Source organism: Allobosea sp. OAE752 (assembly GCF_050433265.1).
GTDB lineage: Bacteria > Pseudomonadota > Alphaproteobacteria > Rhizobiales > Beijerinckiaceae > Allobosea > Allobosea spartocytisi.
Genome location: NZ_JBNPXO010000001.1, coordinates 396,044 through 510,310 on the forward strand (window position 1 = coordinate 396,044; position 114,267 = coordinate 510,310).

General features: G+C 67.6%; 101 protein-coding genes (2 of these 101 only partly in view). 41 read left to right on the forward strand and 60 right to left on the reverse strand.

Features of this window, described 5'->3' with window-relative positions; genetic code table 11:
- From GGC47_RS01860 to GGC47_RS01870, 3 genes are all read right to left on the reverse strand, one after another.
- Positions 1-188, reverse strand: partial view of a type II toxin-antitoxin system VapC family toxin gene (locus GGC47_RS01860; protein WP_142020301.1) — the beginning only. It extends 223 nt beyond the left edge of the window; the window shows 188 of its 411 coding nt (coding positions 1-188); its start codon is at positions 186-188; its stop codon lies off the left edge, out of view.
- Complete coding sequence (locus tag GGC47_RS01865) at positions 188-433, reverse strand: type II toxin-antitoxin system VapB family antitoxin (protein ID WP_038362486.1); 246 nt, start codon at positions 431-433, stop codon at positions 188-190. Before GGC47_RS01865 ends, GGC47_RS01860 begins: the two co-directional genes overlap by 1 nt.
- Before the next feature lie 67 nt (positions 434-500).
- Complete coding sequence (locus GGC47_RS01870; RefSeq protein ID WP_142020300.1) at positions 501-950, reverse strand: VOC family protein; 450 nt, start codon at positions 948-950, stop codon at positions 501-503.
- A 92-nt stretch (positions 951-1,042) separates the two neighbouring features.
- Here GGC47_RS01870 and GGC47_RS01875 point away from each other — a divergent pair, with 92 nt between their 5' ends.
- The 3 genes from GGC47_RS01875 to GGC47_RS01885 all read left to right on the forward strand — a co-directional run bounded on the left by GGC47_RS01875 (position 1,043) and on the right by GGC47_RS01885 (position 7,946).
- Positions 1,043-2,488 carry a cation diffusion facilitator family transporter gene (locus tag GGC47_RS01875; protein WP_038361470.1) on the forward strand — a complete coding sequence of 482 codons (1,446 nt, stop codon included), beginning with the start codon at positions 1,043-1,045 and terminating at the stop codon, positions 2,486-2,488.
- A 182-nt stretch (positions 2,489-2,670) separates the two neighbouring features.
- The gene (pepN, locus tag GGC47_RS01880; RefSeq protein ID WP_142020299.1) at positions 2,671-5,316 is read left to right on the forward strand and encodes an aminopeptidase N; all 2,646 of its coding nucleotides are present in this window, start codon (positions 2,671-2,673) and stop codon (positions 5,314-5,316) included.
- 419 nt (positions 5,317-5,735) lie between these two features.
- Positions 5,736-7,946, forward strand: a complete 2,211-nt coding sequence (locus GGC47_RS01885; protein ID WP_248311135.1) for a PAS domain-containing sensor histidine kinase — start codon at positions 5,736-5,738, stop codon at positions 7,944-7,946.
- Between the two features lie 49 nt (positions 7,947-7,995).
- Here GGC47_RS01885 and GGC47_RS01890 read toward each other — a convergent pair whose 3' ends face one another.
- From GGC47_RS01890 to GGC47_RS01995, 22 genes are all read right to left on the reverse strand, one after another.
- Entirely contained in the window at positions 7,996-10,947 is a 2,952-nt protein-coding gene (locus tag GGC47_RS01890) for a bifunctional [glutamine synthetase] adenylyltransferase/[glutamine synthetase]-adenylyl-L-tyrosine phosphorylase (RefSeq protein ID WP_142020298.1), read from the reverse strand.
- A gap of 204 nt (positions 10,948-11,151) precedes the next feature.
- Entirely contained in the window at positions 11,152-12,675 is a 1,524-nt protein-coding gene (locus GGC47_RS01895; protein ID WP_370953924.1) for a sensor histidine kinase, read from the reverse strand.
- Complete coding sequence (locus tag GGC47_RS01900) at positions 12,659-13,342, reverse strand: response regulator transcription factor (RefSeq protein WP_038361458.1); 684 nt, start codon at positions 13,340-13,342, stop codon at positions 12,659-12,661. The genes GGC47_RS01895 and GGC47_RS01900 overlap by 17 nt, the downstream gene beginning before the upstream one ends.
- A gap of 266 nt (positions 13,343-13,608) precedes the next feature.
- Positions 13,609-14,787, reverse strand: coding sequence for a trypsin-like peptidase domain-containing protein (locus tag GGC47_RS01905; protein WP_112763437.1), 1,179 nt, complete (start codon positions 14,785-14,787; stop codon positions 13,609-13,611).
- Positions 14,788-14,908: 121 nt separating this feature from the next.
- Positions 14,909-15,373 (reverse strand): cytochrome c-type biogenesis protein, encoded by a 465-nt coding sequence (locus GGC47_RS01910; protein ID WP_142020297.1) that lies wholly within the window; start codon positions 15,371-15,373, stop codon positions 14,909-14,911.
- Positions 15,374-15,378: 5 nt separating this feature from the next.
- Positions 15,379-17,355 (reverse strand): heme lyase CcmF/NrfE family subunit, encoded by a 1,977-nt coding sequence (locus GGC47_RS01915; protein ID WP_133561947.1) that lies wholly within the window; start codon positions 17,353-17,355, stop codon positions 15,379-15,381.
- Positions 17,356-17,362: 7 nt separating this feature from the next.
- Positions 17,363-17,824, reverse strand: coding sequence for a cytochrome c maturation protein CcmE (gene ccmE / locus GGC47_RS01920; protein ID WP_133562605.1), 462 nt, complete (start codon positions 17,822-17,824; stop codon positions 17,363-17,365).
- A gap of 41 nt (positions 17,825-17,865) precedes the next feature.
- The gene (gene ccmI / locus GGC47_RS01925) at positions 17,866-18,969 is read right to left on the reverse strand and encodes a c-type cytochrome biogenesis protein CcmI (protein ID WP_142020296.1); all 1,104 of its coding nucleotides are present in this window, start codon (positions 18,967-18,969) and stop codon (positions 17,866-17,868) included.
- Between the two features lie 65 nt (positions 18,970-19,034).
- A complete protein-coding gene (locus GGC47_RS01930; RefSeq protein ID WP_038361447.1) occupies positions 19,035-20,417 on the reverse strand; it encodes an ATP-binding protein in 1,383 nt (460 codons plus the stop codon).
- 9 nt (positions 20,418-20,426) lie between these two features.
- Positions 20,427-21,095, reverse strand: a complete 669-nt coding sequence (locus GGC47_RS01935; protein WP_038361444.1) for a response regulator transcription factor — start codon at positions 21,093-21,095, stop codon at positions 20,427-20,429.
- Between the two features lie 39 nt (positions 21,096-21,134).
- Positions 21,135-21,458, reverse strand: coding sequence for a PepSY domain-containing protein (locus GGC47_RS01940; protein ID WP_051987736.1), 324 nt, complete (start codon positions 21,456-21,458; stop codon positions 21,135-21,137).
- 63 nt (positions 21,459-21,521) lie between these two features.
- Positions 21,522-25,436 (reverse strand): baseplate multidomain protein megatron, encoded by a 3,915-nt coding sequence (locus tag GGC47_RS01945; RefSeq protein WP_429066680.1) that lies wholly within the window; start codon positions 25,434-25,436, stop codon positions 21,522-21,524.
- Positions 25,436-25,867 carry an NlpC/P60 family protein gene (locus GGC47_RS01950; protein ID WP_112763432.1) on the reverse strand — a complete coding sequence of 144 codons (432 nt, stop codon included), beginning with the start codon at positions 25,865-25,867 and terminating at the stop codon, positions 25,436-25,438. Before GGC47_RS01950 ends, GGC47_RS01945 begins: the two co-directional genes overlap by 1 nt.
- Entirely contained in the window at positions 25,864-26,745 is an 882-nt protein-coding gene (locus GGC47_RS01955; protein WP_142020294.1) for a DUF2163 domain-containing protein, read from the reverse strand. The genes GGC47_RS01950 and GGC47_RS01955 overlap by 4 nt, the downstream gene beginning before the upstream one ends.
- 7 nt (positions 26,746-26,752) lie before the next feature.
- On the reverse strand, positions 26,753-27,394 hold the full coding sequence (locus GGC47_RS01960; protein ID WP_142020293.1) for a phage distal tail protein, Rcc01695 family: 642 nt from the start codon (positions 27,392-27,394) through the stop codon (positions 26,753-26,755).
- Between the two features lie 11 nt (positions 27,395-27,405).
- On the reverse strand, positions 27,406-27,999 hold the full coding sequence (locus GGC47_RS01965; protein ID WP_429066685.1) for a phage tail tape measure protein: 594 nt from the start codon (positions 27,997-27,999) through the stop codon (positions 27,406-27,408).
- 36 nt (positions 28,000-28,035) lie between these two features.
- Positions 28,036-28,236, reverse strand: a complete 201-nt coding sequence (locus GGC47_RS01970) for a phage tail assembly chaperone (protein WP_370954298.1) — start codon at positions 28,234-28,236, stop codon at positions 28,036-28,038.
- Positions 28,233-28,577, reverse strand: coding sequence for a gene transfer agent family protein (locus GGC47_RS01975; RefSeq protein WP_133561958.1), 345 nt, complete (start codon positions 28,575-28,577; stop codon positions 28,233-28,235). Before GGC47_RS01975 ends, GGC47_RS01970 begins: the two co-directional genes overlap by 4 nt.
- 10 nt (positions 28,578-28,587) lie before the next feature.
- Entirely contained in the window at positions 28,588-28,998 is a 411-nt protein-coding gene (locus tag GGC47_RS01980) for a phage major tail protein, TP901-1 family (RefSeq protein WP_191123245.1), read from the reverse strand.
- A 37-nt stretch (positions 28,999-29,035) separates the two neighbouring features.
- Complete coding sequence (locus tag GGC47_RS01985; RefSeq protein WP_429066688.1) at positions 29,036-29,446, reverse strand: DUF3168 domain-containing protein; 411 nt, start codon at positions 29,444-29,446, stop codon at positions 29,036-29,038.
- Entirely contained in the window at positions 29,443-29,781 is a 339-nt protein-coding gene (locus GGC47_RS01990; protein ID WP_142020289.1) for a phage head closure protein, read from the reverse strand. Before GGC47_RS01990 ends, GGC47_RS01985 begins: the two co-directional genes overlap by 4 nt.
- 2 nt (positions 29,782-29,783) lie before the next feature.
- Positions 29,784-30,353, reverse strand: coding sequence for a head-tail connector protein (locus GGC47_RS01995; protein WP_142020288.1), 570 nt, complete (start codon positions 30,351-30,353; stop codon positions 29,784-29,786).
- A 70-nt stretch (positions 30,354-30,423) separates the two neighbouring features.
- On the opposite strand from GGC47_RS01995, the gene GGC47_RS02000 reads away from it, so the two are divergent.
- Together GGC47_RS02000 and GGC47_RS02005 are read left to right on the forward strand one after the other, a co-directional pair.
- On the forward strand, positions 30,424-31,191 hold the full coding sequence (locus GGC47_RS02000; RefSeq protein WP_142020287.1) for a S1 family peptidase: 768 nt from the start codon (positions 30,424-30,426) through the stop codon (positions 31,189-31,191).
- Positions 31,192-31,255: 64 nt separating this feature from the next.
- Positions 31,256-32,107: a S1 family peptidase gene (locus tag GGC47_RS02005; RefSeq protein WP_185747787.1), complete on the forward strand. Its 852-nt coding sequence runs from the start codon at positions 31,256-31,258 to the stop codon at positions 32,105-32,107.
- Positions 32,108-32,161: 54 nt separating this feature from the next.
- On the opposite strand, the gene GGC47_RS02010 is transcribed toward GGC47_RS02005, so the two are convergent.
- The 8 genes from GGC47_RS02010 to GGC47_RS02045 all read right to left on the reverse strand — a co-directional run bounded on the left by GGC47_RS02010 (position 32,162) and on the right by GGC47_RS02045 (position 39,423).
- Positions 32,162-33,418 carry a phage major capsid protein gene (locus GGC47_RS02010; protein WP_142020285.1) on the reverse strand — a complete coding sequence of 419 codons (1,257 nt, stop codon included), beginning with the start codon at positions 33,416-33,418 and terminating at the stop codon, positions 32,162-32,164.
- Between the two features lie 34 nt (positions 33,419-33,452).
- On the reverse strand, positions 33,453-33,959 hold the full coding sequence (locus GGC47_RS02015) for an HK97 family phage prohead protease (RefSeq protein ID WP_038361405.1): 507 nt from the start codon (positions 33,957-33,959) through the stop codon (positions 33,453-33,455).
- A 187-nt stretch (positions 33,960-34,146) separates the two neighbouring features.
- A complete protein-coding gene (locus tag GGC47_RS02020; RefSeq protein WP_185747786.1) occupies positions 34,147-34,347 on the reverse strand; it encodes a hypothetical protein in 201 nt (66 codons plus the stop codon).
- Positions 34,344-35,525 carry a phage portal protein gene (locus tag GGC47_RS02025; protein WP_429066695.1) on the reverse strand — a complete coding sequence of 394 codons (1,182 nt, stop codon included), beginning with the start codon at positions 35,523-35,525 and terminating at the stop codon, positions 34,344-34,346. Before GGC47_RS02025 ends, GGC47_RS02020 begins: the two co-directional genes overlap by 4 nt.
- A 135-nt stretch (positions 35,526-35,660) precedes the next feature.
- The gene (locus tag GGC47_RS02030; RefSeq protein WP_133561970.1) at positions 35,661-36,923 is read right to left on the reverse strand and encodes a DNA-packaging protein; all 1,263 of its coding nucleotides are present in this window, start codon (positions 36,921-36,923) and stop codon (positions 35,661-35,663) included.
- Positions 36,901-37,302 carry a hypothetical protein gene (locus GGC47_RS02035; protein ID WP_142020283.1) on the reverse strand — a complete coding sequence of 134 codons (402 nt, stop codon included), beginning with the start codon at positions 37,300-37,302 and terminating at the stop codon, positions 36,901-36,903. Before GGC47_RS02035 ends, GGC47_RS02030 begins: the two co-directional genes overlap by 23 nt.
- Before the next feature lie 160 nt (positions 37,303-37,462).
- Complete coding sequence (locus GGC47_RS02040) at positions 37,463-38,044, reverse strand: LOG family protein (protein WP_142020282.1); 582 nt, start codon at positions 38,042-38,044, stop codon at positions 37,463-37,465.
- Positions 38,041-39,423, reverse strand: a complete 1,383-nt coding sequence (locus tag GGC47_RS02045; protein WP_142020281.1) for a M20/M25/M40 family metallo-hydrolase — start codon at positions 39,421-39,423, stop codon at positions 38,041-38,043. Before GGC47_RS02045 ends, GGC47_RS02040 begins: the two co-directional genes overlap by 4 nt.
- A 185-nt stretch (positions 39,424-39,608) precedes the next feature.
- Here GGC47_RS02045 and GGC47_RS02050 point away from each other — a divergent pair, with 185 nt between their 5' ends.
- Positions 39,609-40,952: an Nramp family divalent metal transporter gene (locus GGC47_RS02050; RefSeq protein WP_142020280.1), complete on the forward strand. Its 1,344-nt coding sequence runs from the start codon at positions 39,609-39,611 to the stop codon at positions 40,950-40,952.
- 130 nt (positions 40,953-41,082) lie between these two features.
- Here the strand turns inward: GGC47_RS02050 and GGC47_RS02055 are convergent, their stop codons facing one another.
- A complete protein-coding gene (locus GGC47_RS02055) occupies positions 41,083-42,627 on the reverse strand; it encodes a helicase HerA-like domain-containing protein (RefSeq protein WP_429066701.1) in 1,545 nt (514 codons plus the stop codon).
- A gap of 147 nt (positions 42,628-42,774) precedes the next feature.
- Here GGC47_RS02055 and GGC47_RS02060 point away from each other — a divergent pair, with 147 nt between their 5' ends.
- The 4 genes from GGC47_RS02060 to scpA all read left to right on the forward strand — a co-directional run bounded on the left by GGC47_RS02060 (position 42,775) and on the right by scpA (position 48,309).
- Entirely contained in the window at positions 42,775-43,161 is a 387-nt protein-coding gene (locus GGC47_RS02060) for a hypothetical protein (RefSeq protein ID WP_038361387.1), read from the forward strand.
- Positions 43,162-43,335: 174 nt separating this feature from the next.
- On the forward strand, positions 43,336-45,309 hold the full coding sequence (locus tag GGC47_RS02065) for a methylmalonyl-CoA mutase subunit beta (protein ID WP_142020278.1): 1,974 nt from the start codon (positions 43,336-43,338) through the stop codon (positions 45,307-45,309).
- Positions 45,310-45,322: 13 nt separating this feature from the next.
- Positions 45,323-46,147: a bifunctional hydroxymethylpyrimidine kinase/phosphomethylpyrimidine kinase gene (gene thiD, locus GGC47_RS02070; protein WP_142020277.1), complete on the forward strand. Its 825-nt coding sequence runs from the start codon at positions 45,323-45,325 to the stop codon at positions 46,145-46,147.
- Entirely contained in the window at positions 46,144-48,309 is a 2,166-nt protein-coding gene (gene scpA / locus GGC47_RS02075) for a methylmalonyl-CoA mutase (RefSeq protein ID WP_142020276.1), read from the forward strand. Before thiD ends, scpA begins: the two co-directional genes overlap by 4 nt.
- Before the next feature lie 72 nt (positions 48,310-48,381).
- Here the strand turns inward: scpA and GGC47_RS02080 are convergent, their stop codons facing one another.
- The 5 genes from GGC47_RS02080 to GGC47_RS02100 all read right to left on the reverse strand — a co-directional run bounded on the left by GGC47_RS02080 (position 48,382) and on the right by GGC47_RS02100 (position 52,873).
- Positions 48,382-48,654, reverse strand: coding sequence for a hypothetical protein (locus GGC47_RS02080; protein WP_112763413.1), 273 nt, complete (start codon positions 48,652-48,654; stop codon positions 48,382-48,384).
- Positions 48,655-48,895: 241 nt separating this feature from the next.
- Positions 48,896-49,684 carry an ABC transporter permease gene (locus GGC47_RS02085; RefSeq protein ID WP_142020275.1) on the reverse strand — a complete coding sequence of 263 codons (789 nt, stop codon included), beginning with the start codon at positions 49,682-49,684 and terminating at the stop codon, positions 48,896-48,898.
- Positions 49,681-50,583: an ABC transporter permease gene (locus tag GGC47_RS02090; protein ID WP_038361374.1), complete on the reverse strand. Its 903-nt coding sequence runs from the start codon at positions 50,581-50,583 to the stop codon at positions 49,681-49,683. Before GGC47_RS02090 ends, GGC47_RS02085 begins: the two co-directional genes overlap by 4 nt.
- Positions 50,580-51,764 (reverse strand): ABC transporter ATP-binding protein, encoded by a 1,185-nt coding sequence (locus GGC47_RS02095; RefSeq protein WP_429066708.1) that lies wholly within the window; start codon positions 51,762-51,764, stop codon positions 50,580-50,582. Before GGC47_RS02095 ends, GGC47_RS02090 begins: the two co-directional genes overlap by 4 nt.
- Entirely contained in the window at positions 51,761-52,873 is a 1,113-nt protein-coding gene (locus GGC47_RS02100) for a polyamine ABC transporter substrate-binding protein (protein WP_429066710.1), read from the reverse strand. The genes GGC47_RS02095 and GGC47_RS02100 overlap by 4 nt, the downstream gene beginning before the upstream one ends.
- A gap of 195 nt (positions 52,874-53,068) precedes the next feature.
- Here GGC47_RS02100 and GGC47_RS02105 point away from each other — a divergent pair, with 195 nt between their 5' ends.
- A complete protein-coding gene (locus GGC47_RS02105; protein ID WP_429066713.1) occupies positions 53,069-53,806 on the forward strand; it encodes a DUF3750 domain-containing protein in 738 nt (245 codons plus the stop codon).
- A gap of 9 nt (positions 53,807-53,815) precedes the next feature.
- Here the strand turns inward: GGC47_RS02105 and GGC47_RS02110 are convergent, their stop codons facing one another.
- Positions 53,816-55,099 (reverse strand): cystathionine gamma-synthase family protein, encoded by a 1,284-nt coding sequence (locus tag GGC47_RS02110; RefSeq protein WP_429066715.1) that lies wholly within the window; start codon positions 55,097-55,099, stop codon positions 53,816-53,818.
- Between the two features lie 126 nt (positions 55,100-55,225).
- Between GGC47_RS02110 and GGC47_RS02115 the strand changes: the two genes are divergently transcribed.
- Complete coding sequence (locus tag GGC47_RS02115) at positions 55,226-55,696, forward strand: Lrp/AsnC family transcriptional regulator (protein WP_429066716.1); 471 nt, start codon at positions 55,226-55,228, stop codon at positions 55,694-55,696.
- Positions 55,697-55,703: 7 nt separating this feature from the next.
- On the opposite strand, the gene GGC47_RS02120 is transcribed toward GGC47_RS02115, so the two are convergent.
- The 3 genes from GGC47_RS02120 to GGC47_RS02130 form a co-directional block, all read right to left on the reverse strand.
- Complete coding sequence (locus GGC47_RS02120; protein WP_429066718.1) at positions 55,704-56,597, reverse strand: alpha/beta hydrolase family protein; 894 nt, start codon at positions 56,595-56,597, stop codon at positions 55,704-55,706.
- Positions 56,598-57,605, reverse strand: a complete 1,008-nt coding sequence (locus GGC47_RS02125; RefSeq protein ID WP_038361362.1) for an alpha/beta hydrolase — start codon at positions 57,603-57,605, stop codon at positions 56,598-56,600.
- Positions 57,606-57,814: 209 nt separating this feature from the next.
- Entirely contained in the window at positions 57,815-58,963 is a 1,149-nt protein-coding gene (locus GGC47_RS02130; RefSeq protein ID WP_185747785.1) for an alpha/beta hydrolase, read from the reverse strand.
- A 130-nt stretch (positions 58,964-59,093) separates the two neighbouring features.
- Between GGC47_RS02130 and meaB the strand changes: the two genes are divergently transcribed.
- The 3 genes from meaB to GGC47_RS02145 all read left to right on the forward strand — a co-directional run bounded on the left by meaB (position 59,094) and on the right by GGC47_RS02145 (position 62,157).
- Complete coding sequence (meaB, locus tag GGC47_RS02135) at positions 59,094-60,080, forward strand: methylmalonyl Co-A mutase-associated GTPase MeaB (RefSeq protein ID WP_142020550.1); 987 nt, start codon at positions 59,094-59,096, stop codon at positions 60,078-60,080.
- A gap of 7 nt (positions 60,081-60,087) precedes the next feature.
- Complete coding sequence (locus GGC47_RS02140) at positions 60,088-60,720, forward strand: pyroglutamyl-peptidase I family protein (RefSeq protein ID WP_038361357.1); 633 nt, start codon at positions 60,088-60,090, stop codon at positions 60,718-60,720.
- Between the two features lie 66 nt (positions 60,721-60,786).
- Positions 60,787-62,157, forward strand: a complete 1,371-nt coding sequence (locus GGC47_RS02145; protein ID WP_142020270.1) for a TIGR03808 family TAT-translocated repetitive protein — start codon at positions 60,787-60,789, stop codon at positions 62,155-62,157.
- 92 nt (positions 62,158-62,249) lie between these two features.
- On the opposite strand, the gene GGC47_RS02150 is transcribed toward GGC47_RS02145, so the two are convergent.
- The gene (locus GGC47_RS02150; protein WP_142020269.1) at positions 62,250-63,248 is read right to left on the reverse strand and encodes an asparaginase; all 999 of its coding nucleotides are present in this window, start codon (positions 63,246-63,248) and stop codon (positions 62,250-62,252) included.
- 117 nt (positions 63,249-63,365) lie between these two features.
- Here GGC47_RS02150 and GGC47_RS02155 point away from each other — a divergent pair, with 117 nt between their 5' ends.
- The 6 genes from GGC47_RS02155 (at position 63,366) to GGC47_RS02180 (ending at position 70,909) form a co-directional block, all read left to right on the forward strand.
- On the forward strand, positions 63,366-64,193 hold the full coding sequence (locus GGC47_RS02155) for an alpha/beta hydrolase (protein ID WP_133562004.1): 828 nt from the start codon (positions 63,366-63,368) through the stop codon (positions 64,191-64,193).
- A gap of 52 nt (positions 64,194-64,245) precedes the next feature.
- Positions 64,246-64,482 carry an Lrp/AsnC ligand binding domain-containing protein gene (locus tag GGC47_RS02160; RefSeq protein WP_038361355.1) on the forward strand — a complete coding sequence of 79 codons (237 nt, stop codon included), beginning with the start codon at positions 64,246-64,248 and terminating at the stop codon, positions 64,480-64,482.
- Positions 64,483-64,772: 290 nt separating this feature from the next.
- Positions 64,773-67,076 (forward strand): NADP-dependent malic enzyme, encoded by a 2,304-nt coding sequence (locus GGC47_RS02165; RefSeq protein ID WP_038361350.1) that lies wholly within the window; start codon positions 64,773-64,775, stop codon positions 67,074-67,076.
- 30 nt (positions 67,077-67,106) lie between these two features.
- Positions 67,107-68,231, forward strand: coding sequence for an alpha/beta hydrolase family protein (locus GGC47_RS02170; protein ID WP_038361347.1), 1,125 nt, complete (start codon positions 67,107-67,109; stop codon positions 68,229-68,231).
- A 104-nt stretch (positions 68,232-68,335) separates the two neighbouring features.
- The gene (locus tag GGC47_RS02175; RefSeq protein ID WP_142020268.1) at positions 68,336-69,937 is read left to right on the forward strand and encodes a peptide ABC transporter substrate-binding protein; all 1,602 of its coding nucleotides are present in this window, start codon (positions 68,336-68,338) and stop codon (positions 69,935-69,937) included.
- A gap of 114 nt (positions 69,938-70,051) precedes the next feature.
- The gene (locus GGC47_RS02180; protein ID WP_142020267.1) at positions 70,052-70,909 is read left to right on the forward strand and encodes a D-amino-acid transaminase; all 858 of its coding nucleotides are present in this window, start codon (positions 70,052-70,054) and stop codon (positions 70,907-70,909) included.
- 149 nt (positions 70,910-71,058) lie between these two features.
- On the opposite strand, the gene guaD is transcribed toward GGC47_RS02180, so the two are convergent.
- Complete coding sequence (guaD, locus tag GGC47_RS02185) at positions 71,059-72,384, reverse strand: guanine deaminase (RefSeq protein ID WP_142020266.1); 1,326 nt, start codon at positions 72,382-72,384, stop codon at positions 71,059-71,061.
- A gap of 117 nt (positions 72,385-72,501) precedes the next feature.
- Here guaD and xdhA point away from each other — a divergent pair, with 117 nt between their 5' ends.
- The 10 genes from xdhA (at position 72,502) to GGC47_RS02235 (ending at position 84,300) form a co-directional block, all read left to right on the forward strand.
- Entirely contained in the window at positions 72,502-73,992 is a 1,491-nt protein-coding gene (xdhA, locus tag GGC47_RS02190; protein WP_038361337.1) for a xanthine dehydrogenase small subunit, read from the forward strand.
- Positions 73,985-76,327 (forward strand): xanthine dehydrogenase molybdopterin binding subunit, encoded by a 2,343-nt coding sequence (gene xdhB, locus GGC47_RS02195; RefSeq protein ID WP_142020265.1) that lies wholly within the window; start codon positions 73,985-73,987, stop codon positions 76,325-76,327. Before xdhA ends, xdhB begins: the two co-directional genes overlap by 8 nt.
- Positions 76,324-77,166: a xanthine dehydrogenase accessory protein XdhC gene (gene xdhC, locus GGC47_RS02200; protein ID WP_142020264.1), complete on the forward strand. Its 843-nt coding sequence runs from the start codon at positions 76,324-76,326 to the stop codon at positions 77,164-77,166. The genes xdhB and xdhC overlap by 4 nt, the downstream gene beginning before the upstream one ends.
- The gene (locus GGC47_RS02205; RefSeq protein WP_142020263.1) at positions 77,150-78,706 is read left to right on the forward strand and encodes an ABC transporter ATP-binding protein; all 1,557 of its coding nucleotides are present in this window, start codon (positions 77,150-77,152) and stop codon (positions 78,704-78,706) included. Before xdhC ends, GGC47_RS02205 begins: the two co-directional genes overlap by 17 nt.
- Positions 78,699-79,763 (forward strand): ABC transporter permease, encoded by a 1,065-nt coding sequence (locus GGC47_RS02210; RefSeq protein ID WP_112763392.1) that lies wholly within the window; start codon positions 78,699-78,701, stop codon positions 79,761-79,763. Before GGC47_RS02205 ends, GGC47_RS02210 begins: the two co-directional genes overlap by 8 nt.
- Positions 79,760-80,683, forward strand: coding sequence for an ABC transporter permease (locus tag GGC47_RS02215; protein ID WP_142020262.1), 924 nt, complete (start codon positions 79,760-79,762; stop codon positions 80,681-80,683). Before GGC47_RS02210 ends, GGC47_RS02215 begins: the two co-directional genes overlap by 4 nt.
- Before the next feature lie 33 nt (positions 80,684-80,716).
- A complete protein-coding gene (locus tag GGC47_RS02220; protein WP_142020261.1) occupies positions 80,717-81,796 on the forward strand; it encodes a BMP family ABC transporter substrate-binding protein in 1,080 nt (359 codons plus the stop codon).
- A 259-nt stretch (positions 81,797-82,055) separates the two neighbouring features.
- Positions 82,056-82,385, forward strand: a complete 330-nt coding sequence (locus GGC47_RS02225; RefSeq protein ID WP_162737742.1) for an HU family DNA-binding protein — start codon at positions 82,056-82,058, stop codon at positions 82,383-82,385.
- An 81-nt stretch (positions 82,386-82,466) separates the two neighbouring features.
- Entirely contained in the window at positions 82,467-83,642 is a 1,176-nt protein-coding gene (locus GGC47_RS02230) for a vWA domain-containing protein (RefSeq protein WP_112763388.1), read from the forward strand.
- Between the two features lie 55 nt (positions 83,643-83,697).
- Entirely contained in the window at positions 83,698-84,300 is a 603-nt protein-coding gene (locus GGC47_RS02235; RefSeq protein WP_142020260.1) for a hypothetical protein, read from the forward strand.
- Between the two features lie 36 nt (positions 84,301-84,336).
- On the opposite strand, the gene GGC47_RS02240 is transcribed toward GGC47_RS02235, so the two are convergent.
- The 3 genes from GGC47_RS02240 to GGC47_RS02250 form a co-directional block, all read right to left on the reverse strand.
- Complete coding sequence (locus tag GGC47_RS02240) at positions 84,337-84,765, reverse strand: universal stress protein (RefSeq protein ID WP_038361322.1); 429 nt, start codon at positions 84,763-84,765, stop codon at positions 84,337-84,339.
- 122 nt (positions 84,766-84,887) lie between these two features.
- A complete protein-coding gene (locus GGC47_RS02245) occupies positions 84,888-85,208 on the reverse strand; it encodes a 2Fe-2S iron-sulfur cluster-binding protein (protein ID WP_038361320.1) in 321 nt (106 codons plus the stop codon).
- 106 nt (positions 85,209-85,314) lie between these two features.
- A complete protein-coding gene (locus GGC47_RS02250) occupies positions 85,315-85,653 on the reverse strand; it encodes an Hpt domain-containing protein (protein ID WP_142020259.1) in 339 nt (112 codons plus the stop codon).
- A 259-nt stretch (positions 85,654-85,912) separates the two neighbouring features.
- Here GGC47_RS02250 and GGC47_RS02255 point away from each other — a divergent pair, with 259 nt between their 5' ends.
- Positions 85,913-91,939 carry an apolipoprotein A-IV repeat region-like domain-containing protein gene (locus GGC47_RS02255; RefSeq protein WP_142020258.1) on the forward strand — a complete coding sequence of 2,009 codons (6,027 nt, stop codon included), beginning with the start codon at positions 85,913-85,915 and terminating at the stop codon, positions 91,937-91,939.
- A gap of 75 nt (positions 91,940-92,014) precedes the next feature.
- Here GGC47_RS02255 and GGC47_RS02260 read toward each other — a convergent pair whose 3' ends face one another.
- From GGC47_RS02260 to GGC47_RS02280, 5 genes are all read right to left on the reverse strand, one after another.
- Entirely contained in the window at positions 92,015-92,728 is a 714-nt protein-coding gene (locus tag GGC47_RS02260) for a DNA helicase (protein ID WP_429067085.1), read from the reverse strand.
- Between the two features lie 204 nt (positions 92,729-92,932).
- Entirely contained in the window at positions 92,933-93,532 is a 600-nt protein-coding gene (locus tag GGC47_RS02265) for an ABC-type transport auxiliary lipoprotein family protein (RefSeq protein ID WP_142020257.1), read from the reverse strand.
- 3 nt (positions 93,533-93,535) lie between these two features.
- Positions 93,536-94,678, reverse strand: coding sequence for an MlaD family protein (locus GGC47_RS02270; protein ID WP_142020256.1), 1,143 nt, complete (start codon positions 94,676-94,678; stop codon positions 93,536-93,538).
- 3 nt (positions 94,679-94,681) lie between these two features.
- Complete coding sequence (locus tag GGC47_RS02275) at positions 94,682-95,536, reverse strand: ABC transporter ATP-binding protein (RefSeq protein WP_142020255.1); 855 nt, start codon at positions 95,534-95,536, stop codon at positions 94,682-94,684.
- Positions 95,537-95,538: 2 nt separating this feature from the next.
- On the reverse strand, positions 95,539-96,684 hold the full coding sequence (locus GGC47_RS02280) for an ABC transporter permease (protein ID WP_038361314.1): 1,146 nt from the start codon (positions 96,682-96,684) through the stop codon (positions 95,539-95,541).
- A 284-nt stretch (positions 96,685-96,968) separates the two neighbouring features.
- Here GGC47_RS02280 and GGC47_RS02285 point away from each other — a divergent pair, with 284 nt between their 5' ends.
- Positions 96,969-97,832 carry a hypothetical protein gene (locus GGC47_RS02285; RefSeq protein WP_142020254.1) on the forward strand — a complete coding sequence of 288 codons (864 nt, stop codon included), beginning with the start codon at positions 96,969-96,971 and terminating at the stop codon, positions 97,830-97,832.
- 10 nt (positions 97,833-97,842) lie between these two features.
- Here GGC47_RS02285 and GGC47_RS02290 read toward each other — a convergent pair whose 3' ends face one another.
- Genes GGC47_RS02290 through GGC47_RS02300 form a run of 3 tightly spaced genes read right to left on the reverse strand, consistent with a single transcriptional unit; the run spans position 97,843 to position 100,540 of the window.
- On the reverse strand, positions 97,843-98,715 hold the full coding sequence (locus GGC47_RS02290) for an ABC transporter permease (protein WP_133562031.1): 873 nt from the start codon (positions 98,713-98,715) through the stop codon (positions 97,843-97,845).
- Positions 98,712-99,473 (reverse strand): ABC transporter ATP-binding protein, encoded by a 762-nt coding sequence (locus GGC47_RS02295; RefSeq protein WP_142020253.1) that lies wholly within the window; start codon positions 99,471-99,473, stop codon positions 98,712-98,714. Before GGC47_RS02295 ends, GGC47_RS02290 begins: the two co-directional genes overlap by 4 nt.
- A gap of 35 nt (positions 99,474-99,508) precedes the next feature.
- A complete protein-coding gene (locus GGC47_RS02300) occupies positions 99,509-100,540 on the reverse strand; it encodes an ABC transporter substrate-binding protein (protein WP_142020252.1) in 1,032 nt (343 codons plus the stop codon).
- A 140-nt stretch (positions 100,541-100,680) separates the two neighbouring features.
- On the opposite strand from GGC47_RS02300, the gene GGC47_RS02305 reads away from it, so the two are divergent.
- The gene (locus GGC47_RS02305) at positions 100,681-101,481 is read left to right on the forward strand and encodes a creatininase family protein (protein ID WP_142020251.1); all 801 of its coding nucleotides are present in this window, start codon (positions 100,681-100,683) and stop codon (positions 101,479-101,481) included.
- Between the two features lie 65 nt (positions 101,482-101,546).
- Here the strand turns inward: GGC47_RS02305 and soxR are convergent, their stop codons facing one another.
- Complete coding sequence (gene soxR / locus GGC47_RS02310) at positions 101,547-102,002, reverse strand: redox-sensitive transcriptional activator SoxR (protein WP_038361308.1); 456 nt, start codon at positions 102,000-102,002, stop codon at positions 101,547-101,549.
- Between the two features lie 88 nt (positions 102,003-102,090).
- Here soxR and GGC47_RS02315 point away from each other — a divergent pair, with 88 nt between their 5' ends.
- On the forward strand, positions 102,091-102,684 hold the full coding sequence (locus GGC47_RS02315; RefSeq protein ID WP_113252096.1) for an NADPH-dependent FMN reductase: 594 nt from the start codon (positions 102,091-102,093) through the stop codon (positions 102,682-102,684).
- 99 nt (positions 102,685-102,783) lie between these two features.
- Positions 102,784-103,548: an MBL fold metallo-hydrolase gene (locus tag GGC47_RS02320; protein WP_038361306.1), complete on the forward strand. Its 765-nt coding sequence runs from the start codon at positions 102,784-102,786 to the stop codon at positions 103,546-103,548.
- Positions 103,549-103,626: 78 nt separating this feature from the next.
- Here GGC47_RS02320 and GGC47_RS02325 read toward each other — a convergent pair whose 3' ends face one another.
- From GGC47_RS02325 to otnK, 3 genes are all read right to left on the reverse strand, one after another.
- Complete coding sequence (locus GGC47_RS02325) at positions 103,627-105,174, reverse strand: malonate--CoA ligase (RefSeq protein WP_429066740.1); 1,548 nt, start codon at positions 105,172-105,174, stop codon at positions 103,627-103,629.
- A 39-nt stretch (positions 105,175-105,213) separates the two neighbouring features.
- Positions 105,214-106,548 carry a malonyl-CoA decarboxylase gene (locus tag GGC47_RS02330; RefSeq protein ID WP_142020249.1) on the reverse strand — a complete coding sequence of 445 codons (1,335 nt, stop codon included), beginning with the start codon at positions 106,546-106,548 and terminating at the stop codon, positions 105,214-105,216.
- A 72-nt stretch (positions 106,549-106,620) separates the two neighbouring features.
- Entirely contained in the window at positions 106,621-107,886 is a 1,266-nt protein-coding gene (otnK, locus tag GGC47_RS02335) for a 3-oxo-tetronate kinase (RefSeq protein ID WP_142020248.1), read from the reverse strand.
- A 280-nt stretch (positions 107,887-108,166) separates the two neighbouring features.
- Between otnK and GGC47_RS02340 the strand changes: the two genes are divergently transcribed.
- From GGC47_RS02340 to GGC47_RS02360, 5 genes are all read left to right on the forward strand, one after another.
- On the forward strand, positions 108,167-109,684 hold the full coding sequence (locus GGC47_RS02340; RefSeq protein ID WP_112763374.1) for an ABC transporter substrate-binding protein: 1,518 nt from the start codon (positions 108,167-108,169) through the stop codon (positions 109,682-109,684).
- Between the two features lie 145 nt (positions 109,685-109,829).
- Positions 109,830-110,774 (forward strand): ABC transporter permease, encoded by a 945-nt coding sequence (locus GGC47_RS02345; RefSeq protein ID WP_038361297.1) that lies wholly within the window; start codon positions 109,830-109,832, stop codon positions 110,772-110,774.
- Positions 110,775-110,782: 8 nt separating this feature from the next.
- Complete coding sequence (locus GGC47_RS02350; RefSeq protein WP_142020247.1) at positions 110,783-111,658, forward strand: ABC transporter permease; 876 nt, start codon at positions 110,783-110,785, stop codon at positions 111,656-111,658.
- A gap of 69 nt (positions 111,659-111,727) precedes the next feature.
- Positions 111,728-113,527, forward strand: coding sequence for a gamma-glutamyltransferase family protein (locus GGC47_RS02355; RefSeq protein ID WP_429066745.1), 1,800 nt, complete (start codon positions 111,728-111,730; stop codon positions 113,525-113,527).
- Between the two features lie 160 nt (positions 113,528-113,687).
- Positions 113,688-114,267: the 5' portion of a DUF1028 domain-containing protein gene (locus GGC47_RS02360; RefSeq protein WP_142020245.1), read on the forward strand. Its footprint extends 149 nt past the window's final position; 580 of the gene's 729 nt are visible here — the first part of the coding sequence; it begins with the start codon at positions 113,688-113,690; its stop codon lies off the right edge, out of view.

The window sequence follows — 114,267 nt, forward strand, 5'->3', positions numbered from 1 at the left end:
AAGGCCTGAACCACCCGATACCCGTCATCGATGCTGAAGCGCTTCACCGCCGCAAGACGGGTCGACGCCTCGAACATCGCAAGCGGCGAGGTGACCAGTTCGTTCTCGTCGAACAGAGCCTCCCTGATCGCAACGGCCTCCGCCTCCTCGAGCAGATTGGCCACGATGACCGATGCATCCAGAAACATCAGGCGTCGCCATATTCGCGGTCGAAGAATTCCTTATGCGTCAAGCCGTCATCGACCGTTGGATAGGCGGCCAGCTTCTCCTGCGCCTTGCGGGTCGCCTCTTCGATTTGTCGGCGCCTCTCGTCGCGACGCTTCAATTCGCGCTCGACGGCCATGCCGATCGCGGCCTGCAAGCTGATGCCGTCACGCTCGGCGAGCTCGCGGACCATGCGGTCGATCTTCGGGTCCCGGACAAGAATGCCCATCGGAGCCTCCATGATATCATCGGATGATATCATGGAGGCTATCACCCATCAAACGTCGGCTGACTCCTCACCAGCTCCCGGTGTTCGGCATGCTCGCCCAGGGCTCCGACGGCGGCTTGGGGTCGCCCTTCTGGAGCAATTCGATCGAAATGTTGTCGGGCGAGCGGATGAAGGCCATGTTGCCGTCGCGCGGCGGGCGGTTGATCGTGACCCCGGCCTTCATCAGCTTGTCGCAGGTCGCGTAGATGTCGTCGACCTCATAGGCGAGATGGCCGAAATTGCGACCGCCCGTATAGGTTTCCGGATCCCAGTTATAGGTCAGTTCCAGCGTCGGGCGGCCACGCGAGGCGCCGGCCTTCGCCTCGGCCAGATCGTCGGAAGCGGCGAGGAAGACCAGGGTGAAGCGCCCCTTCTCGTTTTCGATCCGGCGGGTTTCGACCATGCCGAACTTGTTGACGTAGAAATCCAGCGCCTGATCGAGATCGGTCACGCGGACCATGGTGTGGAGATATCGCATCGTTCATCCTCGTTGAGCAGGAAGAGGGTTGATCCGTTCCCTCATTCGGGCAAGAGCTTCCGGGTTCCAAGGGGCGCCAAGCAGGACGAGCCATGACCACAACGCAAGACGGACCGGTGACGGCACCGCCTGAGCGCGCAACGCCTGCCCAGATCGCCCAGATCAAGCAGCGTGCGGCAATCCTCTCGGTGATGGCAACCATTCTGCTCACCGCGGCGAAGATCGTCGGCGCCATTCTCTCCGGCTCGCTCGCCTTGCTCACCGACGCGTTGCAAGGGCTGATCGATGTCGGCTCGACGCTGTTCACCTGGTTCGCCGTGCGCGCCTCCGACAAGCCGGCCGACGATGAGCATCATTACGGCCATGGCAAGGTCGAGGCGCTCGCCGCGCTGGTCGAGACCGCGATCCTGTTCACGCTCGCCGGCGCGATCCTCTGGGAGGCCGGCAACCGGCTGTGGAACAACCTGATCGAGCATGTCTCGGTGACGCCGCTCGTCATCGGCGTGCTGGTGCTGTCGATGACGGTCGATGCGATCCGCTGGCGTTCGCTGACCAAGGTCGCCAGGGAAACCGGCAGCGAGGCGCTCGCCGGCGAGGCCACGCATTTCTCGGCCGATTTCGTCGGCTCGGCGCTGGTGCTGGTCGGACTCATCGGCGTCTGGTACGGCTTCGAGCGGGCCGACACCGTCGCCGCCTTCGCCATCGCGGCCTATACGGCCTACTCGGCCTTTCGCCTCGCCCGGCGCGTTCTGGACACGCTGATGGACACGGCGCCGGAAGGCGTGAGCGAGAAATTGCGCGAGGCCGCGCGCGGCGTGCCGGGCGTGGTGGGGATCAACTGGCTCAGGGTCCGCCCGGCCGGCGGGCGCATCCATGGCGAGATCGGCATCGGCGTTTCGCGCACGCTGCCGCTCGAGCGCGTCACCGCGATCAAGGCCCAGCTTTCCAACGCCCTGGTGCAGGTCGAACCGGGCTCCGAGATCACCATCACCGCCGATCCGGTGCAGGTCGACGACGAGACGGCGCTGGAGCGGGTGCTCCTGATCGCGCTCAAGCTCAAGATCCCGGTCCATCACGTCACCGTTCACAGCATCGGCGACAAGCTCTCGGTCAGCCTCGATATGGAGGTGGACCAGAGCCTGCCGCTCAGCGACGCGCATGAGATCGCAACGCGGCTGGAAAGCGCCATCCGGGCCGAATTCGGCGGCGAGACCGAGGTCGAAACCCATATCGAGCCGATGGAGACCGGCCAGCCCGCCGGCCACAACGCCGCCTGGGAGACGGTCGAGGATATCGGCAAGGCGCTGGCGAGTGAGGCAACGAAGCTCGCCGGGCCGATCCACGACATCCACAGCGTGCGCGTGCGGCAGACAGCGAAGGGGCTGGTGGTGAACTATCATTGCCGCGTCGACCCGGCGCTCGACGTCGCCGCTGTGCATGACGCCGTCGACGCGATCGAGCGTGCCGTGCGGATCGCGCGGCCGCAGGTCTGCCGGCTGGTCAGCCATGCCGAGCCGGCGGTTTCGCCGGTGGCGTGAAGCGCTCCCGCCGTCATTCTCGGGCGGAGCGCGGCGCAGATCCGAGAATCTCCGGTCGAAAAGGGCACGGAAGGCCATTTCGTCACGAGATGCTCGGGTCAAGCCCGAGCATGACGGCCGTGTTTCCATCCCAAGCCGGCATGCTCTAGAAACACTCCCTGACCTCCGCCATCAGGGTTTCCATGCGTACCGAAGATGCTCCGCTGATCCGCCTCGAGGATTACCGCCCGTCCGACTGGCTGATCGACACGGTCGATCTCGACATCGGCCTGCACCCGACGAAAACGCGGATCCGCTCGCTTTTGGCCTTGCGCCCGAATCCGACCGGGCAAACCGACGCACCGCTGGTACTGGACGGCGACGAACTCGTCCTGAAAACGATCAGCCTCGACGGCACGCCGCTGGACGCTTCTGCCTATACGGCCACGCCGCAGACGCTGACGCTCCACGCGCCGCCGCGGGGCGGCTTCACCCTGACCGTCGAGACCGAGACCGACCCTTCCGCGAATACCAAGCTGATGGGGCTCTACCGTTCCTCCAAGGTTTACTGCACACAGTGCGAGGCGGATGGCTTCCGCCGCATCACCTATTTCCTCGACCGGCCGGACGTGATGAGCGTCTATACGGTCCGGCTGGAGGCGGCGAAGGCAGAGGCGCCCGTGCTGCTCTCCAACGGCAACCTCGTCGCCACCGGCGAGGTGCCGGGCAGCGACCGGCATTTCGCGATGTGGCACGACCCGCATCCCAAGCCGGCCTATCTCTTCGCGCTGGTCGGCGGGGCGCTCGACCATGTCCGGCAGGATTACGTCACCGCCGACGGCCACAAGGTCGAGCTCGCCGTCTATGTCGAGCCCGGCAAGGCCGATCGCGCCGGCTGGGCTCTGGATTCGCTCGTGCGCTGCATGCGCTGGGACGAGCAGGTCTTCGGCCGCAACTACGATCTCGACGTGTTCAACGTCGTCGCCGTGTCGGATTTCAACATGGGGGCGATGGAGAACAAGGGCCTCAACATCTTCAACGACAAATACGTCCTGGCCGATCCGCAGACCGCGACCGACGGCGACTACGCCTCGATCGAGGCGATCATCGCGCATGAGTATTTCCACAACTGGACCGGCAACCGCGTCACCTGCCGCGACTGGTTCCAGCTCTGCCTGAAGGAAGGACTCACCGTCTTCCGCGACCAGGAATTCTCTTCCGACGAGCGCTCGCGTCCGGTGAAGCGCATCGCCGATGTCCGCACGCTGCGCTCGACCCAGTTCTCGGAGGATGCCGGCCCCCTCGCCCATCCGGTGCGGCCGCGCGCCTACAAGGAAATCAACAACTTCTACACGCCGACGGTCTACGAGAAGGGCGCGGAGGTCATCCGCATGCTCAAGGTGCTGATCGGCGACGACGCCTTCAAGCGCGGCATGGACCTCTATTTCGAGCGCTGCGACGGCACCGCGGCGACGATCGAGGAATTCCTGGCCTGCTTCGCCGAGACCTCCGGCCAGAACCTCGACCATTTCGCCAGGTGGTACGAGCAGGCGGGCACGCCGACTATCGTCGCCTCCGGCCGTTACGACGCCGCGGCGCAGCGCTATACGCTCGACCTGGCACAGAGCACGCCGCCGACGCCGGGCCAGAGCGAGAAGCAGCCGATGGTGCTGCCGATCAAGCTCGGGCTGGTCGGCAGCCAGGGCGACCTGCCGCTCAAGACGCAGTCCAATGCCTATACCGGGGACGGACTTGTCATCCTCGACGGCCCCTCGCTCTCGATCAGCTTCGACGGCATCGCCGAGCCGCCGATCCCCTCGCTGCTGCGCGGCTTCTCCGCGCCGGCGCGGCTGGAGCTCGACCTCTCGGACGCCGATCTCATCAGGCAATTCTCGGCCGACAGCGATTCCTTCAACCGCTGGCAGGCCTTGCAGAGCATCGCGACGCGCGCTCTCGTCACCGCCGGCAGGCCGGGCACCGACTCTGGCACGCTCCCCGCAACCGCCGCCGAACTCGGCCGGGCGCTCGACGGCTTCCTGCAGGCGGATGCGCTGGCGGACCCTGCCTTCGCGGCGCAGGTGCTGCGCCTGCCGGCGCCGGCCGACATCGCCCGCGAGATCGGCAGGGATGTCGATCCGGATGCGATCTTCGCCGCCCACCGCGCCCTGTCGACCGCCATCGGGACAACGCTGCTGCCGCGGCTGCCCGGCTTGCGGCAAGCCCTGGCGACGAAAGGCCCCTACAAGGCGGATGCCGCCTCGGCAGGCCGGCGCGCGCTGCGCAACGAACTGCTCGGGCTTACCGCGCTGGCGGCGCCGGAGGACGGCGCGGCGCTGTGCGAGCAGCAATTCGAGACGGGCGACAACCTGACCGACCGGCTGGCGGCGATGGCCGCGATGACGCTGATCCCCGGCGAGCGGCGCGAGCAGCTCGTCACACGCTTCGCGCAAGCCTATGCGGGCGAGCCGCTGGTCCTCGACAAGTGGCTGATGGCGCAGGCCCTGATCGCCGAGCCGGAGACGCTGGAGCGGGTGAAGCGCCTGATGCAGCACCCGGCCTTCTCGCTCGGCAACCCGAACCGCGTGCGCGCGCTGATCGGCGGCTTCGCTGCCAACCTGACCCAGTTCAACCGGGCCGATGGCGAGGGCTACGGCTTCGTCGCCGACATCGTCGTGGCGCTGGACCGGACGAACCCGCAGGTCGCCTCGCGCCTGCTCGGCTCGTTCAAGAGCTGGCGCATGCTGGAACCTGGCCGCCGGCGCCTGGCGCAGGAGGCACTCGGCATGGTGGCGCGCACGCCGAACCTGTCGCGCGACGTCTCCGACATCGCCGAAAGGGCGTTGGCGTAAAAGGGCTCCGTCATGCTCGGGCTTGACCCGAGCATCCCTTAAACCGGAGTGCTCTGGAACGCGCGTTGTCTGGTCCCGTACTTCTCGGGTGTGTGCTTCGCTCCACCCGAGAATGACGCCTTGGCGAGTCGTTAACGACGCCTCGCCCAAAAGGTTAACGTTCGATTACCCGCACAAGATTCATTCGCATATTCGCCACAACCAGAAGGCGAATTCTGCTGCCTTGACTCAACTCAGAGCTAGACAAATCGAGTCGCGCAGATTCAACTGACGGTGATTCGCGGGGATGCGGCACGTCTCCCGATCTTACTGTCGGTAAAGTATCCGAAGGGGGACCGGGCATGTCGCGTGCCAACGCGGAGTGCGCATCTGCGCGCGCCGATACGATTCTGGGTGTAGCACGGTCGCTGACCCATCCGTTGTATCAGCGTTTCGAGAGCTTCGAGCCCACCTTCCGCACGGCGATCCCCGTGCTCGTCGGCCTCTTCATCGTCATCCTCAGCGCCGGCGCCGCCATCCAGACGGCGGCCCTGCGCGACGACGCGCTGATCAACGCCACGGGCGAGATGGAGGTGATCTCGGCACTGATCGCCCGCGAGCTCGACAACGGCACGCAATCCGGCAAGGAGCCGACCGCCGTTCTCGCGACGATCGCCTCGAAGCACCTCGCCCCCCATGGCCGCATCGTCCATGTCAGCGGCGCCGACGGCCGCGTCCTCGCCAGCGAACCCGCGATCGGCCAGACGCCGCGCACACTGGTCGACTTCCTCGGCCAGGCCCAGCCGCTCACCGTGTTCGGCGACCGCGCCGGCGTGATGCGCATCACCCCGCCCGGCGGCCCCGAGGTCCTCGCCATCGTCCGCAACCTCGCAGGCCCGCTCGGGCAGGTGGCGGTGCTCCAACCCGTCTCGCGCGCCCTCTCGATCTGGCAGGACCGGCGCAACAGCCTCACCATCCTCTTCGGCTCCGCCGGCCTCGTCCTGGCGATGACGACGCTCGCCTTCATGCTGCAGTCGAAGCGCGCCAGCGCCGCCGATCAGGATTGCGACTGCGTGCGCGAGCGCATCGACACCGCGCTCAATCGCGGCCATTGCGGCCTGTGGGACTGGGACCTCGCGCGCGGCCGCATCTACTGGTCGGATTCGATGTACGCCCTGCTCGGCTACGACCGCCGCGGCGAATACATGTCCTTCGGCGAGGTGATGAGCTTCATCCATCACGAGGATGTCGATCTCTACGCCCTGGCCGATGCGATCAGCCGCGGCGAGACCAGCCATATCGACCAGGATTTCCGGGTCCGCAACGTCCATGGCGAGTGGATCTGGCTGAAGGCCCGCGCCGAGCTCGTCGTCGATCGCCGCACCCACTCGCATCATCTCGTTGGCATCGTCGTCGACATCTCCGAGCAGCGCCGCATGGCCGAGCGCACCGCCACCGCCGATGCCCGCCTGCGCGACGCGGTCGAGGCGATCTCGGAAGCCTTCGTGCTTTGGGATTCGGAAAACCGGATCGTGCTCTGCAACGCGAAATACCAGCAGCTCCACCAGCTCTCGCCCGAGGCGCTGCAACCCGGCACCAGCCATGACGAGATCATGGCGATGAGCGCCCAGCCCCATATCGACCGCGAGCCGATGCGCGCGCAGCGCGGCGCGGCCTCCTACGAAGCCCGCCTTTCCGATGGGCGCTGGCTGCAGATCAACGGGCGGCGCACCAAGGATGGCGGCTCGGTCTCGGTCGGCACCGACATCACCAAGCTCAAGCAGCAGGAAGAGCGGCTGACGCAGTCCGAGCACCAGCTCCTGATGCATGTCACCGACCTCAAGGCCTCGCGCCAGAAGCTGGAAGCGCAGGCCCAGCAGCTCGCCGACCTCGCCGAGCGCTATCTGGAGCAGAAGGCCGCGGCCGAGAGCGCCAACCGCGCCAAGTCCGAATTCCTCGCCAATATGAGCCATGAGCTGCGCACGCCGCTCAACGCCATCATCGGCTTCTCCGAGATCATGGAGAACGAGATGTTCGGCCCGCTCTGCGACAAATATACCGACTATGTCCGCGACATCCGCTCCAGCGGCGGTTATCTGCTCGGGATCATCGACGATGTCCTCGACATGTCGCGCATCGAATCCGGCAAGATGCGGCTGGAGCGCAGCGAGATTTCGCTCGGCCCGGTGCTCGACGAGGCCATCCGCAAGGTCCAGCCGGAACTGGAGCGCAAGCAGCTCTCCTTCACCCTCGAAGGACCGACCGCCACCCATATCGACGCCGATCCGCACGCGCTCTACCAGATCCTCGGCAATTTGCTCGACAACGCCGTCAAGTTCACGCCGGAAGGCGGGCGCATCGCGGTGCGCACCCGCCATGTGCCGGGCGCCCTCAACATCTTCATCGAGGATACCGGCATCGGCATCCCCAAAGAGAAGATCGACCGGGTCGGCCGCCCCTTCGAGCAGGTCGAGGGCGATCTGGTGCGCAGCTACAAGGGCTCGGGCCTTGGACTTGCCATCGCCCGCTCGCTCACGGAACTGCATGGCGGCTCGCTCAGGCTGCGCTCCGCCATCGGCGCGGGCACCATCGTGATGGTCCACCTGCCGCTCGACGGCGGGGTCGGGCGGGTCACGGCGCAGGCGGCGTAGGTCACCTCATTCCTGGGTATGCCGCAGGCGCGAGCCCGAGAATGACGCCTTAGGCCCGCGCCTGCCCCAGCACACGGGTGAAGATGGCCCGGACGCCGCCCCTCACCTCATCCAGCTCCGCCTTGAGCACCTTGGCATCCGGCCGCCCGACGGCCGTCGCGATCCGCCGCAGCACGCGGGCCGGCACGGCCTTGGGGTCGAAGGCTTCCTCGACCGTGAAGCGCTGCCAGAGCTGAACGTCGCCGATCAGGCGATGCGCCTCCAGCAGGGCCGAGGCATCGGCCTCCGAAAGCAATCCCGCAGCACGCGCGGCTGCGAAGACGGACGCCGTATCGTTGACGATCAGCGATGGATGCTCGCTGGCATAGGCGAGCAGCAGGAACTGGGCGAGGAAGTCGAGATCGGTGATGCCGCCGGCGGCGAGCTTCAGATCCCAGGGGTCCTTCTCGCCCTTTTCCCTGGCGATCAGCGCCCGCATCTCGGCGACGGCGGCCGCGACCTTGGCAGGCTCGCGCTTGCGGGAGAGGATCGCGCGGATCGAGGCTTCGGCGCGCCTTGCCAATCCGGCATCGCCGGCGACGACGCGGGCGCGCGTCAGCGCCATCTCCTCCCAGATCTCGGCCTCGCCCCTATGATAGCTCTCGAAACCGGCGAACTGGGTCGCAGCCGGGCTCTTGTTGCCGGTCGGGCGCAGGCGCATGTCGACCTGATAGAGCGTGCCGCGCCGCGTCGGCACGGTCAGCGCCGCGACGAGGCGCTGGGTGAAACGGACATGCCAGGTCACCGGATCGAGGCTCCTGGCGCCGTCGCTTGGCCCGGCATCGTCCGGCCGGTCGTATAGCAGGATCAGATCGAGATCGGATGAGGGCGTCAGTTCGCCCGCGCCGAGCCGTCCAAGCCCGAGCACGACAGTCTCGGCTCCTTCGATCACCCCGTGATCCGCCGCAAAGGCCGTGCGCGTATCGGCAAAGGCGACGCGCAGGCAGGCTTCCGCCACGGCGCAATAGGCCTGCCCCGCCCCTTGCGCCGGGTAGACGCCGGAAAGAAGCCGCGCGCCGACCAGGAAATTCTCCTGCCGCGCCGCGTCGCGCAAACGGTCGAGCCCGTCCTCGACGCTGGGCGGCGGCGAGCCGACATAGTTGCGGATGCGCCCTTCCAGCGCCGCGACATCGACCACCGCCTGACCGAAGGCCGGATCGATGACGCCGTCCAGAACATGCGGGTGCAAAGCCGCGACCTTGGCGAGACGTGGTGCGCTGCCGAGGATTTCCGCGAAAAGCGTCAGCAGGGAATCATGCGAGCGCAATAGCGTCAGCAGCTCGATGGCCGCCGGCATCCGGACGAAGGCGTTGTCGAGATGGGCGAGCGCACCATCGGGATCGGCAGTGCGGCCGAGCGCGACCAGCAGGGCCGGCGTGAGCTCCGTCAGCACCTCGCGGGCGCGGGCGCTGGTGACGGCCGGGCGACGGCCGAAATGCCAGCCGCGCACCGTCTCGGCCGCGGTCAGGGCATCGCGGAAGCCGAGCTTGCCCAGCGTGGTCATGGTCTCCGGATCGGGCTCCGAGCCGGTGAAGCTCAGCGTGCCGGCTTCGGCGGCAAGACTCGGCCCCTCCTCGAACAACAGGGCGTAGTGCCCCTCGATGCGCTTCGCATGAGCGGTCAGCGCCTTGCCGAAGGCCGCGGCATTGGCATAGCCGCAGAAGCGGGCGAAGGCGTCGAGCTCGCCGGCGGCCTTGGGCAAGGTCTGGGTCTGCTCGTCGTCACGCATCTGCAGACGGTGCTCGACGGTGCGCAGCCAGCGATAGGATTCCGAGAGCTCATCGCGCGCCTGCGGCGTGATCCAGCCTTCGTTCGTCAATTCCCCGAGCATGTCGAGCGTGCGCGGGCCGCGCAGAGCCGGGCGTCGGCCGCCGAAGACGAGCTGCTGGGTCTGGACGAAGAACTCGATCTCGCGGATGCCGCCGCGGCCGAGCTTCACATTGTGACCGGCGACGGCGATGGTCTCGTGGCCCTTCACCGTCTGGATCTGGCGCTTCATCGCATGGATGTCGGCGATGGTCGCGAAGTCGAAATATTTGCGCCAGATGAAGGGGGCGAGATCGCCAAGGAAGCGCTGGCCGAGCGCGATGTCGCCGGCGATGGGCCGCGCCTTGATCATGGCGGCGCGTTCCCAGTTCTGGCCGACCGTCTCGTAATAGGAATAGGCCGAGGGCAGCGAGACGGCGACATGGGTCGAGGCAGGGTCCGGCCTCAGGCGCAGATCGACGCGGAAGACATAACCGTCCGGCGTGCGCTCCTGGATGATGCGGGCGATCTGCTGAGTGATCTTGACGAAGAAACTCGACGGCTCGCCCACGCCGGCCGCCTCCGCCGCCTCGGGATCGAAGAACACGACGATGTCGATGTCGGAGGAGTAGTTCAGCTCGCCGGCGCCGTGCTTGCCGAGCGCCAGGACGACGAGGCCGGAACCGAGACCGGGATTGGCGGGATCGGCGAGGTTGATCCGGCCGAGATCGGCGGCCTGACGCAGGACGTGGTCGGTGGCGAGTTTCGTGGCCATGTCGGCGGTGGCGGTCAGCGCCGCCGTCACCGTCTCAACGTCCCAGACGCCGCCGATATCGGCGAGCGCGATCAGCAGCGCCATGGCGCGGCGGAAGCGGCGTAACTCTCGCATCAGATCGGCCGTCTCGCAGCCGCCCGCACCGAATGCGGCCATGCCGGCGAGAAGCATGTCGCGACGCGCCTCCGGCGCTTCCGTCAAACTGGCGAGCAGGCCGGCGGGATCGAAGCGCATCACCTGGGTGAGGAAGGGGGAATGGGCGAGGATACCCGCCACCAGCGCCACCGAGCGCGGATGAGCGGCGAAATGCGCCTGCAGGGCTTCCGCCGCCGCTTCGTCATGGAGGCGCTCGATCAGCTCGCGCGCGAGCAGCGTCTCGGCCTTGGCCTTCGCCGGCAGGACCGGCGCCGCCTCCAGCCTGTCACAGAGCTGCCCCGTCATATCCACGCACTCCCCCGCAACCGCCGAGCGCTCATCCGGACGCATGGCGATCGATGTCCTCGATTTCACATGAACCGCGCCGTCATCCCGGGCTTGACCCGGAATCCATCATAGAGCGTCGACGCCTTATGATGGATTCCGGATCGGTGCCGCTAGCGCGGCTTGGCCGGGATGACGGCGCGGTTCATGTGAAATCAGCAGCCCCTAAAGCGACGGCACGCCAGCAGGGTTTGGCTCGGCTGTCGAGACGGCGGGGTCGGATGGCGGCGGCGTTTCCACAGGCTTGCTCTCGCCTGCCGACGGCTTGGGCGCGATGGCGGGCAGCGCGATGACGGTGCGCAAGCCCGGCGCATTGTCCTCCAGCCTGAGCTGGCCGCCATGGAGGCGCACGACGCCGGCCACCATCGACAGCCCCAGCCCGAAGCCGGGCTGGCTGCGGCTGGCGTCGAGCCTGACGAAACGGTCGAGCACGCGGCCACGATCTTCCTCCGGAATGCCCGGTCCGTGATCGGACACCGAAAGCTCGATATCCGCGTCCATGCGGCGGGCGGCGACTGTGACAACCGCTTCCCCACCCGATTCCGGCCTGCCATATTTCAGGGCATTGTCGACGAGATTGGCGAGGGCCTGGCCGATCAGCTCGCGATTGCCGAAGACATGGAGGCCGGGCGCGACATCGCCGACAAGCGTCAGCCCCGCCTCCTCCGCCAGCGGCTCGTAGAGCTCGGCGACCCCCGAGACGATCTCGGAAAGGTCGAGATCGTCCATGTTGTCGCTGATCCGGCCGGCTTCCAGCCGCGCAATCATCAGGAGCGCGTTGAAGACGCGGATGAGATTGTCGGCCTCCTCGATCGCCCCGTCGAGCGCGGCGCGCAACGCATCGGTCGACTTGGCGCTGCGCAGCGCCTCCTCGGCCTTGTTGCGAAGCCGGGTCAGCGGCGTCTTGAGGTCGTGAGCGATGTTGTCGGTGACCTGCTGCATGCCGGCCATCAGCTCGCCGATGCGGTCGAGCATGGCGTTGAGGTTGAGCGCCAGCCGATCCAGCTCGTCGCCGGTGCCGGCGATGGCGAGCCGGCCCTTGAGGTCGCCCTCCATGATGCCATGCGCCGTCTCGCTCATGTCGTCGATGCGCCGGAGCACGCGGCGCGCCACGAACCAGCTCGCGAAGCAGCCGAGGATGAAGATCAACGCCAGCGACCAGCCGATCGCCCGGCGGATCACCGTGCCAAGCCGCTCGCGCTCCTCGACATCGCGGCCGACGAGCAGGCGGAAGCCTCCCGGCAGCACGAAGACGCGGACGATGGCATGGCTCGGCGTGTCGATCGCATCGCTCGTGCGGGCGTAGTCGATCTCGCTCTCGCCGGTCTTGTCGAGCGTGCCGGGCGGAATCGCCTCGACATTGCCGGCAACGCGCTCGCCGACGGGCGTCGTGACCAGATAGAGCGAGGCGCCCGGAGCGCGCGAACGCCGCTCGACGATGTTCACGAGCCGGCGGATGCCGCCCTGGCGCGCCTGCTCGGCCAGGCCCTGGATCTCGGCGTCGATGGTCGAGCGGATCTGGTCGTTCAGCAGGCGCTGCGCGTTCCAGGCGACATAGCCGAGCACGAAGGCGGCGAAGAGCGCGAAGATGAGGAGGTAGACCGCCGTCAGCTTGAACGCCGTCGTGCGGAACAACGTCGGCAGGAAGTGCGGGCGCTTGCGCGGGGTGGGCTCAATGCGCGCTGTCACGAACCATGTATCCCGCGCCACGGACGGTATGGATCATCGCATGCTCGAAGCCCTTGTCGACCTTGGAGCGCAAGCGGCTCACATGCACGTCGATGACATTGGTCTGGGGATCGAAATGATAGTCCCAGACATTCTCCAGCAGCATGGTGCGGGTGACGACCTGTCCGGCATGCTTCATCAGATATTCGAGCAGGCGGAACTCGCGCGGCTGCAGCACGATCTCGTGCCCCTCGCGCGTGACACGGTGGGCGAGCCGGTCGAGCACGAGCTCGCCGGCGCGATAGGTCGTGGGCTCGGAGGCAGGGGCGCCGCGGCGGCGCGCCAGCACCTCGACGCGAGCGAGCAATTCGGAGAAGGCGTAGGGCTTCGGCAGATAGTCGTCGCCGCCGGCGCGCAGGCCCTTCACCCGGTCATCGACCTGCGCCAGCGCCGAGAGGATGAGCGCCGGGGTCTCGTCCTTCTGCTCGCGCAGCGAGCGGATGAGGGAGAGGCCGTCGAGCCGGGGCAGCATGCGGTCGATGACCAGCACGTCATAACCGCCGCCCTCGGCCATGGCGTAGCCCTCGAGGCCATCGGCGGCATGGTCCGCGATATGGCCGACCTCGCGGAACGCCTTGGTCAGATAGGCCGCAGCCTCGGCATCGTCTTCTACGATCAGGAGTCGCATGGGGGACATTGTAGCCCAATCTCCGAGCAGGCTGCACGTCATTGCGAAGGCAACGAGGCAATCCGGGGAACGCGGCGCCATGCCGTTGCGGGGGCCTCGGCGGCCGCACCGCCCCGCCAGGACGGAGACGCACCCGACCCAGACCCGAACACGACGGGTCCGACAACGAGAAACGGCAGGCCGGAGGATACGCATCCGGCCTGCCGCTGCGACAGCTGGTCCCTCGGCTGGGGCGACAGGAAACCGAAGGGACCCGCCTGCCTCGTTCAGGCCGCGGGCTGGCGGCCGACCTCGAAGGTCACGTCACGTGACTTGCCTTCGCGGAACAGGGTGATCGTGGCCTTGGTGCCGGGCGCGAAATTCGCGATCTTGCGCGACAGGTCGCGGGCGTCCTTGACCGCCTCGCCGTTGAGGGCCGTGATCGTGTCACCGCGGCGGATGCCCGCCTTGGCGGCCGGGCCATTGCCCTGCGCCTCGGCGACGAGCGCGCCCTGGGCGTCCTTCAAGCCGATCGCATCGGCCATCTCGCTGGTGACAGGCTGGATCTGCACGCCGATGAAGCCGCGCGCCACCTTGCCGTCCTTCTTGAGCTGGTCGACGACCTGCTTGACGGTCGAGGCGGGAATCGCGAAGGCGATGCCGACATTGCCGCCCGAGGGCGAGTAGATCGCGGTGTTGACGCCGACGACCTCACCGTTGCCGTTGAAGGTCGGGCCGCCCGAATTGCCGCGGTTGATCGGCGCATCGATCTGCAGGAAGTCGTCATAGGGACCCGAGCCGATATCGCGACCCTGGGCCGAGACGATACCGGCCGTGACCGTGCCGCCGAGACCGAACGGATTGCCGATCGCCAGCACCCAGTCGCCGATACGCGGCTTGCTGTCGGAGAGCTTCACATAGGGGAAGTCACCGCTGTCCTTGACCTTGAGCAGGGCGAGATCGGAGCGCGGATCGGTGCCGACGACCTTGGCTTCCAGCGTCTTGCCGGCATCGGTGACGAGCTGAACGTCGACCGCATGCTCGACGACGTGGTTGTTGGTCACGACATAGCCGTCCTGGCTGACGAAGAAGCCGGAACCCTGCGCCATGCCGATCTGCGGCTTGGGCTTGCTCTGGCGACCGCCCTCCTGATCGCCGAATTCGCGGAAGAAGCGGCGCAGCTGCGGCGGCAGATCATCGAGGCTCTGCTGATCGGAGGCAGCGGCGACCTCGGTCTTGACGCGCACCGAGACGACGGCCGGCTTCACCTTGTCGACGAGGTCGGCGAAGGAAGGAAGCTGGGTCTGGGTGCCGGAGAGCTCGATTGGCTGCGCGAAAGCGAGGTCGTTCTGCAGGAAGGCGCGGTCGGCGATGCCGGCAGCGAGGCCGATGCCGAGAATGGCAGTCCCGGCCAGAAGGGCGCCGCGGCGCAGGAAGGTCTTCTTCGGGGTGATTTGTGTCGTCATGGCTTGAACCTCGTGGAGCGACAGGGTTTTCCCTGCTCGTGGCGAGGACCATGAGGCCCGGCGCCTTACGTGGCTTTGGCCTGAAGATGACGATTTCGTAAGGTTGGCGGCCGGCTTCGGCTCAATCCCGCTCGCCCTGCAGGAGCCGGTCGAGGCGCTGCCGTTCCTCTTCCGTCAGGCGGGGAGCGGCCTCGGAGGGCGGGGCCACGCGACGGAGCCGCCAGACGAAGGCCGCCCCGCCCAGGAGGATCAGGAAGGGCGCCGTCCAGAGCAGGAGCGTGTGCAGGTTGAATGGCGGGCGCAGCAGGACGAACTCGCCATAGCGCGCCACGACGAAGTCGATCACGGCCTTGTCGCTGTCGCCGGCGGTGAGCCGCTCGCGGACGAGGAGCCGCAGATCGCGCGCCAGCGGGGCATTGGAATCGTCGATCGACTGGTTCTGGCAGACCAGGCAACGCAAACCGCCCGAAATCTCTCGCGCGCGCTGCTCGAGGGCGGGATTCTTCAGGACTTCGTCGGGCTGGACGGCGTGGGCTGCCGGCTGGACGAGGCAGAGAAAAGCCAGGGCAAGCAGCAGGCTGCGCATCGGCTTCACTCCGCCGGCTGCGCGGCCGCGACAGGGGCAGCGCGACGCGGGGCCGCCAGGCGGAAGCGGCGGTCGGTGAGGGACAGGCCTCCACCCAGCGCCATGACGATGGCGCCGATCCAGATCAGCAGGATCAGGGGCTTGTCGTAGAGCCTGACGGCGAGGCCGTCATCCTGTGCCTCGCCGAGGCTGACATAGGCCTGGCTCAGCCAGTCCGTGCGGATGCCGGCCTCCGTCGTCGGCATCGCGCGGGCCGTGTAGACCCGCTTCGAGGCCTCCAGCGGCGCCAGTTCGCGATCTCCCGAGAAAAGCTGGAAACGCGCCACCTCGGCCCGGAAATTCGGCCCGGTCCGGGGCACCACGGATTCGAGCATGACCGTGTAGCGCCCTGCGGTCAGGCGCTCGCCGGGTTTCAGCACCGCGATGGCCTCGCTGCTCCAGGCCGCGGCCGCGATGCCGATGATGCTGAGCCCGACGCCGGCATGCGCCAGCGCCGTGCCCCAGGCCGAGCGCGGCAGGCCCTTCGCCCGCGACAGCATCGCCGGCCAGCCGCTCGCCCGGGCGACGACGCGCTCGCCGAGGTCGAAGCCGGCGCCGAGCACCAGAAAAACACCGAGACCGACGCCCAGCGGCGCCAGCACGGGGCCACCGCGCGTGAAGGCGATCAGCGACAGCGCCGCGACGACCGCGAGGCCGCAAGCGACCGCGTTGCGCTGCGCCGCGCCGAGCAGGTCGCCGCGCTTCCAGGCGAGCGACTGACCGATCGGCAGAAGCAGAAGCAGCGGCACCATGACCGGCACGAAGGTGGCGTTGAAGAACGGCGCCCCGACCGAGATCTTGTCGCCGGTCGCCATCTCCAGCGCCAGCGGATAGAGCGTCCCGACGAAGACGGTGGCGCAGGCCGTCGCGAGGAAGATGTTGTTCACGACGAGCGCGCTCTCGCGTGACACAGGCGCAAACAGGCCGCCTTGCCGCAGGAGCGGCGCACGCCAGGCGAAGAGCGCGAGCGAACCGCCGACAAAAAAGACCAGGATCAGCAGGATGAACAGGCCGCGCGCCGGGTCCGTGGCGAAGGAGTGGACCGAGGTCAGCACGCCCGAGCGGACGATGAAGGTGCCGAGCAGGGAAAGCGAGAAGGTCAGGATCGCGAGCAGGATCGTCCAGACCTTCAGCGCATCGCGCTTCTCCATCACCACGGTCGAGTGGATCAGGGCGGTGCCGGCGAGCCAGGGCATGAAGGAGGCGTTCTCGACCGGGTCCCAGAACCACCAGCCGCCCCAGCCGAGCTCGTAATAGGCCCAATAGGAACCCATCGCGATGCCGAGTGTCAGGAAGACCCAGGCCAGCAATGTCCAGGGCCTGACGGCGCGCGCCCACATCGCGTCGATCCGCCCGTCGATCAAGGCAGCGACGGCGAAGGCATAGGTCATCGAGAAGCCGACATAGCCGACATAGAGCAGCGGCGGATGGATCGCGAGGCCGAGGTCCTGCAGGATGGGGTTGAGGTCCTGCCCTTCCGCCGGCGCCGGCACGAGCCGCCGGAACGGGTTCGAGGTGAACAGCATGAAGGCAAGGAAGGCCGCTGCGACCAGCCCCTGCGCCGCCAGGGCTCCGGCGCGCAGGCGCGGCGGCAATGACCGGTGCGAGACGGCCACCAGCGCACCGAACAACGTCAGGATCAGCACCCAGAGGAGCAGCGAGCCCTCGTGATTGCCCCAGACGGAGGTGAGTTTGTAGATCAGCGGCTGGGCGGAGTGGGAATTCTCGAAGACGTTGGCGACCGAGAAATCGGAGCGGACATAGGAGGCGACCAGCGTCGCGAAGGACAAGGCAACCAGTCCGAAGCTGACGAGAGCGGCGCTCGCGCCGACCGCGGCCAGCGCGCGGTCCTGCCGCGACAGCCCCCAGAGCGGCACCAGGGCCTGGATGACCGAGACCCCGAATGCGAGAGCCAGCGCGTAATGTCCGATCTCGACGATCATGCCGGTCTCACGGCTTCACCGGCGCGGCCGCGCCGGCCTCGCCCTGCCAATGCCCCTGCTTCTTGAGGGTGTCGGCGACTTCGCGCGGCATATAGGTCTCGTCATGCTTGGCGAGCACCGAATCCGCCTTGAAGCGACCGGCGCCCTCGAAGACGCCTTCCGTCACGACGCCCTGCCCTTCCCGGAACAGGTCCGGCAGAAGCCCATCATAGCTGACCTTCACGGTGCTCTTGCCGTCGGTCACCGCGAAGGCGACACGCTGGCCCGGCCCGCGCTGGACGGAACCGTTCTCGACCAGCCCGCCGAGCCGCATGCGCGTGCCGGGCATGACGCCCTTTTCGGCGATCTCGGTCGGCCCGTAGAAGAAGACGATGGTGTCGCGCATGGCGAAGAGCACCAGCCCGGCGGCGAGCGCGAGCACGGCCCCGGCCGCCGCGATGATCGTCAGGCGGCGCTGCTTGCGGGTCATGCGCCGCTTCGGCGGGCGCAGCGGCGTGGTCTGGGCGGCCGTCATGGCTTGACCTCCTTCAGGTCCAGCTCATCGGCCAGAGCGTCGAGCGCCGCAAGGGCGGCGGCGTCCTGTCCCAACCTTTCGCGCGCAGTCCGGGCGGCTTGCGACGCCTCGGCCTTCTCGCCAAGCGCCGCTCGCGCCCGGATCAGGCGCGACCAATCGGCCAGCGTCCCGCCACCGGCGCTCAGCCGTTGCGCGAGGCCGTCCACCATGCCCTTGATCGCCTGCGCGCGCTCGGCATCGGGCAAAGCCGCGATCGCGTCGCCCTTCGCCTGTGCCTCCAGCCGGGCCAGCCGGTCGCGCACCGGCGCCGTCCAATTGGCATCGGGCGGCGCGCCGGCCAGAAGCTCGTTGAGAGAGGCGATCGCGCCCGGCGCATCACCGTCCTGTTCCTTGGCCAGAGCGAGATAATACAGCGCCCGTACATTCTTCGGATCGCGTTTCACGGCCTCGGCAAAGGCTTCGCGGGCAGAGGCCGTGACGACCCCTTCTGCAGCGAGCGTGCGGGCTTCACCGAGACCGGAGAATAGATCGGGATCCGGCTTGCCGTTGCGCATGGCCGCAGCAAAAGCATTGGCGGCGTCGTCATAACGCCCCTGCCTGAGATAGATCGGCGCGATCAGCGACCAGCCCTTCGTGTCGGTCGGATTGGCGGCGAGATGCGCTTCCATGCGTGCGAAGACGACGGCGAAGTCCTGCTGCGGGCCAGCCTGCTCGAGGCGCGCCGCGAGCGGCTGGTCGGGATTATCGGGCGAGCCGTAGATGCCGTAGATCAGCAGCGCGAGCAGGGGCACGACCGAGAGCATCAACGCGGAACTCGCGCGGCGGCGGCGCAGCGATGGCTCCGTCTCGCCGGCCGGGGCGACTTCGTCTCCGGCCACGCGCAGCAGGCGCCGCGCCGCCTCGGCCCGCGCCGCTTCCGCCTCGCCCGCAGCGATGAGGCCGCGGGCCATGTCGCGGTCGATCTCGCCAAGCTGCGACCGATAGAGGCTTCTGGCGTCGGCCGTGTCGGCGAAGCCCGGAACCTGCCCGCGACTCAGCGGCCAGAGCAGGGCGAAAATCGCCGCTCCCGTCATCACCGCAAAGACCGCCCAGATCATCATCGGGTGTTCTTAACCAATTGGCCCGTCCGGTTCATGGTGACAAAGGGTCACGCGACCCCCTCGCGCTACACGGCGGGGAGAGCCAGGCGTGCCCGCAAGCCGCCGAGCGGTGAGCGATACAACGTCAGATCGCCGCCATAAAGCTTGGCGAGATCGACCACGATCGACAGGCCGAGACCAGAGCCGGGCGTCGTTTCGTCGAGCCTGCGGCCGCGCTTGATCACCTCGGCCATCGCCTCCTCCGGCAGTCCGGAGCCGTCGTCGTCGATGAGCAGCGCCATGGACTTGCCGGGACTGCCCGTGCCGGCCTCCAGCGAGACCTCGACCTTGGCATCGGCCCATTTGAAGGCGTTGTCGAGCAGGTTGCCGAGCATCTCCTCGAAATCCTGCTTCTCGCCGCGAAAGCGCAACCGGGCGGGCACGGAGTGGCTGCCCTGGATGGCGCGCTCCTGGGAGATCTTCATGAAGGTCCGCAGCAGCGCTTCGAGCGAAGGCGCCACCTCGGTCACGCCGCCGAGCGCCCCCGAAAGCGCCGCCGCCCGCGCGCGATCGAGATAGTACTGGACCTGGTCGCGCATCACGGCGGCTTGCGTCCTCACGGTCTGCGCCAGATGCGCCTCGCCCACCCCAGCCTCGGCATCGTTCATCATCACGCTGAGCGGGGTCTTGAGGGCATGGGCGAGATTGCCGACCTGCGTGCGGGCCCGCTCCAGAATCTCCTGGTTGGTGTCGATGAGCTGGTTGAGCTCGCCGGCGAGCGGCGCAAGGTCCGGGGGATAGTCACCGACGATGCGCGGGTTCTCGCCCGTCCTGACGGCACCGACGGCAGCGCGCAGCCGAACGAGCGGGCGCAGGCCGAAGCGGACCTGCACCAGCGTCGAAGCGACCAGGATCAGGCCCAGCAGCACGAAGGTCATCGTCAACGCCAGGCGGAAATCCTGGATGTCGCCCTCGATCTCGTCCGCCGGAGCGGCGACGGCGACGGTGAAGCGGCCGTCCTCGCCGACATCGATCTCGCGTTCGAGAACCCGCAGCATGCGGTCGTCGGGGCCGGAGACATAGCTTTCGCGCAGGCCACGGCTATTGGGTGCAAGTCCTTGATCGAGCAGCTTGGGCAGTTGCCCTCCGACCAGCGAGCGGGAGGAGCGGACGTTCGGCCGGTCGCCGTCGAGCCGCGTGATCTGCCAGTACCAGCCGGTCAACGGGAGATCGAAGCGCGGCTCGCCGAGGTCGCCGATCGTCTGGCGCTCGGTCTCCGGTGGCGCGGCGAGATCGGCAACGAGCTGCTTGATGTAGACCGAAAGCCGCTCGTCGAAGCCGCGCTCGGCCGAACGGCGATAAAAGGCGGTGAGGCTGAGGCCGGCGACGACCAGGATCAGGATGCAGCAGAATGCCGCCGAGAGAAACAGCCGCGCTCCCAGCGAATAGCGATGGGATTTGAACGGCATGTGCCGGGATCAGACCTTTTCCGGAGCGGCGGCGATATAGCCGAGCCCGCGGACGGTCTCGATGATCTCGACGCCGAGCTTCTTGCGCAATCGGCCGACGAAAACCTCGATGGTGTTGGAGTCGCGGTCGAAATCCTGATCGTAGAGATGCTCGACCAGCTCGGTGCGCGAAACCACCCTGCCCTGATGGTGCATCAGATAGGAGAGCAGCCGGTATTCGTGGGAGGTCAGCTTCACCGGGTTGCCGTCGACGACGACGCGGCTCGCCCGCGTATCGAGCCTAACCGGCCCGCAGACGAGCTCGGAGGTGGCATGGCCGGCGGCCCTGCGCAGCAAAGCGCGCACCCGCGCCAGCAGCTCCTCGACATGGAAGGGTTTGACGACATAGTCGTCGGCGCCGGCGTCGAATCCGCCGACCTTGTCGCTCCAGCGGTCGCGTGCCGTCAGGATCAGCACCGGCATGGTCTTGCCCGCCCGGCGCCAGCCCTGCAGCACCGCGACGCCATCGACCTTGGGCAGGCCAAGGTCGAGGATGACGGCGTCATAAGGCTCGGTCTCGCCGAGATAGAGCCCCTCCTCGCCGTCGAAAGCCTTGTCGACGGCATAGCCCGCATTCTCAAGCGCCGTCACGATCTGGCGGTTGAGGTCCTTGTCGTCCTCGACGACGAGCAGTCTCACGGTCTGTTCGCTCCCGTTTGCGGGTTTATCCGGCCGGTGTCAGCGGATGGTGGCCACCTTGCCGGATTGTCCCTCCAGCGTCACGCGGGCGACCTTGCCATCACGCTTCAACGTCGTCACGACATACACGAATTCCTCGCCTTGCCGACAGAGACGAATGCGAACCACCTCGCCCGGCGCCGCATGGCGCGCGTGGCGGGAGGCCTCGGCGGGCTGGATCACCCTGCCATCGGCGACGGCGTCGCGCATCTCGTCGGAGGAAAGACAGGAAATCGGCGCTTGGTCGTCGATGCGAACGATAGGGGCCGGCGAGGAAGCCAGAAGCGCAAAGGCAAGGAGGGGTTCGACCGGCATCATCGTCATGACTTAGCCTCGCGCGCCTGAATGCGCCATGAATGCCCGGTCCATTCCACAACCCAGGCGAGGTCAGACCACCGCGACATGTCCACGCCATTCCTGCCCGGGGCCGACCGCCCCGCCAAGCTGGCGCACCGAAAGCGAGATCTCGCTCCGCGGTCCGCCGAAATCGAGATTCTCCTGCTCCGTGGGATAATGCCAGCCCGCTTCGTTCACGGTTGCGCTACGAACCGCGATGTCCCCATCGAGAATAGCGACGAGGTAGCGCTCGTTTTCCTCACCGAGCGGCACCTCCGCCAGATCCCAGGAATCACCCTCGACGCGTGTGCGCCGCAGCCAACTCAACGCGATGCCACCTTCGGTGCGCCTCGCCCGCACGCGCACCGGCGATAGCGGCAGCAACGCCGGCCCTTCGACGTCGGCGGAAAACTCCACCATCGTCGGATCGCCGACATCCTGCCGCGCCGGGCCGACCCTGTAGCGCAGCGTCCGATGGAGATCGGCGAGATCGCTGGTCAGCGCGACGGCCGAGCCGTCGAGCACCACGACCCGCGCGCCCGCCGCCAGGTGACGTTGCGCGGCCGCTTCCGAACCGCCGAGCCCGCGCAGGAAGCCCGACAGGCGGAAGCGCTGCTGCCCGATCAGCTCGACCTGCGAGACGGTGACGAGCTCGATGCCACCCGCCTCGTCGATCAGGGCGAGCGCGTTGGCCCCGGCGAGAGCGCTCTCGGCCGGGACGGAAGACAGCACGCCACCCCGAAGCTTCACCTCCAGCACCGCGTGCCGATCGCTGCGCCAGAGCGGTCCGGCCGGAAGGTCGGTCAGCGTCTCACCCACGATCGAGGGGGCCTCGACGAAGCCGGCGAGATCGAAGAGGCCGGTATCCCCGGCCCGCCAGATCGCCAGCGCTCCGGGCCAGGGCGCCGCGAAAGCGGCCAGGGAGAGCAGCGCCGGCGGCTGTCCTGTCACGATCGGCAGTGCAAGCGGCACGGCGAGAGGCCGTCCCGGCAGAGGCGGCGGCAGCCGCGGCGGCCGGTCGCCTCCCTTGATACCGGCGGTCCGATAAATCGCCGGCTCGACCAACCGCGCCGCGATGCGTCGGGTGGGCCCGTCGGCAATGCGGGTAATCCGGAAAAGACGGTCGCTCCCCTCCACCGGCAAGGCGACGACATCACCCGGCTCGAGGTCGAGACAGCGGGGCGAGACCTCGCATTCGAGCGTCTCGCGCGCTGCCCAGGCCTCCTGCAGGCGTTGGTCGGCGAGGCGCTGGCCTTCCGCCATGCGCGTGACGATCGCCGTCTCGACCGCGACCTCGCGCCGGGCGGCGCCGGCGAGGCGGCGCGAGCGCGCGGCGGCGCTGCGATAGCCGTTCTCGCCATCGCTGAAGCCAAGCCGCAATTCGAGCGGCAACTCCGTCTCCTGCATGCGTCTGAGGGCGAAAGGCTCACCGTCACGGTCGAGAATCAGATCGTCCGAGCCGAGCCGGCGCGACACGGCGCCACCCCTGCCCTCGAAGCGCAAAGTGCCTGAGCTCATCACCGCATCGAAGCCGAAGGTCTGGGCGAGCGGCTCCAGCGCTTGCCGGGCCGAGAGCGGCCGGTCGAGCAGATAGCCGTCGAGAAAGCCGTCCACGACGATCCGGTCGGTGGGCGGCAAGCCGAAATCGGCCAGCAGCTTCGCCACGAGCCGATCGACCGGCGTGCCTTCGAGGCGGCCGTTGAGCCAGTGGCCGGTCTCGAAATTGCTGCCATCGGCCCAGATGCCGCCGAGATCGGGAAAAGCAGGAAACGGCCGCGCATCCCAGTTCCAGACGAAGATATGCGCCGGGTCGACCATGCGGATGCCGCTGACCGGGTGGACCGGATTGCGCGCGGCCTCGAAGCCGGTACGGGCCGGATCGAAGCCGGAAATGATCGCCTCCAGGGCGCGGGCCTGCACGAGATCGTCGCGCGCTCCGCTCGAGAACGGCGGCACGCCACCCTCGTCCTTCACATCCGGGAAGACATTCGGTGCGTTCGCGCCCTTGTCCACCGCGGGCACGCCGATCTCGGTCAGCCAGATCGGCTTGGCGCCGGGCACGAAAGCGCTTGCGCCGGTCTCCACGCCGCCGGCGCGACGGATATGGGGATGGCTCCACCAGCTGACGAGGTCCTTCGGGCGGAACAGCCAGGGCTTGCCATAGGCGCCGTCGGTGATCGGCAAACGCTCCTGCGCGGCCCGTCCGGCCTCGTCGGCGTAATACCAGTCATAGGCTTCGCCTGACATCAGACGCCCGCGCAGATAGGCGAGATCGGCCGGGCCGCGTGCGATGGCGGCATCGGCATGCGCGGCGGAATCGCGCCAATCGGAGAGCGGCGGATAATAGTCGATGCCGATAGCGCCGATGGCGGGCGAGGCCCAGAGCGGATCGAGCGGGAAGTCGATATCCTGCCCGCCATTGCGGACATCGGCGCCGTATTCGGTCCAGTCGGCGGCATAGGTCAGCGTCGTCGCCGGCAGGATCGTCCGCACATCCTCGGCAATCGCGACGAGATGCCCGGTCATCGGATAGCCGCTCGCATCGCGCAGGCGCGTCAACCCGATCAATTCCGAACCGATGACGAAGCCTTCGACGCCACCTGCCGCCTGCGCCAGCATGGCGCAGTGCATGACCAAGCGGCGATAGGACCATTCGTCCGGCTTGGCGCAGGAAACGGCGCTGCCGGCCGCGCTCATGTCGGCGGGGGCGACGGTGCCGATGAAGGCCGCGACCTGCGCCGCCGTGACGAAGGTTCCATCCGGAGTGCCGGGTCGGCCCGGGGCGGGATCGCAGGTGAGGCGACCGCGCCAGGGATAGCGCGGCTGGCTGGCCGCTCCCGAATGCGGATCCAGCAGGCCGTTGCCGGCAGGGATATCCATCATCAGGAAGGGATAGAGCACCACCTCCAGCCCGTGGTCGAAGCGCAGGCGGCGGATCAACGCGATCACGCTCTCGTCCGAGGGGGTTCCTCCGAAGGCCGGGCGGCCTTCGATCTGGCTGACCGGACGGGCCGAAGCGCGGCTCAGCCCCGCAACGGACCACTCCGCGCCGACAGTCGGCTTATGCGCGACCTCGACACGAGGCGCGACGCTGCAAGAGCCGGCGCGCAGATCGTCGCCGAACCAGGAGACGACGAGCGAAACACGCCTGAGATTGGGGCAAAGCGCGACGAGATGGCCGATCGCGGTATCGACATCCGCGCCGCCATAGAGCTGGTGGCGTGTCAGGCTTTCGGTGACGCCGGCCTCGGGCTCGTGGCTGACCGGCCGGATGTCGTAGACGAATTCGCCGGCGCCGGGAGTCAGCGCGACGGCGCGGATCATGGCGCCCAGGCCATCCACCGCGCGCACGACCTCGAAATCGAATTGCGGGATGCGGTTGCCGTAATCCGCCAGCGGAAAGCGCTCGAAGACGACATAGGCGAGCCCGCGATAGGCCGGCGCCTCGCCGACCTCCTTGGCGACTATAAACGGGTCGGGCTCCTGCGCTTCATCGCCGTGATGGACCCGCATCACCACCGTATTCACGTCGAGCTCGCGGCCATCGGCCCAGATGCGGCGGATGAAGGCGATCGGTCCCTCGCAGAGGCCGATCGCGAGGTTCGCATAGTAGCTGTAGGTTGTCTCGTAGGTCTTCTGCGCGCGTCCGCCCTTGCCGCCGCTCTTGGTCCGGGCGATCGAAAGCTTGATCTCCTCCTCGAAGCGCGTCGCCCAGATGAGCTGCCCTCCCAGCCGCGCCCGGCCATAGAGACGCGGAATCGCGGCGCCTTCCGTTGCCGCGAGGCCGTTGACCTCCTTCAGCCGCGGCCCTTCGACGATCTTGTTCCCGCCCGAGCCGCCGAGCCAGGCCTGGTCGACGGTCGCGCCTGCGAGACCGCCGAGCGCCTGGCCGATGGCGCCGCCCACCGGCCCACCCAGCGCGGTGCCAAGCGCCGCGCCCGCCACCTGCAAAAGAAGCGTCGCCATCAGTCGCTGACTCCGGGAAAGGAAAAGGCATGGCTGAGATGGCGCCGCCACCAGCCAGTGAAGGCCACCTCGGCGACAGCCGCGCCGTCATGGGCGTGGATGATGCGATCGGGAGCGCTCAGGATGGCGCAATGCTTGGCCGGCAGATGCTCGCGCCAGCGGAAGAGCAGCACGTCACCCGGCCGCACCGCCTCCGGCACGACCGGCGCGAGGTGGCGCAACGCCGCCAGCGCCAGCGTCTCCCGGCCCAGGCTCTCGGCCCAGCTCGGCGAATAGGGCGGCGGCGCTTCCGGCTCGGGTCCGCACAGCTCGCGCCAGACGCCGCGCACCAGCCCCAGGCAGTCGCAGCCGACGCCGCGCAGCGAAGCTTGGTGATGATAGGGCGTTCCCAGCCACTCCCGTGCGGCGGCGACGATCTCGTCCCGTTTCATCGAAACAGGCTCCCGCCATCGAGGGCGCCGTCGCCCGGCCGGACACCGCCGATGATGAAGTCGGAGGTCGGCATATGCGGGAAGCCGCGGAAATTGACGCCGTTGCCGAACTTCGCCCGGCAGGTCGCAAAGCTCTTGTCGCAACCCGGCGTCACGCTGAACGCGTCTCCGGGAGCAATCGCCGCGGGGGCCGCTTGCCAGAGCTGGAACACCGCCAGGCTTCCTTCCCGGCCATGGCGCTTCACCTCGGTGGCGAAGCCGGCATTGGCTCCGGCGGTGAAGACGAGCTTGCCGCCGGTGAAATGGCCGTCGGCATAAGCCCCCATCCCCACCGCGGAGAGCGCGAGGCGGCCGTCGCTCTCCGCCACGACCGCCTCGACCACCGCTATTGCGAGGCCACAGCGGGCATCGCCGAGATCGGCCGAGCAGGAGCGCATATAGAGCCGGCCGCGCTCCTCGTCGAAGGCCTTGGCAAAGCTGCGGACCTCGGCCGTGAAACCGCTCTCGCCCCGCCTGACCTCGCCGACGAAGCCTTCTTCGAGCAGCACGCGCTGGCCGGTTTCCGACCAGTCCACCAGCCAGATCCGCAGACGCGCATCGTCGTAGAGGCCGCGCGCCAGATCGGCTTCGTTCAGCCCGGTCGCGGCGAGCGCACCGGCGACATCGCCACCGCCGATGGCGAAGCCGAGCTCGGCCGTGGCCTCGGCCGCCTCGAGCCCAGTCACGGCGGCGAAGGCGATGCCCTCGAAGGCGAGCGGCCGGTCATGGTCGGTGAAGCCGAGAACGAAGCCGTCGCGCCGTGTCAGGCTCCAGCAGCGGCACAGCGTCGTCGCGCCGCCTTCGAGATGGGCGGCAAGGTCGGGCGGGATGTCGCGCATGGCAGCCTCAGGGCAGGATTTCGACGACCGGAATGCGCGGGATCTCGCCAGCCTCGAAAGCCGAGAGATCGACCTCGATCGCATCGGTGTCGAAGCGGACGGGAATGTCGAAGGCGAAGCCGGCCGTGACGACGGCATTGGCGGGCGGGATATGACCGGCGGCGAAGGTGACGAGCCCGGTCGCTGTGTCGCAGGAAAAGGCCTCCTCCGACATCTGCGCGACACCGTCGACGGCGACGAGCACGCTGCCCGCCTGCGGCTTGGCGATGGTCCGGCTATAGGCGGACGCTCCCGTGCCGTAGCTCTTGCGGAGCTGGAACGCCGCCGTCAGCCCGTCGCCGATCCCGATGATCTGATCGATCGCGGCCGGCGCCTGCGAAGGCGCGCAGCTCTTCCAGTCGAGCTGGTCACGCCAGCGGAAGCCGAAGAGCCTGCCGCGACGCTCCTCGAAGAAGCTGACGACCTGCGCCAGCGCGTCGAAGGAACGCACGCCGAGGCCCGCATCGTAACGGCGGCGCGAATGGGCCCAGCGGCTGTTACGGACCTCGCGGCCGGAGGCGAGCGTCACGATCTGGGTCTGGCGCTCCGGCCCACCCCGCGCCCCACGCGCAACGTCGAGCGGAAAGCGGACGTCATGGAAATCGGTCATGACCTGCCTCGTCAGAGTGCGCGGCCGCCGCGCGCCACGGCCCGCGCAATCGCGGCCGAAACCTGCGCCTCCGAACGGCGGAAGCTCTCGGCATCGAGTGTCGAGACCTGCACCGTGACGTTGAGCGGGCGTGCCCCGCCGCCGGCTCTGACGCCGAGGCGCCCATCCGGCCCGCGCGAGAGCGGCATGATCGCCTCGGCGCCGCGCTCGCCCATCAGGCCGAGGCCGCGCCCGGTCGGGAAATGGGAAGGCGAGGCGACGATGCCGCCCTCCGCGAAAGGGGCGACCGGTACCGAAGCCCCACCGCCGAGCGAACCGAAACCGCCGGTGAACAGGCCGGTCAGACTTTTGATACCCGTTCCGAGCAGATTGGAGATGCCGGTCTGCAGCGGCTTCAGCGCATTCTTGAGCAGGCCGTCGGTCAGCGAGCGCCCGACACCGCGCAACACGTCCTCGAAGCGCTTGCCTTCGACGACACCGCGCGAAAAGGCATTTACGATCGATTTACCAAAGCTTTGCGAAGAGCGGTTGAGGGATTGAGTCAGGGAATCCATCGTCCGCAGATCGGAAAGACGGACGGAGTCGAAATCGGTCTCATCGGCCATGACGATCCTCTTCAGAAATTGATTCAAGACGTTGCGTCAGATGTCGGGAAAAGCGGCCATCAATGCCTCGAAAGCCGTGCGTTCGGTCGCGGCGCCCGACGCTCCCCAACCCCAAGCCTTCATCGCTGCAGCCAGCTCGCGCGGGGTCGCCGCCCAGAAGCGATCCGGCGGCCAGGCGAGCCGGCCGAGTCCGAAGGCCATCACCTCCTCCCAGGGAAAGGCCGCCGGTGCGCTCAGGCTTCCGGCGGCTGCGGAGGGCGGACGGGCTCGCCCTCGCCGAAGGTCGCCTCCAGCAGGGCGATGGCGGCCTTGATCGCCCCAGCGAGCCCACCGTCGAAGGACAGCCCCGCGACCTCCTCGTCGCGGATCACCTTGCCCGCGCCGCGCAGGCCGGCGGCGATGATGCGGATGATGTCGCGCGCCGAGAGATGGCCTGAGACGAAGCGCTGTCCGAGCGCTGGCAGGCTGTCGACCGCGAAGGCGTGCTCGAGCTCGGCCAGCGCGCCCAGGGTGAGGCGCATCGGCAGGGCCTCGCCCGAAATCATGAGCGCGGTTTCGCCGCGATGACGATTGACCATGCCGGTCTCCTCAGAGCGCTGTGAAGGCGAGTGCGCCGGCCGATTCCAGCGAAAGGTCGAAGGTGACCTCCGCCGCATGGTCGCCGCGATATTCGAGGCTGGTGAGCTGGAACGGCCCGGCGACCGTGCCGAAATCCGGCACGACCACCTGCCAGTCGCGGATCGCGCCATCGAAGAAGGTCTGGCGGACGAGCGCGTCCGAGGCCGCATCCTTGAAGATGCCGGAGCCGCTGATGCTCGCGCGGCGGACCCCGGCGCCTTCCAGCAACTCACGCCAGCGCCCGGCCGATTCCGCATGGGTCACGTCCACCGTCTCGGCATTGAACGCGATCTGGCGGGCACGCAGCCCTGCGACGGTGGTGAAACCGCCCTCCCCATCCGCCGCCTTGAGCAGCAGATCCTTGCCCTTCTGTGCCGGCATGCGGCGCCTCCTTCGATTGTCGCGATGTTTCGGGTGTTCAGAGCGGCTCGGTCGCCGCGCGGAAGCGGATCGTCACGTTGGGAAGCCCGCCGCGCGGTTCGCGCGCCAGCCGGCTCGAGAGCCAGCGCAGATTGACGAGGCTGTGCCCGTCGAGGGTGAGATCGGCATCGTCCAGCGCCGTCACGATCAGCCTCGCGGCCTCCAATGCCTGGCGGGCGGAGCTGCTCTGGGCGGCCCATATGATCAGCGTCAGCTCCTGCTCGCAGCCACGCTCGCCTCCGGCCGACCAATCGCGCGCCTCGACATCGCCATGGACGACGTAAAGGCCTCGCGCGGCGCGGGGCGCCTCGTCGAAGATGCGATCGGGGCCGATCAGGGCGTTCAGGGGCGCGTCCGCGGCAAGCCGCGCCTGGATCGCGGCGCGCAGAGCCAGGATGGCGTCGCTCACGGCTTGACCTCCTCGACCAGGCAAACCAGCCGGCGGCGCGAACCGTCGGGATCGGCCACCGCGCGGATGTCGAAGATGCGCTCGCCGTCGCGCAGGCGCCGCCCGGCATCGATGTCGCTGCGCCAGCGCAGGGTGACGCGGTATCGCGCGAGCTGCTCGGGCCGCCCTTCGCGCCATTGCTCGACGCCCGAGAGCCATTCGAGCTGCGCCCAGAGCGCGCCGGCCGCGGCGAAGCTCTGCGTCGCGCCGCCGAGGCCGTCCGGCGTCGCGACCGGCGCTTCCAGCACGAGCCGGCGCCGCATCCGGCCAATGGCAGGGATCAGAATCTCCGCCATGGTCAGAGCCTCGCGCGGCGATAGGGCGCGACCAGCGCCATGATCTCGGGCGGCAGCCCCTGTGCATCGCGGCTCGCGACATCGCCGCGCTGCTCGAACCAACGCGCAGCGAGGCGGAGCACCGCCTGGCGCAACGGGGCCGGGACCGCGTCCGCCGATGTCCCGTAGCCGGCGGTGATATCGATCTCGATCGCGCCATGCGCCCGTCCGATTTCCGGCACCTCGCCGACGATGCGGATCAAGGGCGGATCCGCCAGCGTATCGAGCGCCAGAGCCGTCCCGGCCACCGCCTGGGCGACGCCCAGCAGATCGTAGACACGCGCGGCCTCGATCGCGCCCACGGGCGACAGCGGCAGGCGGATTTCGCCGCCGACAGGCCAGCGATCCAGCACGATCCGCCAGCGCTGGTCGATCAGGCAGCGGCCCGATACCGCCTCGACCATCAGCCGCGCGGCCGTGATCAGCGTCGCCAGCAGATCGTCCTCCTCGGTCTGGTCGAGACGCAGGAACAGCCGGGCCTCGGCGAGCGAAACCGGCTCCGCAACGGGCGGCTCCAGGGCAAGCGGCGTCATGATCGCTCCGTTCAAGGGTTCAATTGCGGGAAGCGACGCGCTATCAGCGCAGCTCTGGAAGGAGCGCCCGATGCGGATCGCGAACTGGTTTCTCGGCCTCGGCCTAGCCTGCGGAGTCGGGCTCGCTCCGGCGCAGGCCGTCGTCGGTGGGCGCGAGGGCGGCCCGGCCGAAACCGCGACCTTGATGGTGCTGAATGCGCGCGGCGGCGTCTGCACAGGCATCGTGCTATCGGCCCGCGCGATCCTCACCGCCGCCCATTGCGCGGCCGGCGGCACGGAATTGCGCATTCACTGGCGCGCGGGCAGCGAGCCGGTTCTGATCGCGCCGGCCGCGGTCGGCCTGCATCCCGAATTCAACGCGAAGGCGGTCAGCAACCGCCGCCGCTCGATCGACCTCGCCCTCATCCGAATGGCCGAGCCGCTGCCGGCGCGCTTCGTCGCTGCAACGCTCGACGACGGCGCCCAGCCGCGCGCCGGCGCCCCGGTCACCTTGACCGGCTATGGCGTCTCGCAAGAGGGCGAAGCGCGGACGACCGGCACCTATCGCTCCGCCGCCCTCTCCGTCATCGAGCCCTACGGGCCCGGGCATGTCCTGCTCTGGGCCGCAGATCCCGCCGGAGCGGGCAAGCGGCCGGGTGCGGGCGCCTGCCAGGGCGATTCGGGCGGCCCGATCTTCAGCGGGGCCGGCGTCGTCGCCGTAAGCAGCTGGTCGACCGGGCCGGCCAAGCGCAATTGCGGCCTGCTCAGCCAGGGCATTCTCATCGGTCCGCAACGTGGCTGGATCGACGCGACGCTGGCGCAATGGGGTGAAACTGCGCGCTGGACCAACGGTCTCTGACGGAAACGCTGGACTGGGGCGCGACAGCCTCTAAATTGTTCCACCGACCTCGTTGATGTGTTCCATGCTCGCGCGCGCCCTCGCCATCCTGTCCTTGTCCTGCGCCCTCTCGATCCTGGCGCAACCTGCCTCCGCCGTCGTCGGAGGCGTCAATTCGCGCGATGCGAACGGCACGCGCGCCTCGACCGTCAGGGTCGAGACCAGCCGGGGCGAGCTCTGCTCCGGGGCTGTCATCGCACCTGAAATCATCCTCACGGCCGCGCATTGCCTGATGGATGGCGGCTCGATCAGCGTCGTCAGCCTCGATCCGCGCTTCCGGGCGCGGCGCCAGCCCGTCATCGCCGTGCTGCCGCATCCGAGCTTCGTGCCCGGCACGACGCCGCGCACGCAACCAGGCACCGACCTCGCCCTGCTGCGTCTGGCGCAGCCCCTGCCGCTCGACATTCAGCCGCTCGCTGTCGGCAGCTATCTCTCGCAGGGCGAGACCGTCACCATGGCGGGCTACGGCCTTTCCGCCGAGGACAACAAGCGCACGGCGCGACGCCTGCGGGAGACGCAGCTCGTCAACGCCGGCAACTACACCACACAGAACACCGTCAAGGTCGCCGTCGATGTCGAGGCGCGGGGCGAGACGCCCGGCGCCGGCGCCTGCCGCGGCGATTCGGGTGGGCCGGTCCTGCGCGGCTCCTCCCGCTCGCGCGATCTCGTCGGCATCGTCAGTTGGTCGAGCGGACCGCTGAAGACGCGCGCACGCCGTATCTGCGGCGGCTTCACCGCGATCACCCCGGTGAGCGACCATCGGGACTGGATCGCCACGGGCAGCGCGCGGTTGCTGGCGCTGGGAGCGGACGGCCGCTCGGAGGAGGCCGTCCAGCCGCAGGTCAGTTCCGGCTGGAGCTGGTGGCTTTCGCGCTGACGAGGAATAGTGTCGCCCCGCATCCTGGCGGGGATGCAGGGCGCGCCTCGATCGTCAGACGGCGAATTTGAGCCCCTTGATCGCCGCGAAGTCCTGCACGCCGCCGCCCACGCGCTTGGTGGTGTAGAACAGCACGTAAGGCTTGGCGGAATAGGGGTCGCGCAGGATGCGCACGCCGGCCCGGTCGACAACGAGATAGCCGCGCCGGAAATCGCCGAAGGCGACCGAGACGGCGTTGTTGGCGATATTGGGCATGTCCTCCGCCTCGACCAGCGGGAAGCCGAGCAGCGTCGCCGGCGCCCCGGCGGAAGCCGGGGGCTGCCAGAGATAATTGCCGTTGGCATCCTTGAACTTGCGGACCGTTCCTTGCGTCTTGCGGTTCATCACGAAGGAGGCGTTCTGACGATAGCCGGCCTTCAGCGCATAGACGAGGTCGACCAGCACGTCGGAGGGGTTGGAGGCGGCGAAGGCCCCGGCGACGCCGGTGTTGAGCACGCCGATATTGCCCCAGCTCCAGCTCGCTTCCGCCACCGTCGGATAGGCGAGGAAGCCCCTGGGCTTGTCGGTGCCGTCGCCGTTGACGAAGGCCGCGCCCTCCTGTTCGGCGAAGGCGCTCTCGACCTCCTCGGCGATCCACTGGTCGATGTTCACGATGGCGTCGTCGAGCAGCGTCTGCGTTGCGGCCGGCATGGCGTAAAGCTCCATCGCCGGGAAGGAGAGCTCGGCCAGCGTGGGCGAGCCCGTCTGGGGACGCGCCGCCGCCTCCGCGACCCAGCCGGAAGCCGGGCCGGTCGTGGAGAAGGCCTTCTTGTAGGTGCCCGACGAGATGGTGCGGACGGTCGCGAGGGAACGGATCGGCGAGACATGGGCCAGGCGGCGCAGGATCTCGCCCTCGACGGTCGACGGCGCCAGATAGCCGCCATCCGGGCCGGAGCCGGTCGAAAGCGCCTTGGCTTCCAGGCGTTTCAGCCCCCCGGCCTCGCCGGTGCGGACATAAGCCGCAAAGGCGGCCTTGTGTTCGGCGACGAGCGGGTCGCGGCCATGAGCGCCCTGGCCGTCATGGCTCAGCGCCGGACGGCCGCGCTCCAGCGTCAGCCGGTCGATGCGGCGCATGGTGTCGTCGAGCGCGGCGTCGATGCGGACGAGCTTCTCCTCGGTCAGCGGATCGGCGCTGTTGCGGGCCTCGATCTCCGCAAGGCGCTCGTCATTCGCAGCGCGATAGCTTTCCAGCGTGTAGCGCAGATCCTCGAAGGCAAGCGCGAGGTCGGCGCCGGCGGCCTTGGTCTCGGGGGCGGTGTCGAAACGGGTCATGGCTTCTCCTTGCAGGGTCTTTCTTGGGTGATGGTCAGGCGAAAGCCGGCTTGCGGAAGGCCGTCTTGACGGCGCTGATCCGGGCCTGCGGCAACATCGGGAAGGTGACGATCGAGACCTCCCAGAGATCGACGCGCTCCAGGCGGCGCAGACCCGATCTGGGCTCGTTGCGCGCCTTTTCGGGGCGAAAGCCGATCGAGAGTCCGTCGATGGCACCCTCCCGCATCAAAGCGTGGATCTCGCGGGCGCGGGCGACGGCCAGCGAGAGCTTGCCGCGCACGAAGAGGCCGCGACTGTCCTCGGCGAGGCTGAGCCAGCGGCCGAGGGGCTCGGCCGGGTCGTGCTGCCAGAGCAGCTTGACGCCGGAAGGACCGCGCCGGGCGATGCTGTCGCGGAAGGCGCCGGGCTCGACCACGTCCTTGCCGAGATCGGGGATGCGGAAGAGGCTGGCATAGCCCTCGAAACTGCCGTCGACGGCAATGCGCGAAGGTTGCAGGGGCAGGAGTTTGGATTCGAGCGGAAGACGATGGAGATCGCTCATCGACCGCCCTCCCCGCCGCTTCCGCGCTGTCTCTTGCCAGCCTGGAGCTGCCCACCCTCCAGCTTGGCCAGGTTGCGGACAAAGCGGCTGAAGGTCTCCGTGGTCACGCCGCCCGGCCTCGCCTTGGCCGGCTGCGCCTGGCCGGCGCCTCGCCGGGTCGAGGGCGGTTTCGCATCGCTGCTGCCTTTCATGACTGATCCCCCTCGTGGCGTGCGTTGAAGCGGTTGAGCTCGCGGACGAAATCGTCGAAGCGCCGGTTCGCCGCCGTCAGCTCGCGCAGGACGAGCCAGGCGAGGCCGGATGCGCTCGCGGCCCAGAGCAGCAGGCCGAGATGGCCGACATCGGCCCGGCCGATGAAGGCCGTGACGATCTGGTCGAGCATGGTCATGATGGCTCCTTCCCGGAGGCACGCCGGCCGTAGCCGACCGCCTCGCGTTTCTCGTCGTAGTCGAGGAAATCCGCCGCACCGAGGCGCCGCCAGAGCGATTCCCGCTCGTCGGCCAGCGCCTCGACCGCATCGAGATCGGGCTCCAGCGAGAGCTCGTCACCGAAGGCGGCCCCGAGCCACTGCGCCAGCGATTGCGCCGATCGTCTCACCAGCGGAATCACGGTCTGGCGCCAGAGCGCGCGGTTGGCCTCGGCGAAATTGGCGTGGGTGTTGTCGCCGGCCAAACCGAGCAGCAGCGGCGGCACGCCGAAGGCAAGCGCGATCTCGCGCGCCGCCACGCCCTTGGCCGCGACGAAGTCGAGTTCCGCCGGCGTCAGCGAGAGCGGCTTCCAGTCGAGCCCGCCCTCGAGCAGCAGTGGCCGGCCGGCGTTGCGCGCGCCCTGAAACGAATCCTCCAGCTCCTGCTTCAGCCGGTCGAACTGCGCCTCGGTCAGCGTCGCGCCGCCCGGTCCGTCATAGACCAGCGCGCTGGACGGGCGCGCGGCATTGTCGAGCAGAGCCTTGTGCCAGTTGCTGGCGGCATTGTGGATGTCGAGCGCTGATGCCGCCGGTTCGACCGGCGAGAGGCCGTAATGATCGTCGATCGGGTGGAACAGCGTCAGGTGCAGGATCGGCGGCACCTCGGCCTCGTCCTGCCGGAAGCGCACGGTGTCGCCGCCGACGGTATAGTCGTAAGCCTCCGGCCAACCATCGCGGCCCGGCACGACACGCATCCGGTCAGGCCGCAGCGCATAGAGCTCGCGCGGCTCGCGGCCAGCGTTCACCGCCTCGACATAGGCATTGCCGGCGACGAGCAGATGGCCGAACAGCATCTCGCGGAAGGCGATGCCGCCCTGGCGCGGGTTGGGTCGCTCGATCAGCGCCAATGCCGGGTGTTCGGGCACCTCGCGGTCGCCGACCTTGGCGACGAGCGGCGTCTGCGCCGCCGCCTCCGCGATCAGGCGCACGCAACGATGCACCACCGGATTGCGCTCATAGCCCTCGCGGGACAGGGCGACATAATCGCGCGGCGTCCAGACCGCGCGCCCAGCCTCGTGCAGGGCAATGAGCGGCCCGACGCGCGAGCGCTTCTGGTCCGGCGCGGCTCGGCCGCGCAGGCTGCGAAGGAAATCGAACATGGAAGTCTCGCTGTTGGAGCGTGAAACGACGTGCCGCCATGGTCGGGCTTGACCCGATCATCCCGGAAACCGGGTCTCTCCCCTCATGAAATTCTCAGGTCGGCGCTTTGCGCCGCCCGAGGATGGCGGTGAAGGCTACATCCCCCTCACCCGCGGCCGGCCCTTGGGCGCGAGCATCAGATGGGTCAGCGCCCAGACGAGTGCGTCGAGCCGATCGGGCGAGCGGCCGCCTTCGAGGCCGCCTGGGCCAAAGGAGCACATCTCGTCCTCCAGCTCCGGGAGGGGGCCGGCATGGCGCACGCGGCCCTGCGCATAGAGCGCGGCAACCGGCTCGGCGCGGAGATATTTGCCGCGCGTCGCCCGCACCGGGACGACCGGAACGCCGGCATCGACCTCGCGGATGACGCTCTCGACCATCTCGCCGCCCTGGTTGACCTCGACGACCAGGACATCCGCCTCATAACGCCGATAGAGCGCCACCGCCTTCTCGGCCCATTCCTGCGGGCGGGCGCCGGCCATCGTCGCATCCTCCACCACATGACCGAGGCCGTCGCTATCGATGCCGGCCACGACCAGCCCGCAGCGGTCGGCCCGCTGCGAGGACGAGGCAGGCGGATCGACGGCGACGGCAATCCGCGCGAGCGGCGGGTGCCGGCGCTCGCGGGCCGCCTCGATCATGGCCCGTGTCCAGAGCGCGTCCGGGCTCTCCTCCACGATCTCGCCGTCGAGTTCCTGGCGGCCGAGCCGCGTCCCGCCATAGGTTTGCGTGACCGTGCGGACGAATTCCGCGGCGAGGTTGTAATGGTTGTCCTGTGTCCTCGCCCGGCTCACCGCGACATGGGGCTCGACCAGCAGGCGCTTGACCAGCGGCACGGGGCGGGGCGTCGTCGTGATGACCTGACGGGGATGGTCGCCGAGGCGAAGGCCGAATTGCAGCATGTCCCAGCACTCCTGAAGGTTCGGCCATTTCGCCAGCTCGTCGGACCATGCGGCGCCGAATTGCGGACCGCGCAGGCCCTCCGGATCTTCGGCGGAGAAAACCTGCGCGATCGCGCCATTCGGCCATTGCAGGCGGCGCAGCGAGGGCTGCCAGTTCGGCCGCTCCCCACGCGCATGGACCGCCAGCAGCCCGGAAACGCCCTCGATCATTACGTCGCGGACCTGTCCTTGCGTCTCGCCGACGAGGGCAATCCGCTCCGTCGGCAAGTCCGCGAAAGGCGGATGGCCCAGCGCCATACCCCTGACCCATTCGGCGCCGGTGCGGGTCTTGCCGGCGCCGCGTCCGCCGAGGACGAGCCAGATCGGCTTCAGCGGTTCGGGTGGCAACTGATCGGGGCGCGCCCAGATATTCCAGGTATTCCGAATGAGTTCGACCTCATCCGGCGTCGCTGTCGGCATCAGCTTCTTCAGAATTCTCACGCGCGTCCTGAGCGACAAGGGCTTCAAGACGTCGAGCAAGATCCTGACGGAGCTGTGCGACATGTCGCAGATCATCGGCAGCGGAAGGCTCATCCGTGCGCTTGTCCTTCCTTGTGGCCTGAGGCTCCTCGATCGCGACCAGTTCGCGGACGGTGCGGGCAAGCACGGCCAACGCCTTAGCGTCGGCCTCGCTTGCGGTCGTGCCCCTCGGCAGGTCGGCGAGATGTTCCTCATGCGTATCGATCTGGCGCTTGGCGGCACGCCAGAGCTGACCCACCACCGCCTTGCGCGAGACCGTCTTCCGTTTCGGCTTCAGCTCAGCGGCTGGCTGCGACGTTGTCTCGTCCTCTTCGGCCATGACGTCCCTCTCGGATGACGGCCACGAAAAAGCCGCCGGCTGGAGAGCGCGGCGGCTTCGTTCGGGCATATTTCGTGAGCGTTCCTGATCTCTACCGGATCAGCGTCACAATGTCAAGATAATATTCCTACAACCTGAGAGGGCAATCCCGGGGATTAAGTCAGACCTCTTCCTTCTCGACCCATTTATAGGTCGCCGCCGGAACATAGGCCTCCATACGGTCGAGCAGCGTCGCCGGCTCCGTATCGGTCATCGCCATGGCGCGGTGGCTCTGCTTGAGGAAGCCGGCCTCCACGGTCTGGTCGAGGAATATGGCCAGCGGATCGTAGAACCCAGCAACGTTGAGCAGGCCGAGCGGCTTGGAATGGATGCCGAGCTGGCCCCAGGTCCAGATCTCGAATAGCTCCTCGAAGGTGCCGATGCCGCCAGGCATGGCGATGAAGCCATCCGACAGCTCCGCCATGCGGGCCTTGCGCGTGTGCATGGTGTCGACGACCTCGAGCCGGGTCAGGCCGACATGGCCGACCTCGCGATCGCGCAGCGCCTTGGGAATGACGCCGTGGACTTCGCCGCCGGCCTCCATCGCGGCATTGGCGACGATGCCCATCAGCCCGACGGCGCCTCCGCCATAGACCAGTGTCAGGCCCCGCCTTGCGATCTCGGCGCCCATGGCGCGGGCGCCGGCCGCATAGACGGGGTCATTGCCGGGATTGGAACCGCAGAAGACACAGACTGATTTCATGAACCGAGAGCTTGCAAGATGCGGGCCCAGGAACGCTGGCCCTTGTGGAAGGAGGACAGGTCGTATTTCTCGTTCGGCGAATGCACGCGGTCGTCGTCGAGGCCGAAGCCGACGAAGAGCGTGTCGATACCGAGCGTGCGCTTGAAATCGCCGCCGACGGGGATCGAGCCGCCGCTGCCGATGGAAACCACGCGACCGCCCCATTCGTCGGCCAGCGCCTTGCGCGCCTTCTGGAGCACCGGTGAATCCGGCGGCACGGCGAGAGCCGGCGAGCCGGAATGGCTGATGAATTCGGCCGTCACGTCATCCGGCAGCCGGTCGCGGACGAACTGGTGGAAGGAGGCGGCGATCTTCACGGGGTCCTGATCGCCGACAAGGCGGAAGGAGACCTTGGCCGAAGCTTGGCCCGGAATGACCGTCTTGCTGCCCTCTCCGGTATAGCCGCCCCAGATGCCGTTGACGTCGCAGGTCGGGCGGGACTGGATCTGCTCGATCAGCATCCGGCCCTTCTCGCCGATGGAATGCTTCAGGCCGATCTGCCCGAGGAATTCCTTCTCGGTGAGGTTGAGATCGGCCCATTCGGCCTTCTGGGCATTGGTCGGCTCGTGCACGCCGTCATAGAAGCCGGGGACGGTGATGCGGCCGGTTTCATCATGAAGCTCGCCGAGTATCCTGGCGAGGATATGGATGGGATTGGCGGCGGCGCCACCGAACAGGCCCGAATGCAGATCGCGATCGGCTGCCGTCAGCGTCACCTCCTGATAGACCATGCCGCGCAGGGTCGAGGTGATCAGCGGCGTCTCGCGATCCCACATGCCGGTGTCGCAGATGAGCGCGTAATCCGCCTTGAGCTCGGCGGCATTGGCCTTGATGTAGGGCGGCAGGTTGACGGAGCCCGATTCCTCCTCGCCCTCGACGAGGATGGTCAGGCCGATGGGCAGATCGCCAGTCTCGGCCAGCGTCGCGCGCACGGCCTCGATGAAGGTCATCACCTGGCCCTTGTCGTCGCAGGCGCCGCGCGCCGAGATGACCTTGCGGCCCGGCTCGATCTCGCGGATGACCGGCTTGAACGGCTCGGTATCCCAGAGATTCAGCGGATCGACCGGCTGCACGTCGTAATGGCCGTAGAACAGCGCATGCGGCGCGCCGGGCTTGGGCCGATGCGCCAATACGACGGGGTGACCGCCGGTCTCGCGCAGCTCCGCCTTGAAGCCGAGCGCTTCCAGATCGGCGCGGAGCCACTCGGCAGCGGCGCGGGTCTGCGCGTTGAAAGCCGGATCGGTGCCGATCGACGGAATCTCGAGCCAGGAAGAGAGACGCTCGAGCGAGGCGTCGAGCCCGGCATCGAGACGGGCGAGAATAGCGGGAAGCTGGGACATGGCGGCCATCGGATGCGATTCAGGTGACGGCATCATGGCAAGCCCCGGCCCGGGCGTCAGCCCCTCATCGCGCATTGCCGCCCGGCTTCACACACGCTCAAATTGATAACGCTTCGCAACTGCATTGACAGGCACCGGAGCGCTCTATAAGGCTTATTGCAAATAAGTTGCAGCAAGGTCAGACCATGTCCCAGGGCACTCCGGAATCCTCGTCGATCTGGCTTCGATCGCGCGGCGAGCCCTCGCTCGCCGATGTGTTCCGCTCGGTTTCTGTGGCTCCGACATCCTCGTCCTGGCGGAAATTCCTGACCTTTCTCGGACCGGGCTATCTGGTCGCCGTCGGCTATATGGACCCCGGCAACTGGGCGACCTCGCTCGCGGGCGGGGCGCAGTTCGGCTACACCCTCCTCGTCGTCGCGCTCATCTCCAACATCATGGCGGTGATCCTGCAGTCGCTCTGCGCGCGGCTCGCGGTCGCGACGGGGCGCGACCTCGCCCAGGCCTGCCGCGATGCCTATCCGCCCTATATGGCCTGGCCGCTCTGGCTCCTCGCCGAGCTCGCGATCTGCGCCACCGACCTCGCCGAGGTGATCGGCACGGCCATCGGCCTCAACCTGCTCTTCGGCATCCCGCTCGAGATCGGCGTGATGATCACCGCCCTCGACGTCTTCATCATCCTGTGGCTGCAGACCAAGGGCTTTCGCTGGATCGAGGCCTTCATCATCACGCTGCTCGGCGTGATCGCGGTCTGCTTCGCCATCCAGATCGCGCTCGCCGATCCGAACTGGGGCGAAGTCATTCGCGGCTTCGCGCCGACGACCGAGATCGTCACCAATCCGAACATGCTCTACATCGCGCTCGGCATCATCGGCGCGACGGTGATGCCGCATAATCTCTACCTGCACTCCGGCATCGTCCAGACTCGCGCCTATGGTCACACGCTGCCGGAGAAACGCGAGGCGCTGAAATACGCAACGATCGACTCGACCGTCGCGCTGACCTTCGCCCTGGTGATCAACGCCGCGATCCTGATCCTGGCCGCCGCAACCTTCTACAAGGGCGGGCATACCGACGTTGCCGAGCTCGGCCGGGCACAGGAGCTGCTGCAGCCGCTGCTCGGCTCCTCGATCGCGCCCTCGCTCTTCGCCATCGCCCTGCTCTGCTGCGGCCTGAACTCGACGGTGACGGCGACCATGGCCGGGCAGATCGTGATGGAAGGCTTCCTGCGCATCCGGCTGGCGGCCTGGCTGAGGCGGCTCGTGACCCGGCTCGTCGCCATCGTGCCCGCGATTGTCGTCACGCTGATCTATGGTGAGGGCCAGACGGCGAAACTGCTCATCCTCAGCCAGGTGGTCCTCAGCCTGCAGCTCCCCTTCGCGGTGGTGCCGCTCGTGATGTTCACGGCCTCGAAGACCAAGATGGGCGAGCTGGTGGCGCCGCGCTGGCTGACCGTGATCGCCGCATTGACCGCGGCGATCATCATCGTGCTGAACCTCAAACTGATCGTTGATTTCGCGACGGGGTCTTGAGGCCCCGGTCTCGTCATGCTCGGGCTTGCCCCGGGCATCTCCTGCCGAAAGAGGCTCCCGCACCCCTTCCGGCCTGAGATTCTCGGGTCTGCGCTTCGCGCCGCCCGAGAATGACGCCTGGCGCCCGCGCTCAGCGCTTCCCGGTCATCGAGCCCAAAATACCACGCAGGATCGCGGTGCCGACCTGGCGGCCGATCGAGGTCGCGGCCGAGCGCGCCGCCGAGGTGATGATCTTCTCGGTCATGCTCGGCGGCAGCGGGCCGCCGCGCGAGCCGGGGCCGGTCTTGGGCCGCTGCTGCGGAGCCCCGCCGCCGAGCCAGCCGCCGATCGTGTCGAGAATGCCGCCGCCCCCGCCGCCATCCGTCGACGCCTCGATCGGCGAGCCGTCCGGATTAAGGTTCTTGCGCTGCATCAGCACTTCATAGGCCGACTCGCGGTCGACCATGGTGTCGTACTTGCCCTTCACGGGAGAGCTGTTGATCGCCTGCTGACGCTGCTGCGGGGTGCAGGGACCGACCTGCGCCATCGGCGGCGCGATCAGCGCGCGTTCGACCATCTCGGGCGAGCCCTTGCCCTCCAGCATCGAAATCAGCGCCTCGCCGACCGCGAGCTGGGTGATGGCCTGTTCGGTATCGATCTTGGGGTTCTGGCGGAAGGTCTCGGCGGCGGCGCGCACCGCCTTCTGGTCGCGCGGGGTGAAGGCGCGCAGCGCATGCTGGACGCGGTTGCCGAGCTGGGCGAGCACGGTATCGGGGACATCGAGCGGGTTCTGCGTGACGAAATAGACGCCGACGCCCTTCGAGCGGATCAGGCGCACCACCTGCTCGACCGCCGTGAGCAGGGCTTTCGGAGCCCCGTTGAAGAGCAGATGCGCCTCGTCGAAGAAGAAGACAAGCTTCGGCTTGTCGAGGTCACCGACCTCGGGAAGCTGCTCGAACAGCTCGGAGAGCAGCCAGAGCAGGAAGGTCGCGTAGAGTCGCGGATTGTTCATCAGCTTGTCGGCGGCGAGAATGTTGATGACCCCGCGGCCGTCGCGATCCGTCTTCATCAGGTCGTTGATGTCGAGCGCCGGCTCGCCGAAGAACAGATCGCCCTTCTGGTTCTCCAGCACCAGAAGTCCGCGCTGGATCGTGCCGACGGTCGCCGGGCTGACATTGCCGTATTTCGTCGTCAGGTCCGAAGCGTTCTCGGCGATGAAGGTCAGGATCGCGCGCAGATCCTTGAGATCCAGCAGCAGGAGCTTCTGCTCGTCGGCGATGCGGAAGGCGATGTTGAGCACGCCCTCGGCCGTGTCGTTGAGGTCGAGCAGCCGCGCCAGCAGCAGCGGCCCCATCTCGGAGATGGTGGCACGGACCGGGTGCCCCTGCTCGCCAAAGACGTCCCAGAAGACGGTGGTGAACTGGTCGGGCTCGTATTTGACGCCGATTTCCTTGGCCCGGCTGACGAAGGCCGGCTTGGAATCGCCCGGCGCCACGATGCCGGAGAGATCGCCCTTGATGTCGGCGGCGAAGACCGGCACGCCGCTGCGCGCGAAGCCTTCCGCCATCACCTGCAAGGTCACGGTCTTGCCGGTGCCGGTCGCGCCCGTCACGAGGCCGTGGCGGTTGGCGAGCTTCAGCAGGAGGTTCTCCGGCTTGCCGCTCTTGCCGATCAGAATCGCACCGTCATCCGCCATCGTCACCGTCCATCGCTCTCAAAACTGTCAGGTTAAACCTGTAACCAAAGGACGCAGAGGGCGGAAGCCCGATGGCCGTTGGAATTGGATCGTAAATATGTAAACTATTTTTCGGGAGGCCGTATCGGCCGGGTAAGGACACACGACATGGATGAACTGATTTCAAGGATCGTTGCGGCGTCCGGCCTCAACGAAGATCTGGCCCGCAAGGCCCTCGGCATCATCCTCGCCTTCCTGCAGAAGGAAGGCCCGACGAGCGAGATCAGCCAGTTGATGGCGGCGCTGCCGGGCTCTCAGGAGCTCGCGGATGCCGAAGGCGGCGCCAAGGGCGGCGTGCTCGGCGCGATCGGCGGCCTGATGGGCGGAGGCGGCGGCGTCATGGCGCTCGGCGGCCAGTTGATGGGGGCCGGCCTCTCGATGCCGCAGATCCAATCCGTCTCGAAGGAAATGTTCGCCTATGGCCGCGAGAAGGCGGGCGAGGACACGATGGGCGCCATCGTCGGCGCGATCCCAGGGCTCGGCCAGTTCGTCTGAGCGGCGCGCATCGCAGTCTCCAAGCACCGCCTTCGGGCGGTGTTTTCTTTTCAGCTCACGACGGCCGTGCGTTTGCGCACCGGCCGTGCGACGAAGTAGGGATGGCCGTGCGGCCGCGCCCGTGGCAATCAGTCCCCGCGACGGCACATCGTGCGGAAGGGAGCATCGGCGCGCATGAACTCGGCGACCTCATCCGACCTGCCCTATCTCGACGCCTTTCCGGCCGCTTCGCGTGAGGCGTGGCGAACTGCCGTCGACAAGGTGCTGAAGGGCGCCGATTTCGAGAAGAAACTGGTCGGGCGCAGCGCCGACGGCATCCGCATCGAACCGCTCTACGAAGCGGCATCGGGCGAGCGGGCCTTCCGTGCTGAGGCCGGTCGCTGGCATGTCGTGGCGCGGGTCGATCATCCGCAAGCGGAGGAGGCGCGCAGGCTGGCGCTGGCCGAGCTCGAAGGCGGAGCCGACATGCTCACCATCGCTTTCGCCGGTGCACGCGCCGCTCGCGGCTATGGCCTTGTTGCCGACGATGTCGCGACACTCGACAGCGCGCTGGACGGCGTGATGCTCGACCTGATCCGCCTCAGGCTGGATCCGGCACCGCAGGGACGCGTCAACGCGCTCATGCTCGCCGCCCTGATCGAGAAACGCGGCCACGCCCCAGGCGAGCTGTCGGTGGAGTTCGGTTTCGACCCGATCGGCGTCCTCGCCAGCCATGGCTCGCTCGCGGCGCCCTGGCCGGAGGTCGGCCGCCGGCTGGCGGTGGTGATCGCGGCGCTGAAACAGCGTGGCTTCAAGGGCCCCTTCGTCACGGTCGATACCCGCCCCTATCACGAGGCCGGCGCCACCGAAGCCCAGGAGCTCGGCGCCGCGCTGGCGACGGCGCTCGCCTATCTGCGCGCGCTGGAGGCGCAGGGCCTGTCGCTGCAGGAAGCGCGCGACGCCATCGCCTTCACGCTCGTCGCCGATACCGACGAGTTCATGACCGTGGCGAAGTTCCGCGCCGCCCGCCTGCTCTGGAACCGGGTGCAGCAAGCCTGTGGGCTGGAGCCGAAGCCGGCGACGATCCATGCCGAAACCGCCTGGCGCTCGCTGACCCGGCGCGACCCTTGGGTCAATCTGCTGCGCGGCACCGTCGCGGCCTTCTCCGCCGGTGTCGGCGGCGCCGATTCGCTCACCGTCCAGCCCTTCACCGCGGCGCTCGGCCTGCCCGACCTGTTTGCCCGGCGCGTCGCCCGCAACACGCAGCTCATCCTGCTGGAGGAATCCAATCTCTGGCGCGTCGCCGACCCCGCCGCCGGCGCGGGAGGCTTCGAGGCCTTGACGCAGGCGCTGTGCGAGCAGGGTTGGAGCCGTTTCCAGGACATCGAGCGCGAGCGCAGCGACGACCTGCAAGGCGTGCTCGCGGCGCTTGCCAACGGCCATGTCCAGCAGGGCATCGCGCGCGAACGCGCCGCCTCGGCCAAGGCCATCGCGACGCGACGCGTGCCGATCACCGGCACGAGCGAGTTCCCGAACATCCGCGAGAATGCCGTCTCGGTGCTGGAGATCGCCCCGGTGGAGAAGGCCGCCTCCCCCCAGCCGGGCAGCACGGCGGAACGCAATCCCGGTGAAATCGTCAAAGCCTTCATCGCAGGCGCCAGGCGCCCGGAAGCGCTGATCCCACCCAGTCAGAGGCTCCGTGTCGAGGCCTTGCCCGCGCATCGGCTGGCCGAGCCCTTCGAGGCGCTGCGCGACAAGGCCGATGCCCTGCCGCAGCGCCCGGTCGTTTTCCTGGCCACGCTCGGCTCGATCGCCGATTTTACCGCCCGCGCCGGCTTCGCCCGCAATCTGTTCGAGGCCGGCGGCTTCTCGGCCCCGGGCAGCGACGGCTTCGCCCAGAACGGCGCGACCGACCTCGACGCGCTCGTCGGCGCGTTCCGCTCCTCGGGTGCCAAGCTTGCCTGCCTATGCGGCTCCGACACCGCCTATGCCGAGGAAGGCGCAGCTGCAGCCGAGGCGCTGGCGAAGGCGGGCGCGACGGTCTGGCTCGCCGGGCGCCCCAGCGAAAGCGAAGCGGCGTTGAACAAGGCCGGCGTCTCCTCGTTCATCTTCATGGGCTGCGACGTGGTCGAGACGCTGGATCGCGCGCTTGCCATCGCGGCCGCCTGAACGGAGATCTGCCTTGACCGCCATCGCCCTCACCATCGCCGGCTCTGATTCGAGCGGCGGCGCCGGAATCCAGGCGGACCTCAAGACCTTCGCGGCGCATCAGGTCTACGGAGCCAGCGTCATCGTCGCGCTGACGGCGCAGAACACCAAGGGCGTCAGCGCGATCCATGCCGTGCCGCGCGACTTCGTCGCCAAGCAGATGGATGCCGTGTTCGAGGATCTCGATGTCGGCGCCGTCAAGATCGGCATGCTGGCGACCGCCGAGCTGATCGAGACGGTGGCTGCCGGCCTGAAAAAGCACGGTGCGAAAAACATCGTGCTCGACCCGGTGATGGTCGCCGCCTCCGGCGCGCGCCTGCTCGAGGAAGCCGCGGTCGAGGCGGTCCGCAAGCACCTCTTTCCGCTCGCGACCCTGATCACGCCGAACCTGCCGGAGGCCGCGGCCCTGCTCGGTTCCAGCATCGCCGAGACGGACGAGGCCGTCGACGAACAGGCGGAGAAGCTCGCCGCCCTGGGCGCGGCCAATGTCCTGGTCAAGGGCGGCCACGGGCATGGCGACGTCAGCAGCGATCTGCTCCTGCTCGCCGGCGGCACGCGCCAGCGCTTCAACGCGCCGCGGATCGACACCCGCAACACCCATGGCACGGGTTGCACGCTGTCCTCGGCGATCGCCGCCAACCTCGCCAGGGGCCTGCCGCTGCCGGAGGCGGTCGGTCATGCGAAGACCTACATCTCGGCCGCCATCGCCGCCGCCGATCAGGTCGCGGTTGGCCATGGCCACGGACCGGTGCATCATTTCCACCGTTGGTGGGACAAGACGGACGGGAGCAAGCCATGACCGCGATCCCGGATTTCACGAAGATCGCCTTCGCAGGCGGCAAGGCGTCCGCACCGCCTTCATTGCCCGCAGGCGAGCCCTGGCTGACGCCGGAAGACATCCCGGTGAAGCCGGTCTACGGACCCAGGGATCGCGACGGCCTGCCCTTCGTCGAGACGATGCCGGGCATCGCGCCCTATCTGCGCGGCCCCTACCCGACCATGTATGTCAACCAACCCTGGACAATCCGGCAATATGCCGGCTTCTCCACGGCCGAGGATTCCAATGCCTTCTACCGCCGCAACCTCGCGGCCGGGCAGAAGGGCCTCTCCGTCGCCTTCGACCTTGCGACCCATCGCGGCTATGACAGCGATCACCCGCGCGTCGCCGGCGATGTCGGCATGGCCGGCGTCGCGATCGATTCGATCTACGACATGCGCACGCTGTTCTCCGGCATCCCACTCGACCAGATGAGCGTGTCGATGACGATGAACGGCGCCGTGCTCCCGGTGCTGGCGCTCTATATCGTCGCGGCCGAGGAGCAGGGCGTGCCGCAGGCCAAGCTCTCGGGGACCATCCAGAACGACATCCTCAAGGAGTTCATGGTCCGCAACACCTATATCTACCCGCCCTCGCCTTCGATGCGGATCATCGGCGACATCTTCGCCTTCACCTCGGCGAACATGCCGAAATTCAACTCGATCTCGATCTCCGGCTACCACATGCAGGAGGCCGGAGCGACGCAGGACCTCGAGCTCGGCTACACGCTGGCGGACGGCGTCGAATATATCCGCGCCGGCCAGCGCGCCGGGTTGGGCGTCGATATCTTCGCGCCGCGGCTATCCTTCTTCTGGGCGATCGGCATGAACTTCTTCATGGAAGTCGCCAAGATGCGCGCGGCCCGCTTGATCTGGGCGAAGCTCGTCAAGGATTTCGGGGCCCAGAACGAGAAATCCCTGCCGTTGCGCACCCATAGCCAGACCTCCGGCTGGTCGCTGACAGCGCAGGACGTGTTCAACAACGTGCCGCGCACGATGATCGAGGCGATGGCGGCGACGCAGGGCCATACCCAGTCGCTCCACACCAACGCGCTCGACGAGGCGCTGGCGCTGCCGACCGACTTCTCGGCCCGCATCGCCCGCAACACCCAGATCCTGCTGCAGCAGGAAAGCGGCACGACCCGGATCATCGATCCCTGGGGCGGCTCCTATTATGTCGAGCGGCTTACCGCCGAGCTCGCCGAGAAGGCCTGGGGCCATATCCAGGAGGTCGAAAAGCTTGGTGGCATGGCCAAGGCGATCGAGGCGGGCATCCCGAAGCTGCGGATCGAAGAGGCCGCCGCCAAGACGCAGGCCCGCATCGATGGCGGCCAGCAGGCGATCATCGGCGTCAACCGCTTCAAGCCGGACAATGAGGCTTCGATCGATGTGCTCAAGGTCGACAACGCCTCGGTGCGCGCCCAGCAGCTCGACAAGCTGAAACGCCTCAAGGCCGAGCGCAACGAAACCGAGGTGCAGGCCGCACTGACGGCGCTGACCAACGGCGCAGCCGGCAACGGCAATCTGCTCGATCTCGCCGTCAAGGCCGCTCGCGCCAAAGCGACGGTCGGCGAGATCTCGATGGCGATGGAGAAGGTCTTCGGGCGCCACCGGGCCGAGATCAAGGCGATCTCGGGCGTCTACAAGCGGGAGGTCGGCACGATGAACCCAGCCGTCACGCGCGTCCAATTGATGTGCCAGGATTTCGAGGAGGCGGATGGGCGCCGCCCGCGCATCCTCGTCGCCAAGATGGGGCAGGACGGGCATGATCGCGGCCAGAAGGTGATCGCCTCGGCCTTCGCCGATCTCGGCTTCGACGTCGATATCGGTCCGCTCTTCGCGACGCCGGACGAGGCAGCGCGGCAGGCCGTCGAGAACGACGTCCACATCGTCGGCGTCTCCTCGCTGGCGGCGGGACACCTCACGCTGGTGCCGGAACTCAAGGCCGCGCTCACCGAGGCGGGGCGGCCCGACATCATGATCGTCGTCGGCGGCGTCATCCCGCCGCAGGATTTCGACGCGCTCATCGAAGCCGGCGCGTCGGCGATCTTCCCGCCCGGCACGGTCATCGCAGATGCGGCGGAAAAACTGCTGCAGGAGCTGAACCAGCGCCTCGGCTATGCGCAGCGGACGGCGGCCGAGTAAAGTCTCGAAAAGAAAGGCGGACGCTGCCCGAAGGCCGCGCCCGCCCCATGCTTACGACCAGCGGGGCGACACTTACCGCCAGCCGTAACCATAGCCCTCGCGCGGCGGCATCGGCCGCCCGCCATAACCGTCGAAATAGCGATGCCAGCGGCGCTGACCCCAGAAGCCGTACATGGCGGGCGGCGCCGGGCGCCAACCATAGCCATAGGCGGGGCGCTCATAGGCGGGCTCGTAGCGGCCGCCAAAGGCCTGGGCATTGCCCGTTCCGGCAAAGGTCGAGACTGTCAGTGCGATGCCGCCCAGTGCGAAGGCGGCGAAACCGATCCGGGCGCGATTGCCAAACATGGTCCTTGTCCTGTCTCAAGGCCGGGAAGATCCCTGCCTTGGAACGGACCATCGCAGATCCTGCCTGAACGGGTTTTGAGGGCGCCGTTCAGCCCGCGTTTATCCAAGCACCCAACGCCGTCATCCCGGGCTTGACCCGGGATCCATCGTAGAGCGCCGGAGCCATATGATGGATTCCGGGTCTGCGCTGCTTCGCAGCTTGTCCGGAATGACGGCGCGTTCGGGTGGATCGCAGCGTAGCCTAACCGCTGGACAACTGTTCGCGCTTGAGGAGGAGCGAAGCGGCGATCACGACGACCGCCACAGCCGCGATCATAATCGTGCAGGCGGCGTTGATCTCGGGCGAGACGCCGAGCTTGACCGCCGAATAGAGCCGCATCGGCAAGGTGGTCGCGCCGGGGCCGGTGGTGAAGCTCGCGACGACGAGATCGTCGAGCGAGAGCGTGAAAGCGAGCATCCAGGCCGCCGCCACCGCCGGCCAGATCAGCGGCAGCGTCACCGTCCAGAAGGTGACGAAGGGCGTGGCGCCGAGATCCTGCGCCGCCTCTTCCAGCGAGCGATCGAAGCCCGCCAGCCGCGATTGCACGACGATGCAGGCGAAGCCGAGGCTGAAGGTCGCGTGCGCGACGGTCACGGTCCAGAAGCCGCGCTCGACATCAACGGCGACGAAGAGCAGCAGCAGCGAAAGCCCCGTCACCACCTCCGGCATGACGAGAGGCGCCAGCACCATCCCGGAAAACAGCGTGCGGCCGAAGAAGCGGCCATGCCGGGCGAGCGCCAGCGCAGCGAGCGTGCCGAGCGCGGTTGCCAATGTCGCCGAGACGACCCCGAGCCGGATCGAGAGCCAGGCGGCATCGAGCAGCGGCTCGTTCGCCATGAGCGCGCCGTACCAGTGCGTCGAGAAACCACCCCAGACCGTGACGAGGCGCGAGGCGTTGAAGGAATAGGCGATCAGCGTGACGATCGGCAGATAGAGGAAGGCGAAGCCGAGGATCAGCGCCAGGATGAGGCCGGGGCCGAGGCGCTTCATGCCGCCAGCTCCCGCTTCAACCGGGCGCGCTGGAGCAGGACCAACGGCAGGACCAGCACGATCAGCAGCACGACGGCGACCGCCGACGCCAGTGGCCAGTCGCGGTTCGAGAAGAACTCGTTCCACAAGACCTTGCCGATCATCACCGTATCGGGGCCGCCGAGCAGATCGGGGATAACGAACTCGCCGACGGCAGGGATGAAGACCAGTGCCGATCCAGCGAGGATACCGGGCAGCGAGAGCGGCAGCGTCACGGTAAAGAAGGCGGTGATCGGTGTGGCGCCAAGATCGGACGCAGCTTCGAGCAGGCTGCGGTCGAGCTTTTCCAGCGTGGCGAAAAGCGGCAGCACCATGAAGGGCAGATAGGAATAGACCATGCCGAGCAGCACGGCCGTCTCGGTATTGAGCAGCCGTAGCGGCTCGCCCTCGAAGCCGAGGAAGGCGAGCGCGGCGTCGAGCAACCCGTCCGGCCTCAGGATGCCGATCCAGGCGTAGACGCGGATCAGGAAGGAGGTCCAGAACGGCAGGATGACGAAGACAAGCAGAAGGCCGCGCCAGCGCGCCGGCGCGGTCGCCATGGCGTAGGCGAGCGGATAGCCGATGGCGAGGGCGAAGATCGTGGTCAGCGCCGCGATGCGCAGGGAATAGAGGTAGCTCTGCCAGTAGAGCGGATCATCGCCGAGCAGGCTGAAATTCGTCAGGTCGAGCTGGGACAGGAAGTCGCCAAGCTGGGCGAACCCCTCCCAATGCGGCGCATAGGGCGGGAGCGCGGTCGCAGCCTGCGAGAAGGCCATGCGCAGCACGATGGCGAAGGGAGCCAAGAAGAACAGCGCCAGCCAGAGATAGGGCACGGCCACCACAAGACGGCGCAGCCGCTGCAGCGAAGCGACCGCGCTCATGGCGGCAGCACCACGCCGGCCTCGACATCCCAGGACAGCCAGACCTTGTCGTCCCAGGCGAAAGGCCGGGCCACCCGCCGTGTCCGGTTGGCCAGCGCGACCTTGACCAGCTGACCACTCTCCCCGCCGATCATCACCTGGATCATGGTGAAATCGCCGAGATAGCCGATGTCCCAGATCTCGCCCGCGACCTTGTTGACGACTTGGCCCGGCTCGTCATGGGCGATCTCGATCTTCTCGGGCCGGATGCCGATCAGCAGGGCGTCGCCCGCCTTCAGCGCCGGCGCCTCCTCGTCGAGCTCGACGGTGCCGACGCGCGGCACCTCTGCCTTCACCAACTCGCCATCGATCGCTTCGACCCGCCCCTCGAAGATGTTGATGTCGCCGACGAACTCCGCGACATGGCGGTTGGCCGGCGCCTCGTAGATCACGTCGGGAGGCCCGATCTGGACGAGCTTGCCATGGTCCATCACCGCCATGCGGTCGGCCATGGTCATCGCCTCGTCCTGGTCGTGGGTGACGACCATGAAGGTGAGGCCGAGCTCGCTCTGCAGATCCATCAATTCGAACTGGGTCTGCTCGCGCAATTTGCGGTCGAGCGCCGCCATCGGCTCGTCGAGCAGCAAGAGCTTCGGCCGCTTGGCGAGCGAGCGGGCGAGCGCGACGCGCTGGCGCTGGCCGCCGGAGAGCTGGTGCGGCTTGCGCTGCCCAAGGCCGGAGAGCTTGACCAGCGCCAGCATCTCCTCGACGCGTCTGGCGATCTCGGCGCGGGCCAGGCCCTCGCGCTTCAGGCCATAGGCGATGTTGCCGGCCACGGTCAGATGCGGGAACAGCGCATAGGACTGGAACATCATGTTGACCGGCCGCAGATGCGGCGGCACGGCGGTGATATCCTGTCCGTCGAGCAGGATCCTGCCCTCATCCGGCGTCTCAAAACCGGCGAGCATCCGCATCAGCGTGGTCTTGCCGCAGCCCGAGGGGCCAAGCAGCGCGAAGAATTCGCGCTGGTAGAGCGCGAGCGTGAGATCGCCCACGGCCGTGACGTCACCGAAGCGCTTGGTCACGCCCCGGAACTCGACCAGCGGCTTCGCCGCCGGGTCGTTCCAGGGTTGGAAGGCCCGGCGCACGCTGCCGGGCGAGGTCTTCTTGACGGTGACCGCGCTCCGTCCGAACGCGCTCACTTGCCGGTCTTCACGCGCGTCCAGAGCCGGTTCACCAGCCGCTGCGACTTCTGGTCATAAGGCGTGATCGTGTAGAGCCGCCCCATCACCTCGTCCGGCGGGTAAACGCCGGGGTTATCGCGCAAGGCCGCCGACAGGAACGGCTTCGAGGCGACATTGCCATTGGCGTACTGGATGAAGTCCGAGTTCTTCGCCGCCATCTCCGGCTTGTTGACGAAGTCGATGAACTTCAGCGCCGCGTCGACATTGGCCGCGTCCTTCGGGATCACGAAGGAATCGAACCACATCAGCGCGCCTTCCTTCGGGATGGAATAGCCGATCTGGACGCCGTTCTTGGCCTCCTCGGCCCGTTTCTTGGCCTGGAGGATGTCGCCGGAATAGCCGACGGCAAGGCAGATATCGCCGTTGGCCAGCGCGTTGATGTATTCGGAGGAGTGGAATTTCTGGATATAGGGCCGGATCTTGCGCAGCAATTCGCCAGCCTTGTTGAGATCGGCCTCGTTCTTCGAATCCGGGTTCAGCCCGAGATAACGCAGCGCCGCCGGGAACAGCTCCTCTGTCGCGTCGAGGACATGGACGCCGCAATTGGAGAGCTTCTTGAGCTGTTCAGGCTCGAAGACGATCTTCCAGCTATCGATCACGGCGTCGGGGCCGAGCCGTTCCTTGATCTTGGCGGTGTTGTAGCCGATCCCCGTGGTGCCCCACATGTAGTTCACAGCGTAGGTGTTGCCGGGATCGTATTTCCCGAGCCGCGTCTGGATCTCCGGCCAGAGATTCTTGAGATTCGGAATCTTGGCCTTGTCGATCGGCTGGTAGAGGCCGAGCGGGATATGGCGCGGCAGGAAGGAAGCCGTGACGACGATCAGGTCGTAGCCGGTCTTGCCGGCAAGAAGCTTGGTCTCGACCGTCTCCATCTGGTCGAAGGTGTCGTAGACGACGGTGATCCCGGTTTCCTTCTTGAAGGCGTCGAGCACCTCGGGATCGACATAGTCGGACCAGTTGAAGATCCGGAGCTGCTTGTCCTGCGCGGCCACTGGCGTGGCCAGAAGTCCCAGTCCGATCGCGCAGGCCGCGACAGCCTTGCTCAGCCGCTTCGTCGTCTCACCCAATCTGCCCCTCCATCAAGCTCAGGCGCGCGCACGCTACCAGCTTTCCCCCCGGCATCAACCGCCCGCGGGCACGGCCGGATATCCGCGCACAGCAGAGCGTTTCCGAAAGCCCCTGCAGCATGTTCCGGCCGGCTGACGCAAGCGTGATCCGCCGTCTTCTTGCCGGTTTGCGTCGTCCTGCACATACCGTGCCGGATGCACCTCTTCCGCCGCTTCCTGCTGTTCTTCGTTCTTGCCTTTCTGCTGCCGCTCGCGACCCATGCCGGCTGGTGGATCTGGCAGACGCATGCGCCCGACTGGCGCCGAGCCGACTGGTCAAGCGCGAAGCTCCTGCCGGCCGCGTCGGTCGACCCCGAAGCGACCGTGCACATCTTCGCCGCCCGCGTCGGTCGCTGGCGCGGCATCTTCGCGCATCATTCCTGGATCGTGGTGAAGGAGGCCAATGCCTCCGCCTATACCCGCTTCGACGTCGTTGGCTGGGGCATGCCGGTGCGCGTCAACCATCGCGAGGCGGATGGGCGCTGGTTCGGCAACGAGCCGGAGTCTGTCGCGGAAATCCGAGGAGCAGCGGCCGAGCGGCTGATTCCGCGCATCCGAGCTGCCGTGCAGTCCTATGCCTATGCCGAACCGGGCAGCTATCTCGCATGGCCGGGCCCGAACTCGAACAGCTTCGTCCAGCATGTGCTGACGGAGGTGCCGGAACTGCGCGAAGCCTTGCCGCCGACGGCCATCGGGAAGGACTGGCGTGAGACCGGCCTCTTCGCCGGGCTCACGCCGAGCCGCACCGGCCTGCAAGCCTCGCTCTACGGGCTGGCCGGAATCACGGTCGGGTGGGTCGAAGGCGTCGAGGTCAACATCCTCGGCCTCGTCGCGGGATTCGACCTGCGCAGCCCGGCGCTGAAGCTGCCGGGCTGGGGACGGGTCGGGATGTGAGAGAACGCCTCAAACCGCCTCGAAGGCCTGCGCGAGATCCGAGATCAGATCCTCGATGTTCTCGATGCCGACCGAAATGCGGATCAGCGCGTCGGTGAGGCCAATCTCCTCGCGCAGCTCCCGCGCCACGCCGGAATGCGTCATCGCGGCGGGATGCGAGACCAGCGTCTCGGTACCGCCGAGGCTGACCGCGAGCTTCATGATCTGCAGATTGTCGAGCAGAGCGAAAGCCTCCTTTTCGCCGCCCTTGACGTCGAAGGCGAAGGTCGAGCCGGCCGCCGTGCACTGCCGGTCGAAGACGGCCTTGCGCGGATCGCCATCCTTGAGGTTGCCGAGATAGTGGACCCTGGCGACCTTCGGATGGCTCTCCAGATACTCCGCCACCAGCTTGGCGTTCTCGTTGGCGCGGCTCATGCGAATGTCGAGCGTCTCCAGCGAGCGCATCAGCATCCAGCAGGAATTCGGATCGGCTTGCGTACCCAGCGAGCCGCGCCAGGCCTTCACCTGCCGCACCAGCGCCTCGGAGCCGCTGATCGAGCCGCCGACAAGGTCGGAATGGCCGCCGACATATTTGGTCAGCGAGAGCAGCGAGAGGTCGGCGCCCTGCTTCAGCGGCTTCTGGTATTTCGGGCCGAGCATGGTGTTGTCGACGACGACCGGCGGGCGGTGGCCCTGCGACCTCTCCAGTTCGTCCGCGATCATCTTGCAGGCGGCGAGATCGACAAGGCCGTTGGTGGGGTTCGCCGGGGTCTCGACCAGGATCATCGCGACGCGGCCCTTGGCCGCCGCCGCCCGCGCGACATCGCGCATCTGCTCGATGTCGAGCCCGTCGGTGAAGCCGAAGGGCGTGATACCGAAGGCGCCCATCTGGTTCTTCAGCAGGGTCTCGGTGCCGCCATAGAGCGGGCGCGAATGAAGGATCGTGTCGCCCGGCCGCAGGAAGGCGAAGCAGGTCGTCGCGATCGCGGCCATGCCCGAAGCGAAGACGGCGCATTTCTCGGCTTCGTCCCAGATCGCCAGGCGATCCTCGAGGATCTCCATGTTCGGATGGTTGAAGCGCGAATAGACCAGGCCGGGCTTCTCGCCGGGCTTGGGCTGGCGCCGGCCCGAGGTGAAGTCGAAGAAATCCTTGCCCTGCTGGGCATTCTCGAAAACGAAGGTCGAGGTCAGGAAGACCGGCGGCTTGAGCGAGCCCTCCGACATGGCCGGCGAATAGCCGAAGCCCATCATCAGCGTCTCGGGATGAAGCTTGCGGTTGGCGATCCGGTCCTTGTGATAGCTGTCGTCGCTCATGGCTTTCTCCCTCGGCTCCGGCCTGGCCGCTTTGCGACCAGAATAATCCCGCATCGACGCGATTGCTTGGCTGGTCACACTCGCGCTAACGCTCTTCCTGCATGTTTCTGCTCAACACGAGCCAGGATGGAGCATATGATGCTCGATACGATCGACCGCCGCATTCTCGCCCTGCTCCGGGAGGACGGGCGGATCACCAATCAGGAGCTCTCGCAGAAGGTCGGGCTGTCGCCGACCCCCTGCCTGCGCCGCCTCAAGCGGCTGGAGGAGACAGGCGTCATCCAGGGCTATGCCGCGATCGTCGATCCGAAGGCCTATGGGCTGCCCTTCAGCGTCTTCGTCTCGGTCAGGCTGATCCAGCAGAATCAGGAGCATATCGGCGAGTTCGAGAAGGCGATCGAAAGCTGGAGCGAAGTGGCGGAGTGCTACCTCATGACCGGCTCGCAGGATTATCTGCTGCGCGTCGTCACCGATGGCATCGAGGGCTATGAGCGCTTCCTCAAGCAGAAGGTGACGCGGCTGAAATGCATCCAGTCGGTCGAATCCAACTTCGCGCTGGCGACGATCAAGAAGCGCTCCGGCCTGCCGCCGATCTGAATGGTCCTCAGGGGCCGAGCAGTTCTGGCGCTGCCGCCCGGGCCATGCGGTCCTGCTGATGGGCCACGCCGGGCACAGTGATCTCGCGCCATTGCGGGGTGACGCCGAGGCGAGCGGCAACGGCACGGATATCGGCCATGAAATGCTGACCGCGTGCGAACCGGGTTGCTCCCTGCTCCTCGGCGCCGGCCGATCTGTTGAGCTCCCGGTGTTCCGGATTCGTGTCGCGGGCGCCCAGCATGACCGTGACCTGCTTGCCGAGCGCGGCTCGCAAGGTGGCGTCGGTCGCAGGCGTTCCGCCCAGCGAATAGGGATAGGCGAAGCCCCCGGCGGCGGCAGCATCGAGAGGACGGGTGTAATAGCCGGCATTCGCCACGACGGCCCGCGAGAAGCGGGCCTCGGGCATGAGCAGCGCCATCCGGTGCACGAACTGGCCGCCGGCCGAATGCCCGAAGAGCCTGTAGCTCGTGCCTGACGCGCGACCGGCAGCGCGCGCCGCATCGAACAGTCTTTCGACGACGCCGAAGGTCCATTTCGACCGGTCCGGCTGTCCGCGCACGGCGCCCTGCTGGAAAAGCCGGCCCGGGAAACGGGTCTTGTCGAAGCGCGGCGCGGCGATGAGGACGCCATAGCGGTCGGCGGCCTCGATCCAATAATTGCGCGAATTCGCCGCGTTTCGGCCGGCGCCGTGGATCACGATCACCAGCGGGCAGGATTTGGCCGCGCATGCCGCCGGCGTATAGGTCTCGATGTCGATGGCCTTCCAGACGGGATCGTCGAGCGTCCATTCTCCGCGTCCCACATCGGCGAAGAGCCCCGGCGTCGCCGCCATCGCCGTCGCTGGTCCGAGCCAAACGGCGAACGCGAGCAGAACCGCGCCGAGGCGTTTGGAAACCCGCATTCAGCTCTCGCCGCGATCCATGGCGCGGCGCACGACCTGCGTGACCTCGCTATCCGAGAGGAAGAGGTCGTGCCTGAGCAGGCTCCAGCCGCGCCCCGCCGTGTCGGCGACGCGGACGCCCAGCGCATCGAGGCGCTCCCGGTCGGCCGCGCCCGCGCGTGCCACGCCGCCAGCGATGCGGGCGGAAACCGCGAGCGCCCGGTCGCCAGGATCGATGATGACGGTCATGCGCTTCGCCAGTGGCGCGATCCGCTTCACCGTCTGCTCGAAGGCGTCGATATCGACATCGGGTGAGGCGAGCACCACCGAGCCGATCCGCGCGTAGACATCCGGCGAATCGCGCAGCTCGCGCAGGCCTTCCAGCGTCAGAAACGTGCCCATGGAATGAGCCACGATGTGGATGCGCCCGATCGTGGGGTTCGCGACCAGCGCCTGCAAGGTCTCTACGAAGCCGTCGCGCGACCAGAGCGCGCTTTCGCGATCATAGGCATAGTCGAGCAGCTTGCCGCCCGAAGGCCAGGTGAAGAGCGCCGTGCGCCCCTGGAACTTGAGCGAATGCGAAAGCTGCCCGGCGCTGCGGGCGGCGGACTCGAAGGTCTCGTTGTAGCCATGGACATAGAGCAGCACATCGCCGCCATTCGCCGCGTTCGAGAACACGCGCGCAGCATCGGTCGTGGTCTCGCGTTCGATCCCGAGGACCGCCCAGTCGCCGCTCACCGCCGAGGAGACGCGCCCAGCGATGCCGCGCCCCGGCGGCGAGAGCCTCGCCACCGCAAAGGTCAGCGGCCCGCGATCCGACCCGAAATAGGGCGCCACGTTGCCAACCGAACGGCGCGTCGTCATCACAAGCAGGGCCGGATCCTTGCCAAGCGCCGACAAATCCGCCCGCTCCGGCACGGAGAAGGGCGAGACGGTCGCCTCGCTTTGCGCGCAGGCCGTGAGCCCGAGCGGAAGGAGCGAGGCGAAGGCCAGAGAGAAGCGTGAAAAGTCGCGCCTTGTGACAGGCATGGGAGCGGATATCCGGGACAATCGAGAGGGGCCGATCTGGATGATCCGGTCTTAAGGACAGGCTAACGCGGCCAGAATGGGGCGAAACGCCGGGCAAACCCGAAATGCCGGCAGCCCGTGCCTCCACGGTCACATCCGCCCGTCATCGCCTCGTTGCCGACGCTCCTGGCAAAGACGGCTCGTGGCCCTCGGGCCCAGCCGACGAGGCGTCAGCGGCCGCCGGAGATGATCGTGACGGGCGCCGTCACCACCAGCCCGACGGTCGAGCCGACCGTGCCGACCACCCCGCCGGCGATGTCGCCCAGACGGTCGCCCAGTTGCGGGCCGGCGAAGCCGATGCCCTTGTCCTGTCGCAACCTTTCGCCGATGAGCTGCACGACCTTCGGCGAGGAAGCGAATTTGGCGTGGTTCAGGCTGTCGCCCGAAGACACCTCCGAGAGGTCGATGATATGCACGCCGAGCTTCTCCAGCTCGGCGATCGTCGGCGCATCCTTGGTGGAGACAGCGCCGAGCCGGGTCTTGTCGCCGGCGAAGCGGCGGGAGAAATCGAGCGCCCGGTCATCGGCGGAGACGAAGACCGTCACCGGCCGCCGGATCACATTCATCAGGGTCTTGAACACGTCGAGATCGACATCGGGCGCGGCGAGCATCACGTCGCGCAGCTTGCCGCCGAAGGCGCCGTCGCCGCGTATCGCCGCCTGTCGCAAGGTTTCGAGCGTCAGGATCGTGCCCATCGAATGGGCGAGGATGTCCATCCGCCCCGGGCCGATATCCCGGGTGATGCCGCGTAGGTTCGCTTCGAGGAAGTCGCGCGAGTAATAGGCGCTTTCGCGGTCGTAGGGGTAGGCGAGGAGCTGGCCGCGCGAGGGCCAGGAGAACAGCACCGGCACGCCCTTGAAGCCGGAATCGTAGACGATCTGGGCGAAGCGATAGACGGCGTCGGCGAAATTGGTGTTGTAACCGTGGACGAAGACCAGCACGTCGCGCTGGCCGGCCGGGCGGCGCATGATCTCCCGGCGGACGTCGGCGACGACCGGCGCGAGATCGAGGCGCTCGATATTGGTCGCGGTGAAATGCTTGGCCGGATCGCCCGGGCCGGAATCGGGGAGTTCGAGCTCGCCCGGCTTGTGGCTGCGCGGCACGGTGATCTCGAGCTTCGCGAAGGCCAGCTTCGGGGCGCGTTCGCCGTCGAAATAAACCGGCGCCGCCGAGGCTTCACGGGTGGTGGCGACGTAGATCTCGACCTTTCCGGCGATGTCCTGCCGGGGCGCCTGGCTCAGTTCCAGCACGCGCGGCGTGCCGCAGGCAGCCAGCATCAACGGCGCGAGCAACGCCAGAATCAAGACAGGAAGCCGCATCGCCACGCCGATCATCGCCTTGTCGTGTCACCGAACCGGCGAATGTTCAAGATGCGCATGTGACAGGGTCACGACGCGCGATGCGGCAAGGCGCCTTGCCGCCGGCTCCGCCGGCTTGCTAACTGGCGCGATGGTCGACCTCGCCTCCCGCATCGAAACGCTGGCCGACGCCATTCTGGCCGGCGAGCGCGCCGCACTGGCGCGCGCGATCACGCTCACCGAATCGCGGCGGGCCGACCATCGCGAGCAGGCCCAGGCTTTGATCCAGCGACTGCTGCCCCAAACGGGCCGGGCCATCCGGGTCGGGATCACCGGTGTGCCCGGCGTCGGCAAGTCCACCGCCATCGACGCGCTCGGCAGCCAACTGACGGAGAAGGGCCACAAGGTCGCGGTGCTCGCGGTCGACCCCTCCTCGACCCGCACCGGCGGCTCGATCCTCGGCGACAAGACGCGGATGGCGCGGCTTTCCGTCGACCCGAACGCCTATATCCGCCCCTCCCCCTCCTCCGGCACGCTCGGCGGCGTCGCGGCCAAGACGCGCGAGACGATGCTGCTCTGCGAGGCGGCGGGCTTCGACGTCATCCTGGTCGAGACGGTCGGCGTCGGCCAGTCGGAGACGGCTGTCGCCGACCTCACCGATTTCTTCCTCGTGCTGATGCTGCCCAATGCCGGCGACGAATTGCAGGGCATCAAGAAAGGCATCATCGAGCTCGCCGACATGATCGCGGTCAACAAGGCCGATGGCGCCGGCGCGACCGCGGCGCGGGCGGCTGCGGCGCAGTACAAGGCGGCGCTGCATATTCTCGCGCCGGCCTCGCCGCTCTGGTCGACTCCGGTCGTCACCATCTCCGGCCTGACCGGGGAAGGGCTCGATGCGCTCTGGAGCAAGATCGAGGACCATCATCACCGCTTCGAGGCAAAGGGGCTGATCACCGAGAGGCGCCGGCGGCAGGACGTGAAATGGATGTGGGCGATGGTGCAGGACCGGCTGCAAGCCAGGCTCCGGCACGATCCGGCGCTGAAGGCGCGCACGCCGGCACTCGAAGCGGCGGTCGCGGCGGGCGAGCTGGCGCCGACGCTCGCGGCCGACGAGATCGCCCAGGCCTTGGGATTGTGAGGGCGACATGCAGCGCATCGACCTGCTGGTCACCGGGTTCGGCCCGTTTCCGGGCGTCCGGGTCAATCCGACGACGCGACTTGCAGGCGCCATCGCCGCGCGGCTGCGGCATTCGGGCCTGCGCGTGCGCAGCCTCGTGCTCGAGACCAGCTATGCCGCCGGCCTGCCGGCACTTGCGCAGGAGATCGAGACGACCAGGCCAAGAGCGCTGCTGATGCTCGGCCTCGCCGCCCGCGCCCGCCATGTCCGGATCGAGCTTTTCGCACGCGGCCGCTCCAGCTCGCTCCATCCCGACGTCACCGGGCGCGCCGCCACCGGTGCCGCGACGGGCGGCCGCCCTGCCTTGCCCACGCGAACCACCGGGCGTCCCCAGGGCGCGCTCGCCCATCTGCGCCGGCATGCGATCGCCAGCCGGCCCTCGCCCTCGGCCGGGCGCTATCTCTGCGATGCCAGCTATGCCACGGCGTTGCGCCACGCCGCGATGGCGGGACGGCCTGTCTTGTTCGTGCATATACCCTGGCTACGCCCGGCGGCCGGCACCCGCCCGACCAAGCGCGTCGCGGGCTTTCGACCGCGGACGGAGCGATTGACCGCTGCGCTGGCGGCGATCGGACGGAATCTCGCGATCACAGGTCGCTGACGGTCCCGAAACGGCACAGCGGCGCTGGCACGGAGCTTGATCGAGGGAAGCGGCACAGGAGATGTCATGACCCTTTCCCGGCGCTGCCTCTTGGCTGGCGGCCTTCTCAGTCCCATCGCGGCGCATCTGCCCGCGCAGGCGCAGCAGCGCGGTGCCGCGCCGACGCCGCTCGGCCAGCTCGGCCTCGATGCCACGCAATTCGGCCTGCGACCGGGCGCCACCGACGACCAGTCGCAACGCCTTCGGGCGGCGCTTGCCGAGGCGGCCCGCCGTTCCGCCCCGCTGCTGCTGCCGCCCGGCCGCTACCGCGTCAGCCGGGTCGCCCTGCCCGAGGGCACGCGCTTGATCGGCGTGCCGGAGGCGACAAAGCTGGTGACGGCCGATGGCGGGCCTGTCCTGACGGCAAGCAACATCTCCCGCGCAAGCCTTTCCGGCCTCGTGCTCGACGGGCTCGACATCCCCTCGCCGCAACGCTCCGCCCTGCTCGCGGCGGATGCCGTCGGCGAGATCGCGATCGCCGAGCTCGCCTTCGCCAATGCCGGCTCCGTCGGCTTGACGCTGAACCGCTGCGGCGGGCGCATCACGGCGAGCAGCTTCCGCAAGATGCGCGACGCCGCGCTGTTCTCGCTGGATTCGCGCGGGCTGACGATCGAGGGCAATGCCGTCGCCGATTGCGGCAATAACGGCATCCAGATCTGGCGCAGCGAGGCCGGGGACGACCGCTCGATCCTGCGCGGCAACCGCGTCGAGCGCATCCGGGCCGATGCCGGCGGCGACGGGCAGAACGGCAACGGCATCAGCCTCTATCGCGCGGGCGGCATCATCATCGAAGGCAACCAGCTCCGCGACTGCGCCATGACCTTCATCCGCAACAATTCCGGTTCGGGCGTGCAGATCCTCGGCAATCAGGGGCGGCGCTGCGGGGAGGCCGGGCTCTATTCCGAATTCGCCTTCGAGGGCGCGATCATGGCGAATAACCTGATCGAGGATTGCGCGCAGGGCGCCAACATCACCAATCTCGACCATGGCGGGCGGCTCGCCGTCTTCGCCAACAACATCGTCCGCAACGCCCGGAAGGCGGTCGCGCCGAACGGCAAGGGGCCCGTCGGCGGCATCGGCGTCCATGTCGAGGCGGAAGCCGCCGTCACCGGCAACGTCATCGAGAACGCCAGCGAGACCGGCATCTCGCTGGGCTGGTCCTGGGGCATGCGCAATCTCGCCGCCACCGGCAACATCATCCGCAAGACCGGTATCGGCATCTCGATCTCGCTGGTGCCGAAGGAGCGCAATGCGCTGATCGCCAACAACCTCATCGCCGAGGCGCGGAACGGCGCCGTGATCGGCAGCGAATACGGCAAGCCGGTCACCGGCGACCTGACGAAAGCTCCCGATGCGCGGGCGGCCGGCATCAGGGTCGAGAACAACGCGGTCAGTTAGGATCGCCGCCTTTTCGAAGGAACCCGGTTATCCCGGGTCTTCGCTTCGCTCCGCCCGGGACGACCCGCGCTTCCGTGGAAAAACGACAGGTCTTAGCCAGCCGGCGCCCTCACTCGGCCGACCTCGGTGCCGTTCCAGTTCTTCAGTACGGCCTCTCGCAGCGGCGCGAAGGCCACTTGCGTCGATTCATCCATCGGCAGGAAGCGACCGATCAGCGCCGCCAGCGCGACCTCGGCGGCACGCCCGGCGCCATCGTCGCATTTGAGCGCGATGCCATAGCCCAGCTCCGGCAGGGCCGCGCAGTAGACGCCCTCGGCCCCTGTCTTGGTGAAGGCACGCGCGCCGAGCAGGCTCATCAGCCTTGTGTCGAAACGGTCCGTTCCCGCCACCATGAAGGGATGCGCCGCCGCAGCGGCGCGGATGCGCGCGGCTGCCCTGGCGCGCTCCGGGCCGAAGCCGTGACCGGTGCCGAGCCGGGCGAAGCCGAGCGCCAGCGCCTTGAGCGGCACGGCATAGGAGGGGATCGAGCAACCGTCGATGCCCATGCGGTCGCTGGAATGCTCGGCGCCGGTCACCTCTTCAAGGGCGCCGTGCACGGCCTGCTGGACCGCATGACCCTGCTTCACATAGCCGGCGGGATCCTCGTCCAGCGCGCAGGAGAGGCAGACGAAGCCGGCATGCTTGCCGGAGCAGTTGTTGTTGAGCGCGCTGGGCTCGGCGCCCGATTTGGCCAGGGCGCGCGCCGCAGCCTCGCCCATCGGCCAATGCGCGCCGCATTCGAGGCAGCCGGCATCGCGGCCGGCCTTCTTCAGCATGGCCAGCGAGGTCTCGGCGTGGAGCGGCTCGCCGGAATGCGAGGAGACGGCAAGCGCGATCTCCGCCTCGGTCAGCCCGTAGCGGTCTGCGGCGCCGCTCTCGATCAATGGCAGGCCCTGAATCGCCTTGACGGCCGAGCGCGGGAAGACGGGGCGCTCGACATCCCCCGTGGAGAACACCACGCCGCCCTCGGCATCGATGACGATCGCCGCACCGCGATGGCGCGATTCGACGGTGTTGCCGCGCGTGACTTCGGCGAGAACAGGGTTTTCCATGGCGACCTCCAGTGCCCAATCGATGGGCGCATCGCTTTTGCCGCCGGCCGCCCGGGCTGTCAAAAGCAGTGGCGAAAAAGCTCCGCTGCTGCCACGGTGCGAACCATGGACCAGACCATGACGACCCCCGACTACGAAGCCGAATACAACAACCGCGCCCGGGTGCCCGAGCATCCCGGCATCATCGCCGGCTGGCAGGAAGACGCCGCCGCCTACCGCACCACCGCGCTCTGCGAGCTCGGCATCTCCTACGGCGCCGGCGAGCGCCAGCTCTACGACATCTTCAAGCCCGAGACGGTGCGCGGCAACGCGCTCGTCATGTTCATCCATGGCGGCTACTGGCAGGCGCTCGACCGCAGCTTCTTCTCGCATATGGCGCGCGGGCTTAACCGGCTGGGCCTGCCCGTCGCCGTCGTCGGCTACGACCTCTGCCCACAGGTCCATCTCGGCCATATCGTCTGGGAATTGCAGCAGGCGGCCGCCGCGCTGTGGCGACGCTTCGGCCTGCCGGTGGTCGCGACCGGGCATTCGGCGGGCGGCCATCTCTCGGCCTGCACGCTGGCGACCAACTGGCACAATGTCGGTTCCGACCTGCCCGACCGGCTGGTGCCGGCCGCCTATGGCATCTCGGGACTCTACAACCTGAAACCCCTGACCGAGACCAGCATCAACACCGCGCTCGGCCTCGACATGGAGGCGGCGGAGCGGGAGAGCCCGCTGTTCTGGCCGGCACCGTCGCGGCTGACGATGGACGCCGTCGTCGGCGGCGCTGAAAGCGACGAGTACCACAAGCAGAGCCGCCGCCTCGTCGATGTCTGGGGGCTGGAAGGCGTGCAGACGCGCTATGAGGAGATCGAAGGCGCGAACCATTTCACCGTCATCGACGGCCTCACCGACCCCGACAATCCGATGACGCGGCGGATCGCGGCGCTCGCCGGCGCTTGATCTCGGGGCACTGGGAGTTCTATCCAGTCCGCAGAGAGTTTCGGAGCGCGCGATGCAGACCTTCTTCGTCGAGATCAAATGCAAGCTCGGCAAGACCTATGAGGTCGCCAGCGAACTGGCCGATCGCGAGATCGCCTCCGAGATCTACTCGACCGCCGGCAATTACGACATCCTGGCCAAGTTCCACGTCGCAGCCGATGTCGATATCGGCCATTTCGTCGCGCAGAAGGTGCAGTCGATCCCCGAGATCGCCGACACCCATACGATCATCACCTTCAAGGCGTTCTGACCGGCCGGCGCCGACCCTGGATTTGTCTCTACGGCTTCGCGTTCCGACTCAGCAGGAAATTTGCTGAATCGATTCCACGTCTTGTGCGTGATCCCTCGCACACCGTCTCAACGGCTTGCCAAACTGATTCAAGCGACCCTTTCCACCGAAGGGCCGATGCGACCGGCACGGCCCTGTCTCCCGAAGCACCGTTTCCCTCACGGAGAAGCTGCCAGCGGCATCCCGGCGGCTTGACGGCATGGGGGCTTTCGCGCGACCAGCATCCTTCGGACTGCAGGGACCATCGCGCCATGAAAAGCACGCTCTCCACAGATCTGCGCTCGGGCGCGCTCGTCTATCACCGCCAGCCGCGGCCCGGTAAGCTCGAGATCCAGGCGACCAAGCCGCTGGGCAACCAGCGCGACCTCGCACTCGCCTATTCCCCCGGCGTCGCTGCCGCCTGCGAGGCGATCGTCGACGATCCGTCGGAAGCGGCCGAGCTCACCTCGCGCCAGAACCTCGTCGCCGTCATCACCAACGGCACCGCCGTGCTCGGCCTCGGCGATATCGGGCCGCTGGCGTCGAAGCCGGTGATGGAGGGCAAGGCGGTCCTGTTCAAGAAATTCGCCGGCATCGACTGTTTCGACATCGAGGTCGAGCAGAAGAATATCGAGAAATTCGTCGAGGTGGTCGCCGCGCTGGAACCGACCTTCGGCGGCATCAATCTCGAGGACATCAAGGGTCCGGAGTGCTTCGAGATCGAGGAGCAACTCAAGGCCCGGATGAAGATCCCCGTCTTCCATGACGACCAGCACGGCACGGCGATCATCGTCGGCGCGGCGGTGCTGAACGGGCTCGACCTCGCCGCCAAGAAGATCGCCGACGTCAAGATCGTCGTCTCGGGCGCCGGCGCGGCGGCGCTGGCCTGCACCAACCTGCTGGTGGAGCTCGGCGCGCAGCGCAAGAACATCTGGATCACGGACCTCGAAGGCGTGGTCTATGAGGGCCGCAACACGCTGATGGACCGCTGGAAGGAGGTCTATGCGCAGAAGACCGACGCCCGCACGCTGAACGACGTCATCGGCGATGCCGACATCTTTCTCGGCCTCTCCGCCGCGGGCGTGCTGAAGCCGGAGATGGCCAAGCGCATGGCGCCGAAGCCGCTGATCCTGGCGCTCGCCAACCCCAATCCCGAGATCACGCCGGAGGACGCGCTGGCCGTGCGCCCCGATGCGATGATCTGCACCGGCCGCTCGGACTATCCGAACCAGGTCAACAACGTCCTGTGCTTCCCTTATATCTTCCGCGGCGCGCTCGACGTGCAGGCGACGACGATCAACGAAGCGATGAAGCTCGCGGCCGTGCGTGCCATCGCCGCGCTCGCCCGCGAGGCGTCCTCGGATGTGGCTGCACGCGCCTATGGCGGGGAGACCTCGACCTTCGGCGCGACATCGCTGATCCCGAATCCCTTCGATCCGCGCCTGATCATGCGCATCGCCCCGGCCGTGGCCGAAGCCGCCATGGCGACGGGCGTCGCGCGCAAGCCGCTGGTCGACATCGAGGCCTATCGCGAGCAGCTCTCGCGCTTCGTCTTCCGCTCGGGCTTCCTGATGAAGCCGTTGTTCCAGCAGGCCAAGGCCGACCCCAAGCGCGTGATCTATGCCGAGGGCGAGGATGAGCGCGTGCTGCGCGCCGCCCAGGTCGCACTGGAGGAAGGGCTCGCCATCCCGATCCTGATCGGCCGCCCCAGCGTGATCGAGACGCGCATCCAGCGCTTCGGCCTGTCGCTGAAGCCCGGCGTCGATTTCGAGATCGTGAACCCGGAGGACGATCCGCGCTATCGCGACTACGTCCAGACCTATCTCGACATCGCCGGCCGGCGCGGCATCACGCCCGATGCGGCGCGCGCGCTGGTGCGCACCAACAACACCGTGATCGCGGCGCTGGCCGTGGCGCGCGGCGAGGCGGATGCGATGATCAGCGGCCTCGAAGGCCGGTTCATGTCGCGACTGCGGCACATCAAGGACATCATCGGGCTGGCGCCGGGTGTCTGCGACCTCGCGGCGATGACACTGATCATCACCAACAAGGGCGCCTTCTTCCTCGGCGACACCCATGTGAAGCACGATCCGACGGCGGAGGAGATCGCCGACATGACCGTGCTGGCGGCGAGCCATGTCCAGCGCTTCGGCCTGGAGCCGAAGATCGCGCTGCTGTCGCATTCCGATTTCGGCGCCGCCGACACACCGAGCTCGCTCAAGATGCGCAAGGCGCTGAAGCTGATCCGCGAGCGCGCGCCCAACCTCGAATGCGACGGCGAGATGGAGGCCGATACCGCGCTGGTGCCGATGATCCGCGAGCGCGTCCTGCCTTCCTCGACGCTGAAGGACGTGGCCAACGTCCTGATCTTCCCCAATCTCGACGCGGCGAACATCTCCTATCAGTTCGCCAAGGTGATGGCGGACGCACTGCCGGTCGGGCCGATCCTGATGGGCACGGCGAAGCCCGCGCATATCCTCACCGGCTCGGTCACCGCGCGCGGCGTCGTCAACATGACGGCCGTGGCGGTGGTCGAGGCGCAGGAGCGCGCGGCCGCGATAGCCGCCACCCCGTAGCGGACACCGGATCGGCTGGAGCTGTCGGGCATGGTAGCCACTATCGGGGCCGCCCTCCGGTCAGGAGCGCTTGCGCTCGCGGGCGCCTTCTGGCTGGCGGCGACGATGTCGACAGGCGCGCAGGAGCCGTTTCGCGAGGATAACGGCTTTCTCCGGGCCCGCATCGACGGCCGCGAGATCCGTCTGGAGTCGCTGATCATCCGCCCTGAGGGGATCGACGGCCGGCTGCCGCTCGCACTGATCACGCACGGCAAATCGGCGACGGGCTCCCGGATGGGCGACCTGCACGCCGTCCAATATAGGTCGATCGCGCGGGATCTCGCCCGCCGTGGCTGGATAGCCGCTATCGTCATCCGCCGCGGCTTCGGCCAATCGGACGGCCCCTTTTCCGGCGAAGGGGCGGGCTGCGGATTACCCGATATGACGCGGCGTTTCGACAGCGAGGCGAAGGAGCTCGAGGCGGCGCTCGAGACGCTGCGAGAACGCCCCGATGTCGATCCCGATCGGATCATCGCACTCGGCGAATCCGCCGGCGGCGCGGCGATCATGGCGCTGGCCCAACGCAAGCCCCCAGGCCTGAAGGCGGTGATCAACGTCGCCGGTGGCCTGAACTTCGACGAATGCGTCGAGAAAGGCCGCGACGCGCTCGTCGAGACCGTCCGGCACTGGTCCTGGCAGGAGACCGTGCCGCAGCTCTGGGTCTATGCCGCCAACGACGAACTCTTCCCGCCACCCCTCGTCGACCGCATGCGCGCCGCTGCGCTCGACCGTGGCGGGAACGTGCGCCTGATCACGCTGCCGGAGATCAAGCCACGCGGCCATGCGCTTCTCCAGAACAACCAGGCCCGTTTCGTCTGGCTTCGGGAGATGGACGCCTCGCTTCGCGCATGGAAGCTGCCGACGCTGCCTACGGGGCGCCCGCAAGCGGAATTCGAGCGCCTCGGCCTCGAAAAGGGCGCCCCCACATTCGAGGATTACTTCAGCGCGCCCGGCGACAAGGCGATGGCTTTCAGCAAGGCCAGCAAGACATTCAACTACCGGTACGGCGAGAAAGATCTGGAGCAGGCGCGCCAGACCGCACTGACCGCATGCCGCAAGAAGGCCGAGGATTGCGCCATTGTCTTCGAGAACAATCGCGCCACCGGAGCGCGCTGACGAGGCGGGGGTCTCCTTCCCGCTTGGCAGGCGGGACGCGTCGCGTTCTAATCTCCTGAGTCGGGCAGCGCTCGCGCCGGTGCCCGGCGCCAGGGGAGGCTGATTTGCTCGACGTCACCCGCCGCCACGCTCCCTTCGCCTTCGCCGCCCTGCTCGCGACTTTACGTGCCGCGGCGGCGCAAGGGTCGGTGATCTTCCACCGCGGCAATGACGGCGACCCGGAGACGCTCGATCCGCACCGGACCTCGACCGTGGCGGAAGCGCATCTGCTGCGCGACCTGCGCGAAGGCCTCGTCATCCACAATATGAGGGGCGAGGTCGTGCCCGGCGTCGCCGAGAGCTGGACGGCCAGCCCCGATGGCAAGCTCTGGCGCTTCAGCCTGCGGGCCAACGCGAAATGGTCGAACGGCGACCCGCTCAGAGCGAGCGACTTCGTCTATTCGTTCAAGCGGATCCTCGATCCCGAGACCGGCGCCAAATACGCCAACCTGCTCTATCCGATCCGCAAGGCCGAGGCGATCCACAAGGCCGCCACAGGTTCCTCGCTCGACGAACTCGGCGTACGGGCGCCGGACGAGCGGACGCTGGAGATCGAACTGGAGCGACCGACGCCCTATCTGCTCGAGCTCCTGACCCATCAGAGCGCCCTGCCGGTCCATCCGGCGACGGCCGCGAAGGCCGGGCTCGCTCCGGCCGATCCGCGAAGCTGGGTCACGAACGGCGCCTATAGGCTCAAGGAATTCATCCCGAACTCGCATATCCGGCTCGACCGCAATCCGCATTTCCACGACGCGGCGGATGTGAAGATCGATACGGTGATCTTCTATCCGGCGCCGGACCTCGCGGCGGCGGCGCGGCGCTTCCAGGCCGGCGAGCTGCAATTGACGACCGACATCCCGGCCGAGCAATTCAAGGAACTGCGCCGCAAGCTCGGCGAGCAAGTGCGGATCGGCCCCTATCTCGCGACCTATTTCCTGATCATCAACACGGCCAAGCAGCCCTTCGACGACCCTCGCGTCAGGCGGGCGCTTTCCCTCCAGATCGACCGGGATTTCATCGCCGACCGGATCTGGGGCGGCACGATGCTGCCGGCCTATGGCGTGATCCCGCCCCATATCGGCAATTACGGCGAGCGGGCGGAGATGGATTTCCGCTACGCATCGGTGCTCGAACGCGAGGACGAGGCGAAGCAGCTCCTCGCCGCGGCCGGGTTCGGCAACGGCGTGCCGCTCCATATCGAATTGCGCTTCAACACCACCGACAACAACCGGCACACCGCCGAGGCGATCGCGGAGCAATGGCACGCCATCGGCGTCGAGACGCGCTTCGTCGAGACGGATTTCCGCACGCATTTCGCCTATCTGCGCGATGGTGGCGATTTCGACGTCGCCCGCTATGGCTGGATCGGCGACTATTCCGACCCGCAGAACTTCCTGTTCCTGTTCCAGAGCGACAATGCCGGCTTCAACATCGGCAAATACGCCAATCCCCGCTTCGACGCGCTGATGAAGCTCGCCGCCGACGAACTCGACATCGCCAGGCGCGCCGCGATCCTGCGCGAGGCCGACAGCATCGTCACCACCGAGCAGCCCTGGATTCCGGTGCTGCACTATTCGACGAAGAATCTGGTCTCGCCGAAGCTCGCCGGCTTCGGGCAGAACCTGCGCGGCGCGATCCCGACGCGGTTCCTGAGCCTGAAAGCCTGAGCCTGCGCCCTGCAAGCGGCGCCGGGCGGCAATCCGCCCTTATCGCTCGCGCCCGGCTCGCGGTTTCGCTAGGAAGGAACGGCTTTCCGTCCCCCCTAGCAGAGTCCGCATTCCATGAGCCGCATCGTCTATGTCAACGGCGCCTATCTTCCCGAGGAAGAGGCAAAGATCTCCATCTTCGATCGCGGCTTCATCTTCGGCGACGGCATCTACGAGGTCTCGGCCGTGATCGGCGGCAAGCTGGTCGATTGCGAGGCGCATCTCACCCGTCTCGAACGCTCTTGCGGCGAGATCCAGCTTGCCTTGCCCTGGTCGAAGGCCGATCTGGTCGCGATCCATGAGGAACTGATCAAGCGCAACGGCCTCGACGAAGGCAGCATCTACCTGCAGGTCTCGCGCGGCGCGGCCGATCGCGACTTCCCGTTCCCGAAGGACATCCAGCCGACGCTGGTGATGTTCACCCAGGCCCGCAATTTCGTGAACGCGCCGGCGGTGAAGACCGGCATCAAGGTCGTCTCGACGCCGGACCTGCGCTGGGTCCGCCGCGACATCAAGAGCGTGAACCTGCTCGCGCCGGTGCTGGCCAAGCAGATCGCCGCCGAGGCCGGCGCGCAGGAAGCCTGGATGATCGAGGACGGCGTGGTGACGGAAGGCGCCTCCTCCACCGCCTGGATCGTCAAGGGCAAGACCCTGATCTCGCGCCCGCTCTCGCACAAGGTCCTGCCCGGCATCACCCGCAAGGCGGTGCTGGCCTTCATCGCCGAATCCGGCTTCACCTTCGAGGAGCGCGAATTCACGCTCGCCGAGGCGCTCGACGCCGAGGAGGCCTTCATCACCTCGGCGACCAGCATGGTGATGCCGGTGAGCTCGATCGACGGCCACACCATCCACAACGGTGCGCCGGGCCCGACCACGCTGCGCCTGCGCGAGATCTATATCGACTTCGCCCGCAGGGGCGGCGTGCTGGGCTGAGCCCCCCGCCGGGATGAAAAACCGCCGTCATTCCGGACAAGCCGCGATAGCGGCGCCGATCCGGAATCCATCATGGGACGCTGCGCTCTACGATGGATTCCGGGTCAAGCCCTGAATGACGGCGCGTTTCCGTGGCAAACAAGTGTCCGTCAGGCGCCGCCCGCGAATGACGCGCCCGCGACCAACTCTCCCATCACATAGGTCGCGGCAACGTTGCGGTCGTCGCCCAGCGTGACGAGCACGAAGAGCTCCTCCGCCAGATCGCGCACCGTTTCCATGCGATGCGCCATTGCCCGCGTCGCGCCCGTGTCGAGCACGACGACATCCGCCTCCCGGCCGGGCTCGAACGAGCCGATGAGATGGTCGAGGCCGAGCGCAGCCGCATTGCCGCGCGTGATGGCGTGCAGCGCCGCGAAAGCGGAGAGCGACTGCCCCTGCAACTGCAGCACCTTGTAGGCCTCGGCCATCGTCCGGAGCATCGAATAGGAGGTGCCGCCGCCGATATCGGTCGCGACCGCCACCTTCACCCCGCGCTGGCGGGCATGGACCCAGTCGAAGAGCCCCGAGCCGAGAAAAAGATTGGAGGTCGGGCAGAAGACCGCGACCGCGCCGGTCTCGGCGAAGGCCTGCCATTCGTTATGGGTCATATGGATGCAATGGCCCATCAGGCTTGTCGCGCCGAGCAGGCCGTGGCGCCGATAGATATCGGCGTAATCGGCGGCTTCCGGGTAAAGCTCGCAGGCGAAGGCGATCTCAGCCCGGTTCTCGTCGATATGGGTCTGAACGTGGCAATCGGGATGCTCAGCCGCCAGCCGCCCGGCCGCCGTCAATTGCTCCGGCGTCGAGGTGATCGCGAAGCGCGGCGTGATCGCATAGAGCTGCCGGCCCTTGCCATGCCAGCGCGCGATCAGCGCCTTCGAGTCGCGATAGCCGCTCTCGGCCGTGTCGGTCAGCGCCTCCGGCGCGTTGCGGTCCATCATCACCTTGCCGGCGATCATGCGGGTGTTGCGGCGCTCGGACTCGGTGAAGAATGCCTCGGCCGATTGCGGATGCACCGAGCAATAGACAGCCGCCGTGGTGGTGCCGTTGGCCAGAAGCTCGTCGAGGAAGAAGCGCGAGAGCTTCTCGGCATGGCCCTGCTGGCTGAGCTTCTGCTCCTCGACGAAGGTGTATTTGTTCAGCCAATCCATCAGCTGCGCGCCGTAGGAGGCGACGACTTGCGTCTGCGGCATGTGGATGTGCGCGTCGATGAAGCCCGGCATGATCAGATGCGGGCGATGGTCGACGATCTCCGCATCGGCCGGCAGCGCCCGCAACAGCGCGCTTGCCTCACCGGCCGCCTTGACCAGCCCGTTCTCGATGACGAGCAAACCGTCCTCGACGAAGTGATGCGCCGCCTCGCCCGCAACCTCCGGATCGCCGACGAACCAGAGCAGACGACCGCGCAAGGCACGGATGACGGGAGATGCGGTCACAATCGGCGGCTCCGGCTTAAATTCACATCACATCTGCACCAAATCAAAGCTTCCGGCCAAGCACGGATCGTGCCTAATCTGGAGGCATGAACTGGCTTTGCGAGTGGAGCGGGCAGGATGCGTGAACGCCTGCGCTTCCTCCTCGGTGACGAGCTTGTCGAGATCGATCGCTGCGATCCGACACTGACGGTGCTCGACTGGCTGCGCCTCGAGAAGCGCATGACCGGCAGCAAGGAAGGCTGCGCCGAGGGCGATTGCGGCGCCTGCACCGTCGTCGTCGGCCGGCTCGATCGCGGGCGGCTGCGCTACGAGGCAGTGAATGCCTGCATCCGTTTCCTGCCGACGCTGGATGGCTGCCAGCTCCTCACCGTCGAGCACCTCAAGGGCGATGACGGCAGCCTGCATCCGGTCCAGCAGGCGATGGTCGAATGCCACGGCTCGCAATGCGGCTTCTGCACGCCGGGTTTCGTGATGTCGCTCTTCGCACTCAGGCTGAACGAGGCGGAGCCAAGCATCAGCCGCATCGAGGATGCGCTCGCCGGTAATCTCTGCCGCTGCACCGGCTATGAGCCGATCATCGCGGCCGGGCGGCGCATGGATGAGATCGCCCCGCGTGAGACGGATCGCTTCCTGCGCGAGCGCGAGGTCATCGCAGCGCGACTTGCAGCGCTGAACGATGCCGCGACGCTGGCCCTTGAAGACGAAGGCGGGCGCTTTTACGCCCCCGCAACCGTTGAGGCGCTCGCGGAACTCGTCGCGGCGCATCCGCAGACGACGCTCGTTGCCGGCGCGACCGATGTTGGCTTGTGGGTCACGAAGGCGATGAAGCGCCTCGATCCGGTGATCTATCTCGGGCGGATCGAGGCATTGCGCGCCATCACCGATGAGGGCGATCATCTGCGCTTCGGTGCGATGGCTGGTCATATCGACGTCCGAGCCGCGCTGGCTACCCTCTCCCCGCAGCTCGACGAATTGATGCGCCGCTTCGGCGGCGAGCAGGTGCGCAATGCCGGCACGATCGGCGGTAACATCGCCAATGGCTCGCCGATCGGCGACCTGCCGCCGGCCCTGATCGCGCTCGATTCGACGCTGGTGCTGGCGCAGCGCGGCAGAGCCGGGGTCGAACGCCGTACCATCTCGCTCGAAAGCTTCTTCCTCGACTATCGCAAGCAGGATCGCCGCCCTGCCGAATTCGTCGAGGCCGTGCTGGTGCCGAAGCTGGCGCCAGACATGCTGTTCCATGCCTCGAAGGTGTCCAAACGCTTCGATGAGGACATCTCGGCCGTCTGCGGCGCCTTCCGGCTGACCCGGCATGCCGATGGCCCGATCAGCGAGGCGCGGCTGGCCTATGGCGGCATGGCCGGCATCCCGAAGCGGGCGGCTGCCGCAGAGGCCGCGCTCATCGGCCGGCCGTGGGATGAGGACGCCGTCGAGGCGGCGATCGCCGCCCTGGCCCGCGACTTCACGCCGCTTAGCGACATGCGCGCCTCGGCGGACTATCGGCTCAAGATCGCCGGCAACCTGCTGCGGCGCTTCCTGATCGAGACGACGCAGCCGCAAACCGAGACACGGGTCGCCGGCCTGCTCGCGGAGGCCGCCCATGGCTGACGCGCGCCGCAAGCTCGACATCGTCGCCGAGACCGGGCCGGTCGGCAGTGCCCGCATCCACGACTCCGCACCCAAGCATGTCGCCGGCGAGGCCTTCTACATCGACGACATCGCCGCGCCGGAAGGCCTGCTTCACGCCTATCTCGGCCTGAGCGGGATCGCCCATGGGCAGCTCACCTCGCTCGATCTCGATGCGGTGCGTGCCGCGCCCGGCGTCGTTTCGGTGCTGACGGCGGCCGATATTCCCGGCGCCAACGACATCTCCTCGACGCATCGCCATGACGAGCCGGTCTTCGCGACCGATCGGATCCGGTTCCACGGCCAGCCGCTCTTCGCAGTGGTCGCCGAAACGCGCGAACAGGCCCGCCATGCCGCCGTGCTGGCGAAGGCAGAGTACGCCGAAGAGACCCCTCTCCTCGACATCGCCGCCGCGCGTGCGGCCGGCGGCAGGCTCGTCACCGACCCGCTCAAGCTCGAACGCGGCGATGTCGCGACGGCCATGGCCGCGAGCCCGCGCCGGCTGAAAGGCGCGATGACGATCGGCGGTCAGGAGCATTTCTACCTCGAAAGCCAGATCGCGCTCGCCATCCCCGGCGAGGACGAGGACATGACGTTGCTGGTCTCGACCCAGCATCCGAGCGAGGTCCAGCATATGGTCGCCGCCGTGCTCGGCATCGGCTCGCATGCGGTGACGGTCGAGGTGCGGCGCATGGGCGGCGGTTTCGGCGGCAAGGAAACGCAGGCCAATCTCTTCGCCTGCGTCGCGGCGCTCTGCGCCCGCAAGCTGAAGCGTCCGGTGAAGCTCAGGCCCGATCGCGACGACGACATGGCGATCACCGGCAAGCGCCACGACTTCGTCTGCGACTACGAGATCGGCTTCGACGACGAGGGCCGCATCCATGCGCTCGACGCGGTCTATGCGGCGCGCTGCGGTTGGAACGCCGATCTGTCTGGGCCGGTGACCGACCGCGCCCTGTTCCACATGGACAATTGCTATTTCTATCCGGCGGTGCGCGCCCGCTCCGAGCCGCTGTTCACCAACACCTGCTCGAACACCGCCTTCCGGGGCTTCGGCGGGCCGCAAGGCATGGTCGGCGCCGAGCGCTTCATCGAGGAGGTCGCCTATGCCACCGGGCTCGACCCGTTGGAGGTGCGACGGCGCAATCTCTATGGCGCCGGCGGCCGAGACGTCACGCCCTATCACCAGACGGTCGAGGACAATATCGCGGCCGAGGTGATCGCAGAACTGGAGCGGCGCTCAGACTATCAGGCACGCAAGGCGGCGATCCGGGAGGCCAATGCAAAAAGCCCCATCGTCAAGCGCGGCATCGCGTTGACGCCGGTGAAGTTCGGCATCTCCTTCACCGCGACCTGGTTCAACCAGGCCGGCGCACTGGTGCATGTCTATACCGACGGCACGGTCGCGCTGAACCATGGCGGCACCGAGATGGGGCAAGGGCTCTATATCAAGGTGGCGCAGGTGGTGGCGCAGGCCTTCGGCATCGGGCTCGACCAGATCAAGATCACCGCGACGACCACCGGCAAGGTGCCGAACACCTCGGCGACCGCCGCCTCCTCCGGCTCCGACCTCAACGGCATGGCGGCGCTCGATGCCTGCGAGACGATCAAGAAGCGGCTGACGGAGTTTGCCGCGAAACACTGGCAGGTCGAGGCGGAGGACATCGCCTTCCTGCCGGGCCGCGTGAAGGTTGGCCCCCGCGAGATCGCCTTCAAGGACCTGATCGCGGCCGCCTATATGGCCCGCGTCCAGCTCTCCGCGACCGGCTTTTACGCGACGCCCAAAATCCACTGGGACCGCAAGGCCGGACGCGGCCACCCGTTCTACTATTTCGCCTATGGCGCGGCGGCGGCCGAGGTCGCGATAGACACGCTGACCGGCGAGTACAGGGTCGAGCGGGTCGATATCCTGCATGATTGCGGGCAATCGCTGAACCCCGCGATCGACAAGGGCCAGATCGAGGGCGGCTTCGTGCAGGGCATGGGCTGGCTGACGACCGAAGAGCTGGTCTGGGACAAGAAGGGCCGGCTCTGGACCCACGCGCCCTCGACCTACAAGATTCCCGTCGCCTCGGACCGGCCGCGCGTCTTCAACGTGCACCTGCTGGACAACGCGCCGAACCGCGAGCCGACGATCCATCGTTCCAAGGCCGTCGGCGAGCCGCCCTTGATGCTGGCGATCTCGGTGCTGCACGCGCTGTCGGATGCGGTGGCGAGCGTCGGCGATTACCGGGTGTGCCCGCGCCTCGATACGCCGGCGACACCGGAGCGGGTGCTGGATGCGGTCGAACGGGTCAGGGCGGAGGCGGCGTCATGACCCTCGCCGCTTTCCTCACCACCCATCAGTGCGACGGTATCATCCTGGTCCGGATCGAGACGGCGGAAGGTTCGACGCCGCGCGAGGCCGGCGCCTGCATGGCTGTCAGCCCCGGCGCCATCGCGGGAACGATCGGCGGCGGGCAGCTCGAATTCCATTGCATCGACCTCGCCCGCCATATGTTGAGCGAGGCTTCGCCGGACCAGATCCTCGACATCCCGCTCGGCCCGCAGATGGGCCAGTGCTGCGGCGGGCGGGTGCGCGTGTCGCTGCACCGGCTCGCCGCCGCCGACATCGCGCTGATCGTCGCCCGCGAGAAGGCCGAGGTCGCAGCGAGACCGCCTGTCCTGATCTTCGGTGCGGGCCATACCGGCCGTGCGCTTGCCCGTGCGCTTGCCGCCCTACCCTTTACGGTGACGCTGATCGACGATCGCGACGACGTCATGAGCGGGCTGCCGGCGGCCGTCACCTGCATCCGCATGGCCGATCCGGTCGATGCGGTCGCGGACGCTCCGGCAAACGCCGCCTTCGTTGTGCTTTCGCACAGTCATGCGCTCGACTACCGCTTGACGGAGGCGGCGCTGGCGCGGGGCGATGCGGCCTATGTCGGCATGATCGGCTCCGCGACCAAGCGCGCCCGTTTCGAGGCGAGCTTCCTGCGCGCCGGCGGGCGGCGGGAGACACTTTCGCGCCTGACCTGCCCGATCGGCGGTTCGGATGTGGACGACAAGCGCCCGGAGGTGATCGCGGCCTTGACGGCAGCCGAGCTGGTGCGTTGCTTGCTTGGCCGCCGGGAGCCGGCGAAAGGGAGACGGTCGCGACATGAATCAGCCGCGTGAGCAGGATGTGCCGCCGCGGCTGGCGCTCGCCCATGTCTCGAAGAGCTTTCCCGGCGTCAAAGCCAACGAGGACATCAGCCTGAGCGTCGCGCCGGGCGAAATCCACGCCCTGCTCGGCGAGAACGGCGCCGGCAAGTCGACGCTGGTCAAGATCATCTACGGCGTCCAGCAGGCCGACGAAGGCACCATTTCCTGGAACGGCTCGCCCGTCGCGATCCCCTCGCCCAAGGCCGCCCGCAAGCTCGGCATCGGCATGGTCTTCCAGCATTTCTCGCTGTTCGATGCGATGACGGTGATCGAGAACATCGCGCTCGGGCTCGACGAAGCCGTCGATCGCGAGGAACTCAAGAGCCAAGTCGCCGCGATCCTGCAATCCTATTCGCTGCCCCTCGATCCGGAGCGCGAGGTCCATACGCTCTCGGTCGGCGAGCGCCAGCGCATCGAGATCGTGCGCTGCCTGCTGCAGAAGCCGAAGCTCCTGATCATGGACGAGCCGACCTCGGTGCTGACGCCGCAGGAGGTCGAGCGCCTGTTCGCGACACTCAGGCAGATCGCGGCGGAAGGCTGCTCGATCCTCTACATCTCGCACAAGCTGCACGAGATCAAAGCGCTCTGCGACAGCGCCACCATCCTGCGCGGCGGGCGCGTGGTCGCGACCTGCGATCCGAAGGTCGAGACGACCAGGCGCATGGCGGAACTGATGATCGGCGCGGAGCTGCGCAAGATCGAGCACGGCCAGACGAAGGAAGCCGGCGCGGTCAGGCTCGCCGTCAGCGGGCTCTCGCTGCCGGGCGAGCCGCCTTTCGGCACCGATCTCAAGGGTGTCTCCTTCGAGGCGCGGGCGGGCGAAATCCTCGGCATCGCCGGCGTCGCCGGCAACGGCCAGGCGGAACTTCTGACGGCGCTCTCGGGCGAGCGGCTGGCTGCGGCGCCTGAGGCGATCCGGCTCGACGGCAGGGCCGTCGGGCTCGAAGGTGCCGGCGCGCGCCGGGCGCTCGGCCTCTCCTGCGTGCCGGAAGAGCGTAACGGCCATGCCGCCGTGCCGGATTTCTCGCTCGCCGACAACGGCGTCCTGACCGCGCGCCACCGGCTGCCGCTGGCACCGCACGGTTTCATCAGCCGCGGTGCCGTCGGCCGCTTCGCCGACAGCGTCATCAAGCTCTTCGATGTCCGGACCACCGGCAATGGCGCGCTCGCTCGCTCGCTCTCGGGCGGAAACCTCCAGAAATTCATCATGGGTCGCGAGATCGGCCAGCAGCCCGCCGTGCTCGTCGTGTCGCAGCCGACCTGGGGCGTCGATGCCGGTGCTGCCGCCGCGATCCGGCAGGAGCTGGTCGACCTCGCCGCAAAGGGCTCGGCCGTCGTGGTGATCTCGCAGGATCTTGACGAGTTGCTGGAGCTCGCCGACCGGCTCTGCGTCATCAACGAAGGCCGGCTCTCGGCGCCGCGCCCGGTTGCCAGCCTCGGCATCGACGAGATCGGCATGATGATGGGCGGAATTCACGGCGCTGGCGAGCAGGTGGGAGCGGCGCATGCTTGAATGGCGCCGCCGCCGCGAGCCGAGCCTGCCGATGCTGGTCTTGAGCCCCCTGATCGCAATCGGGCTGACGATGCTCACCGGCATGATCGTCTTCACCGCCATCGGCTATGACGGCTTCCATGCGGTCGAGAGCATCTTCCTGACGCCATTCCTGGAGCCGCAGCGCTGGGCCGATATCGGCGTCAAGGGCGCGCCGCTCGTCATGATCGCGCTCGGGCTCGCCATCGGCTTCCGGGCCAATGTCTGGAATATCGGCGCCGAAGGACAATACGTCATGGGGGCCATCGCCGGCACCGGGGTCGCGCTGCTGACCTATGACATGACCGGATGGTGGATCCTGCCCGCCATGGTGCTCGCCGGCATCCTCGGCGGCATGGCCTGGGCCGCGATCCCTGCCCTTCTGCGCGTCAAGCTGCAGGTCAGCGAGATCCTGACCAGCCTGATGCTGACCTATGTCGCGGTGCAGTTCCTCTATTTCCTGGTGCGCGGGCCGTGGAAGGACCCTGGCGGCTTCAATTTCCCGCAGACGCGCATGTTCACCGCCGACCAGACCCTGCCGACGGTGATCGAGGGCTCGCTGGTCCATCTCGGCATTCCCGTCGCATTGCTGCTGGCCGTCGTCGCCTGGCTCCTGATGGAGAAGACCACGGCGGGCTATGCGGTGAAGGTGGTGGGCCTCGCGCCTGCGGCTGCCCGCCATGGCGGCTTCAGCGCGGCGCGCACGACCTGGGCGACGATGCTGCTCAGCGGCGGACTCGCGGGACTGGCCGGGCTGTTCGAGGCGGCCGGACCGTTCGGCCAGCTCACGCCGCAATTCCCGGTGGGATACGGCTTCACCGCGATCATCGTCGCCTTCCTCGGGCGATTGCACCCGCTCGGCATCGTCTTCGGCGGCATCGTGCTGGCGGGAACCTATGTCGGCGGCGAGATCGCGCAATCGACGGTCAGGCTGCCGCAGGCGGCGACCGGGCTGTTCCAGGCCATGTTGCTGTTCATGCTGCTGGCGACCGATGTGCTGGTGCGCTGGCAGATCGGCTGGAAGCGGAGGGCGGCATGACCACGGCCATGTTCGTCTCGATCATCATGACGCTGATCGCGGCCTCGACGCCCTTGCTGCTGGCCTCGTTGGGCGAACTCGTCGCGGAGAAATCCGGCGTGCTCAATCTCGGCGTTGAGGGCATGATGCTGTGCGGCGCGGTCGCCGGCTTCGCCGTGGCGTTCTCGAGCGGCAGCATGGCGCTGGGGCTGCTCGCTGCGATCCTTGCCGGTGTCGCCGCAGCGATGGTCTTCGCGGTGCTGGCGCTGTCGCTCACCGCCAATCAGGTCGCGACCGGGCTTGCGCTGACGATCTTCGGCATCGGCGCCTCCTCGCTGATCGGCGCCGGCTTCGTCGGGCGCACCGTGCAGCGGCTTGGGCCCATCTTCCCGGCGGCGCTGTCCGAACATCCCGTCCTGCGCATCGTCTTCGGGCAGGACGTCGTCGTCTATCTCTCGCTCGCGCTGGTGGCTGGCGTGAGCTACTTCCTGCGCCGGACGCGGGCGGGGCTGATCCTGCGCGCGGTCGGCGAGAACGACGCTTCCGCACATGCCATCGGCTACCCGGTCGTCGCCATCCGCTATGCGGCGGTCGCCTTCGGAGGCGCCTTGGCGGGGCTGGGCGGGGCCTATTTCTCGCTGGCGCTGACGCCGATGTGGGCCGAACGATTGACCGCGGGGCGTGGCTGGATCGCGCTGGCGCTCGTCGTCTTCTCGGCCTGGAAGCCGGGCCGGCTGCTGCTCGGCGCCTATCTCTTCGGCGCGGTGATGACGCTGGAGCTGCAGGCCAAGGCCGCCGGCGTGAGCTGGCTCGCGCCGGAGGTGCTGGCGATGGCCCCCTACCTTGCGACCATTGCAGTTCTGACCATGATGTCGCTAGGACGAAAGACCGGCCGGCTCGACGCACCGGCCTGCCTCGGCAAACCTTTCACGGCGTCCTGACGCCGCAACCGACAACGGGGAGTTCATAGGACCATGACCAGCATCATCACCCGCCGCCGGCTGACCTTCGGCGCCGCCGCGGCCTCGACGCTACCGCTGTTGGGCCGTGGCGCCTCGGCGCAGGCCCCGCTCGGCGTGGGCTTCGTCTATGTCGGCCCCATCGGCGACCATGGCTACACCTGGACGCATGATCAGGGCCGCCTCGCGATCGAGAAGGAATATGGCTCGAAGATCAAGACGAGCTTCCTCGAGAACGTCGCCGAAGGCCCTGATGCCGCCCGCGCCATCCGCCAGCTCGCCCAGGCCGGCAACCAGCTGATCTTCTCGACCTCCTTCGGCTTCATGAACCCGACGATCCAGGTCGCCAAGCAGTTCCCGAAGATCCATTTCGAGCACGCCACCGGCTATATGCGCGCCGAAAACGTCGCGACCTATGATGCACGCTTCTATGAGGGCCGCGCCGTGATCGGCACCATCGCCGGCCACATGTCGAAGACCGGGCAGGCCGGCTATGTCGCCTCCTTCCCGATCCCCGAGGTGGTGATGGGCATCAACGCCTTCCATCTGGCGGCGCGCAAGGTGAACCCAAACTTCAAGACCAAGGTCGTCTGGTGCTCGACCTGGTACGACCCGGCCAAGGAAGCCGACGCCGCCAAGGCGCTGATCGACCAGGGTGCCGACATGATCACCCAGCACACCGACTCTGCCGCCCCGCTTCAGGCGGCCGAGCAGCGCGGCGTCTACGCCTTCGGCCAGGCCTCCGACATGAAGGCCTTCGCGCCCAAGGCGCATCTTTCGGCCATCGTCGACGATTGGTCGGGCTACTACATCAAGCGCGTCAAGGAGGTGATGGACGGCACCTGGAAGAGCGGCGCGGTCTGGGGCGGCATCAAGGACGGCTTCGTCAAGCTCGCGCCCTATAACGACGCGATCACGCCGGCTGCCCGCGCTGCCGCCGACGCGGTCCAGGCGGGCATCGTCTCCGGCAAGCTCCACCCCTTCACCGGCGAGCTCAAGGACCAGAAGGGCGAAATCCGCGTCAAGGCCGGCGAGACGGCCTCCGACGAGATCCTCTCCAAGATGGACTGGTACGTCGACGGCGTGCAGGCCTAGAGCCGCATCGATGGCGGCGGGCGCAGCGTTGCGCGCCGCCATCTGCAACCGAATCGGGGGCACGATTCTGCGGGCTCGCTCCCCCTCTTCTCGGTTCCCGCACCCGCGAAAAGCCCAAAAATCCAGCTTCTTTCGGCGGAACGAAGCCGTTTCCTGTGCGTATCTACGGCCGCGGGCATCGTCTTTCCGCGATAACCGTGGCAACTGCGTGAGTTGCGCGCCGCGAATATCTCCGCGGTCGCTCGTGTCGGAAACGGGCATGAACGACCCAGATCCAGCACGCGACGCCTATAACACCCTTCTCAAGGAGGATTTCATGACCAAGAACGAACTGATCGCCGCGATCGCCGAAGAGACCGGGAAGACGAAGGCCGATGTCTCCGCCATTCTGGCCTCCCTCGGCGCGACCGTCGCCAAGACCCTGAAGGGCGGCGACGACGTCACGCTCGGCGGCATCGGCAAGCTCTCCGCGGCCAAGCGCGAAGCCCGCGAGGCCCGCAACCCCTCGACCGGCGCCACCATCAAGGTTCCGGCCAAGACCGTCGTGAAGTTCAAGGTCACCAAGGACCTCGCCGACGCGGTGGCGTAAAGCCGTCTGTCGGGATCGAGCGGTGTCCGTGCAAGCGCGGACACCGCTTGACCTCGTGCTCCATGCCCGCACAGTAGCGGCATGTTCCTTCGCCTCTTCACCGATCTGCGCGCCGCCAAGGTCCCAGTGACCTTGCGCGAATATCTGACGCTGCTCGAAGGGGTGGAGGCCGATCTCGCCGAGCACAGCGTCGACGAGTTCTATTATCTCGCCCGCGCCACGCTGGTGAAGGACGAGCGCCATCTCGACAGGTTCGATCAGGTCTTCGCCCAGGTCTTCCAGGGCATGGAGACGCTCCAGCAGGCGATCGAGCAGGCCGGCATCCCGGAGGAATGGCTCCGCAAGCTCGCCGAGAAATTCCTCACCGACGAAGAGAAGGCCCAGATCGAGGCTCTCGGCTGGGACAAGCTCTGGGAGACGCTGAAGCAGCGCCTCGAAGAGCAGAAGGGCCGCCATCAGGGCGGCAACAAATGGATCGGCACCGGCGGCACCTCGCCTTACGGCGCCTATGGCTACAACCCCGAAGGGGTGCGTATCGGCCAGGACAAGAACCGCAATTTCCGGGCGGTGAAGGTTTGGGACAAGCGCGATTTCAAGGATTTCGACGACACGCGCGAGCTCGGCGTACGCAACCTGCGCATCGCGCTGAGGCGCCTGCGCCGCTTTGCCCGCACGGGTGCAGCCGAAGAGCTCGACCTCGACAACACGATCACGGAGACGGCCAGGCACGGCTATCTCGACGTCAAGCTGCGCCCTGAGCGCCACAACACCGTGAAGGTGCTGCTCTTCCTGGATGTCGGCGGCTCGATGGACTGGCATGTCGAGCTGGCCGAGGAGCTGTTCTCGGCGGCCCGGGCCGAGTTCAAGCATTTCGAGCATTTCTACTTCCACAACTGCCCCTATGAGCGGGTCTGGAAGGAGAACCGCCGCCGCCACGAGCAGCAGATCCCGACCTGGGAGGTGCTGCGGACCTATCCCGGCGACTACCGTCTCGTCTTCGTCGGCGACGCCTCGATGAGCCCTTACGAGATCGCGATGCCCGGTGGTTCCGTCGAGCACTGGAACGAGGAGGCGGGGCAGGTCTGGATGGAGCGATTGACGACGAAGTTCCCGAAATCGGTCTGGCTCAACCCGGTCCAGCAGCATCTGTGGAACTACACCCAGTCGATCCGGCAGATTGGCGGGCTGATGGGCGGGCGCATGTTCCCGCTGACGCTCGATGGCCTCGACGGCGCGATGAAGGTGCTGGCGCGCTGAGCCGAGACGATTGGCCGGCTTCCCTTGACGGGCATAGTTGCTCTATCTGCCGCCCATGACCGAGCACCCTGACGACGACACCGCCCCGAGCTGGCGCCAGCGCCCGAAGCCGGTCGGCTTCGAGATCGCCTACAAGCTCGACGGCGACTTTCTGGAGATCGACAGGACCAGGGCGGTCGACCGGCTGCGGCTGAGCGCCGTCGAGCAGGTGCGCTACGTGTTCGCCCCTGGCAACATCTCCTCCAAAGGCTACAAGACCCAGCTGCGGCTCAGCGACGGCAGGACCGTCACCTTCGGCAACCTCTCCTGGCGTTCGCTGACCGATCTCGATCGCGACGACGCCCGTTATCACCGTTTCGTCTCGGCGCTGGCGGCCGCGATCACGCGCGCCAATCCAAAAGCCCGCTTCGTCGGTGGCCGGCCGGGACCGATCTGGCTCGGGGTCGCTGCCGTCGGCGCGCTCTCGCTGGCGATGATCGCGTATTTCGCGCTGCATGCCTTCCAGCAAGGCCAGACCAGCGCGGGGCTGCTCGCGCTGCTGCTGCTGGCGGCGTCCTACTGGCAGGTCTGGCCGCTGATCTCGCTCAACCGGCCGCGCGAACTCGCGACCGGCGAGGTGCCGGACGATCTCGTGCCGGGGCGCGAGCCGAAGTCCTGAGGTCCGGCCGCCGCAACGCTGCGGCCGGAATGCGGCTCAGGCCTGGCGCACCACCAGCACCGAGCACTTGGCGCGGCGCACGATCGCCGAGGCATTCGAGCCGATGACATAGGCCAGCATGCCCGGTTCATGCGAGCCGATGACGATGAGGTCGATGCCGCCGGCATCGGCCTCGGCCAGCACCTCGCCATGCACGGAGCCGATCAGCACCTTGGCCGAAACCTGCTCCGCCGGAAGATCGACCTTCGCGGCGATCTCGGCGAGCTTGGCCTCGGCATCCTGCTGCTGCTCGGTGTCGAAATCGCTCGGCACGAACTCCATGTAGGTGACCGGAATCAGCGAGCGGACATAGACCAGCCGCACCGAACCGCCGGAGGCCTTGGCGAAGGAGACCGCTGCGTCGATCGCCGGCCTGGCGAGTTCCGCCTCGGCCAGATCGACGGGGACCATGATCGACTTGTACATCGCGAACTCCTCAAGGCTGGTTGCGATACCATTGTGGAGTTTGCCAGCGCCGGCGCATTGATCCAACGCAAATCGCGCATGGGGCGCGGCACGAGGCGCGGGCGACCGCCGCGCCGGTTTCGCTAGCCCTGCCGCTCGGGCGTGCGGACCACGAGGCCGTCGAGTTCGGGGCGGATGCGGATCTGGCAGGAGAGGCGCGAGTTCGGCCGGACGTCGAAAGCGAAGTCCAGCATGTCCTCCTCCATCGGCTCGGGCTGGCCGACCTTCGGCATCCAGGCCTCGTCGACATAGACATGGCAGGTCGCGCAGGCGCAGGCGCCGCCGCATTCTGCCTCGATGCCGGGGACCTCGTTGCGGATCGCCGTTTCCATCACGGTCGCGCCGACCTCGCCCTCGACGGTGCGGCTCTCCCCATGGGCATCGATATAGGTGATGTTCGGCATGTCCTGTCTCCGGCGCGCCCGCGCTCGGCCTCGCGCGGGCATGACGCTTGCTCGCTTAGAGGATTTCCAGCTCGCGCGAAACGGCGGCGATGCGCCGGCGGCCTGCTCAGGCCGCGCAGTCGCAGCGGCAGATCACGGCGCGCGCCTCGGCGGCGGCCAGCGTCAGCGCATCCATCGCGGCTTCCGTGGGGTGCTTGTCGCCCTGACCGAGATCCTGCTCGATCCGATCGGCCGCCTCGGCGACCTGCCAGGCGCCCACCGCGAGGGCAGCGCCCTTCAGGCTGTGGGCCGCGTCCAGGCGCGCCTTTGGATCGGCGCTGCCGTGGATGGTGCGCAGATGCGTGGCGCATTGCTGGGCAAAGAGCGTGAGCAGCTCGCGCTCGAGTTCACGGTCGCCGCCGGTCTGGCGGGACAGATGCTCGGTATCGATTGCCTTCTGGGACATGGTAAAACTCGTGAACGCAGTGACATCGACCGGCCGCACGGGCAAATCGACCCCTTTCAAGAAGCGCCTTGATGGTGAACGAGGCGTTAACGACGTTTGTGAATCAGGCACTCAAATGGGTTTCCAAGGCTCCGGGCCTCCACTACCCTTCCAATTGGTAAATGATGGGCGCAGTGTCTCCATTCATCCGGCCAGAGGCGGTCCGGATGGCGGAGCATGAGTTCGCGACCATCTTCAGTAGCGTGGCGAGGCGGCAACGATGAATCGACCCAAGAAGCTCCAGGATCCCACTGAAGCTGCGATGTCGGCGATCGAGGAGGCCCTGCGCCTCGAACAGCCGCAGGGTGAGACGGAAACTCCGGTCGAGGCCGAGCCGCGCCTGCCCATCACCAGCGAAAGCGATCTGAAGCTGGACATGCCGCGCGTCGAGCCGGCCGCCATCCCGGTCACCGCGCCTCCGGCGGCAACGGCGCAACCCCAGCAGGCGGCCCCGCCGCCGCGTGCCGCCATCGCCCCGGATACGAGCCGCGTCGCCAATGACGACCGGCGCGATTCCAGCTCGCTCGTCCAGGCCTTCTCCGTCCGCCCCTCGCGCAGGCCCTACTGGTTCGCCGGCCTGGCCTCGCTCGCCTGGCTGGGCGGCGCCGCCTTCGTCCTGCTCGGCCGCTACGGCTCCTTCAGCAATGGCCTGCCGGAGCCCGTCGCCGCCTTCGGCATCGGCGAATGGACCCTGCTCGCGCTCTCGATCGGCGCGCCGGTGGTGTTCTTCTTCGTCCTCGCGGCGCTCTACCGCCGCACGCAGGAGATGCGCCTGATTTCGCGCGCGATGACGGAAGTCGCGCTGCGCCTGGCCGAGCCGGAGGTGGCCGGCGCCGATTCCGTCCTGTCGCTGAGCCAGACCATCCGGCGCGAGGTCGCCGCCATGGGCGACGGCATCGAGCGTGCGGTCGCACGCGCCGGCGAGCTCGAAACCATCGTCCGCGGCGAGATCTCGACGCTGGAACGCGCCTATGCCGACAACGAGATCCGCCTGCGCTCGCTCATCGACGAGCTGGTGACGCAGCGCGAGGCCGTGGTCGGCAATGCCGAGCGCGTCAAGCTCGCCATCAGCGGCGCGCATGAGGGCATCGCCAGGGATCTCGACGGCGCCAGCCGCACCATCGCCGAGGCGATCGCGCAGGCCGGCGACCGCGTCACCGGCTCGCTCGGCACGAAGGGCGACCAGATCACCCAGGCGCTCGGCCGGGCCGGCGAACGGATGATCGAGGAGATCAGCGGCCGCAGCCACGATCTCGTCGAGCGCTTGCAGGTCACCTCGGGCGAAGTCTCCGAGCGCCTCGCCGGCGCCAGCGACAACCTCTCGACCATGCTCGACGGCCGTGCCAAGGAAATCGCGGGCTCGCTGGAAAAGACCGGCGTCGCCCTCACCCAGGGCCTCACGAACGAGGCGCAGAACGTCACCCGCGCGATCAGCGAGACCGGCATGCAGGTCGCGGAAACGCTGACCGCCCGCGTCGAGACCGTCAACGAAACGCTGAAGACCACCGGCGAGACCCTCGCCAAGGACATCTCCGCCCGCGGCGTCGAGGCGGCCGAGCGCTTCGAGGTCAGCAGCCGCAGCATGGTCTCGCTGATCGAGAGCCAGAGCGAGGCCCTGCAGCAGCGGCTGGCGGAATCCGGCGAGGCGCTGCGCAGCGTGCTCTCCACTGAGGGCGAGAGCGTCACGGTGCGCCTCACCGAGGTCGGGCGCGGCGTCAACAGCCTGCTCAGCCGGCAGAACGAAGCCATCACCTCGCGCCTCAACGAGGTCGGCGAGAGCGTCCACAGCCTCATCGGCACCCATGGCGATGCGCTGGTCAGCCGTCTCAACGAAACCGTCCGGTCGGTCGACGACGTGCTGCGCGAGCGTGGCGAAGCGATCATCCTGCGCGTCAGCGACGCCAGCGAGACGCTGGGCTTCGCCGTCGACAAGCATGGCGACACGCTGACCCACCGCATCACCGAGGTCGCCGACCGGGTGAACGGCCTCTTCAACGAGCAAGGCGGGAAACTGGTCACGCGCCTCAACGAGACCGGCGAAGCCGTCCATAGCCTGCTCGACGAGCAGGCCAGTGCACTGGTCGGGCGCGTCTCCGGCGCGGGGCGCGATCTCGCCCAGCTCGTCGGCGAGCAGAGCGACAGCGTCGTCGCCCGTGTCTCGGGTGCCGGCGCCGATGTGGCGCGGTTGCTCGAGGAGCGCAGCGAGTCGCTGGTTTCCAGCGTGTCCGGCGCGGTCAATGCCGTCGAAACCCGCCTGCGCGACGAGAGCGAGATCCTGGTCAGCCGCCTGGCCCAGGCGGGCCACGATGTCAGCCGCATCGTCGGCCAGGAAAGCGAGCGCATGATCTCCGGCCTGTCGGAGACCGGCGAGCGTGTCAGCGCCCTGCTCGAGGAGCAGACGGGTGCGATGACCGTGAAGGTTTCGCAGGCCGGGCTCGAGATCAAGGATTTGCTCGGCAACGAGAGCCAGCTCGTCGCCAGCCGCATCGCGGATGTCGGCCGCTCGGTCCACGGCATCCTCTCCGAGCGCAGCGGCGCCCTCATCAGCCGCCTCGCCGAAACCGGCGAAAGCATCGACCAGAAGCTGGACGAGCGCGGGCTGGCGCTGGCCGGCCGCATCACCGACGCGGTCGAAGGCGCGCGCGTGGCGCTGGAGCAGCAGCAGACCGGCTTCCTCGCCAGCGTCAGCGAAACCAGTGAGAAGGTCGGCCAGCTGCTCGGCGAGCACCGCGAGGCGACGGTTCGCGGTCTCGTCGACACCGGCCGCGAGGTCCACACGCTGCTCGGCGAGCAGAGCGAGGAACTGGCGCGCCGCATGACGGAAGCGACCCGCACCCTCACCGAGACGATCAATGTCGATGGCCGCCATGTCGCCGACCGTGTCGTCGAGGCGACGCAGGGCCTGCGCGACACCTTCACCGTCCACGCCGAGGATGCGCGCACCATGCTCGCCGGCACCGGCCGCGAGATCGTGCTCGCCCTCACCCAGCAGGGCGGGCGCGTCAACGAGGCGCTCTCCGCCAACGCCCAGTCGATGCTGCGCTCGGTCGAGGACCGCGCGCAGGCGCTGACCGAGGCGCTGGCGACCCGCCACGACGCGCTGACCAAGCTCTTCGACGAGCGCGGCAACGAGCTCGTCCTGGCGCTGACCGACCAGAACGGACGCGTCGGCGAGGCCCTCGCGGCCAGCGCCGACTCGATGCTGCGCTCCGTCGAAGGCCGCGCCCAGGCGCTGGCCGACGCGCTGGCCAGCCGCCATGACGCGCTCAACCGCCTCTTCGACGAGCGCGGGCACGAGATGGAGACGGCGATCGGCATGCGCCTCGCCTCGCTCTCGCATCTCTTCGACAGCCAGGGCCGCGAGGTCGAGGAGAACCTCGCCGCGCGCCTCAACGCCTTCGAGGATCTCATCGTCCATCAGGGCGGCTCGCTCACGGCCAAGATCTCGGGCGATGCGCGCGAGCTCACCGAGGCGCTCAACACCGGCATCGCGCAGGTCGAGAAGCTGATCTCGCAGGACGGCGTCTCGCTGGCCGACAAGGTCGGCACCCGCGCCCTGGAGGCGGCCAGCCTCCTCGCCGAGCGCACCCGCGAGGCGGCGGATTCCATGGAGGGCCAGATCAAGCTGTTCGAGGAGCGTTCCGGCGCCAAGAGCGCCGAGATCGCCGGCGCGCTCGACAGCCTGATCGCCCGCATCGACGGCAGCCTCGGCTCGCGCGCCACCGCCCTCAACGAGGCGCTGGTCGAGCGCACGGTCGACATCGCCCGCGTGCTGGCGGAAGGCGGACGCGAGGTCACCCGCGCCCTGGCCGCCAAGGCGGACGAGATCGGCGAGGTCGTCACCTCCAAGAGCGAGTCGCTCACCCGCACCCTCAGCGACAAGGCCGACACGATCAACGCCACGCTCGGCGGCCGCGCGCTGCAGATCGCCGATACGCTCGACCAGAGCGTGGCGCGCTTCGAGGAGCGCGTGGTGGGCCGGCTCGACACCGTGTCGCAGACGCTCGACACGCGCGGCGAGGAGATCGCGTCGACCCTGCAGGGCCGTTCGGAGTTCATCGCCGCCTTGCTCAGCGAGCGTGCGCAGGAACTGCGCGCCCTCTTCGAGCATAACGGCAACGGCGTGGTTTCCACGCTGACGGAGCAGAGCGAGGCGATCGCCGCCGCGCTCAACGAACGTGCCGAGCAGCTCCGGACGCTGTTCGACGATCGCGGGCTCGGCATCGTCGCCGCGCTCGGACGCCGGGGCGACGCCATCTCCAACGCGCTCGACCAGCGCAGCGAGCAGCTGCGTGTCCTCTTCGAGGGCAAGGGCGGCGATGTCGTCGAGGCGCTCGGCCGCCAGGGCGAGGCCATCTCCGGCGCGCTCGACGAGCGGACCGCGGCGCTGCGCGCCCTCTTCGATGCCAAGGGCAGCGGCATGGTCGAAGCGCTCGACGAGCGTGGCCAGGCTCTGGCCGCCGCCTTCACCGCCGCCGGCGAGACGGTGGTGCGGGCGCTGGAGCACCGCGGCAATGCCTTCGTCGCAGGTCTGCGCGACCGTGGCGCGGCGATCTCCAATGCGATCGAGACATCGTCCAATGCGCTGCGCGAGACGCTCGAATCCGGCTCGCGCCAGTCGATCGACGCGCTGGTCGGCACCAATGAGCAGTTGCGCGACGAGCTGGGCGGCATGCTGGGTCGCCTCGGCGAGGCCAACAAGCTGATGCAGCAGATCGTCAACGGCGCGAACAAGAACCTGGCCGCCGTCGAGAACAGCCTGTCGACCCGCGTCGGCGAGTTGCAGACCGTGATCAGCACGGTGATGGAAGAGGCCAACCGCGCCTCGCAGCAGGTCACCGCGCAGATCGCCGACCTCAAGGACTACTCCGAAGGCACGCTGCGCGAGACGACCGCCCTCGTCGCCAAGCTCGACGACAAGGGCGCCTCGCTCGGCGAGGTCACCCAGGCCAGCAGCGCGGCGCTCAACGCCGTGGTCGGCCGGCTCGAGCAGGTCGAGGCCCGCGTCGGCAAGGCGCTCGCCGAGCGGCGCGATTCGCTGGAGGAGCTGCACGCTCTGATCAGCGGCCGCACCGAGGATGTCGAGGCGATCACCCGCTCCTTCGCCTCGCTGATCGACGAGTCGCTCGGCACCGCCGAGGCGCGCGCGCGCCAGATCGGCGCCGTGCTCTCCGACTCGGCCGAGGCGACGACCAGCGCCATCGCTCAGCAGTTCGAGACGATCCGTTCCGCGACCGGCAAGGAACGCGAGCGGACGGCCGAGGCGCTGCGCGCGGCCTATGCCCAGGTCACGACCGAGATCGACGGCGAGCTCTCGAAGGTAACCGACCGCTTCCAGAAGGCGGCGCAGGACATGCGCGGCGTCACGGTCGACATCCAGCGCGAGCTGGAAACCACCCGCGCCGAGCTGAAGCGCGGCGTCCTCGAGCTGCCGCAGGAGACGCAGGAATCGGCCTCGGCGATGCGCCGGGTCGTTGCCGAGCAGATCAAGGCGCTGAACGATCTCACCGAGATCGTGACCCGCTCCGGCCGGCGCGGCGACGTCTCGCTGCCGATCGAGCAGGCCCCGCCGCGCCGAGCCGCCGCCCCTGTGGTTTCCGCTCCGGCCGCGGCCCAGCCGGCCCCGGTCTATACGGCTCCGGCGCAGCCCAAGCCTCCAGCGGCTGAAGGCCCTGCGCTGCGCCCGTCGCTCGACGCCGCGCCGGAACCGACGCCCAGCGCGCCGCCTGCCCGGGCCGAGAGCCGCGTCGAGGCCAAGCCTGCGCCGCGCCCCGCGCCGGTTCAGGAGGCGCCGCGCCGCGCGCCCGAACCGCAGCAGCCGGCCAAGTCCGGCTGGCTCTCGGACCTGCTGGTCCGCGCCTCCCGCGACGACAAGGCGCCGGAGGTGAGCAAGCCGACGACGCATTCGATCGAGAAGCTCGATTCGCTCTCCGTCGACATCGCGCGGATGATCGACCATGACGCGGCCGTCGAGCTGTGGGACCGCTACAAGCGCGGCGAGCGCAACGTCTTCACCCGCCGGCTCTACACCCTGCAGGGCCAGCAGACCTTCGACGAGATCCGCCGCAAGTATCGGCGCGACATGGAGTTCCGCGAGACGGTCGATCGCTACATCGACGAGTTCGAGCGGCTGCTCGGCGAAGCGTCCAAGGACGACCGGGACTCGATGGTGGCGAAGACCTACCTCACCTCGGAGACGGGCAAGGTCTACACCATGCTGGCCCATGCCAGCGGGCGCTTCGAATAAGCGCCTGCCCTCCCCGCCAAATCAAAAAAGGCCGCCCGAAAGGGCGGCCTTCTCTTTTTGGACGCTCGCTGGAATTCAGGCTGCGGCTTGGAAACGGACCTCGCCACCGTTCAGGAAGCACATCTTGTCGAAGAGCCCGAGATCAAGTGGATTGGGCAACCGAATATCCGCCATCTCGGGAAACGGCTTCGCGGCAGGGTCATAGGCGCGGTCGATCTGCGAGATGAGAACGAAGATCACCCCGCGTTCGCGGGCAAAGCGCTTCAGCTCCCTCACCTGCCGCGACAGCTCCGGGGTGTCGCGGCGCTGATCGAGCAATTGCAGATAATCGATCACGGCGAGCATGCCGACGGGCGCCGCCGCCAGAGCCCCGATGACGTAGTCGGCACTGATCGCGTCGGAACAGTCGAGATCGAAAAAGCCGTCGAGCTCGTGGCCCGCAAAGCCAAGCGCTTGCAGGCGTTCGAGCACGCCCCCGGGAGTATATTCCAGGGAGAAGAAGGCGCTGCGGCGCCCGGCCCGGGCCGCCTCGGCGGCCAGCGCGAGGCTCAGCAGCGTCTTTCCCTGGCCGGGGCGCCCCGCAACCAGCGCCAGATCGCCGGGCTCCAGTTGCCGGCAGAGTGCCGTGGCGGCGCTCGTGGCTGGTTGCTTGGCGGCGAGCAGTCCCCAGCTGCGATAGCCTTCCGCCGCGGCAATGCGGTCGAGCGCGGCATGGAGCGGGATTTGCTCCTGGCGATGCAGGAGCCTGGCCTTGCGTTTCAATTGATGGATCGGCACCAAGAGCTTCATGCGGAAACCTCCTATTGCGAGCAGGTAGCGCAATCCCTCCTCATGCGTGATGCCCGAACAGTCGGTCGAAGCGGCAAGGAACCCCGCATGCAGATGCTTCCCCGCTGGAGGGGGGCGGCTCGGGCCAAGCCGGAAATCGGAAGCTAGCCGGATTCGCCTCTCGCGGAAATCGCCCGCGTTGGCCTCCTCAGCCGAAAGGCTGTCTCAGCGCGCCCAGCGGACGATGTCGACCAGCACCTGCGACAGGGCGCGGTCGAGGGCTTGCGCCGCGCCCGGCCCATCCACCGCCGCGGCCGGAACACGCGCCGAGAACAGCTTCGCGCGCTGGATTCGGCCGCTCGTGTCGCCGACGATCTTGGCGGTGATCTCGACGACGGCCGAACCCGACGCCGCGTCGATGTTGAAGCTGCGGATATCGGTCACGAGCTGGACGGTCGGCGTAATGCCCTGCCCCGGCGCGGAGACCGAGCCGATGCGGCTGGCGTTCTCGAAGGTCTGGATCAGCCGGGTCTGCACCAGCGCCGGCACCTGATCGGCCCATTGCGCCCCGCCAAGGAAGGAGAGCGCGCCGCCCGAATCCTTGACGATGACCCGGTCCGAATCCAGCGCCTGCACGGCGGTCGGCCGCGCGACCACCATCGTGGCATGCGAGCCGCCGACGCGCCCGAAGCCGCTCGGGGCCGTCAGGTCGAAGGTCGTCGGCGTCTGGCCGCCGCCGCACCCTGCCAGGGCGAGCCCGGCGGAGAGCGCCAGCACGCTCAGGCAGCGGCGGGCCATGGCGGTCTGGGGAGCCTCGATCGTCATCGGCTAGCGCGATCCGTTGTATTGCGGGAGCGGCGGCTTGCCGCCGAAGATGAGTTGCTGCGGGTTACGTTCGAAATTCCGGAGCGTGCGATTGAGTTCCGTCAGCACGCGTTTGGCCTCCGAGACCGTGGAATCGACATTGCGCAACCCCGAACCGGTGAAGCGGTTGATTCCGACCGTGATCTCCGCCGTGCGCGCGTCGAGATTGTCGGCCAGCACGCGGATCGACTTCGCGGCGTCGGCGACCTCGTTCAGCGCGCTGCGGCCATCGGGGCCCGAAGCCGTGTTCAGGAAGGCCTGTGCCCCCTTCAGCACGCCCTCGACCTGATCGGCCGCGCGATTGAGCTTCGCGGTGATCGAGGCGACATCCTTCACCGCCTTGCCGGCATCCTCGCTGGAGCCGCCGAGCGCGCCGGTGAACTTGTCGACATTGTCGACGATGCTCGCGACCTTCTTCCGGTCCACGGATTGAACGACGCCGGTCAACTCCTCGCTGAGCGATTGCAGCTTCTGCGACAGCGGCTGGATGGTGTCGGCGATGTTGCCGAAGCCGGCCATCAGCTTGTCGAGCCCGTCGGAGTTCTTGCCGAGCGCCTCCGAGAATTTCTCGACATTGCGGACCGTGTTGTTGATCGGCTCGCGGTTCTGCTTGATCAGGCCGTCCAGCGAGGTCAGGACACCGTCCGCGCGCTGGGCGACGTTGCGAACGGTCTCGATGATGTCCTGCAGTTCCGAACGTTCGGCGATGATCGTCGCCATCGGCTCGCCGGGCTTGGCCTTCAGGACCGGCGCGTCGGGCGCGCCGCCGATGAGCTGGAGCGCGACGACGCCCGCAAGCCCCTGAGCTTCGATGCGCGCGCGCGTGTCTTCCCGGATGGGCGTGGTCGCGGCAACCTGGATGACGGCGTAGATCCGGCGCGGATCATCGGGCTGAAGCTCGATGCTCGTCACCTCGCCGACGCGCAAACCGTTGAACAGCACGCTCGAGCCGCGCCCGAGGCCCGTGACCGATCCGGTGAAGATCACGCGGATGTTGTCCTTGCGCCCGGCGCCGCCGCTGTTGAACCAGTAGACGAAGCCGAAGGCCGCAGCGAGCACCGCGAGGGTAAAAAGGCCGACGAGAGCGTAGTTCGCGCGCGATTCCATGGACTAGCCGTTCCGCTCTCGTTTCCCGGATTGTTGCCGGGCCGTGGCGCGCTCACCGCCGAAATAGGCCTTCAGCCAGGGATGGTCGGATTCCAGCATCGTCTCCAGCGTTCCGACCGCAATCACCTTCTTGTCCGCCAGCGCAGCGATTCGGTCGCAGGCATCATATAGACTGTCGAGATCGTGGGTCACCATGAAGACGGTGAGGCCGAGCGTCTGCTTCAGCGTCATGATGAGATCGTCGAACTCGGCCGCGCCGATCGGGTCGAGGCCGGAGGTCGGCTCGTCGAGGAAGACGATCTCGGGATCGAGCGCGAGTGCGCGAGCGAGCGCGGCGCGCTTGATCATGCCGCCCGAGAGCTCGGATGGCACCTTGTCCGCCGCATCGGGCGGGAGGCCGACGAGATCGAGCTTCACCATGGCCAGCTCGTCGAGCAGGTCCGGCGAGAGCTTGAGATATTCCCGCATCGGGACCTGGATGTTCTGCTTGACGGTCAGGGCCGAGAACAGGGCGCCCTGCTGGAACATCACGCCGAAGCGACGCTCCAGCACGCGGCGCTGCGACGCGTTGAGCTTGTCGACGTTCTCGCCGAAGACCTCGATGGTGCCGCGTTGCTTGCGCACCAGGCCGAGGATCGTCCGGGTCAGCACCGATTTGCCCTGGCCGGAACCGCCGACGAAACCGAGGATCTCGCCGCGCATCACGTCCAGGTTGAGACCATCCATGATGACCTTGTCACCGAAGGCGACCTTGAGGTCGCGCACCCGGATGACGGCCTCCGGCTCGCCCCGCCGACCGGGTTCGCCCTCATTTCCGCGCCGGGCGGCCACCACGCGGGAGATCTCGTGCTCGCCCATCGTCAGAACTCGATCGAGGCGAAGAACATGGCGAAAAGCCCGTCGACGACGATGACCATGAAGATCGCCTTGACCACCGAGGCCGTGACCTGTCGGCCCAGCGATTCCGCCGAGCCCTTCACCGCCAGCCCCTCGATCGAGGCGATGAGCCCGATGACGAAGGCCATGAAAGGCGCCTTGATCAGGCCCACGGCGAAATGCTTCCAGGTGATGACCGATTGCAGCCGCGCGAGGAAGGTATCGACGCCGATGCCGCCATAGAGCCAGGCGACGAGACCCGCGCCGGTCAGGCCCGCCATCGATGAGATGAAGGTCAGGATCGGCAGCGAGATCACCAGCGCCAGGATGCGCGGCACCACCAGCACCTCGATCGGATCAAGCCCCATCACGCGCAGCGCGTCGATCTCCTCGCGCATCTTCATCGAGCCGATCTCGGCAGTGAAGGCCGAGCCCGAGCGGCCGGCGATCATGATCGAGGTCAGGAGCACCGAAAGCTCGCGCAGGATGAGGATGCCCGTCAGGTTCACGACGAAGGCCGTCGCGCCGAACTGCTGGAGCTGGAAGATGCCCTGCTGCGCGACGATGCAGCCGACGAGGAAGGAGATCAGCATGATGATCGGCGCGCCGTTGAAGGCGATCAGCTCGACCTGATTGACCAGCGAGGGGCCGCGGAACTTGCGCGGCCCGAGCAGCACGGCGACCGAGCCGACCACCACCTCGCCGAGGAACATGGCGCCGCCGACCATGTCGCGGCCGAAACGGATGATGGCCTCGCCGACATTGGCGAGCACGCTGACCACGCTGAAATGGTCCGGATGCAGCGGCACGTCCTCGTCATGGACCTTGACCTCGGCGAGCAGGATGCCGTGCTCGGGCCTGCGGCTGACGATCTCGACGGAGGCGCCCTGCCGCTCCTGCCTCGATTTCAGGCGGTTCAGGACATAGGCGCCGAGCGTGTCGAGCCGGGTCACGTCCGACAGGTCGAGGCGCGCATGCGCCGCTTGCGGCATGCGTCCGGCGATCTCGCCGATCAGCTTCTCCAGCCGCGGCGCCCGGTCCGCGCTCCAGGACCCGGCCAGCGCGACTGCGAGCGTTCCGGCATCATCGCGGAAAATCGCCTGAGGCTCGGCGGTGTCAACGCTCGGCATATGCCCGTGATGTCCCTCACCCGGCCGAGCGGCACTCCTGCCGTTTCGGCGTCGCTCAGCGTCGGAATCCACCCCTTTGCCTTGTATTGCCGCGCCGGGGACGCTTGGCAAGCCGGACAGCCCCCGTGCGGCATTACGCCGGAGTAGCGTTGCCGAAGCGCCATAGCATGGAACCCCGCCTGCCCGCCGAAGCAGCAATTCCTTAAGAAATCGTCGCGCAATCTTGCCCCGTTCACGTTGCGGCCGTCACTGATTCGGCCGTCCCTTGCGAAGGCAGACCGGTCATGAGCGATGCCCGCTCCCTGACACCGCTGAGCCAAACCGACTTCGACGCCATCGAGGCGGCGGTGATGGAGACGTCGCGCGGCCGCTGGTTCATGGCCGAATACGCCAAGCGCAACCGACAGGCGGACACCGCTCAGCTCCTGACCGCGATCGGCCGGATCGAGCGCGTCGTCGGCCTCGGCGTGCAGGAGACGAGCCGGGATGCCAGCCTGATCGAAGCCGCCGCCCTGATCAGCGACCTGCGCATCGATCTCGAACGGATCAGCGGCAGGTCCCAGGAACGCGCCTCCGGCCTCGCCATGCAGATCGAAACGGCCGCCGGCCGCATTCTGGGTGCGACGGAGAACATCCAGGAGGTCGCCTGGACGCTGCGCGAGGCCGGCGCCGAGGATCATCTCTGCGACAGGCTCGACCAACATGCCGCGGATATCTCGCAGGCCGTCAGTCTCGTCGATGGCGTCGTCCAGCGCATCGACAAGATCGCAGACACCATCGCCATGCTCGATTCGAGCCTGCGCGCCTTCGGCGAGATCACGCGCGATCCGAGCCCGCACTACCTGACGGCGACGGAACTGGCCGGCCTGCCTCCCCGGCCGGCACGGGCGAGCGAAGACAGCGTCGCGGACGGCCGTTTCGGCACCGCAAGCAGCGACCAAACGCAGCCGCATAGTCTCGACGACGTGGCAAGCACCGAAAAGCGGATCGGAACGATCGATCTGCTGGACGACGACCTCGTCTTCACCCAGGCCGAAACGGCCCCTCACGCGCCCGCGCGCATGCAGGCCGCCGCCGCTCCGTCCGAAACGGCGCTGCGCGAGATCGATGCGCTGCCGGCCGAGCGCAAGCTCGCCTATTTCGTCTGAGCCGGAACGCTCAATTCTCCCGCCGCAACGCGGTTTCGTGCCAGCGGCGCAGCAGGAGATGCGAGATCAGGCTCGTCGCGAGGAAGATCGCGACTCCCGACAGCGAGATCATCGCCAGCGCCGCGAAGACCCGCGGGATCTTGAGCTGGTAGCCGGCCTCGAGGATGCGATAGGCCAGCCCCGAGGCATTGCCGCCTGTGCCGGCGACGAACTCGGCGACGACCGCGCCGATCAAAGCGAGCCCGCCCGACACTTTCAGCCCCGCCAGGAAATAAGGCAGCGCCGCCGGCAGCTTGAGATAGCGCAAGGTCTGCCAGCGGCTGGCGCCATAGAGCTCGAACAGATTGACGAGGTTGTGGTCGGCCGCGCTCAAGCCCAGGATCGTGTTCGACAGGATCGGGAAGAAGGCGACGATCCAGGCGCAGATCAGCAGCGACAGGTCGATGTCATCAGCCCAGATGATGATCAGCGGCGCTATGGCGACGATCGGCGTCACCTGCAGGACGATCGCATAGGGCAGGAGCGCCATTTCCAGCCATTTCGACTGGCTGAACAGCACCGCCAGCGCCACGCCGATGAGGATGGCTGCCGCGAGCGCCAGGAAGGTGATGCGCAACGTCACCCAGAGCGAGGCGGAGAGCGTCGCCCAATCCTCGACCAGGGTCCGGCCGATAAGCAGCGGTCCGGGCAGGACATAGGGCGGGACGTCGTTCCAGCGGACGGCCAGCTCCCAGAGCGCCAGCACCAGAACGCCGATGACCAGCGGCGCGAGGATGCGAGGCCAGATGCCGACCGGCAAACCGAGGAAGCGGGGCTCGGCCGGAACCGGCAAAGCCTCGGCAGCGGCGGCCTCGCGCGCCAGGGTATCCTCAGGCGCGCTCATGGGCCGATCGCTTCCTTGAGCTGGCCGGAAGCGATGCGGCAGAGATGGGCATATTCGCCGGAGGTGCGGAAGAGGTCGTCGCGCGGATAGGCGGCGTCGACCGGCAGATCGGCGATGATGCGACCGGGCCGGGCCGCCATCACCACGATGCGCTGCGAGAGATAGACCGACTCGAAGACCGAATGGGTGACGAAGACGGCCGTGAAGCGCTCTTGCGCCCAGAGCGCCAGCAAATCGTCGTTGAGGCGATGGCGGGTGATCTCGTCGAGCGCGGCGAAGGGCTCGTCCATCAGCAGGATGCGTGGCCGCATCACCAGGGCGCGGGCGATCGAGACGCGCATCTTCATGCCGCCGGAGAGTTCGCGCGGATAGGATGTCTCGAAGCCCTTCAGCCCGACGAGAGCGAGCATCGCGGCGGCACGCTGCTCCGCTTCCGCCCGCGGCAACCTCTGCAAGGTCAGCGGCAGCATGACGTTGGCGAGCGCATTCGCCCAGGGCATCAGCGTCGGATCCTGGAAGACGAAGCCGAGATCGCGCCCCGACCCGGTCGCCTTTTCGTCGCGGCCCGGCCAGGCGATCGTCCCTGCGCTCGGCGCGCCCAGGCCCGCGATCATGCGCAGCAGGGTCGACTTCCCGCAGCCGGAGGGGCCGAGCAGGCTGACGAACTCCCCGGCGGCGAGATCGAGATCGACGTCGCGCACGGCGAGCGTCCCGTTGCCGAAGCGCTTCGAGACGCCGCGCAATGCGACGAGGGGCATGGTGGCCTCGTCCAAGACCGATCGACCCGCGACGCTCAGGGCTTGCCCACGCCCTTGTTGATGAAGTCGAGCGTATAGGCCTTCTTCACATCGACGCCGGCCGGGAAGACGCCGACATCGGCCATGGTCTTGTAGAAGCTGGTCCAGCGCGCATCGGTCATGGCGCCGACGCCGAGTGTCAGCGCATCGCCCGACAGGACGATGCCGTTCTCGTTCATGACCTTGACGGCGTAGTCGATCTTCTCCTGATCCATGTCGGGATTGTCCTTCAGGATCAGCGCGTTGGCGGCGGCATTCTCGGGGCCGGCCTTCATGTATTGCGCCCAGCCCTCCAGCGTCGCGGTGACGAAGCGCTGGACCAGATCCTTCTTCGTCTCGATCAGCTTGCGCGAGACGTTGATCGTCGTGTTGTAGGCATCGAAGCCATTGTCGGCGAGCAGATGCACCACCGGCTTCACCCCGGCCTTCTGGATGGCGAAGGGCTCGGAGGACAAGAAGCCCTGCTGCGAAATCCGCTTGTCGGCCAGGAAGGGCGCCATGCTGAAGGTGTAGGGGCGGATCTGGTCGTCGGTGTAGCCGAATTTCGCGCGCAGGAAGGGCCAGAAGGCGGTGCGCGCCTCGGTGCCGATCAGGATCGGCTTGCCCTTCAGGGCCGCAAGCGAGTCGTTGCCCTGGTTCGGGTGCGAGATCAGGACCTGCGGGTCCTTCTGGAAGATCGAGGCGATGGCGAGGAAGGGGATGTTCTCCTGTGCGAAGCGCACCGCCTCGAAGCTGGTCGACATCGTCATGTCGACGCGGCCGCCGAGCAGAAGCTGCGACGGGTTCTGCTGCGGGCCGCCCTGCCGGATCTCGGCGTCAATGCCGTATTTCCTGTAGATGCCGTTGGCGAGCGCGAGATAGAAGCCGCCATGCTCGGCCTGGGCGCGCCAGTTGGTCTGGAAGCTCACCTTGTCGAGCGTCTGCGCGTTGACTCGCGCGCCCGGCACCGGCACCAGCACGGAAGCGGCGGAGCCGCCGATGAGGCCGAGCGCGGCGCGCCGGTCCAGGCGATATCTCATCATCGTCATGTTCGGAACTCCCCCACGGCGGACCCGGCAATCTCTGGCCTTGTGCCCTTATGCCATGCGATAGCATGGCAGGAAATCGCAACACCGCCTCGCGGCAGGCGGCTTCGCAACATCCGCAACCCGCGATCGGCAGGCCGAGCATGACCGCACGCTTCTGGGGCGATCTCAAGAGCTCCGATTTCGCCGCACTGCCGCGCGAGAGCACCGTCGCCGTGCTGCCGCTGGCGGCGATCGAGCAGCACGGCCCGCATCTGCCGGTCTCGACCGACACCACCATCATGAACGGCATGCTGGCCGAGGCGGTGCCGCTGGTCGGCGCGGACGTCGAGGTGCTGGTGCTCCCGACGCAGGCCATCGGCAAATCGAACGAACACCTGCATTCGCCGGGCACGCTGACCATCGGCTGGGAGAGCGCTGTCCGCTCCTGGATCGAGATCGGCGAGAGCGTGAAGCGGGCGGGCTTTCGCAAGCTCGTGCTGCTCACCTCCCATGGCGGCAATGTCGACCCGATGAAGATCGCCGCGCGTGAATTGCGCGTCGCGCACGGCATGCTCGCGGTAACGAGCGCCTGGATGTCCTTCGGCCTGCCGGACGGGCTTTTTGCCGATCTCGATATCCGCCACGGCATCCATGGCGGCGATGTCGAGACGGCTCTGATGCTGCATTTCCGGCCGGACCTCGTCGATATGGGCAAGGCCGAACGTTTCGAGCCGCTGATGCTGCCAATGGCGGATGAAGGCTATCGCTGGCTGAGGCCGACCGGCCCGCATGCCTTCGCCTGGATGGCTCAGGACGTGCACCCCGCAGGCGTGGCGGGCGATGCCAGCCTCGCCACGGCCGAGAAAGGCAAGGCGACCGCCGCGCTGCAGGCCAAGGGCTTTGCCGAGCTGATGGCCGACGTGGCGCGCTTCCCGCTGGAGAGGCTGCACAAGGCGGACTAAATCTTTGGGTTGTTCATCGGCTTCTCCCGAAAACCGCGCTCCGCTTTTCGGGCCGAAGCTCTGGCTCAGTCCGGATCGAGCAGGCGCGCGCCCGTCCCCTCCTCCGCCAGCCTGTCCCAGGGATTGCGCAGCGGGCAGTCCTTCACCGAAAGGCAGCCGCAGCCGATGCAGCCGTTGAGATGATCGCGCAATCGCGTCAGCCGCTCGATGCGCCGATCAAGCTCCGCCTTCCAGGCCGTGGACAGGCGCTTCCAGTCGGCCACGGTCGGCGTGCGCCCCTGCGGCAGGGCCTTGAAGGCCTCGCGGATCGTCTTCAGCGGCATGCCGGCCCGCTGCGCCACCTTGATGATCGCGACACGGCGCAGCACCTCGCGCGGATAGCGGCGCTGGTTGCCGGCCGTGCGGTGGCTGCTGATCAGCCCTTCCGCCTCGTAGAAATGCAGTGCCGAGACGGCGAGCCCGCTGCGGCGCGCGACCTCGCCGACGCTCAATTCCATGGGCAGGCGCTGCGGCACATCCATCGCGCGCCCCTCCGTTTTCGGCGCTTGACCTTAACCTTAGTTGAGGTTCTATAAGCCTCGCTCCCGTGACGCAAACCGGAGCGCATCCATGCTCAAGAAGCTCGACACAAGGATCAGGCTGGCGCTGATCTACGGCAGCGGCCGCGAGGGCCGCTTCTGCGACAAGGTCGCCGGCTGGGCGATTTCCCAGATCGAGGGCGACGGCCCGTTCGAGCTCGCGATCATCGACCCCGGCACGCTCGAACTGCCGCCGCGCCATGTCGGCAGCGGCCATCCGGCTCTGGAAGAGGTTCGGCAGACCATCGCCTGGGCCGACGGCTTCATCGTGGTGACGCCCGAATACAACCGCGCCTATCCGGCGATCCTGAAATTCCTGATCGACTCGATCGGGCCGGAATGGCGCGGCAAGCCGGTCGGCTTCGTCTCCTATGGCGGCATCTCGGGGGGCTTGCGCGCCGTGGAGCAGTTGCGGCTCGTCTTCGGCGAATTGCACGCCGCACCGATCCGCGACGGCGTCTCCTTCGCCGATGTCTGGGGCCGCTTCGACACAGAGGGCCGGCTCATGGAAGCCGACCGTGCCGAACGGGCGATGGCGACGATGCTGGCGCAGCTCCATTGGTGGGCGAGCGCGCTGCGGACCGCGCGCGAAACCGTGCCCTACGGCCAGTTCGCACCGGCCTGATACCTCACGCGAAGTTGGGGCGAGCTTCACAAATCCGAACTGGTCTCGCTGCGGCCTGGGCGAAACAATGCCCGCCCCGAGACCAGGAGCCGGACGGATATGAAGCTCAAACTTCTCCGCAACGCGACGCTGAAGCTCAACTATGGCGGCAGGACCTTCCTGATCGACCCGGATTTCGGGGTGCCGCTCAGTCGCCCTTCCTTCACCGGCCGCTCGCAGAACCCGATGACGCCGCTGCCCGAGCCGATCGAGGACATCCTCGCCGGGGTGGACACGGTGATCGTGTCCCACCTCCACGCCGACCATTTCGATGCGGTCGCGAAGGAGCGCGTGCCGAAGAACCTGCCGATCATTTGCCGGCCGGGTGACGAAGCGGCGATCGCGCAGGCGGGTTTCTCCTCGATCACGGCGATCGACTGCTTCATCAGGCTGGGGCCGATCATCCTGAAACGGCATCCGGCCCAGCACGGCACCGGCGCCGTGGTCGATAAGATGGGGCCGGTGATGGGGCTGAGCTTCGAGGCGCCGGGCGAGCCGACGCTCTACTGGTGCGGCGACAGCGTGCTCTATCCGCCGCTGCGCGATGCCGCGGCGGCGACGGGACCTGACGTCATCGTCACGCATTCCTGCGGGGCGATGTGGGACAACACGCTGATCGTGATGGACGACGAGCAGACGCTCGATCTTGCCGAGGCCTTCCCGCGGGCGACAATGATCGCGACGCATATGGAAGCGCTGGACCACGCCACCGTCAGTCGCACAGCGTTGCGCAAGGCGGCGAAGGAACGCGGCGTCGACACGCGGCGCCTGCGAATCCCCGCTGACGGCGAGACGATCGAACTCGGCGTGCCGGCGCTGGTTTGAGCCACTCGAATACGCGTGTCATCCCGGCTCTTCGCTTCGCTCCGGCCGGGATGACACGCGATTTAAAACGGAAGGGGTCTATTCCCCCGCCTTCAACTGCTTGGCGTAGATGTCCTTGTACTGCTCGCGCAGCAGGTTCTTCTGGACCTTGCCCATGGTGTTGCGCGGCAATTCGCCGACGACGAAGACCTGCTTGGGCTGCTTGAACTTGGCGAGACGCTGCTCCAGCGCCCCGGCGATGCCCTTCGCGGTGATCTCGGCGCCCGGCTTGCAGACCACGACCGCCGTGACCCCCTCGCCGAAATCGGGATGCGGCACGCCGATGACCGCGCTCTCGATCACGCCCGGCATCTCGTCGATCTCGGTCTCGACTTCCTTCGGATAGACATTGTAGCCGCCGGTGATGATCAGGTCCTTGCCGCGCCCGACGATGTGGACGTAGCCGGCGGGATCGATCTTGCCGAGATCGCCGGTGATGAAGAAGCCGTCCGCGCGAAACTCGGCGGCGGTCTTCTCGGGGTTGCGCCAATAGCCCTTGAAGACGTTGGGGCCCTTGACCTCGATCATGCCGATCTCGTCGCGGGCGAGTTCCTTGCCCGTCTCGGGGTCGGTCACGCGCGCCGAAACGCCCGGCAGCGGGAAGCCGACCGTGCCGGCGACGCGATCCCCCTCATAGGGGTTCGAGGTGTTCATGTTGGTCTCGGTCATGCCGTAGCGCTCGAGGATGGCGTGGCCCGTGCGCTCGCGCCATTCGCGATGCGTCTCGGCCAGCAGCGGCGCCGAGCCGGAGACGAAGAGGCGCATATGCTTCGTCGCCTCCCGGGTCAGCCGCGCATCCTGCAGCAGCCGGACATAGAAGGTCGGCACGCCCATCATGCTGGTCGCCTGGGGCAGGTGCTTGAAGACCTGATCGGGATCGAATTTCGGCAGCAGGATCATCGCGGAGCCGGAGAGCAGCACCACATTGGTCGCGACGAAGAGGCCGTGGGTGTGGAAGATCGGCAGCGCGTGCAGCAGCACGTCGTCCTTGGTGAAGCGCCAATAGTCGACCAGAGTCAGCGCATTGGACGACAGATTGTCGTGGCTGAGCATCGCGCCCTTCGAGCGCCCGGTCGTCCCGGAGGTGTAGAGGATGGCGGCGAGATCGTCCGGCCCGCGCGCGACATCGGCGAAGCTGGTCGAGGCCGCCAGCGCCTTGTCGGACAGCGTGCCCGCCGAGACATCCGGCGCGCGCCAGACGCCGAGCGTCTCCAGCTTCGCGCCGGCCTTCTCGGCGAAGGGCCTGAGCGCCTCGGCCTTCGCCGGATCGCAGACGAAGACGGCGGGCTCGGCATCGCCGAGGAAATACTCGATCTCGGCCGGGGTATAGGCGGTGTTGAGCGGCAGGAAAATCGCACCGGCCCGGACCGTGCCGAGATAGAGCATCAGCGCCTCGATGCTCTTCTCGACCTGCACCGCGACGCGGTCGCCCGGCTTCACGCCGAGGCCAACCAGCGCGTTGGCGAAGCGGGCGGAGACGTCGAGCACGTCCTGATAGCTGTAGCTTCGGCCGTCATCGAGGAGCGCAAAACGCGCGCCCGGCCCCGGCATGCGGGCACGGATGAGGTCGAACAGGTGGTTGCCCATGATTTCGGGTCCTTTCAGGCGTTTCCGTCGTCGGGTCTGTCAGGGATTGGCCGGGCGCAGCAGCTTGCGCACCGAGGAGGAGGCCACGACCGTGTCGCGCGTGGCGAAGGCCTCGTGGTTGGTCTCGATATCGTCGAGGTCGTAGCGGTAATTCACCATCACGCCATGCGACTCGCGCAGGCCCCGCGCCGAGAGATTGCCGCCGACATTGACGCGCTCCAGCCGCGCGCCATTGCCGAGATGGAAGCGCGCGACCGGGTCGATGACGCGCCCCGAGCTCCCCCGTGCGCGCAGCAGATATTGCGCCGCCATCTGGCCGAGCAGCTTGTCGCGACGCGCCTTGGTCGCGTCGTCGAGCGAGATGGTCTCGCCGGCCGGACGGCCCAGCTCCGCGCGCTCCTCATTGGTGAGATGGAACGCGCCGGGATCGGCGGCGATGCCGGAAAGCCAGCGGGCGAAGCCCGGCACCGGCGAGAGCGTGACGAAGGTGTCAAGCCCCGGCAATTCGCGCTTGAGGTCCTCGGCCACCTGCTTGATCAGGAAATTGCCGAAGGAAATGCCGCGCAGGCCCTCCTGGCAGTTCGAGATCGAATAGAACACCGCCGTCGTCGCCTCCTGCGCCGGCAGCACCTGGCGCTCCGGCTGAAGCACCTCGCCGATGGTGCGCGGAATCTCGGTCGTCAGCGCGACCTCGACGAAGATCAGCGGCTCGTCGACGAGTTGCGGATGGAAGAAGGCGAAGCAGCGCCGGTCCGCCGGTTCGAGGCGCCGACGCAGATCGTCCCAGCCCTGGATCTCGTGCACCGCCTCGTAGCGGATGATCTTCTCGAGCACATTGGCCGGCGTACGCCAGTCGATGCGGCGCAGCACGAGGAAGCCGCGATTGAACCAGGAGCCGAAAAGGTGCCGGAAATCGGCGTCGACGGCCTTGAGCGCAGGCTCCGCCTCCATCGCCTCGAACAGCGCCTCGCGCATCTGGACGAGGACATGGGTGCCGTCCGGTGCGAGATTGAGGCGGCGCAGCAATTCCTGCCGGCGCGGCTCGGACGCCAGATGCAGGGCCGAGACGGCCGCTGCGTCCGGCTTTTTGCGATAGGTTTCGATGGCCTTGTCGAGCCGCTCCGCATCCGGGCCGAAGCGCTCCGCGAGCAGGTTGAAGAAGGCGAGACGACCGGGCTTGTCGAGGCGTTGCCAGGCGTCGAGCACGGCCTGCGCGAACGCCATGCCGGAGGCCTCGCCCTTGCCGGAGAGAAGATCCTCGCAGAGCCGGTCGATCGGCCGGGCGCCTTTGCCGAGAAAGCGCTCGAAGCCGATCAGCGCACGGCCGCGATCGGCGACGTTGGTCAGGAGTTCGCCGAGAAACGCCATATCCATGCGGGCTCCCAATACTGCCAAGACCGGTTGCTCCGCGATCCTATACGAGTTTCCGCCGGCGCAAACCGCGTCTCAGCGCAGCAGGCTCCAGGCCTTCAGGAAGAAGTCCGGGGCGCCGAAATTCCCCGATTTGAGCGCGACGACCATCGCCGGCCCGTCGACGACGCGGGTCCAGGGCACGCCGGGGTCGATCTCGGGGCCGATCTCCAGCGTGCGAATCCCCAGGCCCAGCACGGTGGCGCCGGAGGTTTCGCCGCCGGCGACGAGCAGGCGCGTGACGCCACCCTTCGACAATAGCCGCGCGATTTCGGCGAAGGCATCCTCGACGACACCCCCCGCCTTCTCACGGCCGAGCTTGTCCTGAACCGCCGCGACTTCGGCCGGGTCGTCGCTGGAATAGAGCAGGAAGGGCTTGTCCGCCGGCTGCGCCAGCGCCCAGGCCGCGAGCCCGGCCGCATCCTGCCGCCCTTCGACCAGTGCGAACGGATCGACCTTGAGCGCCGGATAGCCCGCCGCCAGCGCCGCCTTGATCTGCCCGCGCGTCGCAGTGGAGCAGCTTCCCGAGATGATGCCGCTGCGCCCGGCCGGGGCTTGCAAATCCTGCGGGCCGGGATGTTCCGGCAGGAGGCCGGCCCGGCGGAAATTCTGCGGCAGGCCCATGGCGATGCCGGAGCCGCCGGTCAGCAAGACATGCTCGGAGACGGCATGGCCGAGCGTCATCAGATCCTCATTGGTGAGGGCGTCGGTCACCACATAGCGAACGCCATCGACCTCCAGCTTCGCGAGACGCGCCTTCACCGCGGCAGGGCCGGCGAACACCGTGGCGTAGTCGACCAGGCCGACATCCGTTTTCGCCTGCGCCGCCATCAATCGCATCAGGTTGGAATCGCGCATCGGCGTCAGCGGGTGGTCCTTCATCGAGCTTTCGTGAAGCGGCACGGCCCCGACGAAGAGATAGCCTTGATAGATCGAGCGGCCATTGGCCGGAAAGGCCGGGCAGACGATGGCGAGCTTCGCGCCGAGCCGCTCCATCAGCGCGTTCGCAACCGGGCCGATATTGCCCTCCGCCGTGGAATCGAAGGTCGAGCAGTATTTGAACAGGATCTGCCGCGCCCCTGCCGCCAGCAGCGCCTCGCAGGCGGCCAGCGAGTCGGCGACCGCCTCCGCCACCGGATTTGTCCGCGATTTCAGCGCGACCACCACCGCATCGGCATCGGGCAAGGCGACGCCGGCCGCCGGCACGCCAATGACCTGCACGGTCCGCATACCCGCCCGGTTCAGCATCAGCGCCACATCGGTCGCGCCCGTCATGTCGTCGGCGATCACACCCAGAAGCACGGTTTCCTCCCTCTCGATTTTCTACGTCCTTCTAGCCGGCGCCCACGGCCAGCGCGACCGTCATCGCCGCATCGCCTGCCCGAGTGTTCGGCATGCCGCGGGAGCCGCCCAAAAACCGTGCAACGCCGCCCGGAAATTGGTGCGCCGCAGCGTCGACGGCACCGCGGTTCTGAGTCAACTTGGTCCCGCAAGGAACAAGTTCGCCGATATGGAGCCGGATCGGAGTGCTCGCCCGCTTTCCGAGACGCCTTGAAAAACGACGTTCGAAGAGGGGAAAACCATGAAGCTTCTCAAAGTTCTGGCCGCAGCTTCCACCCTCGCGCTCGCCGCGTGGCCCGGCCTGTCGCCGGCGCTGGCACAGACACCATCGACGCTGCGGATCGGGCTTCAGGAAGACCCGGACATGCTCGACCCGCACAAGGCCCGCACCTTCGTCGGCCGGATCGTCTTCATGGGGCTGTGCGACCGGCTGCTCGACATCACGCCCGAGCTGAAACTCGTGCCGCGGCTCGCCACCTCCTGGGAATTCTCGGCCGACGGGCTGACGCTGACGATGAAGCTGCGGACCGAGGCCAAATTCCATGACGGCGAAGCCTTCAACGCCGAGGCCGCCAAGGCCAATCTCGAACGGGCGATGACCCTGCCCGAATCGCTGCGCAAATCGGAGCTCGCCTCGGTCGACAAGGTCGAGGCGCCTGATCCGGCGACGCTTGTCCTGAAGCTCAAGCGGCCCGACGCCACCCTGCTTGCCCAGCTCACCGACCGTGCCGGCATGATGCTGGCGCCGAAAAGCCTCTCCGGCGACGTCACCGCCAGGCCGATCTGCTCCGGGCCCTACAAATTCGTCGAGCGCGTGCAGAACGACCGGATCGTGCTGGAGAAGTTCAAGGAGCATTGGGAAGCGGACAAATACAATTTCGACCGGATCATCTACCGCTCGATTCCCGACACCACCGTCCGGCTCGCCAATCTGCGCTCGGGCGAGCTCGACATGCTGGAGCGACTGGCGCCGACCGACGTGAAATCGGCCAAGGCCGATGCCTCGCTCAAGGTGACCAGCATCGCCAATCTCGGCTATCAGGGCATCACCATCAACACCAATAACGGCGATGCCGCGAAGCAGCCGATGGGCCAGGACAAGCGGGTGCGCCAGGCGTTCTCGCTCGCCATCGACCGCAAGGTGCTGAGCCAGGTGGTGTTCGAGGGGCTCTACGAGCCGATGAACCAGCCCTTCAACCCCGGCAATTTCTACGTTAGCGGCGACTTCCCCGTGCCGGAGCGCGATGTCGCCAAGGCCAAGGCGCTGCTGAAGGAAGCCGGGCAGCCGAAGGTCACCGCCGAGCTCTTCGTCACCAACAACCCCGTCGATACCCAAATCGGCCAGGTGATTCAGGCGATGGCGCAGGAAGCCGGCATCGATGTCCAGCTCCGCGCGACCGAGTTCGCCAGCCAGCTCCGCGACCAGCAGCAGGGCAAGTTCCAGATGAGCCGCATCGGCTGGTCGGGCCGCATCGACCCCGATGGCAACATCCACCCCTTCGTCACCACGGGCGGCGGGCAGAACGACGGCAAATACTCCAACCCCGAGGTCGATCGCCTGCTCAACCAGGCGCGGACCGTCTACGATCCGGCCGAACGCAAGAAGCTCTATGATGCCGCCCAGAAGATCCTGAACGACGAATTGCCGATCATCTATCTCTACAATCAGACGGTCTTCTTCGCGCTGCGCAAGAACATCGACGGCTTCGTCATCAACCCGGACGGGCTGATCCGGCTGGCAGGGTTGAAGCGCTCGTGAGCCCTTCCCTCGCGCCGACCACGGCGCCATCGTCCCGGGCGGCCGAGGGTCGACCCGGGATCCATCGTAGAGCGCAGTTCCCTATGATGGACCCCGGAATTCCGCTTCGCTGCATCCGGAATGACAAAGCGGTTTCGAGTGCGCCATGCTGACGCTCATCCTGCGACGCATCCTGATCGCGATCCCGACGCTGTTCCTGGTGTCGGTCTTCGTCTTCGCCCTGCAGCGCGCGCTGCCGGGCGACCCCTTCCTCGTCCTCGCCGGCGAGGAGCGCGACCCCGAGGCCATCGCCAGGCTGCGCGAGATCTACCGGATGAACGACCCGGTCTTCGTGCAGTTCTTCGCCTGGCTCGGGCAGGTGGTCCAGGGCGATTTCGGCCGTTCGCTGCGCACCGGGGAGCCCGTGCTCGGCCTCATCCTGCAGAAGCTGCCGGTGACGATCCAGCTCGCCACCGCCGCGATCCTGGTGGCAATCGCGATCGGCATCCCCATCGGCATCCTGGCGGCGCGGCGCAAGGGCACCATCGTCGACTATTCGGCTAGCGCCGTCGCGCTGTCGGGGCTGTCGATCCCGAATTTCTGGCTCGGCATCATGCTGATCCTGCTGGTCTCGGTCTATCTGAAGTGGCTGCCGGCCTCAGGCTACGAATCGATCTTCGTCCACCCCTGGGAGGCGATCCAGCGCCTGATCATGCCGGCCTTCGTGCTCGGCAACGGGCTCGCCGCCTTCCTGATGCGCCATACCCGTTCGGCCATGCTGGAGGTGCTGCGCTCCGACTATGTCCGCACGGCCCGCGCCAAGGGGCTGGACGAGGACACGGTCGTGCATCGCCATGCGCTGCGCAACGCGCTGGTACCGATCATCACACTGACGACGCTGCTCTTCGGCGAGTTGCTGGCCGGCGCGGTGCTGACCGAGCAGGTCTTCACCATTCCCGGCTTCGGCAAGCTCATCGTCGATGCCGTGTTCAACCGCGACTATGGCGTGGTGCAGGGCGTGGTGCTGTGCACCGCCATCGGATTCATCCTGATGAACCTGCTGGCGGACATCCTCTACATCCTCGTCAATCCGCGGCTGAGGGCGGCCTGATGGCATCGATGGATTCCATCTCCTCGGGCGCAGGCACGGCGAGCGGGCTGAAGGCGCGGCCGGGCGTGCTGGCCCGGCTCCTCCACAATCCCTCGGCGCTGATCGGCGGCGGGCTCGTGCTCCTCTTCTTGCTGCTGGCGGTGCTGGCGCCGGTGCTGCCGCTGGCGGACCCGTTCAAGTCGAACTTCCTCGCCATCCGCAAGCCGCCTTCGGAGCTCTACTGGTTCGGCACCGACGAGCTCGGGCGCGATCAGGTGGCGCGGCTGTTCTTCGGGGCGCGCGCCTCGCTGCTCGCCGGCATCGTCTCGGTTCTGATCGCGGTCGCCATCGGCCTGCCCTTCGGGCTCATCGCCGGCTGGTATGGCGGCTGGATCGACATCGTGATCTCGCGCGTCACCGAAGCCCTGCTCGCCTGCCCCTTTCTGATCCTGGCCATCGCGTTTGCGGCGGTGCTCGGCCCCTCGCTGACCAATGCGATGATCGCGATCGGCCTGTCGGCCGTGCCGATCTTCATCCGGCTGGTGCGCGGGCAGGTGATGAGCGTGAAGGCCGAGGATTTCGTCGAGGGCGCACGGGCCGTCGGCGCGCGCGACCTGCGGCTGATGTTCCGCCATGTGCTGCCGAACACGCTTTCGCCGATCATCGTGCAATCGACGCTGTTCATGGCGCAGGCGATCATCCTCGAAGCCGCCCTCTCCTTCCTGGGGCTCGGCCAGCAGCCGCCATCACCCTCCTGGGGGCAGATGCTCAACGTCGCCAAGAACTTCATGGAGCAGGCGCCCTGGATGTCGGTGGCGCCGGGCATCTGCATCTTCCTGGCGGTGCTCGGCTTCAACCTGCTCGGTGACGGCTTGCGCGACGCGCTCGATCCCAGAGAGAATTAGATGACGCCAGCCACGCCCGGCCCTCGCCGCTGACACCGCACCGACCACTTTCCACGACTGGATACACCCATGTTCACCACCCGCCCCGAAATCCTCGGCACCTTCGGTGTCGTCACCTCGACGCATTGGCTCGCGACCGCGTCGGGCATGGCGATGCTGGAGAAGGGCGGCAACGCCTTCGACGCCTGCGCCGCCGCCGCCTTCGTGCTGCAAGTGGTGGAGCCGCATCTCGTCGGCCCGGCCGGCGACATGCCGGCCGTGTTCTATTCGGCCGAGACGAAGAAGGTCGAGACGCTCTGCGCGCAGGGACCCGCCCCGCAGGCGGCAACCATCGCGGCCTACAAGGCACTCGGCCTCGATATGATCCCCGGCTCCGGCCTGCTCGCGACCGTCGTGCCGGGCGCCTTCGGCGGCTGGATGACGCTGCTGCGCGACCATGGCCGGCTCAAGCTGCGCGAGGTGCTGGAACCGGCCATCGGCTATTTCGAGAACGGCCACCCGATGCTGCCGCGCGTCTCGGATTCGATCCGGGAGCTTACCGATCTCTTCACCGGCGAGTGGCCGACGTCCGGCGCGGTCTATCTCCCCGGCGGCAACGTGCCGGAGGCGCGCAAGCTCTTCGCCAACAAGGCCGCCGCCGCGACCTACAGGCGCATCCTCGACGAGGCGGAGGCCGCAGGCTCCGACCGGCAGGAGCAGATCCAGGCCGCCTATGATTCCTGGTACAAGGGCTTCGTCGCCGAGGCGATGGACCGTTTCTGCCGCACGCAGGAGGTGATGGATTCCTCCGGCCGGCGCAACAAGGGCCTGCTCACCGCCGACGACATGGCGAGCTGGCAGCCGACTTACGAGACGCCGGCCTCCGTGACCTATCACGACTGGGAGGTCTTCAAGATCGGCCCCTGGGGCCAGGGTCCGGCCTTCCTGCAGACGCTCAAGATCCTGGAGGGCGTCGACCTTGCGGGAATGGGTCCGGCGAGCCCCGACTTCGTGCATCATGTCGTCGAGGCGATGAAGCTCGCTTTCGCCGATCGCGAGGCCTATTACGGCGACCCGGATTTCGTGACGGTGCCGCTCGCGACGCTGCTCTCGGAGGATTACGCCGCCGGCCGGCGCGGCCTCATCGGCAAGCAGGCCTCGCTGGAGCTGCGCCCCGGCATCGTGCCCGGCTACGAGGCGCAGGTCGCGCATGCGATGAAGGCGCTTGGTGCCATCGCCCAGCCGACCCAGGGCGGCGCCAGCGTCGGCGAGCCGACCATGGCCTCGATGGTCGCGGCCGGGCGCAAGGGCGACACGGTCCATATCGACGTGATCGACAAATGGGGCAACATGATCGCGGCGACGCCGTCCGGCGGCTGGCTGCAATCCTCGCCGGTGATCCCCGAGCTCGGCTTCCCGCTGAACTCGCGCGCCCAGATGTTCTGGCTCGAAGAGGGCCTGCCCTCCTCGCTCGCGCCGGGCAAGCGGCCGCGCACGACGCTGACGCCCTCGATCGCCTTCGAGAACGGCAAGCCACGCCTCGCCTTCGGCACGCCGGGCGGCGACCAGCAGGAGCAGTGGCAGCTCGGCCTGTTCCTGCGCCGCGTCCATCACGGCCTCAACCTGCAGGAGGCGATCGACCTGCCGCTGTTCCACACGCAGCACTTCCCCTCCTCCTTCTATCCCCGGACCTCGCGGCCGGGACATCTGATGATCGAGGAGAGCATCGGCGCGGCGGCCTTGGCGGAGCTGGAGCGGCGCGGCCACAGGCTCGAGCGCGCCCCGGCCTGGACGGTCGGGCGCCTGACGGCGGCGGAGACGGGCGATGACGGCCTCTTGCGCGCCGCCGCGACGCCGCGTCTGATGCAGGCCTATGCCGCGGGGCGGTAAGCTCTGCCGGTTTTGCCGTCATTCCGGGCGAAGCGAAGCGCAGACCCGGAAGCCATCGTAGAGCGCCTCGCCCTTCGATGGATCCCGGATCGGTGCGGCTTCGCCGCTTGTCCGGGATGACGGGGAAGACTGAGATCGACCGGATAACGAGGAACCGCATATGACCTGGTCCATCGTCGCCCGCGACGCCGCCACGGGCGCCTATGGCGTCGCCGTCTCGACCTGCGCCTTCGCCGTCGGCGCGCGCGTGCCCTATGGCGGCGGCCGGATCGGCGCCATCGCGACGCAGGCCTTCGTCAATCCGCTCTATGGCGTCGACGGGTTGAAGCTGCTGCAGGAAGGTCGCTCGGCTCTCGAGATCGTCGCGACGCTGACGGCGGCCGATGAGGGCCGTGCCCATCGCCAGCTCCATGTCATCGACCGCGACGGCAAGATCGCCGCTCACACAGGCGCGGCCTGCATCGACTGGTGCGGTGCGGTGGACGGGCCGCAGGTCTCGGTCGCCGGCAACATGCTGGCGGGGCCGGAGGTCGTGCAGCAGACGCTGAAGGCCTATATCGCGGCATCCGGCCTCGATTTCGACGAACGGCTCCTGGTCGCGCTCGAAGCCGGCGAGAAGGCCGGCGGCGACAAGCGCGGCCGGCAATCAGCCGCCATCCGCATCTGGAACGGCGAGCCGGTGCCGAGCTTCGACATCCGCGTCGACGATCATCCCGATCCGCTGGCGGAGCTGCGTCGGC

Coding starts and splice junctions, on each gene's coding strand:
- GGC47_RS02025 (WP_429066695.1), bottom strand. CDS start 35,525: ATGTTCGATTTCCTTCGCAGCCTGCGCGGCCGAGCCGCGCCGGACCAG.
- GGC47_RS02040 (WP_142020282.1), bottom strand. CDS start 38,044: ATGAAATCAGTCTGTGTCTTCTGCGGTTCCAATCCCGGCAATGACCCC.
- GGC47_RS02080 (WP_112763413.1), bottom strand. CDS start 48,654: ATGTTTGGCAATCGCGCCCGGATCGGTTTCGCCGCCTTCGCACTGGGC.
- GGC47_RS01865 (WP_038362486.1), bottom strand. CDS start 433: ATGGGCATTCTTGTCCGGGACCCGAAGATCGACCGCATGGTCCGCGAG.
- GGC47_RS02205 (WP_142020263.1), top strand. CDS start 77,150: ATGAATCAGCCGCGTGAGCAGGATGTGCCGCCGCGGCTGGCGCTCGCC.
- GGC47_RS02055 (WP_429066701.1), bottom strand. CDS start 42,627: ATGGCGGATGACGGTGCGATTCTGATCGGCAAGAGCGGCAAGCCGGAG.
- GGC47_RS01890 (WP_142020298.1), bottom strand. CDS start 10,947: ATGACGGGGCAGCTCTGTGACAGGCTGGAGGCGGCGCCGGTCCTGCCG.
- GGC47_RS02085 (WP_142020275.1), bottom strand. CDS start 49,684: ATGAAGCGCCTCGGCCCCGGCCTCATCCTGGCGCTGATCCTCGGCTTC.
- GGC47_RS02045 (WP_142020281.1), bottom strand. CDS start 39,423: ATGTCCCAGCTTCCCGCTATTCTCGCCCGTCTCGATGCCGGGCTCGAC.
- GGC47_RS02125 (WP_038361362.1), bottom strand. CDS start 57,605: ATGCCTGTCACAAGGCGCGACTTTTCACGCTTCTCTCTGGCCTTCGCC.
- GGC47_RS02110 (WP_429066715.1), bottom strand. CDS start 55,099: ATGAGCGACGACAGCTATCACAAGGACCGGATCGCCAACCGCAAGCTT.
- GGC47_RS01910 (WP_142020297.1), bottom strand. CDS start 15,373: ATGCGCAGCCTGCTGCTTGCCCTGGCTTTTCTCTGCCTCGTCCAGCCG.
- GGC47_RS01915 (WP_133561947.1), bottom strand. CDS start 17,355: ATGATCGTCGAGATCGGACATTACGCGCTGGCTCTCGCATTCGGGGTC.
- GGC47_RS02235 (WP_142020260.1), top strand. CDS start 83,698: ATGACCGAGCACCCTGACGACGACACCGCCCCGAGCTGGCGCCAGCGC.
- GGC47_RS01980 (WP_191123245.1), bottom strand. CDS start 28,998: ATGCCGGCACAGAAGGGCAAGGATCTGCTGCTCAAGGCGGCGGATGGG.
- GGC47_RS02145 (WP_142020270.1), top strand. CDS start 60,787: ATGACCCTTTCCCGGCGCTGCCTCTTGGCTGGCGGCCTTCTCAGTCCC.
- GGC47_RS02005 (WP_185747787.1), top strand. CDS start 31,256: ATGCTCGCGCGCGCCCTCGCCATCCTGTCCTTGTCCTGCGCCCTCTCG.
- GGC47_RS02355 (WP_429066745.1), top strand. CDS start 111,728: ATGTTCACCACCCGCCCCGAAATCCTCGGCACCTTCGGTGTCGTCACC.
- GGC47_RS02280 (WP_038361314.1), bottom strand. CDS start 96,684: ATGCCGAGCGTTGACACCGCCGAGCCTCAGGCGATTTTCCGCGATGAT.
- GGC47_RS02000 (WP_142020287.1), top strand. CDS start 30,424: ATGCGGATCGCGAACTGGTTTCTCGGCCTCGGCCTAGCCTGCGGAGTC.
- GGC47_RS02105 (WP_429066713.1), top strand. CDS start 53,069: ATGCACCTCTTCCGCCGCTTCCTGCTGTTCTTCGTTCTTGCCTTTCTG.
- GGC47_RS02340 (WP_112763374.1), top strand. CDS start 108,167: ATGAAGCTTCTCAAAGTTCTGGCCGCAGCTTCCACCCTCGCGCTCGCC.
- GGC47_RS02160 (WP_038361355.1), top strand. CDS start 64,246: ATGCAGACCTTCTTCGTCGAGATCAAATGCAAGCTCGGCAAGACCTAT.
- GGC47_RS02130 (WP_185747785.1), bottom strand. CDS start 58,963: ATGCGGCTTCCTGTCTTGATTCTGGCGTTGCTCGCGCCGTTGATGCTG.
- GGC47_RS02245 (WP_038361320.1), bottom strand. CDS start 85,208: ATGCCGAACATCACCTATATCGATGCCCATGGGGAGAGCCGCACCGTC.
- GGC47_RS02165 (WP_038361350.1), top strand. CDS start 64,773: ATGAAAAGCACGCTCTCCACAGATCTGCGCTCGGGCGCGCTCGTCTAT.
- GGC47_RS02140 (WP_038361357.1), top strand. CDS start 60,088: ATGCAGCGCATCGACCTGCTGGTCACCGGGTTCGGCCCGTTTCCGGGC.
- scpA (WP_142020276.1), top strand. CDS start 46,144: ATGACCGCGATCCCGGATTTCACGAAGATCGCCTTCGCAGGCGGCAAG.
- GGC47_RS02150 (WP_142020269.1), bottom strand. CDS start 63,248: ATGGAAAACCCTGTTCTCGCCGAAGTCACGCGCGGCAACACCGTCGAA.
- GGC47_RS02345 (WP_038361297.1), top strand. CDS start 109,830: ATGCTGACGCTCATCCTGCGACGCATCCTGATCGCGATCCCGACGCTG.
- GGC47_RS02320 (WP_038361306.1), top strand. CDS start 102,784: ATGAAGCTCAAACTTCTCCGCAACGCGACGCTGAAGCTCAACTATGGC.
- GGC47_RS02260 (WP_429067085.1), bottom strand. CDS start 92,728: ATGAAGCTCTTGGTGCCGATCCATCAATTGAAACGCAAGGCCAGGCTC.
- GGC47_RS02290 (WP_133562031.1), bottom strand. CDS start 98,715: ATGAGCGCGCCTGAGGATACCCTGGCGCGCGAGGCCGCCGCTGCCGAG.
- GGC47_RS01975 (WP_133561958.1), bottom strand. CDS start 28,577: ATGGTCAATCGTCATCGCGGCGAAACCGCGCTCATGATTTCGGGCGAG.
- GGC47_RS01950 (WP_112763432.1), bottom strand. CDS start 25,867: ATGAAACGGGACGAGATCGTCGCCGCCGCACGGGAGTGGCTGGGAACG.
- GGC47_RS02315 (WP_113252096.1), top strand. CDS start 102,091: ATGCTCAAGAAGCTCGACACAAGGATCAGGCTGGCGCTGATCTACGGC.
- GGC47_RS02250 (WP_142020259.1), bottom strand. CDS start 85,653: ATGTCCCAGAAGGCAATCGATACCGAGCATCTGTCCCGCCAGACCGGC.
- GGC47_RS02275 (WP_142020255.1), bottom strand. CDS start 95,536: ATGGGCGAGCACGAGATCTCCCGCGTGGTGGCCGCCCGGCGCGGAAAT.
- soxR (WP_038361308.1), bottom strand. CDS start 102,002: ATGGATGTGCCGCAGCGCCTGCCCATGGAATTGAGCGTCGGCGAGGTC.
- GGC47_RS01905 (WP_112763437.1), bottom strand. CDS start 14,787: ATGACGACACAAATCACCCCGAAGAAGACCTTCCTGCGCCGCGGCGCC.
- GGC47_RS02270 (WP_142020256.1), bottom strand. CDS start 94,678: ATGGAATCGCGCGCGAACTACGCTCTCGTCGGCCTTTTTACCCTCGCG.
- GGC47_RS01875 (WP_038361470.1), top strand. CDS start 1,043: ATGACCACAACGCAAGACGGACCGGTGACGGCACCGCCTGAGCGCGCA.
- meaB (WP_142020550.1), top strand. CDS start 59,094: ATGGTCGACCTCGCCTCCCGCATCGAAACGCTGGCCGACGCCATTCTG.
- GGC47_RS02265 (WP_142020257.1), bottom strand. CDS start 93,532: ATGACGATCGAGGCTCCCCAGACCGCCATGGCCCGCCGCTGCCTGAGC.
- GGC47_RS02230 (WP_112763388.1), top strand. CDS start 82,467: ATGTTCCTTCGCCTCTTCACCGATCTGCGCGCCGCCAAGGTCCCAGTG.
- GGC47_RS02325 (WP_429066740.1), bottom strand. CDS start 105,174: ATGGGCAACCACCTGTTCGACCTCATCCGTGCCCGCATGCCGGGGCCG.
- GGC47_RS02225 (WP_162737742.1), top strand. CDS start 82,056: ATGAACGACCCAGATCCAGCACGCGACGCCTATAACACCCTTCTCAAG.
- GGC47_RS02050 (WP_142020280.1), top strand. CDS start 39,609: ATGTCCCAGGGCACTCCGGAATCCTCGTCGATCTGGCTTCGATCGCGC.
- GGC47_RS02210 (WP_112763392.1), top strand. CDS start 78,699: ATGCTTGAATGGCGCCGCCGCCGCGAGCCGAGCCTGCCGATGCTGGTC.
- GGC47_RS01990 (WP_142020289.1), bottom strand. CDS start 29,781: ATGGCGGAGATTCTGATCCCTGCCATTGGCCGGATGCGGCGCCGGCTC.
- pepN (WP_142020299.1), top strand. CDS start 2,671: ATGCGTACCGAAGATGCTCCGCTGATCCGCCTCGAGGATTACCGCCCG.
- GGC47_RS02330 (WP_142020249.1), bottom strand. CDS start 106,548: ATGGATATGGCGTTTCTCGGCGAACTCCTGACCAACGTCGCCGATCGC.
- GGC47_RS02295 (WP_142020253.1), bottom strand. CDS start 99,473: ATGCCCCTCGTCGCATTGCGCGGCGTCTCGAAGCGCTTCGGCAACGGG.
- GGC47_RS02090 (WP_038361374.1), bottom strand. CDS start 50,583: ATGAGCGCGGTCGCTTCGCTGCAGCGGCTGCGCCGTCTTGTGGTGGCC.
- GGC47_RS02155 (WP_133562004.1), top strand. CDS start 63,366: ATGACGACCCCCGACTACGAAGCCGAATACAACAACCGCGCCCGGGTG.
- GGC47_RS02010 (WP_142020285.1), bottom strand. CDS start 33,418: ATGACCCGTTTCGACACCGCCCCCGAGACCAAGGCCGCCGGCGCCGAC.
- GGC47_RS02220 (WP_142020261.1), top strand. CDS start 80,717: ATGACCAGCATCATCACCCGCCGCCGGCTGACCTTCGGCGCCGCCGCG.
- GGC47_RS02170 (WP_038361347.1), top strand. CDS start 67,107: ATGGTAGCCACTATCGGGGCCGCCCTCCGGTCAGGAGCGCTTGCGCTC.
- GGC47_RS02300 (WP_142020252.1), bottom strand. CDS start 100,540: ATGACGATGATGAGATATCGCCTGGACCGGCGCGCCGCGCTCGGCCTC.
- GGC47_RS02180 (WP_142020267.1), top strand. CDS start 70,052: ATGAGCCGCATCGTCTATGTCAACGGCGCCTATCTTCCCGAGGAAGAG.
- xdhC (WP_142020264.1), top strand. CDS start 76,324: ATGACCCTCGCCGCTTTCCTCACCACCCATCAGTGCGACGGTATCATC.
- GGC47_RS01995 (WP_142020288.1), bottom strand. CDS start 30,353: ATGACGCCGCTTGCCCTGGAGCCGCCCGTTGCGGAGCCGGTTTCGCTC.
- ccmI (WP_142020296.1), bottom strand. CDS start 18,969: ATGATGATCTGGGCGGTCTTTGCGGTGATGACGGGAGCGGCGATTTTC.
- GGC47_RS02015 (WP_038361405.1), bottom strand. CDS start 33,959: ATGAGCGATCTCCATCGTCTTCCGCTCGAATCCAAACTCCTGCCCCTG.
- GGC47_RS01930 (WP_038361447.1), bottom strand. CDS start 20,417: ATGCCGTTCAAATCCCATCGCTATTCGCTGGGAGCGCGGCTGTTTCTC.
- GGC47_RS01945 (WP_429066680.1), bottom strand. CDS start 25,436: ATGGCGACGCTTCTTTTGCAGGTGGCGGGCGCGGCGCTTGGCACCGCG.
- GGC47_RS02120 (WP_429066718.1), bottom strand. CDS start 56,597: ATGCGGGTTTCCAAACGCCTCGGCGCGGTTCTGCTCGCGTTCGCCGTT.
- GGC47_RS02285 (WP_142020254.1), top strand. CDS start 96,969: ATGAGCGATGCCCGCTCCCTGACACCGCTGAGCCAAACCGACTTCGAC.
- GGC47_RS02240 (WP_038361322.1), bottom strand. CDS start 84,765: ATGTACAAGTCGATCATGGTCCCCGTCGATCTGGCCGAGGCGGAACTC.
- GGC47_RS01900 (WP_038361458.1), bottom strand. CDS start 13,342: ATGCGACTCCTGATCGTAGAAGACGATGCCGAGGCTGCGGCCTATCTG.
- GGC47_RS02350 (WP_142020247.1), top strand. CDS start 110,783: ATGGATTCCATCTCCTCGGGCGCAGGCACGGCGAGCGGGCTGAAGGCG.
- GGC47_RS02030 (WP_133561970.1), bottom strand. CDS start 36,923: ATGCCGACAGCGACGCCGGATGAGGTCGAACTCATTCGGAATACCTGG.
- GGC47_RS01960 (WP_142020293.1), bottom strand. CDS start 27,394: ATGACCGATTTCCATGACGTCCGCTTTCCGCTCGACGTTGCGCGTGGG.
- GGC47_RS02065 (WP_142020278.1), top strand. CDS start 43,336: ATGAACTCGGCGACCTCATCCGACCTGCCCTATCTCGACGCCTTTCCG.
- GGC47_RS01965 (WP_429066685.1), bottom strand. CDS start 27,999: ATGGCCGATGAGACCGATTTCGACTCCGTCCGTCTTTCCGATCTGCGG.
- xdhA (WP_038361337.1), top strand. CDS start 72,502: ATGCGTGAACGCCTGCGCTTCCTCCTCGGTGACGAGCTTGTCGAGATC.
- GGC47_RS01870 (WP_142020300.1), bottom strand. CDS start 950: ATGCGATATCTCCACACCATGGTCCGCGTGACCGATCTCGATCAGGCG.
- GGC47_RS02255 (WP_142020258.1), top strand. CDS start 85,913: ATGAATCGACCCAAGAAGCTCCAGGATCCCACTGAAGCTGCGATGTCG.
- GGC47_RS01955 (WP_142020294.1), bottom strand. CDS start 26,745: ATGCGCGACATCCCGCCCGACCTTGCCGCCCATCTCGAAGGCGGCGCG.
- xdhB (WP_142020265.1), top strand. CDS start 73,985: ATGGCTGACGCGCGCCGCAAGCTCGACATCGTCGCCGAGACCGGGCCG.
- GGC47_RS02215 (WP_142020262.1), top strand. CDS start 79,760: ATGACCACGGCCATGTTCGTCTCGATCATCATGACGCTGATCGCGGCC.
- GGC47_RS02305 (WP_142020251.1), top strand. CDS start 100,681: ATGACCGCACGCTTCTGGGGCGATCTCAAGAGCTCCGATTTCGCCGCA.
- GGC47_RS02060 (WP_038361387.1), top strand. CDS start 42,775: ATGGATGAACTGATTTCAAGGATCGTTGCGGCGTCCGGCCTCAACGAA.
- GGC47_RS02035 (WP_142020283.1), bottom strand. CDS start 37,302: ATGGCCGAAGAGGACGAGACAACGTCGCAGCCAGCCGCTGAGCTGAAG.
- GGC47_RS02115 (WP_429066716.1), top strand. CDS start 55,226: ATGGAGCATATGATGCTCGATACGATCGACCGCCGCATTCTCGCCCTG.
- GGC47_RS02020 (WP_185747786.1), bottom strand. CDS start 34,347: ATGACCATGCTCGACCAGATCGTCACGGCCTTCATCGGCCGGGCCGAT.
- ccmE (WP_133562605.1), bottom strand. CDS start 17,824: ATGACCCGCAAGCAGCGCCGCCTGACGATCATCGCGGCGGCCGGGGCC.
- GGC47_RS01940 (WP_051987736.1), bottom strand. CDS start 21,458: ATGACGATGATGCCGGTCGAACCCCTCCTTGCCTTTGCGCTTCTGGCT.